The sequence below is a fragment of the Corallococcus sp. AB038B genome (genome assembly GCF_003668955.1).
Classification (GTDB): domain Bacteria; phylum Myxococcota; class Myxococcia; order Myxococcales; family Myxococcaceae; genus Corallococcus; species Corallococcus exiguus.
The window spans coordinates 293,545-408,887 of the sequence record NZ_RAWO01000001.1 but is presented as its reverse complement, the minus strand read 5'-3'; the positions used below and the strand labels follow the sequence as shown (position 1 = coordinate 408,887).

Sequence of the window (115,343 nt, the reverse complement as noted above, 5' to 3'; positions counted from 1 at the left end):
GCGCATCTGGACCGCGCTGGCGCCCGCGCTGTTCGCGGTCGCCTACTTCCTCGTGGGGCTGGTGCTCTTCTGTATCCGCTGTGCCATCAAGGGCATCCCGCGAGACGAGGAGACGCTGACGCGCGGCAAGTCGGTGCTGGTGGGCTTCTTCCTGCGCCACTACTTCTTCTGGGTCATCCAGCCGCTGTGGCGGGTGCTGCTGCGCTCGGGCCTTCCGGCCAACGCGCTGTCCATGCTGTCGGGCCTGCTGGGCGTGTCGTCCGGCGTGGCGGTGGCGGCGGGCCGGTTCGCGCTGGGCGGCTGGCTGTTCCTGCTGGCGGGCGTGCTGGACGTGATGGACGGCCGCGTGGCGCGCACCCGCAAGGAGGCCAACCCCGCGGGCGCGGCGCTGGACTCCGTGCTGGACCGGTACGTGGACTCCGCCATCCTGATGGGCCTGGCCTGGTACTACCGGGACACCTGGGTGCTGCTGCCCGCGCTGGGTGCGCTGATGGGCTCCTCGCTGGTGCCGTACGTGCGCGCCAAGGGTGAAGGCCTGGGCGTGAGTGTGCGCGACGGCGCGATGCAGCGGCTGGAGCGGGTGCTGTTCCTGGGCGTGGGCACGGCGCTGTCCCCCATCCTGGAGGCGCTGTTCTGGCCGACGGAGAAGCACCCCATGCACTGGCTGGCGGTGGCGGGCCTGGTGTTCGTGGCCGTCCTGAGCAACGTCACGGCGCTGGCGCGCTTCCGCACGCTGGTGCGGGCCCTGACGCCCAAGAAGCCGGTGAAGCAGCGCTCGGGCGTGGCGCTGTTCGGCTTCAACGCGGCGGCGGGCGCCATCGCCACGGCGGTGGACTTCGTGGCGGTGCTGGGCATGGTGGAGTGGGGAGGCATCTCCCCGGTGTGGGCCACGGTGGCCGGCTGCGTGCTGGGCGGCGTGGTGAACTACTCCATCAACCGGGTCATCACCTTCCGCAGCCAGGGTGCGGTGGCGCCGCAGCTGGCGCGCTACACGCTGGTGAGCGCGACCAGCGCCCTGCTCAACGCGGGCGGCGTGGCGCTGCTCACGCTGCACCCGCAGCTGGCGTACACGCTGGGTTGGTGGCTGGTGCGCGGCGTCGTGTACTTCGCGTGGAACCTGCCCCTGCAGCGCGACTACGTCTTCAACGACAACTCGGACGAGCTCCTGGAGCAGCGGCCCCATGCGGCGTGACACGCGCGCCCGCGGCTTGAGGGCCCTGCTGGTGGGGGCCCTGCTTTCGCTTCCGGGGGTGGCGGCGGCGGGCGGCGTGCTGGGGTTGTCCTACGACTCCAGCGACCGGTACGGAGAGAGCTTCACCTTCGTGGCGGATGCGGACGACGGCACCTATGTGACGGTGAACCTGTCGGTGACGAACATCGGTCCGGGGTCGCGCACGGGCATCTGCCGCGCCACCGTGCTGCGGCCGGGCAAGCCTGCCTGGTCGCCGCAGACGCGCATGGGGGCGAAGGAGTGGAGCTACACGCCCGACACGGACACGCTCAAGTTGGGCACGTGCACGGCCCAGGCGACGGACGCGGGCCTGACGGTGGACGCGGCGTTGGACAACGGGAGGGTGACGCTGGAGTACGCGAAGAAGCCCGAGCCGTGGTCGCCGGAGGGCTCCGTGGTGGAGAACGGCAAGGACCGCTACCGCCACGAGGTGCTGCTGGGCGCGAGCCCCGTGAAGCTGACGCTCCAGGTGCCCAAGTCCGCGGCGGTGACGCTGGCGGGCGGCGGGTACGTGGACCACTCGCGCAGCACGGTGGCGCCGGCGAAGCTGGCGAAGCGCTGGGTGCGCTTCCGCGCGATGAAGGGTCCGCAGCACATGGTGGTGCTGGCGCGCGAGGGGCAGGAGGGCGACTACGCGCCTGTCTACGTCTGGGAGGGCAAGGGGGCCGCGCGGCTCCTGGAGTCCTTCACGGTCACGCAGACGGGCACGAAGGAGAAGAGCACGTGGCGGGCGGAGCTCACCGACCGCGACGGCAAGCCGGCGCTGACGTTGCGTGGGACCTCCCTGCTTCAGCGCAGCGCGCCCGTGGAGTCGCTGGGCATGCTGGGGGGCCTGGTGCGGCCCGTGGTGGGCTCGCCGGTGACGTATCTGCTGCGGGGCGTGATGGAGCGCCCGGGCAAGGCGCCGGTGGAAGGGTTGATGGAAGTGTCGGTGGAAGGCGAGTAGCCGCAGGGGATTTCAGCGTGAGCGAGTCGTTGCTGCGGTCGGTGCATCACGTCCCCGGGGTCCGGGGGTTCGTGCGCAAGCAGGTGCTGCGAGTGGTGGCGCGCGGGGTGGAGTGGACCACCAAGCTGCCCGGCAAGCGCGCCCTCAACGTGTCCCAGGTGAACCCGTGGCTGCACGTGGGCGGCGGCGTGTCCCGCGCGCGCTACGGCGAGCTGAAGGCCCGGGGCATCACCTGCGTCATCGACCTGCGCGCGGAGCGCTGTGACGACCGCGAGGCGCTGGCCGCGCTGGGCATCGAGCTGCTCAGCCTGCCGGTGACGGACCGCTACCCGCCGTCCGTGGAGCAGTTGTCGCAAGGGGTGCGCTGGGCGCTGCCCCGGCTGGACGCGGGCGGCGTGCTGTACGCGCACTGCGAGCACGGCGTGGGACGCGGGCCGCTGATGGGCCTGGCGGTGATGGTGGCGCGCGGCTGGGACGCGCCGGAGGCGTACCGGGCGGTGCGCCACGCGCGCTGGCAGGCGACGCTCAACGACCGGCAGTTGCGCGGTCTTGCGGACTTCGTGGCGGCTTGGACGGGCGTTCCGGAGAAGGCGGCCTAGGCAGCGGGGCCTGCCGTCCGCCGCTCCCCATCAGCATGTCCATCCACCGGTTGCTGATGCCGAAGTTGCGCTCCGGCGTCGCGAAGTGGTGCGCCATGTGGTGCGCGCGCAGCGCCCTGCCCCAGGCCGTGCGCGGCGTGCGGTGGTGCGTGGCCCAGTGGAGGGTGTCGTAGGTCACGTAGCCCCAGATGATGCCCACGAAGTACGGGAGCATCTGCGCCGGGCGACCCACCAACCACAGCGACACTCCGATGAGGGAGGACAGCGGGATGGTGACGATGAGCGGCATCACCAGGCGCTGGGAGTCGTCCGGGTATTTGTGGTGGTAGCCGTGGGCAATCTCATGCACCCGTTGGGTGAGCCGGCCTTTGCCCTCCCAGTGGAAGAAGAACCGGTGGATGCAGTACTCCATGACGACCCACGTCAGCAGGCCCAACGGGATGAACAGCAGGACCCGCCCCACGGACGTCCGTCCCCCTGACAGGCCCCACCCGAGCAGGCCCAGCGTGAGCGGGATGTAGAGGAGGACCGGCACCGCGGGGTGCAGCTTCGAGGCCGCCTCCATGAAGGCGTTCTCGAACATCCGGCCGGATTGATACCTGAAGTATGAGCGCCCCATACAGGACGAAGGTGGGGCCGGGGACTTCCAGGTGCCCGTGCCCGTTCGTCCCTCCGCAGTGTCGCCTTGCGGAACGGCCCCGGCCCCTTCGGACGCAATGAAAAAGGCCCCGGCGGCAATGCCGGGGCCTTCTTGCCTGCATGGATTGACGTTGCGCGGATCAGCTCTCCGCGGGGCGCTCGGTTCCGTCGTCGCCGGAGGCCGGGGTCGACGTGGCACTGCTGTGCTTGTTGCGCCAGCGGTCCACCAGCAGCAGGAGCGCGGGGAAGCCCACCAGCACGATGACCATGTTCACCGCGAAGCCCAGGTTGGCCAGGTCACCAATGGAGTTGAGGCCCGGGTGCTTGGCGAACACCAGCGCCAGGAAGCCGATGGCGCTCGTCAGCAGGCCGCCCGTGATGGCCCGGCCCGTCTCCGCGTACACCGTGGTGAAGTCCGCGCCCGGCTCGCCCAGGCGCTCAATCAGGTGCACGCCCGCGTCCACCGTCGTTCCGATGAGCACCGGGATGACCACGATGTTCAGGTAGTTGAACTGCAGGCCCATGATGGCCATCAGGCCCACCAGCGCCGCGATGGACAGCAGCGTGGGCAGCATGCAGATGACCGCGTTGCGCAAGGAGCCCAGCGTCAGCCACATGGCCAGGAAGACGCTGACCACCGCGGCCACCAGGATGCGCGGCCCCTCGGAGGCCACCATGTCCAGGATGTCCGCCAGGATGAGCGCCTCGCCTGCCGCGGACACCTGGCTGCCGTCCGGCATCTGGAGGTTGCGCACCTCCTTGGTGAAGCGCCGCGTGCCCACGCCGTCCGACAGGCTCACGTTCGCGTAGACCAACACCACGCCGCCCTTCTGGCCGGCCGCGGGCTCGAACTGGCGGCGCAGGCCCACCGGCAGGTCTTCACGCACGAAGGGCTTCGCGGACGTCATCTTCACCGCGCGCAACAGGTCGTCGCGCTGGGCCTTCTCCACGCGCTCCGGGTCGATGCGCTGGAGCTTCTTGTGGATGGACTGGAGCAGCGCGTGCTTCTCCTCCTGGTGCTGCGGCACCAGGTCCTCCAGCGCGCCCACGAAGTCGATGGTGGAGTCCTTGCCGAACTTCTCCTTGCGAGCCTGGAGCTGCTTCACCACCTCGCGCTCCATGCCCTCCGTGTCCGTCAGCACCACCACCGGCGTCGCGGAGTAACCCAGGATGTGGTCGATGCGCTTGTCCAACCGCACGCTGGGCAGCGACACGTCATCCAGCTTCGTGGAGTCGTAGTTGAAGCTCACCCGGTACGCCTGGCTGATGAGCCCCACCAGCGCCACGCCGATGACGATCACCACCGCGCGGTAGCGGCGCGGCAGGAAGCGCGCCAGCATCGCCATGGGCCCGGACTGCGACTGGTGCTCGCGCGGCACCCAGCCCCAGCGCGACACCAACCCCAGCAGCGCCGGCAGGATGAGCAGGTATGACGCCACGCTCACCATCATGCCCACCGCCGCGATGACGCCGAACTCGTGGAACGCCCTGAACTCCGACCACGACAGGCTCAGGAACGTGAGCGCCGCCACCAGCGCGGAGATGAGCGCGGAGAAGCCCGTGTGCTTGAACGTCTCACGCACCGCCTCTTCCGACGTCATGCCCTCCGAGCGCAGCGTGCCCCACCGCCCCAACAGGTGGATGCCGTGCTCCACGCCCAGGCCGCCCAGCACCGCCGCGAGGAAGCCCGTCAGGAGATTGACCTGCCCGTACGCGATGCCCACGAAGCCGTAGGTCCACGCCAGGCCCGCGATGACCGGCACCATGGTGAGGCCCACGGACAGCCCGCTGCGGAAGTGGAAGATGAGGTAGGCCAGCAGCAGCACCAGCGCCAGCGTGGACGCGCGCGCCAGGTCGCCGGTGATGACCGCCTGCTGGTCGATCTTCTTCTTGAACGTGCCGGTGATTTCCGTGTGGAAGCCGGGGCCGTACTTCGACAGGTCCTGCTTCGCCAGGTAGTCCTCCACCTGGGTGATGACCGTCTTGGAGTAGCCCAGGTTCGCGGAGGAGCCCTTGGCCTTGAGGAGCATCACCACCATGCGCTCCTGCGGATCCAGGTAGTACAGGCCGCCCTGCCCCGCGAGCCGCATGTTCGCGCCGCCGGTGTACTTCTTCTGGATGTCGCTGAAGTCCAGCGACGGGGGCGCCTCTTCCTCCAGGCGCACGAAGAGCGGGTTGGCCTGCTCCTTCTCCCACGCGAAGCGCGCGTCGATGCGCTCCTCGATGGTCTTCAGGTCCGGCAGGTCCACGTAGTAGAGGCCGTGCTCGTCGAAGAACTGGCTGGGCCGCTGCGCGTTGACGAAGCGGATCTCCGACAGCGTCGCCAGCTTCGGCGCCATGTCGTCCACGAACTGCTTGAGCTGTTCAGGCTCCGCGCCAATGCCGGCCACCACCACGTTGCCCATGCCGCCGAAGCGCGTGCGCAACTTCTCCAGGTCCTGCACGGACTGGAACGACTTGGGCAGCAGGTTCGCCAGGTCCGCGTTGAGGCGCAGGTCGCGTGCGAAGAAGGTGCCCAGGCTCGTGAGGACCAGCGTCACGAACAACGCCACCCAGGGCCTCTGGTGGCTGCGGGCCGCCAGGGAGCCCATCGCCGCCTCGAACCGTCCGGACCACCGCGTGTCACTCATGGATGTGATTTCCTGCTGAAAGCCCGCGCCGTGACGGCCCGGGGACAACCTTGAGCCCGAACGAACCGGGCTGCTCTCGCGTATATGCCCCGAGCCACCGTGCGTCCAGGCATCGACCCGGGGCCTCCACTGGCCGCATGCCTGGCCCGGGGAACAAAGACAGCCGGGCCTGGGCCGCGCCATGTATGCCGCCCCGGCGCGCGTCATGCCAGGGGATCGGCTTCTCCTCTGAAAATTGAGGCATTTTGCCCCACCCGTTCCGGTGTCGGCGGACGGGCGGAGCAGCCCCTCGCGCCTTCGTGCTGACGGTCTGTGACATGGCCAGCTTTTGCTTCGATACGGGCCCTGCCAGGAGGCAGGCGCCGCATGGAGGCATGGTCGATGGCCTCGAACCCGTCTTCAGCAGCGGAAAGCACATGGATGCACCGCGTGGAGCGCACGATGGGTGCGCTGGCCGCGCACAACCACCGCCGCCCCTTCACGGCGCTTGTCTGCGCGCTCGTGCTGTCCGTCGTGGGCCTGCTGTCCGCGCGCCACCTGACGCTCAACGCGAACCTGGTGGACCTGCTGCCCCAGTCCTTCGAAAGCGTGGAAGCCATCCACACCCTGGAGCAGCGCTTCGGCGCCCAGGGGTGGGTGGTGGTGGTGGGCGAGGATGGAGACCCGGCGCAGCTCCAGAAGTTCGCGGAGGACGTGGCGCCGAAGCTGGAGGCGCTGCCGGGCATCCGCTACGTGGAGATCACCCGCCCCAGCAGCTTCTTCCGCAGCCACGCGCTCTACTTCCTGTCGCCCGAGGACTTGAAGGAGGTGGAGCACCGCATCGACACACGCCTCACCTGGGAGAAGGAGCAAGCCAATCCGCTCTACGTGCCGCTGGCTGACGACCCGCCCCCATCGCTGGACTTCTCCGACCTGGAGGGGAAGTACGCCGGCGGCGCGGTGACGCGTCTGTCCAGCCATCCCAGCGACTACTACCTGGACCCCGCCGCGCGCCGCGTGGTGGTGCTGGCCAAGCCGGAGGTGTCGTCCGCGGACCTCACCTTCTCCACGAAGATCGTCGAGGAGGTGCAGGGCGTCCTTCGGCAACAGGACCTGTCGAAGTACGGGCCCGGCTTCCACACGCAGATCACCGGCTCGTTCCAGAAGAAGATGGATCAGCAGGGACAGATTACCCGCGACGTGGCGGTGTCCTCGACGGTGGCCACGGTGCTGGTGCTGCTCTACCTGTTCCTGCACTTCCGCAGCGTGCTCGCGGTGGGGATGGTGCTGGCGCCGGTGGGCGCGGGCCTCGCGTGGACCTACGGCCTGGTGGGCATGGCGTATGGCCGAGTCAACCTGCTCACGGCCTTCCTGGGCGCCATCCTGGGCGGCCTGGGCGTGGAGCACGGCATCCACCTGTTGGGCCGCTACCTCGCGTTGCGCGGAGAGGGGCGGTCCTCCGAACAGGCCACGCGCGAGTCGTTCACGCACACGGGCGGCGCGGCGCTGGTGTCCGCGGTGGTGGCGGCGCTCACGTTCTTCGTGCTGGGCACCTCCAAGCTCACGGCGTTCCGCGAGTTCGGCGTCATCGCGGGCGTGGGCATGCTGGTGCTCATCCTCGCGTACGTGCTGGTGCTGCCGGCGGTGCTGGGGCTGGGCGCGCGCTGGAGTTGGAGGCCGCGCGCGAACTCCACGGAGATGACGGAGGCGCCGCTGGGCCGCGTCATCACGCACCGGCGCGGGCTGCTCACCGTCGTGTCCGCGCTCGTGGTGGCGGGCCTGCTCACGCAGATGCCGCGCCTGCGGTTCGACTACGACATCGGCTCCTTGCAGGACCAGCGCCTGGACTCGTTCGTGCTGGACCGCGCCGTCAACCAGCTCATCGGCTATTCGCAGGTCCCGCTGGTGGTGCTGACAAACTCGCGCGAGGAGGAGGCCGCGGTCGTCCGGGAGCTCCAGGCGCGCAAGCGGCAGCAGGGCGCGAACTCCACGGTGGACTTCGTCGCGGCGCTCGCGAGCCTGGTGCCGGAGCGGCAGACGGAGAAGCAGGCCATCCTGAAGGACATCGGGAAGCTGGTGGAGGACGTACCCGAAGGCCGGCTCACCCCGAAGCAACGCGGGCAGTTGGAGGAGCTGCGCAGGCAGGTGCGAGCACAGCCCTTCACCGAGGCGGACCTGCCCTCCAGCGTGCGCCAGCAGTTCGAGGGACGCGGCGGTCACGGCACCGGCTTCGTGCTGGTGTATCCGTCCGCGGATCAATCCAACGGACAGGCCATGCGCCGGATGGCGAAGGAGGTCCGCGGGATGGTGTTGCCGGATGGCCGGCCCGCGGTGGTCGCCGGTGAAGCGATGGTGCAGGCGGACATCGTGAACCTGGTGTCGCACGAGGCGCCGTTCATCCTGCTGGGCTCCACGCTCACGGTGCTGCTGGCCATGTGGCTGACGCTGGGCGGCCTGCGCACCGCGCTCCTGTGCCTGATGCCCACGGTGGTGTCGCTGTTCGCGGTGCTGGGGCTGATGCCGCTCTTGGACATGGAGTTCAACTACCTCAACATCCTGGTCATCCCGGTGCTCATCGGGACGACGGTGGACGCGGGCGTGCACCTCATCACGCGGCTCGCGTCACCGCGCAGCGACTTCGTGCGCGTGTATTCGGAGACGGGCAAGGCCATCTGCGGCGGCCTGCTCACGAGCGCGGTGGGCTTCGGCGCGCTGCTGCTCGCGGACCACCCGGGGCTCAACTCGATTGGCGCCCTGGCGAACGTGGGGTTCGGGATGAACCTGCTCATCATGCTGGTGACCTTCCCGGCGCTGTTGCTGGTGCTCTCCGAACGCAAGCGGCGCCACCGTGCGGTTCCCTCGCGCCCCCGGGGTGAGCACCTCATGAGGGATGGCCAGGGTCCTCGTCGGCCCACGCCCTCCCATTAGGCCGAGGCGTCGACCGTCCGGCCCCACAGCCACAAGGAGCGGAAGCGATGTCTCAGCAATGGATCTGGATGAGCGTGGCGGCGGGCACCCTGGCGCTGGGCTCCGCGAGCGCGCAGGTGGATCCGAACTCCGCGAGCGCCATCACCACGAGCCAGCCGAACCCGGGGGCCCCGCCGGGCACGCCCGCCCCCATGGGAGGCGCATTGGACAACCAGGTGACGCAGCCCCTTGGCGACGCCACCAGCGTGGGCGCGGGCGGCAGCGGCACGAGCACGGGCGCGGTGATTCCGCAGCCGTACGGCACCCAGCCGTCCGTCTCCGGCAACACAACGCAGTACGTGCCGCCTGGCCCCGGCAATGCCACCACCGTGACGGGCGGCGGTACGGTGGTCGCGCCCGGCTCGGCTACCACCGTGACGGGCACCGGCGCGGTGCTGGCTCCCGGCACCAGCACCACCGTGGCGGGTTCCACGGGCTCCACCGCCACCACGGGCGCGCTGATGCCAGCCGCGACGACGACTCCCGGCACCACGCTGCCGGGCGCCTCCATCAGCACCGTTACGCCGGGAACTCCTACGGGCACCATGTCCAGCACGGGCGCGGTGCTGCCTCCAGCCACGGGCATGACGCCACCGGGAATCACCAGCTCACAGCCCACCACGCCGTCGCCAGGAGGCAACCCGCTGACGCCGGACAGCAACACGTCCAGCAACTCCGTGACGCCACTCGGTGGCGGCAGCGTGCTCCAGCCCCCGAGCCCCTGAGTCCCGTGGGCCGGGCTCGCTGGCTCGCACTCCGGGCCATCAGGCGTGGGGCACGGCGGACAACCCCGTCCCGCGCAACCCTCCCCTTGCGGCCGCCCACGCTGTTCCCCGAGCAGGCAGGCGGATGAGCCACCCCTGCACACATCCCGGGGCCTGCTCACCTTCGGTCGTGCAGGCAGCCACGACCTTTCAAGCAGTCAGAACTCCTATCGGGGGAATCCACATGAAGAAGTTCCTGAAGACCCAGCTGACGGTGGCGGCGGTTCTCGCGGGTGCGCTCGCGCTCGGTACGGGATGTAAGTCGGATCAATCCGCGACGCGCGGCACCGAGCCGGCCTCCGACTCCACCATGGGCACGGACTCCACGGGCACGGGGACGGACACGTCCGGCTCCGGCACCACCACCACGCCGCCGCCCAGCAGCGGCGGCTCCGGCTACGACACGGGCAGCACGTCGCCGGACACGACGCTGCCTCCGTCGGACATGGACACCGGCGGCTCCGGCAACACGGATGACTCCACGCTGCCGCCCGCGACCAACGACGGCACCCTGGACCCGGGCACTGGCGGCGCGGGCACCGGTGAGGCCGAGCCCGGCGTGCACGACGGCGAGATGACCGAGCCGGGCACGGGCGGCTCCGGCCTGGATCCGGACGACAGCGCCATCCCGGACGACAGCAGCCTGCCCAATGACTCCAAGCTCGACCCGAACAACTCGGGCGCCAAGGGCAACATGACCACGCCGGTGCCGGACTCCACCGGCACGATGGCGCCCAACAACGGCACCACGCGCTAGTCCCCTCTTGGGTGGACATGGAAGCGCCCGTGACCTTCACCGGTCGCGGGCGCTTCGCCGTTTCCAGCGTCCGGCCTTGCACGCGCGAACAACAAGACCCCGCCGACGCGCGAAAGGCGTCAGCGGGGTCATGGAGACAGCGAGACCTGAGAGGCTCAGGTCACCTTGACGCCTGGCGAGTAGGGCTGGCCCACCGGTTCGATGATGCGCGGGCTCCCGTTGTCACCCGGCCCATTGCCGGGACCGCCACCCGGGTCGAAGGTGGACGGCGTGCGGCGCTCCTGCCGTTCATCCTCTTCCGTCCCGGCTTCGCGTGCCGGCGCGGGAGGCAGCCCCTCCAAGGGAATGTGCAACACGTCTTTCTTGCTCATGACGAACGCCTCCTTTCCCCTCTCAGGTTGGGGCGGACCGGGGGTTTCCGCCACCGGGCGCAGCCCCGCCCGCATGCCCCCCGACCTCCAGAATGCGTTTCTCTTGGATGACAGGGAGCAGCCGGGGGCTTATCCAAAGAGGTCCAGGCAGCGCGCACCCGCACCCGAACCGAAAGCGTCCAACGAATGAAGCTGTTGCTGGCAGGCCGACGAGGAGCAAGCGATCCGCTGTTCGCCCCCCCGGAGGCGCCCCTGTCCTGGCTGCAGCGCGTGGAAGCCTGGTTCCAGCAGGTGGCCGCGGACGTGCTGGAGGGCACCCGCATCGAGGAGGGCCCCCAGGGCGCGCCCGTGCTGCGCCTGCGCCTGCACCCGGCCGCGGCGGAGGTGTCACTGCTCGCGACGACCCAGGAGCGCATCGTCGTGTCCGCGGAGACCAGCGCCGCGGGGCCCGGCTACCACCGCTATCTGGTGGACCTGCTCAAGGCCCTGGGCGACCTGCACGGCATCTCCTGGGCTCCGCCCGACGAGGACGTGGGCGTGGGCGACGCCACGGGCTACTTCCACACCGGCGACGTGGACCTGGTGGAGAAGCACTTCCTGGGCTGGCTCCAGCACTCGGTGGGTCAGGTGCTGCGCATGCGCAGCCTGGGCAACTCCGGCTTCGCGCTGTCCATGCGCTTCGGCCACACCTTCCAGCACCCGGGCGCGCTGCTCACGCCCCTGGGGCCTCGCGACGAGCGCTGGCTGCGCACCGTGCACGAAGACCCGCGACAGGGCATGGACGTGTTCCCCTGGTGGAACCCCGGCGTGGACGCCCGCGAGCGCTTCACGCGCGCCCTGTGCCGGCTGTGGACGGACGTCGTCTGGCGCTCGCCGCTCCTGGAGGAAGAGCGCCAGCGCCTGCGCGACGTGGCCCGGCTGCTGGAACAGGCCTGGCGCGAGGACCCTTCGCTCCCCTACCCGTGGCGCGAGTGGCAGGAGGTGCTCGGCTACCTGGGCATGGGAGGGACGGTGGCGGAGGAGGTCCACCGCCGCGCCCTGGAGTCGCCCGGCGTGGGGCCGTCCATCGGCTACCGGCGGGGCTCCGTGCAGGTGGCGCTCCCGGAGGGCTGGGAGATTCGCATCCCCGGCTCCCTGGCGGAGTCGCGCCTGCAGGACGGCAGCTGGGTGGCCCGCGACCATCGCCGCACCGTGCGCGTGGTGCCCCTGGAGGACTCCGCGGAGGAGCAGCTGGCGCCCACCAGCCCGGAGCGCAAGGCCCTGGAGCTGGAGCACCACGGCGCCCGCGTCAGCGGCCGCGCGTCCCTGCACGTGGGCCCCGGCGAGTGCCGGCTGACGGCCCTGTGCCGCTCCGGCAACCGCCGCGCCCTCTGCGTCGTGAGCTTCGATGATCCGGACGAGCAGGACTGGGCCCTGGGCACCTGGCGTTCATTGGACCACGCTGTCGCCGCCTGACGGTCCGGTCGTTTGAGCACCGACCCCTTGCCAAAGCGCTGTCCGGTGGACAGTCAGCACACCCGGACGTCTTGCCGCATCGCGCAGTCGCACCCACATTCCGGCGGCAGTTTCCCCACGGAATCGAGTGAGACGTATGAGCGGCAAGCGGGAGATCTGGCCGGGCAAGCCCTGGCCTCGTGGCGCGACCTTCGACGGCGCGGGCACCAACTTCGCGGTCTATTCGCAGGTGGCCACCCGCGTGGAGGTGTGCCTCTTCGACCGGGCGGACCCGACGAAGGAGATTGAACGCTTCGACCTGCCGACGAGCACGGAGTTCGTCTGGCACGGCTACGTGCCGGACCTGGAGCCCGGGACGCTGTACGGCCTGCGAGTGCACGGCCCCTACGAGCCGGAGAAGGGGCACCGCTGCAACCCGCACAAGCTGCTCGTGGACCCCTACGCCAAGGCGCTGCACGGCGAGGTGGACTGGAAGCAGCCGGTGTTCGGCTACCCCCTGGAGCATCCGAAGAAGGACCTGATGCGCGACGAGCGCGACAGCGCGGCCGGCATGCCCAAGGGCGTGGTGGTGAGCGACTTCTTCGACTGGGGCAATGACCGGCGCCTGGACATCCCGTGGCGCAAGACGGTCATCTACGAAGCCCACGTGCGCGGCCTCACCATGCGCCACCCGGGCGTGCCGGAGCACCAGCGCGGCACGTACGCGGGCCTGGGCTCGCCGGCCATCATCGAGCACCTGCAGAAGCTGGGCGTCACGTCGGTGGAGCTGTTGCCGGTGCAGGAGTTCGCGGACGACTCGTTCCTCAACGACAAGGGCCTGTCGAACTACTGGGGCTACAGCACGCTGAACTACTTCGCGCCGGAGCAGCGCTACGCCAGCCGCAAGACGCCGGGCGGCGCGGTGGCCGAGTTCAAGTCGATGGTGAAGTCGCTGCACGCGGCGGGCATCGAGGTGATTCTCGACGTCGTGTACAACCACACGTGCGAGGGCAACCACCTGGGGCCCACGCTGTCGTTCAAGGGCATCGACAACGCGTCGTACTACTGGACCATGCCGGAGGCGCGGCACTACCTGGACTTCACCGGGTGCGGCAACAGCTTCAACGCCTCCAACCCGCAGACGGCGCGCTTCATCGTGGACTCGCTGCGCTACTGGGTGGAGGAGATGCACGTGGACGGGTTCCGCTTCGACCTGGCCACGGTGCTGGGCCGGGTGGGCAAGGGCGGCTACGACCCGAACGCGCCCATCTTCCAGATCATCAACCAGGACCCGGTGTTGAGCCGCGTGAAGCTCATCGCGGAGCCGTGGGACGTGGGGCTCGGCGGCTACCAGGTGGGCGGCTTCCCGTCGCCGTGGCACGAGTGGAACGGCAAGTACCGGGACGCGCTGCGCAAGTACTGGAAGGGCGACGAGAACCAGGCCTCGGAGGTGGGCTACCGGCTCACGGGCAGCGCGGACCTGTTCGCGGCGGCGCGCCGGCGTCCGCAGGCGTCCATCAACTTCGTCACCGCGCACGACGGCTTCACGCTGCACGACCTGGTCACGTACAGCAGCAAGCACAACGAGGCCAACGGCGAGCACAACCGCGACGGCGCGGATGACAACCAGGCGTGGAACTGCGGCGTGGAGGGAGAGACGGACAACACCGACATCATCTCCCTGCGCGAGCGGCAGAAGCGCAACCTGATGGCGTCGCTGTTCCTGTCCACGGGCGTGCCGATGATTGTCGCGGGCGACGAGATGGGCCGCACGCAGCAGGGCAACAACAACGCCTACTGCCAGGACAACGAGCTGTCATGGGTGGACTGGAACCTGGACAAGACGCGGTTGGACCTCCTGGAGTTCACGCGCAAGCTCATCCAGTTCCGCCACGGGCAGCCAGTGCTGCAGCGCCGCCGCTTCTTCCAGGGCGAGCACCTGTGGGAGTCCGAGCACAAGGACCTGGCGTGGTTCCGGCCAGACGGCACGGAGATGGGCGCGGAGGACTGGCAGAAGCCCTTCGTGCGTTCGCTGGCGTTCCTGCTGGGTGGCGACGCCATCCCCACGCCGGATGAGCGCGGCCAGCGTGTCAGTGGTGATTCGCTGCTGGTGCTGCTCAACGCGCACCACGACACGGTGACCTTCGTGGTGCCTCCGCCGGGTGAGGGCGGTTCGTGGCGGCTGGAGCTGTACACGGCGGACGACAAGCGCGGCGATGAAGAGATGAAGCCCGGGAAGTTCGCGATGGCCGGGCGGTCGCTCGCGGTGTTCCGCAAGCCTGGACCGGGGTCCAACGGCGTGCCGTGATACAGGGTGCGCATCCTGCTCATCCGAGGAGCGCACGACATGGCGGACGAGGTCGACGGCGGCAGAAGTGAAGAGGCCGCCGTCGCGCGGGTGTACGGGGAGATCGCGTCCGCGTACGAGGTGCTCTATCCCTCGCTGCACCGCTATGGCGACCGCGTGGAGCGCTTCCTCGCGGAGGTGATGAAGCCGGGCATGCGCGTGCTGGACGTGGGCTGCGGCCCGGGCCTGCACACGCGCGGGTTGGACGCGTCCGTGGACGTGGTGGGCCTGGACCTGGCGCCGGAGATGCTGGAACTGGCGAAGCGCTCAAGGCCGTCCGGCACGTGGCGCGTGCACAGCTACCTGGATCCGGTGCCGGAGGACCTGGGCACGTTTGATGTCGCGCTGGCGATTGGGTGCCTGGACTTCTGTGACGACCTGCCGCGCGTGCTGGGGCACATGGGCAGGGTGTTGAAGCCGGGCGCGCGGATGTTGTTCACGGTGCTGGAGCGCAGGTCCGGACTGGAGGCGCATGAGGCGTCCACGCGACGGGTGCGCACGGCGGACACGGACGTGACGCTGCACCTGTGGAGCGCGGAGGAGACGGCTCGCGCGGTGGAGGCTGCGGGCCTGCGGGTGCGCGAGTACGTGCACGGGCCGGGCTGGGAGCTGATGGCCGAGGAGCGCGTGATGTGGTTCGGCTGGTGGGACGTGACGCGCGGCTGCTAGGGGCAATTCGGAAACGCGCAGTGCATCTTGATGTACACGGACGTCGTTCGTCCCTCGTGCACGCCTGTGCCCGGGTCGTCCCCGCTGCACACGTTGTTGCCGTTGCTGTCGTAGGCATGCACCTGCACCCACCAGGCACTCGACTCGTAGACGTAGGGGAGGGTCACGCCCTCGATGACGCCATCCCTCACGTTGAGCGATAGGGGCCCCATTGTCGGGCGCCCATCACCCGACCTCAGGGTCACCGTCGCCGTCACCACGGGGCAGGGATCCTCTCCCATGGAGATCTGCAGCTTCATGGACCCCAAGCGCCAGCCGGAGTCTTCGTCCCCAGCGCTTTCCTCCCCACAGGCCCCGAGCAGCGCACAGCCCATTCCCAGCATCACGACCCAAACGGCTCGATTCATGTGTCCCCGAAATGGCGCATGGAGCACGCAGCGCTTGGACACCTGAGCCCCAGGGTCTGGGACATGGACCGTCAGGATTTCCGCACGGCCGCGTCCAGAGGCCCGTCGGCAAACTTCAGGGGGCGCACGGGGTTGTCCCGAGGCGTCCGGTTCCATGCGGGGGCGCTTTGCGCCGGTGCATGAGACTCGGACGTTCCTCACGGCCATCACATCCGGGTGTTCCTGCCGCTATCGAAGGCCGTACCGGTCGCACGCCACACCGTGAGGCGCGCATTGAGGCCCTTGATTGGGCAACAACGAACTAGCTCAACGGTAGAGCACGAGACTGCAACTCTCGATTTGAAGGTTCGACTCCTTCGTTCATCGGGACCCCGTCGTTTCCGCTGGTGTCAACGCGAGTCCACCGCGTCCTCCTCCCCACGCCGCACACTGGCCGGTCGCCAGGGTGTCCAGAGGCTTCCGTGCTGTTCGCGGAACGCTCCGGTCGCCGTCCGTGACCTGCATCCGGTGCGGAGGTTCGGGAGGCTGAACGTGGATCCGGACGGTCTGTTCGCGCGACGCGCCCGTGGGGCGGCGGGGTCTTTTTCTCCAGCAGCAGGGCTGCACTCTTTCTTGTCGTCGAGGTGACGTGTCATGGGTATCGGTCGGGTGGAAGTGGCGCAGAACGAGCGGCTGTTCGTGGTGGTGAACGGGAAGGCGGAGCAGTACCTGGGGCCGGGCCGGCACTGGGTGGTGCGTCCGTTCCAGAACGTCCGCTACGAGCGCGTGCCGCTGGAGCCGCCCGTCACCCGGCTGGATGAAGCGAAGCTCGCGTTGGTGCCGGAGAAGGACCTCCAGGTGCTGGAGCTGGGCGCGGACGAGCGCGCGGTGGTCTTCCATCACGGCCAGCCGGTGCGGTGGCTGGGTCGGGGTCAGCACCAGGTGTGGACGGCGCAGCGGCTGCCCGGTCGAACCGGTCGGCCCGAAACGCCGACCGTGCGAGTGGAGCGCGTGGACGTGTCCGGGGTGGCGACGGAGCCCCCGCGGGACGAAGTGCGCGCGCTGATCCCGGCCAGTGACTACGTGGAGACGACGGCCACGGAGGGCACGGTGGCGCTGCGCTACGTGAACGGTGTGCTGGACGCGGTGCTGCCGCCGGGCCGGCACGCGGCGTGGACGGTCGCGCACAAGGTGCAGTTCGCGGTCATCGACCTGCGCGAGAAGCTGCTCCACGTCACCGGCCAGGAAGTGATGACCAAGGACCGCGTGACGCTGCGGCTCAACCTGTCCGCGGCGTACCGGGTGGTGGACGCGCGGCGGCTGGCGGTGGTCGCACGGGCGCCGGATGAAATCCTCTACCTGGCGATGCAGCTCGCTGCGCGCGAGGCCGTGTCCACGCGCACGTTGGACGAGCTGCTGGCCGCGCGCGAGGCCGTGTCCACGGAGCTGTACGCGCAGGTGAAGTCGGGGGCGGAGGGCGTGGGTCTGGAGCTGCTGCGCTTCGGCATCAAGGACGTGGTGCTGCCGAAGGAGATGAAGGACCTGCTCAACCGGGTCATCCAGGCGCAGAAGGAAGCGGAGGCCAACGTCATCCTGCGGCGCGAGGAGACGGCTGCGACGCGCTCCATGGCCCAGACGGCGAAGGTGCTCGCGGAGAACCCGCTGCTCGTGCGGCTCAAGGAGCTGGAGGCGTACAAGGACCTGGCCGCGAAGGTGGGTCAGGTGCACCTGGTGCTGGGCGAGGGCGCGGTGCCCACGCTGCAGCTCAAGGGCGGCTGAGGTCCCTGTGAGAATCGAGGCCCTCGGACCGGAAGTACGGTCCGGGGGCCTTCGTGCGTTCACAGGTACCGCACGAAGGGCCGTGGAGGTTGACCCCTCCCCCTCTTTCGGGCGAGCTAGGGCGCATGTACGTGAAAGAGGTCCACCTCTCCAACATCCGGTCCATCGAGTCGCTGGTGTGGGCCCTGCCGGATCATCCGGGCCCCGGGTGGCACGTCATCATCGGTGACAACGGTGCCGGCAAGAGTTCGTTCCTGCGGTCCATCGCGCTCGCGCTGGTAGGACCAGATGAAGCAAAGGCTCTGCGCCAAGACTGGAACGAGTGGCTTCGAGGGAAGAAACAGAGTGGGTCCATCAGGCTCGTACTCGAACCGACTCCTGATTACGACTTCATTGCCGGGACTCCCGAGACACCAGACTCTCCGTACTTCGTGAATCTTGGGCTCTCCCGCAGCCTCGACCAAGTTCGGCTCTACCAACCTCAATCGGGGACCTCAGCACCAATCCACTCAATCTGGGGAACTGGAGAGGGTTGGTTCTGCGCTTCATACGGTCCCTTCAGACGGTTCACGGGTGGAGATCAGGAGCAGGAGAAGCTGTTCCAGTCGAACCCCAAGTTGGCCCGACATCTTTCCGTCTTCGGTGAGTCCGTCGCACTCTCTGAATGCCTTGAATGGCTCAAGCTCCTCCAGTTCAAGAAGCTGGAGAAAGATCCCGAGGGTGATCTTCTTGAGTCCTTGCAGCAGTTCATCAACCAGCCCGATTTCCTGCCCAACGAAGCCCGTCTTGAATCGATCTCCTCCAAGGGCATTCGCTTCGTCGATGGAAATGGCTGCGAAGTTCCAGTCGAGAATCTGAGTGACGGTTACCGCTCCATCCTGAGCATGACCTTCGAGCTGATCCGTCAGCTCGCGCGTGCCTATGGCGCCGACAAGCTCTTCGCCCCTGGAGACCCAACCACCATCGTCGTTCCGGGTGTCGTCCTGATTGACGAGATCGACGCGCACCTGCACCCGATGTGGCAGCGCCGTGTAGGCCGGTGGTTCCGCGAGCACTTCCCCAACATCCAGTTCATCGTCACAACCCACAGTCCCCTCATCTGCCAGGCTGCGACTGTAGGCAGCGTGTTCCGACTCCCCAGGCCGGGCAGTGACGAAGAAGCGGCAATGATTACCGGAGTCGCGCTCGATCGGTTGCTCTACGGCAACGTCCTGGACGCGTACAGCACCGGGGCGTTCGGCGACGTGGTTCTGCGCTCGGACGAAGGAATGGAAAAGCTCGAGCGGCTCGCCACACTCAATCAGAAAGAACTCGCGCAGGGCCTATCCTCCGAGGAGCAGGCCGAACAGCAGCTTCTGCGCGCGCAGCTTCCTACCGCCTCCAGTGCCCTGCCGCTCGATACGGCGGTGCCACAGCCTTGATCCGCCTCCCGAACATTCCGTTGCCGCAGGCCGCCAACACCCAACTCGCGGACTATCAACGCGAAATCGACTCGCTTCCCGACTACGAGACGCGCGTCGTACAAGCGAAGGTTCGATTCAACAGCCTGAACAAGAAGGGCAACGCAACTTTCGACATGGTCAGGGCGACCTTGTCGGCAATGTGCGTTGGCGCCCAACGCTGCGCCTACTGCGAAGACTCCCTGGCTGGCGAGGTAGATCACATCTGGCCCAAGACGCTGTATCCGAACCTGGTCTTCGCCTGGATGAACTACCTATACGCCTGCGGTGCCTGCAACAGGAGCAAGAGCAGTAACTTCGCGGTCTTCGCCCATGGAACAGGAACCCATACGGACGTAGGCCGCCGTCGCGGCGTTCCCGTGGTTCAACCTGTCGCAGGAACCATGGTGCTCTTGGATCCTCGAGTGGATGATCCCATGGACTTCATGAAGCTGGATCTCCTGGGAACCTTCCTATTCAAGGCCACTGCGGAACCAGGCACCGTGGCGTATCAGCGCGCGCAGTACACGATTGATGTGCTCCACCTCAATCGGCGCGAAGCCCTCCAGAGCGCACGCCGTAGCGCCTTTGGGGACTTCCACGCCCATCTCAAGGGTTATGTCCAAGAGCGCGTCCATGGACATGCACCTGAGCATCTCCAGCATCTCGCGCAGGCGATCCAGACCCGACAGCACGCCACGGTCTGGCGGGAGATGAAGCGCCAGCACCTGCTCATCCCAGAGCTGAAGCGCCTGTTCGAAGCGGCTCCCGAAGCCCTCGGCTGGTAGAGCTGGACCCTGTGGCCCTGTAGCCACGGGTCCACGGCCGGACTGTCTCCCACAGCCCCCACTCACAGCCTTCTCAGAGGGGAACAGGCGTTGGCCCGGGGGCTGCAATGTCCCCGGGCACACCCTGAAACCAAGGTTCCCGACCATGCGAGTCCTGCTCGCCACGCTCTTCGTCTGCCTTCTGGCCGCCCCGGCCTCCGCTCAGCAGCCCTGCCCTCCCGCCGCTTCGCCCACCGCGGGCGTCGCCCAGGGCACCCTCGTGGCGCGCTTCCGTGCGCAGCCGCAGCAGGCGGACGCCGACACGACGTGCCCAGACGACGAGCCGCGCACCTTCAGCCTCAAGCGCACGGAGGTGGACGCGGAGGTCAGTGGCTTCCTCGCTTCCGTCACCGTGACGCAGGTGTTCGAGAACCCCTACACCTCGCCTCTTGAAGCGCTCTACGTCTTCCCGCTGCCGGAGCTGGCCGCCGTGGATGGCATGGAGATGCACATCGGTGAGCGCGTCATCACGGGCGTCATCCAGACCCGCGAGCAGGCTCGCGACACCTACGAGCGCGCCAAGGCCGAGGGCAAGACGGCCGCGCTGCTCGACCAGGAGCGCCCCAACATCTTCACCCAGTCCGTCGCCAACATCCTGCCGGGTGAGACCATCCGCGTGCGCATCCACTACGTGGAGCGCCTCACCTACGACGCCGGCACCTACCGCTTCAGCTTCCCCATGGTCGTCGCCCCCCGCTTCATCGGCGGCACGCCGCTGCCCACGCGCCAGGGCGAAGGCGTGGAGCCCGACACCACCACCGTCCCCGACGCGAGCCGCATCACGCCTCCGGTGCTCGCCGACTCGCGCAGCGGCCATGACATCCAGCTCACCGTGCGCATGGACGCGGGCCTTCCGGTCCACTCGCTGCGCTCCACCACCCACCGCGTGGACGTGAAGCGCGATGGACAGTCCCGCGCCACCGTGAGCCTGGGCCGCGATGACCGCATCCCCAACAAGGACTTCATCCTCGAGTACGTCGTCGCCGACGCGCTCATCCGCCCCGCTGTCCTCATGCACCGCGAGCCCGGCGCGGACCACGGCTACTTCCTGGTGATGCTCAACCCGCAGCTGTCTCCCACCCAGAGGGAGATCGTTCCTCGCGAGCTCTACATGGTGCTCGACACGTCCTGCTCGCAGTCCGGCCTCGCCATCGAGAAGTCCAAGGCCATCACCCAGGAAGTGCTCAACCACCTGATGCCCGAGGACACCTTCCAGGTCCTCAACTTCGACACGCAGGTGACCAAGTTCGCGCCCACCGCCGTCCCCGCCACGCCGGAGAACATCCAGAACGCCCTGCCCTACGTCGCCAACTTCTGGGGCGGTGGCGGCACCGACGTGCGCATCGCCGCCCAGGAGGCCATGGTCCCCCCGAACGACCCCGCCCGCCTGCGCATGGTGCTCTTCATGACGGACGGCCTCATCGGCGGAGACGAGCAGGTCCTCGGCACGCTCCAGCAGCACCTGCGCGAGGAGACGCGCATCTTCTCCGCGGGCGTGGGCTCCAGCACCAACCGCTACCTCATCACCAAGATGGGTGAACTGGGCCGCGGCGCCTCCACCCTCGTCAACCTCAACCGCCCGGAGGAAGACGTCGCCCGCGAGTTCGAGCAGCGCATGCGCGGCCCCGTCCTCACCTCGGTCGTGGTGGACACCGACGGCCTGCCCGTCAGCGACGTGTACCCGAAGTCCGTGCCGGACCTCTTCGCCGGTCAGCCGCTGTTCCTCGTGGGCAAGTTCACCGGCACCGGTGACGGCGTCCTCCGCATCTCCGGCCGCGTGCGTGGCCAGGTCCACCGCTTCGATGTGCCCGTGCACTTCCCCGAAGTCGCCCCGGAGCACGATTCACTCAAGAGCCTCTGGGCCCGCCAGCGCATCGAAGAGCTCACCGTGGAGGGCTACCGCGGCGAGACGCCCGAAGTCGTCCAGGGCATCACCGACACCGCGCTCCAGTACCACCTGATGAGCCGCTACACGTCCTTCGTCGCGGTGGAGCAGGTGGCCCGCACGGCCCCCAATGGCGAGTCGGTTCGCGAGATGGTCCCCGTGCAGCTTCCCGACGGCATGGTCTCCGGCGCGCTCAGCCGCGAGGAGATTCCCCCCGGTGACCCCATCATCTCCGTGCGCGCCCCGCGCAACGCCCGCCGCGTCACCGCCTATTTCCCCTTCGGCCTGGTGAAGCCGCTCACGTTCGACTCGCTCACCCGTTCGTGGCGCGGCCGGTTCCTCGTGCCGCTGGGTGTCTCGGATGGCTACTACACCGTGTTCATCATCGCGGAGCTGGCGGACGGCCGCGTGGAGCGCAGCGAGGTGCGCTACCGCCTGGACTCCCAGGGCAATGACTTCGACGTCGTCCTCTCCCAGAAGGAGCTCGCCCCCGGTGACACGCTGACGTTCGACGTGGACGCGGTGGAGGCCACGCAGGAGGTCAGCGTGTACGGCGACCTCTTCGGCGAGGACCAGCAGCTGCTCGACTCGCAGGACGGCCTGCGCTTCACGAAGTCGCTGGTCATCCCGGAGGGCACGCCCGCCGGTTCCTATGAGCTGGTGTTCGTCGCTCGCGACGCCGCTGGCAACCGCTTCGAACGCCGCGAGACGCTGCGCGTCATCCACTCTCGGCGCGACTGACCCGCGAATCAATCTCGGATACCCTGGCGGTCCGTTTCTGGCCCCGCGCCTTCACTGGCGCGGGGTTGTTTCATTCGCACCCGGCCGCGAGGAGTCCTTCGATGTCGTCGTCCCTGCACTACACGCCCAACCTCCGCGATATTGAGTTCAACCTCTTCGAGTTCCTGGACATCGGCCACACGTCGCTGGGCAAGGCGCCCTTCGGGGACCTGGACGAGACGGCGGCCCGGCAGACGCTGCAGACGTTCGCGCAGCTGTGCACGCAGGAGCTGGCGAAGAGCTTCGACGAGTCCGAGCACAACCCGCCGAAGCTGGAGAACGGCGAGGTGAAGCTGCCCCCCGGCCTCAAGGCCGCGATGGGCGCCTACTACGACGCGGGCATGCACCTGTTGGAGACGCCCTCGCACCTGGGCGGCCTGGGCGCTCCGCCGTCGCTGGGCTGGGCCGCGTTCGAGCTGATCCTGGGCAGCAACCCCGCGCTGGCGTTCTTCACGCTGGGCAACCTGCTCGCGCGCGTCATCGACAAGCTGGGCACGGACTCGCAGAAGCAGCGCTTCCTTCCGCACATCCTGGACAAGCGCTGGAGCGGCTCCATGGTGCTGACGGAGCCGGACGCGGGCAGCGACGTGGGCGCCGCGCGCACCAAGGCCCGTCAGGTGGACGGCGACGTCTGGGAGATTGAAGGCGTCAAGCGCTTCATCACCAACGGTGAGTCGGACATCGCGGAGAACATCATCCACATGGTGCTCGCGCGTCCGGACGGCGCGGCGCCGGGCACCAAGGGCCTGTCGCTGTTCGTGGTGCCCAAGTACTGGGTGAACGAGGACGGCAGCCTGGGCGAGCACAACAACGTCGTGTGCACCAAGCTGGAGAAGAAGATGGGCCTGAAGGGGTCCGTCACGTGCGAGCTGACGTTCGGCGACGGTAAGCCCACGCGCGGCCTGCTGCTGGGTGACGTGCACGACGGCATCCGGCAGATGTTCCACATCATCGAGAACGCGCGCATGGCGGTGGGCCTCAAGTCCATGGCCGCGCTGTCCGCGGGCTACTACCGCGCGCTGTCGTTCGCGAAGGACCGCGTGCAGGGCAGCGACCTGGGGAAGGCGCGCGACAAGACGGCGCCGCGCGTGAACATCTTCCAGCACCCGGACGTGCGCCGCATGCTGATGGCGCAGAAGGCGCACGCGGAAGGTCTGCGCGCGCTGGCCCTCTTCACCGCGTCCGTGCAGGACCAGGTGGAGATCCAGGGCGGCCACCGCTCCACCGCGGCGGGCGAGGCGGACGTGCTCAACGACATGCTGCTGCCGCTGGTGAAGGGATACGGCTCGGAGAAGGCGTATGAGCTGCTGTCCCTGTCGCTCCAGGTGCACGGCGGTTCGGGCTTCCTCACGGACTACCCGGTGGAGCAGTACATCCGGGACCAGAAGATCGACTCGCTCTACGAGGGCACCACGCACATCCAGGCGCTGGACCTGCTGATGCGCAAGGTGGCGCGCGACGGCGGCGCGACGCTGATGGGGCTCTTGGAGCGCGTCCGCGCGACGGCGGACGGCGACGAGGGCGGCCCGGAGCTGAAGACCGAGCGCGCCGCGCTGGGCGAGGCGGTGGGCCACCTGCAGACGATGCTCGGCACGCTGATGGGCAAGCTGGGCGAGTCCGTCTACCACGTGGGCTTCCAGGGCAACCGCGTGCTGTTCGCCGTGGCGGAGGTCATCATCGGCTGGCTGCTGGTGCGCCACGCGGCCGTGGCGGTGGAGCGGACGAAGACCAACCCCGGCGACAAGGCGTTCTACGCCGGCAAGGTGGCCAGCGCCCGCTGGTACTGCCATGAGGTGCTGCCCGGCATCGCGCACGCCGCGCGCATGGTGGAGAACGGCAACCTGGACCTGATGGACGTGCCGGAAGAGTCGTTCTAGCCAGCGACAGGCGGTGGCGGCGCGCTTCTCGCAGCGCGTCGCCAACCGCTGGTGCGAACAAGCGCCTCGACAGCGGCGGGCGCGGCATCAACAATGCCGCGATGATCACCCTGTATGGCTTTGGCCGCGTCCATTCGAAGGTCGTCGGACTCACGCGCGATTTGCGCGTCCTGTGGGCCCTTGAAGAACTGGAGCTGCCCTACCGGGTGCACGGCGTGGACCATCCCGCGGGGGAAACCCGAGGCGAGGAGTACCGGCAGCTGAACCCCTTCTGCCAGGTGCCGGTGCTCGATGACGACGGCTTCGTGCTCACCGAGACGGGCGCGATCCTCCTGTACCTGGCGGAGAAGACGGGCCAGTTGATGCCCACGGACTTCCAGGGCCGCGCCCAGGTGATGCGCTGGTGCTTCGCCGCGCTCACCACCGTGGAGCTCCCGATGTCCCAGCTCATCATGGTCGACCTGCTCGGCGACGCCGACCCCACCGGCGCGCAGCGGCGTCCCGGGTTGGTGAAGTACGCCGAGCACCACCTGACCACGCTCGAGGCCTTGCTCCAGGAGCGTCCCTACGTCGCCGGCGAGGCGTTCACCGTGGCGGACATCCTGATGACCACGGTGCTGCGCGAGGTGCGCAACGCGGGCGTGCTCGAAGGCTTCCCCCGGGTCTCCGCCTATCGCGAGCGCTGTGAGGCACGGCCCGCCTGGCGGAGGACGCTGGAGGCCTATGAGCAGCGCCTCGGGGTCGCGGCGGGCAGTGCTCGCTAGTCCACGATGAAAAGCCGGGCCCCCGCCTCTGTCGATGAGCGGTGGGCCCCGTCGTCATCGGAGACCTGGTAGCTCATCATCGGTCCGAGTTCGAAACGCCGGCCGTCCTTCAGCTCCGTGAGCAGCGTTCCTTCGAGCACGAGCAGGATATGCCCGCGACTGCACCAGTGGTCCGCCACGTACCCGGCTGTGTACTCAACGAGGCGGATCCGGATGTCTCCCGCCTGGAGCGTCCGCCAGAGCGCCTTCCCAACAGCCCCCGGGTGCTCGGTGGGTTGGATCGTGCTCCAGTCCGTTGTGCAGAAGGGAATGTTCGAGATTTTCAGAAGTGACTCCTTCCAACAGCAGGGTTCGCGCGGAGTTGCGCGCGCTCAGGGTTCCAGGTCGACGGCGGAGAAGGTGTACTCACCGATGCCGTCGAAGAAGGGGCGCCCGGGGAGGACGAACAGCTCGACCGTATGACGACCTCCCTGCATCACCTGGAGGTCGAACGCGTCGCTCGTCCCATAGGGGTTGTACGGCTTCGTCTCGTACAACATCTCGCCCCCGGGGCCGCGCACTCGCATGCCGCAGTTGTTGCTGGGCCAGCGACTAACGCACTTCAACCGGTAGGCGCGGCCCGCGACGACGTCCAGCGCGACGACGTCGACATCTCCAGTGAGCTCGATGTCCCCCGAGACGGTGGTGCCGATGGGCACCGGGGTGGCTTCCGTGAGGGTGTTCGCGAAGTCATCCGGCCCCAGGTCCACCAGCGAGTATTTGTAGGCAGGTTTGAAAGAGGAGATGGAGTTGTGGTTGCGCTTCACGCGGGCGTACACCGTGCCCTCCTGCGTGGCGAGTACGGCCGACAGGTAGATCGAGGTCCCTATCGAGATCGCCGAGCCCGGCAACTTGAGCCCGTCCGCGCCGAGGAGCTCGACACTGCAGCTCGGGTCGTAGCCAGAAGAGAGAGGTCCATAGCAGCTGAATCGGTAGATGCGGCCGGCCGTGACGTGGAACGAGAACAGGTCCACGTCCTCAGGGTGGTCCAGGTTCGATTCCACCCATTGGGAGGAGGGGTCCATGAGTTCCACGGGGGTCGCGGCCTCGAAGTAGTCCCCATGGTCATCCCCCTCGCGCACGTCCCGCCTGCAGGACAGGTCCGCCGGGACGTAGCCCGAGGGGCATTCACACGCGGCCTGTTCCGAGGACGTCACGCACTGGCCTGGACCGCAGTCGACCGCCTCGCACGGGTCGGACTCGGACTCTGAACAAGCGCAGAGGATGGCGAGCGCGAGCGCCATCGCCAGGGAAGAAACAGAACGCAGCATGTCTTGGACTCCAACGGAGGCCCGGCCCCAATCCCCCCGCGCGACCATCGTTCGTGAAGGGCAACAGGGTCAACAGGGCCACGAGTGCGGCTCCGGGGACACACATCGGGCTGGCCCGGGGTTCGCAATAGGGGTGCAGCATGATGCTCTCCACCCTCACCGCGCTGACCCTGGCCGCCACCGTCACCAACACCGAGACCGTGCACGACCTCAAGCCGTTCAGCGGCCATGTCGTCGCGTGCACCGAAGGCGGCCTGGAGCTGTTCACGACCGCGGGCCGTCCGGTGCGCGTGCTCACGGTCGAGGACGGGCTTCCCAGCCACTATTGCCGCGCGCTGGAGTCCACGGGCGACCGGCTCTTCGTCGCCACGGATGAAGGGCTGGTGTCCCTGGACGCCCGCTTCCAGGTGACGCCCGTGCTGGACGTGCACTGGCAGGCCCTGCCTCCCGCCGAGGATGCGAGCACCCCGGACTACGTGAACCGGCTGGAGTCGCTCGCCTCGGTGCTGACTCCGGGTGCCACGTACACGGCGTTCTCGCCGCGCTTCGCGGGCACGGCGGAGGGGCGGCTGTTCGAGCTGGGCACCCAGCGCGCGTGGTCCCTGCCGGGGCCGGTGCGCTTCATCTCCGACATGCGCGACGGCGTGGATGTGGGCACCACCGAGGGCGCGTTCTCCATCAGTGCCAGTGGCCGGCTCTCCGCGCTGCGCGACGTGCCCACCGGGCCGCTGTCGTTCACCGTGACGGAGCAGGGCGTGCGCATCGTGGGCAGTCACGGCGAGGTGCACGCTTGGGAGACGGAGTCCGTGCCGCTCCAGGCCGTGAGCGTTCCCAAGGGTGCCACCGTGTTGCGCGATGGCTGGGCGGGCACGCGGACCTCTGGCGTGTTCCTCCAGGGGAAGAAGGGGTGGAGCCGCGTGACGCCCACCGGGCAGCTCTGCGGCAATCACATCACCGCGCTCGCCCGGCATCAGGGGCGGCTGGTGGTGGGCACGTTCGACCGGGGCGCCTGCTGGCAGCGCGAGGACGGCCGGTGGCAGACCGTCCGCACGCCCTCGCTTCCCAGCGACCAGGTGCTGGGCATCAGCAGCGACGGACCGAACCTCTACGTCGCCACCACGTATGGCCTGGGCTTCCATGACGGGAAGACGTGGACGCAGATTGCCTACGGGTCTCGCAACCCCGTGGCCCTGGGGAAGCTGTCCGTGCTCAACGTGTCCCAGATGGATGAAGGCGTCGCGCTGGTCGACGGCCGGGGCGTGTCCCTGGTCACTCCTGGCAGCGCGCCCCTGTCGCTCGTGAAGCGGCTGCCGCTGCCGACGGAGTGGAGCAAGCACCCTTCCGTCGGTGAAGCCTCGGGCCGCTTCCTGTGGATGGGCAGCGAGGACCGGGGACTGCTGCGCTGGGACGGCGCGAAGTGGCAGCGCTTCCACGACGGCCGCGACCTCACCGACAACTGGATCACCGCGCTGTCCACCGACGCGCAAGGACGCGCCGTCGCGGGCACCTGCCAGGATGGCTTCAGCTACTTCGACGGCGCGAAGTGGACTCGCGTGCGCGCTGCTCCCGGCCTGCCCTCCTCCGCCATCGTTTCCGCCGCGCTCGTGCCCGGCGGCGCACTGGTGGGCACGCTGCTCGGCGCGTCGTACTTCGACGCGGCCACGGGAGAGACGCGGGCCCTGCCGAAGCTGGCGGATCCGCGCGTGTACGCGGTGCTCCCCGACGGCGACTCCGCCCTCTTCGGCACCGAGGGCGGACTGTCGAGCGCGGCATGGAAGGCCGTCTCGGCTCCGGCCCTCACCCAGCGCTGAGGCTTCAGGCCGGCTTCGGCGCCGTGCCTCGCGCGGTCAGCTCGCGCTCCACGTACAGCCGCAGGATGTGCATGAAGTCCTGCGCGTTCGTCACCACGCCGAAGGCCTGGTGCGTGCCCCGGTCCTTCAGCTTGCTCACCACGAACTCGGACGAATCCACGCAGATGGTGGGCAGCTCCCGCAGGCTGCCGTCCTTCTCCGTCACGAACGCGGGCAGCATGTTCCCCGTCGCGATGGCGTGCAGCGCCGTGGCCACGAGCACCGCCATCGTCGCCTTCACCGCGTGCCTGCGCATCGCGTCCTGCGCCGCCAGGTTGTCCGTCACCACGTCCGGCAACGGCCCGTCATCCCGGATGGACCCCGTCAGCACGAACGGCACCCCGTGCTTCACGCACGCGTGCATGATGCCGTTGGTGATGACGCCCGCCTCCACCGCCTTCGCGATGGAGCCCGCCTGCCGCACCCGGTTGATGGCGCGCATGTGCAGCCCGTGCCCACCCGACGTCGCCTCGCCCGCGCCGCTCATCCCCAGCGTCGTGCCGTAGATGGACGCCTCGATGTCGTGCACCGCCACCGCGTTGCCCGCGAGCAGCGCCCCCACGAAGCCGTTCTCCACGAACCACGTCATGTCCGCGCGCGCCCGCGAGTGCACCAGCGCCGGCCCCGTCACCCAGATGGGATAGCCCCCGCGCTCGCGCTCCTCCACCAGCAGCCGCGCCATGTGCCCGTAGTCGATGGGCTTCTCGCGCGACACCTCGCTCGTCATGAACTTGAACTCGCCCTCCCCGCCCTCCGCCAGGTAGGCCATGTTCACGTAGACGCCCTCGCTGCCGTCCTCCGCCTTCCCCACCACCACCTGCTCGCCCGCGCGCACCCGGCGGCCCTCGCGCACCCAGAGCTCGCCGGCCGCGTCCCGCACCAGCGCGCCGTCCATGCGCGGCTCGCGCGGCATCCGCCACCGCCCGTCCACCCTCACGTACGTGGGCAGGTTCGTCGTGGTGAAGAAGCCCTCCGGCAGCACGCCGTCCGCCGGAGCCGGGGTGAAGCGCGCGTCCGGGTAGCTGGTGAACCGCGCCGCCGTGAAGTCGGGATGAGCAATGGTCGTCACCCCGCCACCATGCGCGGGCCCTCCCACCCGTTCAAGGGTGCAGCACGTCCCCATCCCCTTGGATTGTTTCCCCTTTCATAAGGGCCACCCACCTGGACGCACCCGGTCAAGAGCGCCGCCCGCAACCACCGCGCGAATCCAGGGTTCAACCCTCCAAGGACGAAGCGCTGGCACCGACGCCCGCGCCCATCGAGGAGGAATCACCATGAAGCGCAACGGACTGGGGATGCTCGCGGCGGTGCTGGGCCTGACGGTGGCGCTGCCCGCCGTGGCCGCGGAGGCCGACCGGCGACAGGTGAACCAGCAGCAGCGCATCAACGAAGGCGTGAAGAGCGGCGAGCTCACGGGCCGCGAGGCCGTGCGCCTGGAGCGCCAGCACCGCTCCCTCCAGCGTGAAATCCGCCGCGACCGCCGGGACGACGGCCACCTGGACGCCGCCGAGCGCGCCCGCATCGACGCGAAGCAGGACGCCCTCAGCCGCCGCATCGCTCGCCAGAAGCACGACGCCCAGAGCCGCTAAATCCCCGGAAATTGCGCACCGCGACACGGCCTCCCCGGGCGGCCCACCAGGGGGCCGTGTCGCGGATGCGCGCCCTTTCCAGGGTCGGATTCCGCTCCAGGTACGCCAATTCGCCCACATGTGCGCGCCTGGAGTGAAAAGCAGGTGGGGGACGCAACACCGGTTCTTGAATGGCGAGAATGGAAACAATCGCAGCCGGTGACCACCTCCGGGTCACTGCTCCCATAGGAGCCCCCCATGAGCTACCGCATCCAATCTGGCGACACGCTGTCTGGTCTGGCGAAGCGCTACGGCACGTCCGTGGACTCGCTGATGAAGGCCAACCCGGACATCCAGAACAAGGACCTCATCTACGCCGGCAAGACGCTGAACATCCCCGGCTCGCGCGACAGCTTCGAGCCCGGCACCCAGGGTCAGGGCGTGCGCGGTGGCGGTTCGGGTGGCTCCAGCGGCGCGGGCAACGTGACGGCGCCTCCGGGCGGCGCGGGCCCGGGTACGCGTGGCCCCGGTGGCAGCCCCTTCGACATCGCGATGTCTCACATGGGCAAGAACGCCGGCTCGCTGAAGCTCGAGCAGAGCGGCGTGGGCGCGGACATGGAGGACTGGGTCCCCAACAACGTCAACTGCGCCAACTTCGTCTCCGCGTGCCTGGAGCAGGCCGGGCAGATCAAGGACAGCCAGCACAGCGCGTCCGTGATGACGCTCCAGGGGAACCTGGACCGCGACCCGAACTTCAAGCGCGTGGACCTGAAGGACGCGAAGCCCGGCGACGTCGTCTCCATGAAGGTGGGCGACGGCCAGCACGTGGTGATGTTCGCGGGCTGGAAGGACGGCAAGCCCCAGTTCATCGGCTCCAACAACGTGAACTCGGACGGCTCGCAGCGCATCAGCCTCACGTCCATGAACTACCCCATCATGTCCGTGCACCAGTACCAGGGCTGAACAGACCTGTAGCCTGAGGTCCCCGGTGGGGCCTTCGCCTTCCGCGCTCCTGGCGCCTGGAAGGGGGAGGCCCCATCCGCTTTTCGCGGGGATGGCCTCGGCCGCCTGCCCTCCAAGGCACCCCGAGTGGCGCGGGCCTCACAGTGCCAATGGCCTATCGTCCAGGGCTGGACGTTCCCTGGACACGGGGTCTATCGGACGGGGCCGGACGGGGGGAGGCTCCCGGAAGCCATGCGAAGCCTCATCCTCCTCGTGGAAGACCATGTCGACAGCCGTGAGATGCTGGAGGAGTTCCTCACGCTGGAAGGGTTCGCCGTGGAGGTCGCCGGCAACGGCCTGCACGCCTGGGAGCGCCTGAGGCGCGGCCCCACCCCGGACGTGATGCTGCTGGATTTGATGATGCCGGTGATGAGCGGCTGGGAGCTGATGGAGCGCGTGCAGAAGGAGCCGCGCCTCGCGAACCTGCCCGTCATCGTCGTGTCGGGCGCGGGCGCCACCCGCCCCGTGCCCCAGGGCATCCGGGCGTCCATCCCCAAGCCGCTGGATTTGGACGACCTGATGCGCGCGCTGGAGCCGTTCCGCTCCTCCGCGCAGTCGCAGTTAGCCGCCGCCTACTGAGCCGGCGGCGTCGCGGGCTGCGCCGGCTCGCGAGGCAGGAGCACGCGGAAGACGGTGCCTTCCGACGCGCGCGAGCGCACCTCGATGCGGCCTCCGTGGCCCTTCACCACCTGTTCGACGATGTAGAGCCCCAGCCCCAGGCCGCCGTGCGTGTTGCTGCCCGCGCCGCGCCGGAAGGGGTCGAACAGACGCGGCAGCATGTCCGGCGGAATGGGGTCTCCGCCGTTCTGCACCTCCAGCACCACGTGCGCGTCCGCGTCCGACAGCGTGAAGCGCACGGATGAGTCCGGCGGGCTGTACTGGAGCGCGTTGCCGCCCAGGTTGCTCACCACCTGCAGCAGCCGGCCCGCGTCCCAGGCGCCGTCGTAGCGGCCCGGGCCCACGTTCAGCGTCAGCGAGCGCTCCGGCCACGCCGCCTCCAGTTCCTCCACCGCCTGGCGCACCGCCGCGCGCACGTCGCCGGGCACGCGCTCAATCGGGATGCCGCCGCCCAGCCGGCTGCGGGTGAAGTCGAGCAGCTCCGAAATCATCCGCGCCATGCGCTCACCGGAGCGCGCGATGCGGGACACCGCCTTGCGGTCCCGCTCCTGGAGCGCGTCGCCGTGCATCAGCTTGGTGACGGACAGCTGGATGGCGTTGAGGGGGTTTCGCAGGTCGTGGCTGACGATGGCGATGAGCCGCTCGCCGAACTGCGCCGCCTCCCGCGCCGCCTCTTCCGCGCGGCGGCGTTCGGTGACGTCCACCAGCGTGACGACGCCCGCGACGATGTGGTCGTCCCGGTCGCGCACGGGCGCGCTGGAGCCCAGCAGGTGCGCGGTGGTGCCGTCCGGCCGGCGCACCTGGAGCGGCTCCGCCTGGCGCGTCTCACCGGTGCGCAGCGCGCGGGCCATGGGCCACGCGTCGTCCGCCAGCGGCTGGTTGTCCGCGGTGAACATCTGATGCGACGACTCGTAGTCCGCCAGGCTGGCCGAGGGCCGGAACGGATGCCCCAGCAGCGACTCCAGCGCGCGGTTGCCCAACAGCAGCCGGCCGCTGGGCGCCTCCGCGATGAGCACGCCCGCGGGGAGCTGATCCAACACCGCCGCCAGCCGCGCGCGCTCCGCCTCGATGGTGGCCAGCAGGCGCTGCCGCTCCGTCTCCGCATGACGGCGCTGGGTGATGTCCAGCACCGTGGCGGCGCGGCCCACGCGGCGTCCCGTGGCGTCCCTCAAGGACGTCACGTGCACGAACGCGGGGAAGCGGCTGCCGTCGCGGCGCATGTGCAGTGCTTCGTATTCGTGGAACGGCTTGGAGCTGGCGGCGGCCATGTGCCGGGGCAGCGCGCCCCGCGACTCGGGCGCGACCAGGTCCTCCAGCCGCAAGCCCTTGAGCGCTTCCGCGGGCTGTCCATGCATGCGCGCGAGCGCGGGGTTCGCCGCGACGAACGTGCTGTCCTCCGCGGCCATCACCGCCACGCCCACGCCCAGGTGCGTGAAGATGTCCTCCCAGCGCTGGGGGCCGGACGCGTCCGGGGCGCCCTGCTCGCGCGCCGCTTCCGCCGCCTCGCGCGACGCGAGCATCCGCGCCTGGACATGGGCCTCCAGCGCCGCGGCCTCCACCGCGTCCACGGCGTCGTGGAAGCGCTCCACCTGTTCCTCGTCGCCCGAGCCCCCGCCGCCCCGCTCGCGCCACAGCCGCAGCACCGTGTCGCGCAGGCGCCGGAAGTTCGTCGTCGTGGGGTGCCCGTCGGAGCCCTGCACCAGCAGCGACAGCTCGCGCGCCAGTGCGTCGGAGACGCGCGCGTCCGGGTTCGACATCCGGGCCGCCACCGCGGACAGCCCGTGCGTGAAGGTGTCACCAGAGCCCGGGGCTTCGTGGAGCCACGCGTCCTGCAGGACGTCACGGGACTGGAAGAGGAAGTCGGCCAGGGTCAGGGACACGGTGCGAGGCTCGCGGGCGAAGGGGCCTGGGGTGCATCCGGGAAGAAGAGGAGGTCACCTCCGACTTAGGCCCCCGCTTCTCATGCGACAAGGACCGTCTGACGACGTGTCAGGAGGAAGGCGAACGGACCAGACCCAGCGGCAACAAGGCGGTCAGCCGCAGGAGCCCCGCGCCCGGCTCCACGCGGTAGCGGACCTGGAAACCGCAGGCGAGCACCGTCGCCCCCTCCCGCCCCGACGGCGGCACCGGCAGCCCCGGCATCCGGCTGGCGAGCGCCCCCAGCTCCGCCTGAAGCCGCTCACGCACCGCGGGCGTACACGCCGTGAGCGTGCGCACCACCGGGGATTCCAGCTGGCAGCGGTAGGCCATGAGCGCCGCGAAGGGTGCGCATCTACAGCTCAACTGCAAGATGACAGTGGCACGGTGATGCGAGCGGTCAGACGGTGGGCGTCTGGAGGGAACAGTCGTCGGGGCACACTGTCAGACAGGCGACGCTGGGGAGCCCACTAGACCCTGGGTTCACTTCAAGAAACCAAGGAAAAGCGAGTCAAATGGAGGGATGGCCCTCGGCGTCCACCATCTGTTGCTCGTCGAGGACGATCGGACATGGCGCGAGGGTGTGGGCCGCGCTGCGCGTGAAGCGGGCTTCGTGGTGTCGTCCGTGGCGGACGGCGCGGAGGCGCTGGACTGGCTGCGTCATCGCCCGCGCGCGCAGCACCCGGACCTCATCCTCCTGGACCTGGTGTTGCCCCGGTTGGATGGATGGGAGCTGTACGGCCACTTGCGCACGGACGCGCGGCTGCAGCACCTGACGGTGATGCTGATGTCCTCGGCGAGAGGTGCTCCGGACGTGCCGCTGCACGGGGTGGTGGGCTTCCTGCACAAGCCGCAGCAGCCGGAGGCGCTGGTGCAGGCCCTGGCGGAGCGTTTGCGCGAGCTGCCCGGGCGTCCGAAGGAACCCCCGCGCGTGCCGTACGCGCTGCGGCTGACGGACGAGTCGCTCTACGCGCTGCACGCCCTGCCGGCCCCGGTCCGTCACTCGGTGCGCGTGCACCTCTTGCGCGCCTCGGAGCTGGCGGCCTCGGAGCTGCCCCTGGCGTCGTCGTGGTTGATGGCGCTGCACAGCGAGCAGCCCTCGCTGCTGGTGACGGTGGAGGGCGTGCGCGTGGTGCTGGTGGTGGACGACGCGGCCTGCGCCCTGACGGCGACCATCGTCATCGTGCCCAGCCACATGCGCTGGACCTGACGTCGAGGTTCACACCACCGGCACGCGGTGGACCTCGCCGGAGTACAGGTCCAGCCACACCACGCGGCCGAGCAGGTCGTGCACGACGCACCAGTCCTCCGTGAGGCGCACGACCTGGGGCGGAGTGCCGGAGAACTCCACCGTCACGCGGGCGTGGTCGGCGACGGTGCGCAGGACGGCCGTGTGCAGCTCGCCCTTCTGGAAGCGCGTCACGCGCCACGAGAGCGAGAGCACCTCGCCCGCGCGCTCCTCGGCCCGCTGGGCCGGGCGGTGGAAGCGCCGCGCGACGATGGGGGCCACGTAGGTCCACGCTCCGGGCTCCTCGCCCGCGGGCACCGCGATGCGCCCGGCCATCGCCTCGCCGTCGGGCGTGAGCACCAAGACGTCCGGCGTCCCCCACGGAGCCGGCAGGTTCGAGCGCCCGCGCAAGGTGGGGCCGCCCGGCAATTCGTAGCACCAGCGATCCAGGTATTCGAAGTCCTGCTCCGGGGTGAGGTGCATGACGAGGAAGGACAGGTGCTTCGCGTCCACGGCCAGCTTCGGCACGACGCCGCCCTTCTCCGATACGCGCCACAGGGAGCGCGGCTCCGCGGCGAGCGTGTCCACCATGCTCACGGTGTCGCGCACGGCCGTGAACCACCGCTCCCCATCGTAGGTGGGGGCCCACGCATCCAGCTCCAGGTCGCACCAGCGTGTGGCCCGGCGCTCCACCAGGTCCAGCCGCGACACGCGCCACAGGTCACCCCGGCGAGCCAGCGCGAGGGCGCGGTTTCCCTGCGCGGACAGGACCAGGGAGAACGCCGGCACGTCGAAGCTCGCGAGCGTGCGTCCGTCCGGGCCCACCAGCCGCGCGCCCGCCTCCCCCAGCGCGAGCAGCACGCGCCGGCCCGGCAGCACCACGGCGTCATGCACGGCGTGGGCGCCCGCGTGGCTCCGGTCCATCCACACGCGTACGTGCGGCAGGTCGTGCGTTTCGGACCAGGGGCTCCGTTGCGAGGCACGCGGCGTTGGCAGGTCCGTGCGCAGGGCGGCCAGTGCCGGATCCTTCAGGGCGTGCAGTTGCTGGAGGAGACTGGCGTTGGAGGGGAGCTCATCCACTACCTCGTCGCGCATCAGCGAGCGCACGGTGGGGACGAGGAGCGCGCTCCGGGCATCGGAGGCGTCCGCGCGAAGCAGCTCCGTGGCGAAGGCCAGGCGTTCCGGAGCGCGTGTCGGGGTTTCATCCGAGAGCAGTATCTGGATGTCGTCGCGCGCGGCGCCGAAGCCATCCGGGAACTCGAGCGCCAGGCGCGCCAGGAGCTTCGCGCTGCCCGTGCCGCCGGCCTGGATGCCCCGCTCCACCCAGCCACGTGCGAGGTGGCGCGCGGACGACACAGGCCACACGGCGTCCACCGCGCGCGACCAGTCTCCGGCCTCCGCGAGCGACTCCGCCCACAACATGCGCAGGGCCTGCGCTTCGGCGGGATGCGTCTTCTCCAGGCGCAGCACGGCGTCCGCGAACACGCCCGAGCGCCGTGCGATGGCCACCGCGCGCTCCACGTCCTTCGCGAGGAACCACTGGCGCACCACGAGGCCCGGCGGAAGGTTGCGGCCCTCGGCGAGCTCCGCCGCGAGTTGGAAGCGACCGTGGCGCTCCAGGAAGGACACGGCCTCCTCGGCCGCTTCCAGCAGCTCGGCGAGGACGAAGGCTGCCTCGTCGATGCGGCCTTCGCGCTCCAGGCGGCGGAATGTCTCGCGGTAGCGCTCGCGCAGCGCCTCGAACACGGCGGGGCCTCCGCCGAACGACTGCGCGGCACCACTCCGGCCGCGGGGTTGGATGCGCAGCTCTTCGCGCGGGCCGGGAACTCCGAGCGCGAGCTTCGCGCGTGCGTCCGGGTCCTTGCCCAGGGGAATGGCGTGGCGCAGGGCTTCGTCGAGGTTGCCCTGTTCGAAGAGTTCGAAGAGGTGGCGCAGGTAGTCTCCCTTGCGCCGTCCCACGAGCTGCCCCAGGGGCGTGTTCCGGAGCATCCACTCCTTGAGCTGCTCGAGCGCGCCCGGGCCTTCGGGTTCGGCGGGACGGGTACCGGTGGGCAGTGAGCGCTGCGAAGCCGTGGCGCCGTTGCGTGCGCGCATTCCGGCGAGCAGGCGTGAGAACCAACCGGCCTCTGCGCCCGTGCCCGTGGCGGAGGTGTGAGCCGCGTTCGAGGAGAACGCGCTCCGCAACCGATCGAGCCATCCCGTGCGACGCATGCTCAACGTGCTGCCCGGCGCGCCTTGAGGCTCCGTGCGGAAGGCACGGCGCAACCGTGAGAAGAATCCTTCACGGTGCACGGCCACCGCGCCATCGCGCGAGCCTTCCGGCCGTGGACGGAATGCCTGACGCAGCCGCTCGAGCAAGCCTTCGCGACGGACGGTAAGCGTTGCCTCACCGGGCTTCTGGGAGAAGGCCCGCCGCAGCCGCGCGAAGAAGCCCTCTCGCACCACCGGGACCTCCCGCCCCGCCATGCGCGCCAGCATGCGCTCCGCTTCGGGCGCGAGTGCGGGCACTTTCGGTCCGAACGTCGCGCGCGTAGGCGGAGGCAGCGGATCCAGCGCGACCTTCAGGGGCGGAGGCGGCGCACCCAGACCCTTCACCTGGACACGCCGCCATTCCGAGACGTCCAGCCACGCCCCCGGATCCACCTGGCGCAGCGCCCCGGGCCCGTACATCCGTGCGATGCCCTCGTGAACCAGCACGACGGCTCCCGGCGGAGGCGCCAATCGCTCGCGCTCCTTCGGGCTCAGCGGCGCGCTGGTGAGCACTCCGGACTCCAGCACCAGCGGCAATCCGGGTGCGGCCCCCACCGCGCTCTTGCACGGTGTCGCCAGCTTGAGCAGATGGCCTCCCGCCAGCGCCCAGACCGTGGCGCCTGGACTCCAGGCGGCCAGCACGCGGCGGCGTGCCTCGGCCTCTCCCAGCAGTCCGGAGTGGAACCACCAGGCCGCCACCACCACGGTGCCCCGGTGCACCTGCGCGCGGGGACGCACGACTCCGGCCACGGTGCTCACGACGTGGCCTCCGGGACGGAGCGGTACAACACCGCCTGCTCCATCAGGTCCCACAACACGAACTCGCCTGCCTGCGTCAGCCATCCCAACACCGGCTGCCCGTGGCTCGCCGCGGCCTGCACCACGGGACCACTGGCCACCGCGAGCGTCCGGGACGCCTGGCTCGAAAAGAAAGTGAAGGCGCGTTGTTCCGGATGCAATGCGATCAGTCCGGGCGGGGACGGAACGGGAGGCTGCACCACGCCCACCACGCGGTGCCTCTCTGGCACGGTGATGACCGACACGCCGGTGTCCAGGAACAGCTTCCAGTCTGAATCATTGTCACGCGCCGCGAGTAGCCCTGCCTCGGGATGCGCCCCCGACGGCGAGTAGCCGAAGTACGCATCCCCGTGCCGCGCGTTGATGGGGACGAATCGTGCCGGTTCTTCGCCCAGCACCTTGAGCCGCGAGATGATCGCGCGCCCCGCTCCCAGGTTCTGGGGCCGCAGCACGCAAAGCGGGAGTGAGTGCACCTCCGCCATGGAAGAGACCGCCTCCTCCTCCAGGCTCAGCGCCGAGGTCCCCATCGGCGACGGAGGCGCCAGCGAGAACAGCCGGCCCTTGCCGTCCTTCAACCACAGGTATTCCTGCCCACGCGGATTCACCCAGCTCACGAGGCTCACCGGGAGCGCCCCCGGCGCGAGGGCTGGCTGTTTGCTGTCATCCGCTGCGTGGTAGCGCGCCTTCCGGAGTCCCTGCGGCGTGTGTACCTGCCCGTGCATCACGTAGCCGTCCAGGTGACTGGCGAGTACGAGCAACCCACCCGAGGAGCGCCACCCCGCCGCGATTACCTGCTGCCCTCGAGGGACCTGGACGCGCCGGGGCTTGGGCACGGTGGCGCGCGGAGAATGCGGCACCGCCATGGCCTCGACGGCGCCGTTCGCGGAGAACAGCAGCACGCGCCGGCCATCGCCGGAGAAAGAGAACTTCACGATCCGCCGGTCGGCCTTGCGCGGCATCCCCCCGGAAGCCTGCTGATTGGAAGCGAAGGGATTGCGCAGCAGGCGCAGGCAATCCGCCGGAGGCGGGAGCTCCAGCACCACCGAGCGGGGAACACGGCCCGCGGGCCGCACGTCCACGTCGAGCCGGTGCGCGCCGGGCTCCATCGGTTCGGAGACCTCCACGCTGGACATCCCCTCCGCGCCCTCCAGACGCCCCAGGCGCGAGGAGCCCACGAGCCACACGTCCTCGGGCGCGATTGAAAGCTCCAGCGCCTCGCGCCACGCGGCCAGGTGTCGCGACGATGCGGGCGTGGTGGAGCGGGCGGTCAGCCACGCAAGCAACGACGTGCCGCCCAGGCCCGTATGGGTGGCGTGAGCGGGCTCGGTCTGGAGCGCACCCCAGGTGAACGCCGCGCCCACGGCCTCCGCGCGGCGCGCGAGCACGACCAGCAGCGCGAGGTGCGCGATGCGCGGCAGGCCCAGCTGATCCGGTCCCACGTCCAGCAGCACCACGGTGCGCCGAGCCCCCTGCGGCTGATGGAACGCGGGCTTGAGGAATGACAACTCGCCGAACGCCGCGCGGCGCACCAGTTCTTCCGGTGCCTCCAATGCCCAGAGCCACTCACTGACGAGCAGCCGATCGAAAGGCCCTCGTCGGGAGAGACCGTCATAGCCTTGAGGCTCACCGCCCTCGGCCTCACCGCGAGGCCGCAGCGTTCCGACCGCCGCCGACAGCCGCGCCACATGCGCTCCCAAGTGCCGCGCCAGGTCCTTCGGGAAGAGGGACAGCTGCGTCGCCCAGGGGCGCAGCGCGGGAGGCAGCGCGGTCGTCACGAAGCGGCCTCCATGGCCGGGACGGACAGCCACACGGTCAGCGAAGCGCGTGCGACCGGCTTGGCCGCAGCGACTGAGACGAGCACTCCCGACGCGGGCAGCACCACCAGAGGCGCATCGCCCTGCCCCGCGAGCAGCGCACGCTCCAGCAGCGAAGGCGCCACATCCGGCTCCAGCGCACAGGGCAACAGCAGCGCGGGCGCCAGCGGGTCACGGCCCAGGTACACCGCACCATCCACCCAGGGCAGCGAAGCAGCAACCCCCAGCAGCACGAGCACGTCCGGTCCCGCGACACCGGTCCACGATGCAAGCGTCGCGTCCTCCGCCCGCGAAGCGCGGTGTCCCAGCGAGAGCGCCACGGGACCAACGCCCGCCACGGCCACGGGCTCCAGGGGCAGGGCCCGGGGGCGCCAGCGCACGGGAAGTCCCGCGACGACCGGCTCCAGAGGCGGCCTCATGACGCCCTGCTCCCGCGCATCCCACGCCCGTTGATCACCCTGGCACTCTAACGAACGGGCGTCAGCCCCAACAGAGGGACCGACACGCGACAGCCCCCCGGACTCGAGCTGTACAGCACCGAAGCCCCTGCCCATGCTCCCGAGCATGAGCACGACCCGGATCCACCACCACCTGAAAGCCCCCCGCTCGCGCGTCTACAGCGCCCTGATTGACGCCCGCGCGGTGGCGACATGGATGGTGCCCGACGGCATGACGAGTCAGGTGCACGTCTTCGAACCGCGCGAAGGAGGCGCGTTCCGAATCTCGCTCACCTACGACGCGCCCACGGAGACCGGCAAGACGACCGCGCACACGGACACGCATCACGGCCGCTTCGTGAAGCTCGTGCCGGACGAACAGGTCATCGAAACCACCGAGTTCGAGACCTCCGACCCCGCGATGCAAGGAGAGATGATCATCACGTTCACGCTCACCGACGCGCAAGACGGAGGCACCGACCTACTCTCCGTGCACGAAGGTCTGCCACCCGGCGTGCCACCCGCCGACAACGAGCTCGGCTGGCGGATGTCCCTGGAGAAGCTCGCGAATTACGTCGAGCAGACTCTCTCAGCGTAACGGCACCTTCAGTGCCGTCGGGGCAAGCAGCTCCACAGGAGAGGCCACCAGCGTCACGCCGCGCGAGTGCTCGCTTCTTCCGCCAGCACCGCCGCCACCGCGCCACGCAACGCACGCAGCGTCTCCGGCAGTGCCTCCGGAGCGAAGCCCGCGTCCATCTCGCGAGCCACACCCTCCAGCTTGAGCCGCCACGCGGCCACCGCGTCCACGTCCACGGGCCGCGACTCCAGCAACACATGCCCTGCCTGTGCGATGCGCTGGGCCCGGGCCAACGGCCCCGCGCTCGCCTCCAGCGCCGCGGCCGGCAGCGCCAGGTTCTCCGACGCGGACAGCACGTCGCGCAGCACATCGCGCGCCAGCGCCTGCGCCTCCTTCGTGGGCACCGCGTAGACGAGCGGCCACAGGTCCGCCACGCCCGGCGTCGTCCGCCCCGCCAGCGCCGCGGCGGCGGCCACCAACCGCTGCACCTTCACCGCGCGCCGGTCCGACAGCGCGATGCCCGCCGCCCGCAGCGTCCGCAGCGCCTGCGCCAGGTGCGGCCGCACCGGCCCCAGGTCCGCGCGCCTCGCCGCCTGCGCCACTACGTCCAGGGACGCAAGCGACGCCACTCGCGGCGCCGCGTCCGCCCACAGCGACGCTCCTCCTTCCAGCAACTCCTCCAGCCGCGGATCCGGCACCGGCTCCACGAAGATGCGCGCCAGGAACCGGTCCGCGAACGCGGCCAGCGCGTCGTCCTCCGGCAGCGCGTTGGACGCGCCCACGCACACCCGCAGCGGGCACTGCATGCGCGTGTGGCCGCGCCGGAAGGTGCGCTCGTTCAGCAGGCCCAGCAGCGTGTTGAGGATGGCGGTGGAGCCCAGGAACACCTCGTCCAGGAAGGCCACCTCCGCCTCCGGCAACATGCCCGCCGTCTCCGTCTCCACCAGCCCCTCGCGCAGCTTGCGCAGGTCCACCGGCCCGAAGATTTCAGACGGCTCCGTGAAGCGACCCAGCAGGTATTCGAAGTACGCACCGCCCAGGCCGCGCGCCGTCCTGCGCACCGCCTCGCTCTTCGCGGTGCCCGGCGGTCCCACCACGAGCAGGTGCTCGCCCGCCACCGCCGACAGCGCCACCAACTCCACCATCGCCTCGCGCTCGACCAGCCCCCGGCTCGCGTCGGTGAGCGCGTCGCGGACCTCGGCCGCCGCGACCTCGAAAGATACGGACATGCCCGCAAGCCTAGCCTCGCCCCCGGTCCGGCATACAGTGGCGGCATGGATACGAAGTGGAAGTGGCTGGCCCTGGCGGGCGTGCTGTGCTCGGGGCCAGCGGTCGCGGACGGGTGGCACGGCTATGCCTCCCTGGGCGCGGGCATCACCCTGGATCATTTCAGCGACTGGCGCGCCAAGGGCCCCGCCCTCCAGGCCTGGCTCGCCGTGGAGACGCCGCCCGGCCTGTCCCTGGGCGTCGTCTTCGAGACCACCCAGACCTGGGGCCAGCAGTTCGCCGAGGCCCAGAACCCCTCCGAGATGAGCCGCGTGCAACTGGACTACACGGCCGTGGGCCTGGAAGCCCGCCTGCGCTTCCTCGGCGACAAGCCAGTGACACCGTGGGTGGGCGCGCGCCTGGCCAAGAGCTGGTCGCAGCCCTTCACCCCGGACAGCCTGGGCCAGCTGCGCCGCGAGGACTTCGACGTCACCAGCATGGCCTTCCGCGTGGGCCTGGACGGCTGGATCTCCGACCGGTGGGGCATCTCCATCGCCACCGCCATCCAGTTCTGCGACGTGAAGTTCACCAAGGCCGCGGAAGACACCAGCGCCAGCGCGGGCGTCAGCGTGGACATGTGCTCCAAACCGCTCCAGAGCATCGTCGCCGGACCCGTGCTGCGCTTCTAGCGCGGGTACAGTGCGCGCCCATGAACGCGCCGCCCCCCACCCCTGCTCCCCGCTGGCTCTACCTGCATGGCTTCGCCTCCGGCCCCCTCTCCGCCAAGGGCGTCTGGCTGGACGCGCACTGGGCGAAGCAGGGCATCGCACTGGAGCGCCTCAACCTGCGCGTGCCGTCGCTGGAGCACCTGAGCCTGCACACCATGCTGGACACCGTGCGGGACGCGCTGGGCGCTCCCCATGACCGCGCTGTCCTCATCGGCTCCAGCATGGGCGGGCTCGTCGCAGCGCGCACCGCGGAGCAGGACGCGCGCGTGGGCGCACTGGTGCTGCTGGCCCCGGCCTTCCACTTCGTGGAGCAGCTCCAGCGCCGCCTGGGCCCCAACGCCTGGGCGGAGTGGAAGCGCACGGGCTACCTGGAGACGGCTGACCACGCGGAGAAGCGCCGCACGCGCGTGCACCACGGCGTCATGGAGGAGGCCCAGCTCATGGAAACGAAGCGCGGCCCCTGGCCCGACGTGCGCGTGCCCACCCTCATCATCCACGGCCGCCAGGACGACACCTGCGACGTTCGCTATTCGCGCGAGTGGGCCCAGGGCAAGCGCCACGTCCGGCTGGTGGAGGTGGATGACGGCCACGAGCTGACCGCCTCGTTGGAGCTCATCGCGAAGGAGGCGGATGCCTTCCTCACCCCTTGGAGAGGTGTGGAGCAACCCCGGCAGGTGTTCACTGGCGGCTGACCGGTGCGCGTCCGCCCGGCGGTCGTATTCGCGCCGCGAACGCGCCGGGTAAGGTGGCGGCCATGAACCGCGAATACCACCGCTGGCACAGCCCGCGGCTGAACCGGGACATGGAAGTGCTGCTGTACGGGCACTCGGGGGAACCCGTCATCCTGGTGCCCACGAGCAAGGGCCGCTTCTTCCAGGCCGAGGACTTCGGCCTCATCAGCGCCATCGCGGACGGCATCGCTGCGGGCCGCTACGTCGTGGTGTGCGTGGACTCGGTGGATGAGGAGTCCTGGTACAACAAGGACGTCGCCCCCGCCGTGCGCGTGGCCCGCCATGCCCAGTGGGAGGACTACCTGCTGCATGAGGTGGTGCCGCTCGCGAAGGGCCGCGCCGCCGGAGGCCGCCTCACGCTCGCCGGGTGCAGCCTGGGCGGCTTCCACACGTACAACGTGGGCCTGCGCCACCCGGACGTCTTCCAGCGCCTCATCTCCATGGGCGGCAAGTTCGAGACGGAGGACTTCTTGGACGGCCACCACGACGAACAGGTGTACTTCCACACCGCGCCGCAGTGGCTGCCCAACCTGCACGACCTGGGGCGCCTGTCCGCCCTGCGCCGAGTGGAGATGACCCTGGCCGTGGGCGAGCACGACTTCTGCCGCCCCTCCAACGAGAACCTCTCCAAGGTCCTCTGGCAGAAGGACGTCGGCAACGACCTGTCCATCTGGGACGGCGGCACCCACGACTGGCCCGTGTGGCGGCGGATGATCCGCCAGTACCTGCCGGCCTGAAGTCGCGGCGGTCGTCGGACTCGGGACACGACAAAGCCTCCGGTCGGAAGGACCCGGAGGCTTTCGTGATGCGCCATCGTGAGGAGCCGGAGGGCTACTCGATGGGCATGAACACCTTGAAGCCCGAGCGGCCGTTGTTCGTCGTGTTGCGCTCGATGAAGTCGCTGGCGGACGAGTGGCCGTCGCCCAGCGTCACCGCCGTGTGGCCGTAGATGCTGCCCAGGCGCGTGGAGGTGCTCTCCCACGTGAGCACGAGGCCCGGAATCTTCAGCGCGTCTTCCAGGGACATGTTCACCTGGCGGAACTTGTCGCGCGGCAGGTTGTTGTCGATCTGGTTGCCGTTGCCCGACACGCCGATGCCCATGGAGTTGCGGATGGCCCGGCTCACGCCCGTGGCGCAGAGGCCCTGGCTGTTGTAGCCGCCCATGCCCATGGCCGCCGCGCGCGCCGCCTCCGCCAACCGGCGACCCTTGTCGGTCCCGCCGGTGGGGGCCACGCCCATCGGGCCGCCCACGTCCTGCCCACCGCCCACGCCACGCCCACCCCGGACGCCCTGACGGCCACCGCCCGCGTCGAAGCTGTCACGGCCGGAGTGGCCGACGCGCAACGTCCGACCCGAGAAGATGAGGTCCGGGTTCGAGATGTTGTTGTCGCGCGCCAGCTTCTGCACGGAGGTGCCGAAACGAGCGGCCAGGCCAGAGAGGGTGTCGCCAGGACGGATGCGGTAGTTGGACATGTAGGCTCCTGGGACAATTGTCGGGGCTTCCAGATCCAGGTTGCGGCCGTTTCCTAGATTCTTGGAACTTTTCCCCACACTGGAATTTTACACCCCAACAACCTCCATCAGCCCTCCAGGGGCCGGAGGGTGCCCGCGCTGACGCGCCAGAAGCGCCACAGCACGGCGGCGGCCACGGTGATGAGCCCCGCGCACAGGCCCCACCAGATGCCCAGCACGCCCATGCCCAGGTGGAAGCCCAGGAGCAGGGTCAGGGGCAGACCCACGGCGTAGTGGCCCACGATGTTGGCCACGAAGGTGAAGCGCGTCTGTCCCGCGCCGCGCAGCACGCCCGCGCCCACGCCCTGCACGCCGTCGAAGACCTGGAAGATGGCGCCCACCATCAGGAGGGGCAGCAGCAGCGGCAGCACCTCCGGAGGCGCTCCGGCCAGCGTCGCCAGGCTCCGGGGGAAGAGCGCGAACACGAGCCCGCTCAGCGACATGGCCACCGCGCCCGTGGCGAAGGCCATCAGCCCGCTCCTGCGGGCCTGCGGCGTGTCATGCGCGCCCACGGCCCAGCCCACCCGCACGCTGCCCGCGTTGCCGATGCCCAGCGCCATGGTGAAGGTGAGGCTGGCGAAGGAGATGGCGATTTGATGCGCGCCCACGCTCTCCGGCCCCAGCTTCGCGGACAGCACGCCCGCCAGCGCGAAGACGCCCACCTCCGCCGCGATGTGCAGGCCAATGGGCAACCCCACCCAGAACGCCCGCAGCTGATCCGCCTTCGCCGGCCGGCGTGACGGCGTGCCCGGCACGGGGATGGCCTGCACCGCCCGCGCGACGATGAGCACCTCCAGCGCCGTGCACAGGAGCGTGGACAGCGCCGCGCCCGCCGCGCCCATGGCCGGCACGCGGGTGAGCGGTCCCGCCCACTCGGGCAATGACTCGCCGCCGAAGACGAACAGCGGCACCAGCATCACGTTGATGATGTTGGCCAGCACGGCGGACACCACCAGCGGCCGGGGCGTCCCGATGGCCTGCAGGTACGCGCGCACCGTGAGGAAGATGAGCATCAGGGGCAGGCTGGGCGCTCGGAAGTGCAGGAAGGCGCGCACCTGGACGATCTGCTCCTCCGCCACGCCCACCCATGGCAGGCCGGCTGGCACGGTGATGAGCACCGCCCAGAGCACCACGCCCACGAAGGCGGACAGCCACACGCCCTGCCAGAGCACGTCCCGAGCGCGGAGCGGGTGGCCGGCGCCAATCGCCTGGGACACCAGCGGGTCCACGCCCATCATCAGCCCCATGCCGAAGCTGCTGACGGCGAAGAAGAGGGCGTGGCTCAGGCCCACCGCCGCCAGGGCGGACGTACCGGCCCGGCCGACGATGAAGGTGTCCGTCACGCCCATCAAGGACTGGCCCGCCTGCGCGATGCACAGGGGAATCGCCAGCCGTAGCAGGGCGCGCAGCTCCCCCTTCGCGCCGCGGGCCGGGGGGGAGGACGACACGGAGGGCTCGACGGCTTCGGGCGGCATGACGGGGCCTATAGGGAAGGGATTGCGCTGGTGCAAGCGACGCAATCCCCTTCCCCGTCTGACCGCCCGCCCTCCCCGTCAGGGAGTGCTGACCGGGAACGGAACCGTGACGAGCGGCGTCTGGAGGCTGTCCACCTTCGACACGCGCACCCCCGCGTCGCTGATGGCGTAGACGTAGTCATCCGCCATCACGCTGCGGCGCACATCCGGCACGTAGTAGTAGCTCCACTGCGGCATGCCCGTGGTCTTGAACAGGTCCGACATGGGCACCGCGCCCACCGGGGAGATGCCCGCCGCCAGGTCCACCCGGAACACGCGCAGCTCCGTGCGGAAGCCCTGCCAGTAGTTCTCATAGGACGAGTAGGACCTGGAGTAGTCCGTGAACGGGATGGCCACCAGCCCCTTGGCCGCGAAGTAGTTGAAGGCCTTGTGCTCGTAGAGGGCCTCGCTCCAGCCGTAGGCCTCGCCCACCAGCTGCGTGGCGGCCTCCTTGGGGTTCGCCAGGTCGCTCACGTCGAAGAGGGACAGCTTCAGGGTGCTCGTGCCGCAGCAGCCGCCGTTGGGCTCCGTGTGGATGCCCATCGTCAGCAGGTGGTGGTCGCCCACCGGGTGCATGTACGTGGAGAAGCCGGGCACCTTCAGCTCGCCCACCTTGCGCGGGTGGGCCGGGTCGCTCAGGTCGAAGGTGAAGAGCGGATCCACCTGGAGGAAGGTGACGACGTAGCCGCGCGGGCCCGCGAAGCGCGCGCTGAAGATGCGCTCGCCCTCGGCCAGGTCCTCGCTGCGGCCCAGCTCCGCCAGGTGACCGTTCTTCGCGCCCAGCGTCGTCACGCGGCTGGCCGTCGTGGTGCGGCCCCACCACCAGTCCGGGTGCTCCGTCTCCGGGAGGCGCGTGGTCACCGTGGTGGCCATGCGCAGCACGCCCTCGTACTCGTCCAGGGCGAACTGGTTGACGGGCGTGCCCTCCACCGTGCCGGAGCCCGCGTACACCGCGCGGCCCGGCTGGCTCAGGTCGAACTTGTGCAGGTAGGTGAAGTCCTTCTGCCCCGGCTGCGGCCACCACCAGTAATGCGAGTGCGCCAGGTACAGGGACTCCTTGGACGCGTACACCGTGCCCGGCTCCGCCACCAGGCTGGTGCGCCCCGGCGCCGCCGTGCGCGCGTCCAGGTCCAGCGAGGCCACCGTCACGAAGCCCAGCGCGGACGGCGCGTTGCTCCGGTAGAAGTCACCGCAGGACGTGGGCAGCGCCGTCGTCACCCCGTCCGCGTCCACGTGCTTGCCCGAGGGCAGCCACTTGTCCAGCGTGTTCGCGCGGATGAGCTTCTCGTTCTGCTCGATGAGCGCGTCGAGGGTCTTGGTGAGCTTCCCCTCGTCCTTGTAGAGGTCCTCCGAGTACTCCACCCAGAACTTCACGTCCTCCGGCCAGCGGAACGCGTCCGAGAGCACCAGCCGCACGTTGCTGTCCACGCGGCGCGCCTGGTCGAAGACGCCGGGCAGGTAGACCTGATCCACCACCGTGGGGTGCGCCACGTCCGACACGTCCACCGTGGTCACCTTGGTGCTGTCCGCGTTGTAGTAGCCGCAGCCGAAGCCGTAGCAGGCCATGTCCGCGACGGGCACCATGCCTCCGCCCACGCCCCCTCCCACCTTCGTCGGGGTGCCCGGCAGCGACAGCGCCACCTGCGAGACGATGACCAGCCGGTTCTTCTCGTCGAGCAGCATCTCCCGGGGCCAGCCCTCCACTTCCAGCGTCGCCGCCAGCGTGAGCTGCTCCGCGGGCCACGAGCGGTGCGCGTACAGCCGGTTGCCCGACAGCACGAAGATGCGCGTGCCGTCGTTCTGCACGAAGTCCGACTCGTGCACGCCCTCCACCTGGTTGTTGGTGCCGGTGGAGTCATTCGGCGCCTGGCTGCCGCCGCCGGCATTCACCCCGCCCCCCGCCGAGTCCTCCGTGGGCATGGGGCCAAAGACGACGCCGCCGCGCGTCCCCCGGCCGAAGCGCTCCCAGTAACCGGGCTTCTGCTGCTCCAGGTTCGCGCGCATCTGCTTCGTCGCGGTGTCCTCGATGTACCGCTCCAGCGCCGAGCAGTCGTTGAAGGTCTCCAGCTTCAGCGACTGCTGCACGGGTTCGTTGTCCAGGCCCTCCGGGGCCTTGCCCCCGTCGCCGCACCCCACCGCCAGCAGCGTGAGCCCCACCGTTCCGAAAAGACGTAGACGCATGCGTGAATCCTCCCTCGAAAGTCGACTGCCTCGCGGGGCTCGGCGCTTTGCCACGCCCATGCCAGGGGAGAATCCCGCCGCTTCTGTCTGTGATTGCGGGGGGTTGGGAGGCGCGCGGGGTGACCCTCCGCTCTCAGAAACCTGAGGCGCGCACGGGACTGGCGGTGGGAAAACCGAGGGACTGGGGCACGAAGCGCACGAAGCGCTGCTGCAACTGCGCGTCCATGCCTTCCAGCCGCAGGCCCATGCCCGTCTGCGAGCGGAACGCGCTCCCCATCCCGGGCGGGTTGCACCACGCCACCACCGCCTGCGCCTCACAGGGCGTGCGCTGGCCGGCCATCACCAGGCGCAGGGACAGCCGCGAGCCCTCGCGCGCGGGCGTGAGCGTGCGCACGAAGAGCCCCTGGGGGCTGGCGTCATGGCTGAAGCCACTGAGGGTGGGGCCTCCCGGCGTGTTGAACTCCACCACGGTGAAGAAGGGCACCCGCTCCGCGGCCCTCAAGGGGAGCGTGCCCTGCGACAGGCGCGCCAGCACCTTCGCCAGCAGCTCGTCCGCGCCCAGCTGACGCTTGAGCAGCAGCGGCGCGCCGCTCAGCTCCTGCGCGCGCTCCAGCACGTCCGGCGCCTCCTCCACCCGCGACATCAGGACCAGCGGCTTGCGTGGGAACTGCTCGCGCAGGCGCGTGGCCAGCGACAGGGCCTCGCGAGGCAGCCGCGACACGTCCACCACGAAGCCGTCCAGCCGCTCGCCCTGGGCCACGGCCTGCGCCGCCGCGTCGTCCAGGTCCTTGGCGTAGAGCACGTGCATCCCCTCGTGCTCCAGCGCTCCGCCCAGGAAGGTGTGCAGGAACCGGCCGCCCTCCACCAGCAGCACGCCCCGGCCGCGCGGAGGGCCCGTCCAGGCGCGCTCGCGCGACAGCCGCACCGCGGCCACCTTCGCCGCCAGCGCCTCCTGGCTCACCGGCTTGGGCAGGAAGTCGTCCGCGCCCGCGCGCCCACAGTGCATCACCTCATGGGGTTCATCCGCCGCGGTGAACATCACCACCGGGACGTTGCGCCCCGCCGGGTGAGCCTTGACCAGGCGGCAGGCCTCGTCCCCCTGGAGCTTCTCCAGGTGCAGGTCCATCAGGATGAGCGCCGGCGTCCGCTGCGCCAGCTCCGCCAGGCACGCATCCGCCCCCTCCAGACCCACCGCGTCACAGCCCATGCGCGACAGGTGCAGCCGCATCACGTCCCGCGCGGTCCGCGAGTCGTCCACCACGAAGACCAGATCTCTCGGGCGAGGAGAAAAGCCGGGGGTCGTCATGACTCCCGGAGATACGCGGACTCCAGGGAAGGCACCACGGACCCGGCGCCACAACGTGTGCTGGTGGACGCCTTTTCCGTGCGCCGGGGGACGTCAGCCGCGGGGCTCCGCGCGGCCGGACAACAACTTCGTGAGCTGACGGGCAATGAGGGCGCACTGCGCGGCGTCACCGGCGGCCAGCGCGTCCTTGCCGCCCACCAGCAGCTGCTGCACGGTGCCCACGGCCGACTCGGCCTCCGGGCTGGGGTTCTCCCGGGCGCTCTGCTGGAGCAGGCGGGCCAGCTTCTCCCCGCGCTCCAGCAGCTTGCGGAAGGTCTCCTCCGCCTTGCGCGCGTCCACCACGCCCTGCGCCTGCGCGTAGTTGGACTGCTCCTGGCCCAGCTTCTCCGCCTCGCCCTGCGGCAGGCCGGCCCGGGCCTCCAGGCGCACCAGCTCCATGTGGCCCGAGGTCAGGTCGGTGGCTTGCACGGAGAGGATGCCTTCGCCGGACAACTCGAAGACGACCTCCAGCGGCGTCTCCCCGCGGTTGGCGACGTGCAGGTTCTTGAGGACCACCTCGCCCAGCTTGTGGTTCTCGTCCTGGAACTCGCTCTCCCCCTGGTACACGGGGATGCGCGCCTCGGACTGGCCGGAGGTTCCCGGGAAGAAGATGTCCCTCGCCACCACCGGTACGCCCGTGTTCTTGGGGATGAGCCGCTTCACCCGGCCGCCCATCACGCCCACGCCCAGGCTCTGGCTGGCCACGTCCAAGAGCAGCGCCTGCCCCGCCTGGCGCACCAACTCGTCCGCCTGCACCGCAGCGCCCAGCGCCACGGCCTCGTCCGGGTGCACGTCCGTGGAGGGCGCGCGGCCGAAGAAGTCCGCCACCAGCCGGCGCACCAGCGGCACGCGGGTCATCCCGCCCACCAGCAGCACCACGTCCACCGAGCGCGGATCCATCCGCGCCTCCGCCATCACGCTCTTGCAGACGTCCAGGCAGCGGCGCGACAGCGGCTCCGACAGCGTCTCGAAGAAGCTGCGCGTAAGCGCGGTGTTGATTTCGGTGAAGCGCTTCACGCCCGCCGTGTGGTCGCCCAGGCCGGACACGGAGATGAGGGCCTCCTCGGACTCGGTCAGCTCGCGCTTGGCCGCCTCCGCCGCCACCTTCAGGCGCCGCAGCGACTGCGCGTCCTTGGAGACCGCCTCCTGGAAGGCATCCTCCACCTGCGCCAGCAGCCATTGGACGATGCGCTGGTCGAAGTCCTCGCCGCCCAGCGCGTGGTCGCCGCCCGTCGCCTTCACCTCGAAGACGCCCGCCTTCACGTCCAGGATGGACACGTCGAAGGTGCCGCCGCCCAGGTCGAACACCAGCGCGCTGCCCTCGAAGCCGCGGGACAGGCCGTACGCCAGCGCCGCCGCGGTGGGCTCGTTGACCAGCCGCACCACCTCCAACCCCGCGATGGCCGCCGCTTCCCGCGTGGCCTGGCGCTGGTTGTCGTCGAAGTTCGCGGGGACGGTGATGACGCACTTGCGCACGTCGCGTCCGAAGTGCGCCTGCGCGTCCAGCCGCAGCTCACCCAGGATGAAGGCGGACACCTGCGTTGCCGGCAGCACGCGGCCGGACAGCTTCACGCGCACGTCGCCCGTGGGGCCGGCCACCAGGGGATACGGCACCACCGCCTTCGCCTGTTGCACCAGCTCCGGCGTGTAGCGGCGTCCCAGGAAGCGCTTGGTGGCCCACACCACCGCGTCCGGGTGCTCCTCCGCCAGGGCCTGGGCCGGCTGCCCCACCAGGCGGTCGCCCGCCCGGGTGAGGCCTACCACCGAGGGCGTGAGGCGGCCTCCCGCACGTGAGGGGATGAGGCGCGGGCGTCCTTCTTCCACGGTCGCGACGACGCTGTTGGTGGTGCCCAGGTCGATGCCGATGACAGGTTCTTGCATGGCGAGGGTGGGGCCCACGCTACGGGTAAGCGCCCACTTCCGCCAAGTCCTGTCGCACCCCGGCCGTCCGTTGCCGGGCGCCGGCCTGCCTTCAAGGGCCCGGGGGCGGTCACCAGCACACACCCGGGGGCGCTTCCCCGCCTACTCTCTCCATAGACCTCGAGAGGCCCCGAGCGGCCACGGAGATCCAACGCATGGCGCCGGCATCATTGCCGCCAGGGACGCCCCATGCTAAGGGCGCCAGCGTCATGGTGAACGTCTCCATCGCCCGCCGCTACGCCCGCGCCATCCTCGACGTCGCAGCGGAAGGCAACCGCACCGACGCTGTCGCGGAGCAGCTCAACGCCTTCGCCGCCGTCGTGGGCAAGAGCCCCGACCTGTCGGACGTGCTGCTCAACCCCGCCTACAGCCGCGCCCAGCGCAGCCACGTGGTGGAGGCCCTGCTCCAGGCCATGCCCTCCCCCGCGGAGCCCGCGCTCGCCAACGCGGTGCGACTGCTGGTGGACCGCAACCGCCTGGGCTACCTGCCTGACATCGCCCGGCTCTACCGCGACATGGCGGACGCTCGCGCGGGCCGCGTCCGGGGCCAGGTCACCAGCGCCGCCCCGCTCTCCGCGGAGGCCCTCACCCAGCTGCAGCAGTCGCTCCAGCAGCTGACCCAGCGCAACGTCGTGCTGGAGACCAAGGTGGATCCGTCCCTGCTCGGCGGCGTGGCCGCCCAGGTCGGTGGCACCCTCTACGACGGCACCCTGCGCACCCAGCTGGAGCAGATGCGCCGCGAGCTGAAGTAACCCCTTCCTCACTCCCGGTGCGGCAGACGTGCCGGGTTGTCAGGGTTGCCCCGCAGTCCTAGTCAAACCTGTATTTCCCGTCGGCTCTGGGAATGGGTATACTTCTGGGCAACGCGGACAAGCCCGCGTTTTCCGAGACGACCCGCCCATGCCGCAGCCTGTGTTCCAACGGCTTCCCGGAGCCCTTCCGTCCCTGGGGGTTCCCGAGGAAACCCTGCCCTTTCTGGGTGCGTTGCTCAACGCGCCGGGTTGGGGGGTGGCGCTGGTGGACGGGGACTCCCGCCTCGTCTGGATGAACGACCTGCTGGCTTCGCTGTGTGGCCGCCCGGCGCAGCTGTGCGTGGGTCGCTTCCTCTCGGAGGCGTGGCCCGGCCTGGCGCCTCCGCTGTCTCCGCTGCTGGCGCGGGCGCAGTCCGGTGAGCGCGTGGCGGAGGAGCTGGTGTCGGGCCGCTTCGGCGAGGTGGGCACGCTGCGCCACCTGACCGTGAGCGCCATGCCTGCGGCCCCTTCGTCCGGCGTGCTCCTGCTCCTGCGGGACAGCTCCGCGCGCCTGCGCGAAGAGGCGGCGCTGCGCGCGAGCGAGGAGCACATGCGCTCCATCGTGGAGATCTCCTGCGACGGGTACTTCTTCCACGACCGCGGGCAGTTCCTGGACATCAGCCCCGGCCTGGGCCGCCTGATGGGCTACTACGAGACGGCGGAGCTGATCGGCCGGAACATCCTGGACTGCGTGGCGCCGGAGTTCCGCGTCCCCGCGCGCGACGTGATGGACCGCGGCGTGGAGGCCCCGTACGAGCTGGCCGTGCTCCACCGCGACGGCCGCCGCATCCCCGTGGAGGTCATGGGCCGGCCGGCGACGTTCCAGGGCCGCTCGGTGCGCATGGGCGCGGTGTGGGACGTGAGCATCCGCAAGGCCGCCGAGGAGCGCCTGATGCGGATGGAGCACTTCCGCGACCAGTTCCTGGACGCGGCGGGGGACGGCTTCAAGGCCCCGCTCCAGTCGCTCCAGTGCGACGTGCTCGCCCTCCAGCACGCTCCGTCGATGCCCGAAGCCCTGACCGAACAGGTAGGACGGGTGGGCCAGGGCGTGCGCCGGGTGGACCGGCTGATCCGCCAGCTCTTGGATTTCACCCGCGCCCGGCTGTCCAACGGCCTGCCCGTGCACCCCTCCTCCGTCCACCTGGGACAGCTGGCGGAGCGCGTGCTGGCGGACCGGCAGCGGGCCCACCCGGACCGCGACCTGCGGCTCGTCGCCAGCGGCGACCTGAAGGGCACCTGGGACAGCGAGCGGCTCTTCCAGTTGATGGATTCCCTGGTGGGCAACGCCCTGCACCACGGCCCGGTGTCCTCGTCCGTGGTGCTCCAACTGACGGGGCGCTTCGACGGCGTGACGGTGCAGGTGCACGACCCGGACTGCCGGGTGCCGCCGGAGTACCAGGGCACCCTCTTCGAGCCGTTCAAGCACCGCGCCCTGTGCTCCGCGGATGACGGGCTGGGGCTGTCGCTCTTCATCGTGCGGCAGATCGCCCTGGCCCATGGCGGGCGCATCTCCGTGGAGTCGGGGGCGGCGGACGGCACCCGCTTCATCGTGTGGCTGCCCCGCGAGGACGGCCTCCCCGCGTCCGGCTCCTGAAGCCGGGCCTGGCGCCGGGCTCCCTGGGCTTGCGGGCGGGCGGCGCCCCTCTCGTCCGGGGTGCCTGCTTACGTGCGCGATAAAGGGGCGCGGGGGTGGGGGAAGGCCCTGGCGCGTGGCGCGTTGCGAGAGTCCCGGTGCCCGTGATAGGGGGCCACCCGGTACATCAAGATTCGCGGCGGCCATCCCCGTTTCCTCAGGCCGCCCCCTCCGCAAGGACGCTAGACGCCCATGGAAATCCGCGCCGACGAGATCAGCAGAATCATCCGGGAGCAGATCAAGGACTACGGCAAGAAGGTCACCGTCGCCGAGACCGGCACCGTGCTGTCCGTGGGCGACGGTATCGCCCGCGTGTACGGCCTGGAGGGTGCGCTCGCCGGTGAGCTGGTGGAATTCGCCAACGGCGTGCAGGGCCTGGTCCTCAACCTGGAAGAGGACAACGTCGGCGTCGCCATCATGGGTGAGTTCAAGGACATCCGCGAGGGTGACACCGTGAAGCGCACCCAGCAGATCGCCTCCGTGCCCGTGGGCAAGGGCCTGCTGGGCCGCGTGGTGAACGCGCTGGGCCAGCCGGTGGACGGCAAGGGCCCCATCGAGGCGACCGAGCACCGCCGCCTGGAAGTGAAGGCGCCCGGCATCGTGAAGCGCAAGTCCGTGCACGAGCCCCTGCAGACGGGCATCAAGGCGCTGGACGCGCTGGTGCCGGTGGGCCGCGGTCAGCGCGAGCTCATCATCGGTGACCGCCAGACGGGCAAGACGGCCGTCGCCATCGACGCCATCATCAACCAGAAGGGCCTGGGCGTTTACTGCGTCTACGTGGCCATCGGGCAGAAGCAGTCCACCGTCGCGCAGGTGGTGGAGAAGCTGAACAAGTACGGCGCCATGGAGTACACGGTGGTCGTCGCCGCGAACGCGTCCGACCCGGCGCCCATGCAGTACTTCGCGCCGTACGCGGGCGTCGCCATCGGCGAGTACTTCCGCGACAACAAGATGCACGGCCTCATCGTGTACGACGACCTCTCCAAGCAGGCCGTGGCGTACCGCCAGCTGTCCCTGCTCCTGCGCCGCCCGCCGGGCCGCGAGGCGTACCCGGGCGACGTGTTCTACATCCACAGCCGCCTGCTGGAGCGCGCCGCCAAGCTGTCCGACGAGGAGGGCGCGGGCTCCCTCACGGCGCTCCCCATCATCGAGACGCAGGCGGGTGACGTGTCCGCCTACATCCCGACGAACGTCATCTCCATCACCGACGGGCAGATCTTCCTGGAGACGGACCTGTTCTTCGCCGGCGTCCGTCCGGCCATCAACGTCGGTCTCTCCGTGTCGCGCGTGGGTTCCGCGGCGCAGATCAAGGCCATGAAGCAGGTCGCAGGCTCCATGAAGCTGGAGCTGGCGCAGTACCGCGAGCTGGCCGCCTTCGCCCAGTTCGGCTCCGACCTGGACAAGGCCACGCAGGAGACGCTGGCGCGCGGCGCCCGCATGGTGGAGCTGCTCAAGCAGGGCCAGTACGAGCCGCTCTCCGTCGAGCGTCAGGTCATCCAGATCTACGCGGCGACCAACAAGGACGACGCGGGCAAGCGCGGGTGGATCCGCCAGGTGCCGGTGGGTGACGTGGTCCGCTGGATGAAGGAGATGCTGGAGTTCGTGGACAGCAAGTACCCGAACATCGTCCAGGACCTGGTCGCCAAGCGCGAGCTGACCGCCGACATCAAGGCGAACATCAACAAGGCGTTCACCGAGTTCAACGACGTGTTCCAGGCGACCCCGGGCGCCAAGGTCTAGTCTTCGCGCCCCACGCGCGGTGACGTAACGGACAGCCCCGCCCTCCCTTCACCGGGAGGCGGGGCTTTTCGTTTGCCCGCGGTGGGCCACTACCACCGCGCCTCTTCAGCGCAGCCGGGGCAGGATGGCGCGCAGGCTCTTGTCCGCGCTGCCCCGCGTGCCCAGGCGCTGCACGGCGGCGCGCTCGTAGGGCATCACGTTGGCGCGCTCCACCAGCTGCACGTGCGCGCCCAGCGCGGCGGGCATGGCCAGGTCCAGCTCGAAGATGTCACCCGCGACGAGCGTGGACTCCGGGCCCGTGTGCGTGGCGTCCCAGATGCGCTTGAGCGCGGAGAAGTAGCGCCCGCGCTTGAGGTACACCGGCCGGCCCAGCACGCCGTCCAGGTGGAGCGCTTCCGGCAGCGCGTCGAAGCGCGCGTCCTTCGGCTCCGTGTCCTCCAGCTGGAACTTGCGCGCGTCGCCGAAGACCTTCAGCCGCTCGCGGCCCTTGGGGGCCAGCTTGTCCAGCTTCGCCTCCACCAGCTCCGTGTGCGCGTTCGTCACCACCGACACGGGCAGGCCCGTGGCGAGCAGCGCCTCCAGCACCTCCTTCGCCTCCGCCTTGAAGGCCGTGGCCGAGTGCCGGTAGGCCTCCCGGTACAGCGTCTGCACCGTGTCCGTGCGCAGCACTTCGTCGTCGCCCTTGCCGTAGCGCTTGAGCAGCCGGTGCGCGGTGCAGGTGGCCGTCAGGTAGGGGTCCGCGGTGGCCGGCGCCACGATGCGCCCCGCGACCTCCCAACCGTACTGGTCCACGCCCTCATGCAGCGCGGCGACCTCCTCCGCCCACGCCTGGGACGCGTCCTGCCCCAGCACGCCGTACAGCGCGTCCTGGAAGTGCTTGAGGAAGGGCTCGCCCTCCGCCAGCACGTCCGTGAAGGTCCCATCGAAGTCCAGCACCACGCACGCGATTCCCATCCACCGGTCCTTGCAGCCCGGCCGCTTGGAAGCGCGGCCGTGAACGAAAGCCCCGAATGACGCCCCGTCGGCCGCTCCGAATCAAGCCCCCTGCCCTGCCTCCGGGTGGAGGCCGGTGCCAACTCCCGGAAAGCCGGATGGAACCCGGGTCGGGTGGTCCCGGCCCCCCGCCACCCCCACCGTAGAGCCTCCCGCGGGGGAGGGGGGCTCCGCGCCCATGTCCGAGCCGACTGGCACCTTTCAGGCGGAGTCCACACCCGTGCCGCAGGAGTGGCTGCGCACGGTGTTGCACCTGCTGCCGGTGGGGGTGGTCATCGTGGACACGGCGGGCCGCCTGCTCGCGGCCAACGCCGCCGCGAGCGCGCTGTGGGGCCAGGCCGCGCTGGCGCGAATGAAGCTGGAGCACTTCGGCACCTTCGAGGCGTACTGGCCCGGCACGGGCAAGCGCCTGCGCGGCGAGGAGTGGGCCGTGGCGCGCACGCTGCGCACCCGGCAGACCGTCTCCAACGAGGAGGTGGACATCGTCGGGAAGGACGGCGCGCGCCGCACCATCCTCAACTCGTCGGCGCCGCTGTACTCGGCGGAGAGCGGCCTGGTGGGCGCGGTGAACATCAACGTGGACATCACCGAGCGCAAGGCCACCGAGCGCGCGGAGTTCTTCGTCAGCGAGGCGAGCCGGCTGCTCGCCGAGTCCCTGGACTGGGAGACGACGCTCAAGGCCGTGGCGCGGCTGGCCACGCTGGAGTGGGCGGACTACTGCATGGTGGACGTGCTGGGGTCGGACGGCGCGCTGCACCGGCTCGCGGTCAGCGCGAGGGACCCGAGGAAGCAGTCGCTGCTGGACCAGACCCTGTCCTTCCCACCACAGGCAGGTTCAGACTCGCCGCTCGCCCGGGTGTTCGCGCGGGGCAAGCCCGTGCTCATCGCGGACATCACGCCCCCGTGGCTGGACGCGGTGTCCCTCTCGCCCGAGCACCGCCAGCTGCTGGAGGCGCTGGCGCCGCGCTCGTCCATGCTCCTGCCCCTGGCGGTGGGACGGCGCCGCTTCGGCATCATCAACCTGGTCTCCGCGTCGCCCGCGCGCCGCTACACGAAGCGCGACCTGGGCTACGCCACGGAGTTCGCGCGCCGCGCCGCCCTGGCGGTGGAGAGCGCCCGGCTGTACCGCGAGGCCCGCGAGGCCCTGCGCGAGCGCGACGCGTCCGCGGCCATGCTGGAGGCCTTCTTCGCCGCGTCCCCGGTGGGCATGGGCTTCGTGAACCAGGACCTGCGCTACGTGCGGCTCAACAAGGTCGTCGCGGAGAACAACGGCATCCCCCTGGAGAAGCACCTGGGCCTCACGCCCCGCGAGCTGATGGGTCCGGCGGGTGCCCCCATCGAGGACCTGCTGCGCCAGGTGCTGGAGTCGGAGATGGCCGTGGTGGACGACCCGGTGGAGTACGTCGTGGGCCCGGAGCCGCGCACCTTCCTGGCCACGTACTTCCCCGTGCGCTCCGGCACGGAGCTGCTGGGCGTGGGCGGAGTGGTGCGCGAAATCACCGACCAGCGCCGCATGGAGACCCACCTGCGCTTCCTCACGGACGCCACCACGCGGCTGGCCACGTCCCTGGATTGGCGCACCACCGTGCGCAACGTGGCGGAGCTGGTGGTGGCGCAGCTGGCGGACTACTGCCTGGTGGACATGCTGGGCGAGGACGGCCAGCACCTGGAGCGCGTGGAGCGCCGCGCCCTCGACGAAAGGCTCCAGGCCCAGCTGGAGAAGTCCATGCCCTACGCGCCCCAACCCGGCGCCCAGACCGTCCTGCGCAGGGTGCTGGAGACGGGGCGCTCGGAGCTGGTGGCGGAGGTGGACGAAACCGCCATGCGCGCCTTCGCCGTCAACGACACGCACCGGGAGGTGTTGGACGGACTGAGCCCGCGCTCGGTGATGGTCGTCCCGCTGATGGCGCGCGGGCGCACGCTGGGCATCGTGAGCGCGGCGACGTGCTCGCCCACGCGGCGCTTCGGCCCGCGGGATTTGTCGCAGCTGGAGGACCTGGCCTGGCGCGCGGCGCTGGCCGTGGACAACGCGCGGCTGTACCGGCAGGCGGAGCAGGCCGTGGCCGCGCGCGACGAGTTCGTGGCGGTGGCGACGCACGAACTGCGCACGCCCCTGTCCGCGCTGCACCTGCAGCTGTCGTCGCTGCAGCGCACGGTGGACAAGCTCGCGTCGGACGAATCCGAGCGGCTGGGCCAGGGGCTGTCGGGAGCGCTCCGGCAGGCGGACCGGCTGACGCGGCTGGTGACACACCTGTTCGACGTGGCGCGGCTGGGCACGGGGCAGATGGCGCTGGAGCTGAGCGCGGTGGAGCTGTCCTCGCTGGTGCACGGGCTGGTGGCGCGGATGGAGGAGGCGCTGGCCACCGCGGGCTGCGTGGCGGTGGTGCACGCGGACGCGCCGGTGGTGGCGCTGGCGGACCGGCCGCGCGTGGAGCAGGTGCTGATGAACCTGCTCACCAACGCGATGAAGTACGCGCCGGGCCTGCCGGTGGAGCTGTACGTGGAGCGCGACGGGGAGCAGGCCATCATCGCCGTGCGCGACTGGGGCCCCGGCATCCCTCCGGACGCGCGCGAGCGCATCTTCGAGCGCTTCACGCGCAACAGCGGCGAGCACGCACGCGCGAGCCTGGGGCTGGGCCTCTACATCTCCCGGCAGCTCGCCCGCGCGCACGGCGGAGACCTGTTCGTGGAGACGCCGCCAGAGGGCGGACCCGGCTCGCGCTTCGTGCTGCACCTGCCCCGGTGGAAGAAACCGCCCGGGGCGGCCCCCAGCTGAAGCAGGCGGGCGCATGTCGCACGGCGCCACCTTGCCGCCCACACCCGGGGGGACATTACCCTTCAGGGCCATGGACGACGCGCGGAAGACAGCAGCGCTCGGACGCTGGCGGTGGCTGCCCTGGGGGCTGCTGGCCGTCGCGGTGGTGGTGGCCTCCACGGGCGCGTGGCTGGGCTCGCGCTCGCTCCACGCGCTGGAGGCCCGGAGCGCGCAGCTGGAGCACGAAGCCACCGAGTCCGAAACCCACGTCGCGCAGCTGCAGACGCTCCGTCAGGCCATGGAGCAGCGGCTGCGAGCGCTGGAGCGTCAGCAGCAGGCGCAGGAGTGGGGCGGCGCCGCGGCGGAGCTCCAGGCGAAGAGCGCGGAGGCGCAGCGCACGAAGCGAGAGGCGGCGCTCGAATCGCTGGGCAGGACGCTGAAGGACCCGCTCCAGGCGGGCGACGTGGCCGTGGCGCTGGAGGACGACGCGCTGCGCGTGGAGGTGTCCGAGCGGCTCCTCTTCGCTCCCGCCACGACGTCGCTCACGCCAGAGGGCGCCGCCGTGTTGAAGCAGACCGCGGCGGTGCTCCGGGGCCCGCTCGCCGACCACCGCGTCGCCGTGGAGGCCCACACCGATGAGGTGCTCCCCGCCGCGGCCGGTGCTCCCGCCACCACCGCGTGGGAGCTGTCCACCGCGCGGGCCGTGGTGGTGGTGCGGCAGTTGGGTGAGCGCGAGGGACTGGCTCCGGAGCGCCTGAGCGCCACGGGCCATGCGGCATACCGGCCGCTGGTGCCCAACGACAGCCCACCCCACCGCGCCAGCAACCGGCGCGTCACGCTGCGGGTGTTCCCCACGCCGGTGACGCCGGAGAGCGCGGCCGTGGCGCGCACGGAGCCACCGCCGCGGCCCATGAAGCGCCTGGCGAAGGCCAAGCCGAAGAAGACGGCGCAGCGCTGACGCACGGGACGCGGAGTGAATAGAACGTCTGGCTGCCCGTCCAGGGGTGCAGAGGGTTTCACCTCGCCCCTGCCTCGGAGCCTCCCGTGTCCGCCTTCCGCCCCGCCCTGTGCGCCACCTTCGCCGCCGGCCTCCTCCTGGCCGCGGCTCCCGCGGAGGCCCGCTTCGGCAAGAAGTCCTCGGACAGCTCCGAGAACAAGAAGGAGGACAAGAAGCGCGACGACAAGCGCGACGACAGGGGCTCCCGGGTCCACGCCGCCACGCCCATCCGCTCCAGCTCGCGGAACGAAAACCACTCCTACCGCTCGGCCCCGCGCGACCGGCCCTCGTACTCCGCTCACATCTACGGCAACGCCATCGTGGCGGCCGCGGAGGTGCTGAGCGTCGTCGCGGAGAGCTCCGAGCCGCGGCCCGTGGTCGTCCAGCAGCAGCGCAACGCCCAGCCGCTCAGCCTGCGCGCGGGACTCAACGGGGGCATCATGGGCGGCGGCGTCGCCGGGGACGCGTTCCTGGGCATCGAGGGCGAGGCGCTGGGCATCGCCGTGCAGGGCACGCAGCTGGTACTGCCCACCGACGACGGCACGCGCGGCACGGACGACATCCGCCTGGCGACCCTGCACATCACCTATGCGCCCGTGTCCACCGACCGCGTGCGCTGGCGCCTCGAGGGCGGCCTCTCCACCGCCCACGCGCCGGACGTCTTCTTCGTGGGCCCCAGCCTCGCCACCTCCCTGGAGGTCTGCGTGGCGGGCCCGCTGGACCTGGAGGCGCGCGTGCAGGGCACGGCTGGCACCTACCGGCAGCTGGACGCGAGCGCGGGCATCGCGCTGCACCTGGGCGCCCTCAACGTGCGCGGCGGCGTGCGCGGCCTCATCCTGGACGACGCGGGCCGGGTGGACGGCATCCAGCACATCGACAGCTTCGTGGGCCCCTACGCCGGCGCCGGTCTGGCCTTCTGAAGCACCCGCATGTCCGGGGGTGCACATGCCCCCTTCCGGACACCGCCCCCCATCCCCGGGGCCCTGGTTTCACCGGGGGTGATGAGGGTTGAATATTCCGGGCGAGCAGGCGTCCACATGCCGCGGCCCATCCCGTGGGCCCATGAAGAGGAGAGGTTGCCGTGGGCTTCTGGAAGACGCTGTGTGCCGCGCTCGCTGTCGCTGTCCTGCTGGGGTCCGCGCCCGCCGAGGCCCGCTTTGGCAAGCGCTCCAAGCCGAACACCTCCGACTCGAAGGACTCCGACGACAAGGACGACAAGAAGGAGCACCGCGCCACGCCCGTGCGCCGCGCCTCGGACGCGCCGGTGCGCTCCAGCGTGCGCTCCTCCGGCGTCGGCATCGGCTGGTTCGACGTCCTCTTCCTCTCCGGCCCGGCCAGCTACCACCGCCGCGCGCGCGCGGAGGTCCCCCGCGGCGCCCGCGCACCCCGGCCCGCGCCGCTCGTGCACCTGAACGTGCAGGGCAACAGCTTTGGCGACGTGGGCGGCGCGCTGGACCTCTTCATGGCCCTGGACGGCCAGCGCTGGGGCATGGACGCGCGTGTGAGCGGCATCGCGCTGGAGTCGGATGACGGCTCGGCGGACACGGACCGGCTGACGCTGCTGGACGCGCACCTGACCCTCTCTCCCTGGTCCACCGAGCGCGGCCGCTTCCGCATGGAGGCCGGCATCGCCAGCGCGCACGCTCCGGACGCCATCTTCGTGGGCCCCAGCCTCGCCGCGTCGCTGGAGGCGTGCATCGGCCCGTCGCCCTTCGACGTGGAGGCGCGCATCCAGGTGGTGCCCTTCCCGCACCGCCAGGTGGACATGCAGGCCGGACTGGCGCTGCACCTGGGCGCCCTCAACCTGCGCGGCGGCTGGCGCACCCTGTACCTCAGCGACGGCGGCCACCTGGACGGCGTGGTGCACGCGGACCACTTCACCGGCCCCTACCTGGGCCTGGGCCTGTCGTTCTGAAGGCCGGAAGTCTGAAGTAAAAACTCCCGGGGTTGCCGCGCACCGTGCGGACCCCGGGAGTCTTCGCGTCGGGGCTACTCCTCCGACGACGCCGCGTAGGACGCAGGGGTGGTGTCCGCCCCGGAGCCGTTGGACACGCCCGGGCGCTTCATGCGCCGCTTGGGCGGCGGGGCCAGCTTGACCTCCGTGCTGAAGACGCGCCCGTAGATTTCAGGCGTGTTGATGTTCACGATGACGCCGGGGTCCTTCACATTCAGGCGGCGCGGATTGAGCGTCTTGAGCGCCGCCTCCAGGTCCTCGCCCTCCGCTTCAATGAGCTTGCGCGCCGCGCTCTTCGACAGCACCACCGGCCAGCCCGTGGCGTTGTCGTACTCCGGCCGGAGCACCATGACGGCGTCGGTGCCGCCGCGCTCCATGTCCTTGAGCATGGACTTCACGGTGGTGACGCGCAGGGCCGGCATGTCCACCGGATGCACCAGCACCACGTCCGCGTCCTCGGCCACGGCCGCCTCCAACCCGGCCTTCACCGACGCCAGCAGGCTCTTCTCCCAGTCCCTGCTCGTCACCAGCTCCAGGCTCGGGTGCTGCTCGCGCACCGCTTCCTCGTCGCTGCCCACCACGCCCAGCACCCCGCACCCCGCCTTTCCGAAGGTGGACGCCAGCGACTGGAGGAAGCTCTTGCCCCCTTCATGCTCGATGAGCGCCTTGGGGTGGGACATCCGCCGGGCCTTGCCCGCCGCCAGGATGATCGCCACTGCCTTCATGACCCGCCTCCTCGCCCTCGACGGAAAGCCGGGGGCACCGCCAACAGGCTGTTGACCTCCTTCCGGGATTGCAGCCCGCCCGCCAGTACGAGTCGTCAGACAGCCGCCAGTCACACGAGGAGGTGTTGGCTGCCAGCCCTTTGGGCAAGGGCAGGTGTCCACCAGCGGTCAGGCGGGTTGGCCAGAGGGCTTCCCCTCCCCCGCGCCGGATGGGCGTCACCCGGCCCTTCAGTGCAGCCAGCCGCTGGAGGCCGCCAGCCGCAGCGGGGCGGCCGTCTCCACGGTCGTTTCTTCCGGCGCCGCCAGCGCCTTCACGGTCAGAATTTCAGCCAGCCGGGCCAGCGGACGGCGACGGGCCACGCGGTGCAGCTCGTCCTCCGTCACCTCGCCCAGCAGATCGCCCCCACGCCCCTCCACCACGGGCAGCAGGTGCACGCCGTGGCGGTACATCTGCTGGAGCGCTCCCAGGACGGTGTCCTCCGGGAACAGGGTGATGGCGTGGGAGACGAGGTTCTGGAACTCAGGGCTGCGGCACATCGACACGTGAGGCCTCCGGTGCTCGGCGTTCGGGCGCCGTGTGCCGGAAGGCCTTAGCAATCCGCTTGCCGACGTCCGCGCAGGGGGTTCCAAAGCTTCTCCAGAGCCCCTGGGTGGATCCGCCTGCCCGCCCTACTTCTTCGGCGCGGGCTTCACCGACTCCACCATCTTGCGGAAGCCCTTCTCCGCGCCGTTCACCGTCTTCTCCGGCCCGGTGAGCTTGTAGAAGATGGCGCCCTCCGGCCCCTCCACGATGGCGCCGCGCAGCTTGAAGTTCGGCTTGGGCGCGGAAGGCCCCATCATGGGACCGCCGCCCGCGTACGTGCCCTTCACCTCCACCGTGGTGACGGGCAGCCCGTTCACCTTCTCCTGCTTCGTCTTCGCGTCCTTGTCCTCCAGGGGCTTGCCGTCGGGCTTCTGGAACTGCGCCACCCAGCGCTTCACGTTCGCGTCCACCGCGCCGCCCTGCCCCTGCCCGAAGTAGAAGACAGCCAGTTCCGCGTCTTCCGCGTCTCCCTTCACGGCGGGCACCTTGTACGTCGCAGCGCGCATCGGCCGAGGAGGCTGGGCGGCCCACTCCGTCGGCGCGGTCCACGTCAGGCCTCCGGCCTCCTCCGCGCTCGCGCCCATCGCCACGGTCATCGCCAACACAGTCAGCAGTCGTTTCATGGACGGCAGCGTATCCGCGTTCCTCCGCGCGTCACGCCCTCGTGCCGCGCACGCCGCGTGAGACGTCCACCCGCGTGCACGCGTGGGAACCCCATAGCTGACTCGGCGCGTCAATCCCTCTCACTTTGTGACCGGGGGAGGGCGTGCTACTCACTGACTTGTTTCCAGCAGTTCACCTTGGGCTGGAGGGGATTCCCACCATGAAGAAACAGTTGTTCCTCGGGGCCATGGCCCTAGGAGCTGTCGCCTGCACGCCGGAGATTGCGCAGGAGGCTCCGAATCTGAACGTCGGCCTGGCGGAGTTCGACCCCTCGGCGTCTCCCGCCGTGGTTCCCTCCCCCAACGACCTGGCCATCAACCAGCAGACGAAGAAGGTTCAGGCGCCGATCAACCCGGCGGCGTCCGCGGCGGAGCAGGAGTTCACGCGCGACTACCTGAACTCGCTCAACGGCTTCCCCACGTCCGCCATCGCGAACACCAAGATCAAGGACCTGGATCCGCGCTCGGTGAGCCCGAAGACGGTCATCTTCATCGACATGTACGCGGGCACGCCGCTGGCGACGAAGCCGGTGACGCCGACGCTCGCGTACAACGAGGACACGGACCTCCTCAACATCATCCCCCCGGTGGACATCAACACGGGCCTGCCGGCGTGGCCGAAGGGCTCGCGCTACGCGGTGGCGCTGGTCGGCGGTGAGAACGGCCTGAAGACGAACTCGGGCAACCCCATCATCGGGTCGGCCACGTGGGCCTTCATCAACTCCGACAAGTCGCTGGTCACCTGCGAGGACCTGACCTCGCCGGACTGCGGCCCGGCCACGGAGCTCATCCCCTCCGCGGAGACGGACCCGGCCAAGCGCCTGGCGGACCAGACCGCCAAGTCGCTGCAGCTGGAGCAGCTGCGCCTGGGCTACAAGCAGGTCTTCGACAAGGCCCTGGCGCCGCAGGGGTTCAAGCGTGAGGACATCGTCCTCATCTGGACCTTCAGCATCGTCAACCAGCCGGATGCCACCATCAACCTGGCGGCCACCCCGCGCGTCCCCACCATCATCCCCTTCCCCAACGACCTGCTGCGAGTGCCGGCCACGGCCACCGCGCCGGCGCACCTGAACTTCCCCGTCCCGACGACGCCGGGCCTGCAGCAGGACCTGTTCACGGGCCTGAACACGCTGGACGGCTTCTCCACCACGGGCGCCATCGTCACGGAGAACGGCGACGCGCAGGGCGTGCTGGACGGCACCATGTTCCGCGAGGCCTCGGACGGCCCGGCTCCCCGCGTGGACGCGGCGTCGCTGGCCGCGGGCGTGCAGTTCTTCAAGCTGTCCAACCTGGACAAGGGCACCAAGCCGGACGTGGCGCCCTGCCTGGTGGAGAAGAGCGGTGACTGCGGCACCAGCGTGGGCGCGGCGGGCATCGTCGATGTCCCGCAGCAGCTGCAGATCGTCCCGAAGGCGCCGCTGGATGGCGCCACCCAGTACGGCGCGGTGCTGACCACGGACCTGAAGGACACCAAGGGCCGCAACGTGGCCCCGGGCACGGCGTTCGCGCTGATGCGCCTGGCGAACCCGGTGTTCGCCAACGGCAAGAGCACCATCTCCTCCGTGCCGGACGCGCTCGCGCAGGCGCTGGAGCCGGTGCGCGCGGCCCACAAGCCGTTCTTCGACGCGCTGGCGGCCGCTGGCCTGCCGCGCTCCAAGGTCGCGCTGGGCTGGTCGTTCACCACCCAGAGCACCACGTCCGTCCTGCAGCAGCTGTACACGCTGCCCGGCGGCGTCTACGGGACGCCCGCGGCGCCCAGCTCCGTGTTCAACATCACGTCGCAGGTGAAGGCTGCGATGGCCGGTGCCGGCTTCGCGTCCGCCAACGTCGGCGCGGTCCACGAGGTTCGGGCCAACACGCCGTGGCTGCTCACGGGCCCCTTCGGCACGCTGAACCCCGCCGAGCCGCGCCCCACGCGCTACCCGTTCATGCTGTTCACGCCGGCCACCGCGGCGCCCGCCACGGGCTGGCCGGTGCTGGTGTTCGGCCACGGCCTGACCAGCAACCGCACCGCGGTGCTCGGCGTGGCCAACAAGCTGACCGGCGCGGGCTACGCGGTGGTCGCGATGGACGCCGTCTACCACGGTGAGCGCACCAGCTGCGTGGGCTCCGCCACGGTGCTGGGCACCACGGGCTCGGTGGGCGACGACGGCGCGTGCGCCAACCCCGCCAACCAGCGCTGCGAGACCAGCCCGGCCAGCCCGTCCTACGGCCGCTGCGTGGCGCGCACGGAAGCCGCTCGCGCGGACTGCTCCGCCGCGGTGCTGCCCGCGGGCGTGCCGGCCGACGTGTTCTGCTCCAACGTCGTCTCCCCGTCGCAGGGCCAGTGCATGGCGGACAACAAGTGCGAGGGTGGTGACTTCACCCGCAACGCGCAGGGCATCCCGGCCATCTCCGGCTGGAACTTCCTGAACCTGGGCAACCTGTTCACCACGCGCGACAACTTCCGCCACCACGTGGTGGACTTCAGCCAGTTCCTGCGCGTGCTGGCCAGCGCGGAGCTGTCCACGGCCGTGGGCTCGAAGCTGGACGCGGCGCAGGTGGACTACGTGGGCCAGAGCCTCGGCGGCATCCTGGGCACCATGTCCACCGCGGTGTCTCCGCGCGTGCACCGCTCGGTGCTCAACGTGGCCGGTGGCAACCTGGCCGGCGTGCTGCTGACCGCGCCCGCCTTCGAGGCGCAGCGCAACGCGTTCCTGGGCTCGCTCGCCTCCGCGGGCGTGACCCCGGGCTCCCCGGCGTTCGACACGTTCATCGGACTGGCGAACACCATCCTGGACCCGGCGGATGCGCGCAACTACGCGTACCTGCTGGAGAACAACGCGGCGGCCCCCACGAGCGCCACCGAGCACCGCGCGTTCATCCAGTACATCGAGGGCGACCAGGTCATCCCGAACGCGAACACGCTGGCGCTGATCAACGCGGCCAACCGCACGGACGCGCCGCGCACGGTGGCTTCGTACATGTTCAAGATCGACGCCATCCCCGCGGCCGGCCGTCACGCCTTCCTCAACAATCCTCAAATCCCGCAGAACGTGCGCGACCTGGCGCAGGACCAGATCATCGGCTTCCTGTCGTCCGGCACCGTGGCGCAGTAACGCGAACCACTGAGAGAGGAATCAAACACTCATGAAAAAGACACTCTCCCTCGTGGCAATCCTGGCGGCTGGTACGAGCCAGGCCGCGGGATTCCAGGTCGACACCCACAGCGCTCGCGCCACCGGCGTGGGCGGCGCCGCCACGGCGTGGCTGGAGGACTCGTCCTCCATCTATTACAACGTGGCGAACATGGTCGGCGTGAAGACGCTGGACATCACGCTGGGCGACACGGGCATCCTCCCCAGCATCACGTTCCAGCGGCCGAACATGGAGGCGGAAGGGCAGCGCACCACGCTGTCGCCGCCCCCGCACCTGTTCGTCGTCTACAAGCCGTTCGAGAAGGCGGCGTTCGGCGTGGGCGTGTTCACGCCGTACGGCGCGCGCAGCCGCTGGGAGGAGGGCTTCAGCGGCCGCTTCCGCGGCTACGAGTCCTCGCTGGCGACGTACTACATCAACCCGTCGTTCGCGTATGAGCTGCACCCGCGCTTCCGCTTCGGCGCGGGTCTGGACATCGCCCGGGCCACCATCGAGCTGACGCGCGGCCTGGACTTCGTGAACAGCGAGGGCTCCGTCCACCTGGGTGGCGCGGACTGGGGCTCCGGCTTCAACATCGGCGTGCAGGCCAAGCTGCTGGACAACCTGGACATGGGCCTGCACTACCGCAGCGCCATCGACATCGCGTTCCAGGGCCAGGCGGACTTCCAGAACATCCCGGTGGAGTTCCAGAGCCGGCTGACGGACCAGAAGGCGCACGCGGACGTCGTCCTGCCGTCCACCGTGACGGCGGGCCTGGCGTACCGGCCGCTGAACAACCTGCTGCTGGCGTTCGACGCGAGCTGGGTGGACTGGTCCTCGTTCTCGGAGCTGGCCATCCGCTTCGAGAACCCGTCCATCGACAACCCCATCCCCAAGCGCTGGCGTGCGAAGTGGAAGTACTCGCTGGGCGGTGAGTACGGCGTGAGCGATGCGCTGCAGGTGCGCCTCGGTCTCACGTACGACCCGTCCCCCAGCCCCGACAGCACGCTGACGCCGGACCTCCCGGACGCCAACCGCTTCAAGGTGTCCGCGGGCGTGGGCTACCAGTTCAAGCCGTTCCGCGCGGACCTGGGCTACCAGTTCGTCGCTCTGGCGGACAAGGAGAGCACGGCGCCGGGCATGCCCGGAACGTACTCCGGCAACGCGCACGTGCTGGGCCTGACGCTGGGCTTCAACCTGCAGTAACCGGCTGAACCGTTTCTGAAGTAGCGGGCGCCCGGCTCCTTCCGTTCATGGAAGGGCCGGGCGCTTTCGCTTACGGTGCCGGGCCGTGAGCCCTTCCAAGCCCGGCCGCAACGACCCGTGCCCCTGTGGCAGCGGGAAGAAGTACAAGGCCTGTCACGCCGCCGAGGACCGCGCGAAAGCCGCGCCGCCTCCCACCACCGCCCCCGCCCACCCGCTGAAGCAGGACCTGGAGGGCGCCATGGCGCTCCTGGGCGACGCGGACGTGTCCCGCCTGTCCCAGGCGCTGGAGCACCTGGGCGTGCTGCTCCAGGCCGCGGGGCCCCAGCCGGGGCTTCGCTACGACGACAAGGCCTTCAGCGACCACGTGGGTCAGGCGCTCGCGAAGCTGGCCGCGCAGGAAGGCCTGGACGCGATGGAGGCGCGCAACAGCCTGCGCGTGGGCGTGGTGCGGGAGCTGGGCACGCGCGGCTTCCAGGAGAAGCTGGGCGCGGGGCTGCTCGCCCAGGTGGCGAAGAGTGGACGCACGCCGGAGGAGCGGCGCGCGCTGTGCGTGGGCGCGCTGCTGGCCACGGCGGCGAAGAAGACGGGCAAGGTGCGGCCGGAGGACAACCCCGTGCTGGACGTCGTCTTCGACGTGCAGTTCCGCGAGTGGAGCCAGAAGCACGCGGAGGTGGTGCGCAAGTACGAGTCCCTGATCGCGGGCATGGAGCAGGAGGACCTCACGCCCGAGGCCTCGGAGGCGCTGCGCAAGGCGGAGGCGGGCGAGCTGGACGCGCTGGTGAAGCACGTGCAGGCGGACCCCGCGCTGGTGGAGCGCATCTCGCGCGAGGCGAAGGAGCGCGCGCAGCGGGTGGAGACCAAGCTGCGCGACCCCGCCACGCCGTCCGTCTTCTCCCCGGAGGAGGAGCTGTGGCTCACCGTCGCGCTGTGGGAACCCCTGCGCGCGATGAAGTCCCAGCCCAAGGACCCGGAAGGCCGGCGGCAGGTCATCGCCGCGCTCTTGCGCGCGGTGAAGGTCGCGGTGGACGCGGACTTCCTGGAAGGGATGCTGGAGCGGATGCGCGACGGAGCGAAGGACCCGGCGGCGGACGAGCCCACGCGCGAGTGGCTCACCGACGCGGCCATCGCCTTCGAGGCGGAGCCCGCGCGGCTGGTGCTGGCGGCGCTGCTCACCGCGCGGCAGGAGGCGAAGGGACGGAGCGCGGAGGAGATGGTGGCGCTCGCGGACCTGAAGGCCCTGCCCGCGTGGACGCCGGAGCAGCTGGAGCCCTACCGGCAACTCATGGAGAAGGAAGGCCGCGCGGCCGGCGCCGGGCGGATCCGCCGCGCGCAGGACTGGCTTCGCGAGCACCCCGTGCAGCTGGACGCGGAAGCCTGACGCGCGTTCAGACGAAGAGCGCCTTCGCGGTCTGCTGGAGGCGCTCCGTGCCCATGCGCATGAGCTGGCCCTTGAGGCCGGGCTGGCTCACGACGTGCCGCTCGAAAGCGGCGCGCTCCAGGCGCAGCACCACGCACGGCGTCTTCGTGCGGACCGTCGCGGACACGGGCTTGTCCAAGAGCAGGGAGATTTCACCGAACACGTCGCCTTCGCGCAGCTCCGGCAGCAACACGATGCGGCCCGGCTGCTCCAGCGACAGCTGACACTGGCCGCGCAGCAGCAGGTAGAAGGCATCGCCCGGCTGCCCTTGAGTCAGGAGCACCTGGCCCGCGGGCACGGCACGCAGGTCGAACTCGCGCGACATCGCCTGCTTCAGCGCGGGCGACAGGTTGGTGAACAGGGGGCTCGTCCGCAGCAGGTTGTCCACCAGCCGGCGCTGGTAATAGGCCTGCACCGCCGCCTCCACCTCCGGGTGCGCCGCGCTGACGCGGGCCAGGGAGGAGCGCTTGAACTCCAGCAGCACGGAGCGCTCAGGCACCTCCACGCTGGCCAGCCTGGGCCCTTCGGACACCAGCGCCACCTCGCCGAAGAAGTCCCCCGGCCCCAGCGTGGCCACGACCTGTCGCGCGTTGCCCTCCACCCGGCGCGTCACCTCCGCGCGGCCCTCCACCAGCGCGAACATGGAATCGCCCGGCTGCCCCTCCTCCACCACGCGCTGGCCCGGCCAGAAGGCGCGCACCTCCAGCGCCTCCACCAGCGCCACGAAGGCGTCGCGCCCCACGCCGGACAGGACGGGCACGCCCGGGTCCTTGCCGTCGGGTACCCAGGCGAAGGTCGGGGCCAGCGCGCCGGGTGGCAGGGCGAAGCGATCCGCCAGGGCGCGCACCGTCTTGGGACGCGCGCCCCGCAGGCCTCGCGACAGCACCGTGGCGGCCACCGCGCGCAGGAGCCCTCCCGCGCGAGTCCACGCGAGCGCCGCGTCGTCGTAGGCGTGGGCGGCCTCCGGCGTGCGCTCCAGCCACTCGAGGAGCTCCGCGACGCGCTGGTGGACCTCCGCGTCCTCCGGCTCCGCGCGCAGGGCGTCCTGGTAGCCGGCAAGGGCCGCTTCCAGCTTCCCCTCGGCGGCGAGGGTCGCCGCCTGGGCCTTCAGGGACCGCGCGTGTGGGGAGTCCGCCATGCGGGCCTCTGTAACCCAGCCGCGCGGCGCACGCATCCGTTCGGCGGTCCCGACGGGGTGTCCCTTGTCACACCCCTGACCTTCAGCTGCTCAAATCCCGCACCCGCTCCGCCAGGCTCTGGGTGAAGAGGCGGTAGATGCGCAGGGCCGCGGCCTCGTGCGTCTCCAGGAAGTATTGGAAGTCCATCCGAGTGACGCGCAGGGCGCGCACCACCGTGTGCGCGCGCACGTGCGCGGACACCGGCCCGTCGAGGATGAGGGAGATTTCTCCCAGGAACGCGCCCGGCCCCAGCATGTTGAGCTGGCGCGCGTCCCGACCCGGGCCGGTGGACACGCTCACCATGCCCTCCAGCAGCACCACCAGCCCCATCCCCTTCGCGCCCTTCTCCAGCACCGTCGTCCCCGCTGGCACCAGCACGGGCCGGGCCAGGCGGTAGAGGTCGCGCATGTCTTCCAAAGACAGACCATCGAAGATGGGAATGGCTTTCAGATAGCCATAGCCATCCACCACCGGCTGAGCCTTCTCCGCCGCGACCGAGCCCTCCGGCGCCGACGCGAGCCCCAGCTGCTGGAGCAGCCGCGCCTGCTCCGCCTGGAGCAGCAGCAGCCCCGCCCCCGACGCGTGCTTGATGCCGTCCGCCAGGAGCACCAGCGCGCGCCACGTCGCGCCCTCCGCGTCCAGCAGCTCACACATGCGCAGCACCGCTTCCGGCCGTTGCCCGTCGTCCACGGGCACCGCGCGCAGCATCTCCAGCTCCGCGTGCGAGTTGCCCAACACCCGGAACACCTGCGCCGCCTCCATGGGCCGGTGCATGCGGCCCAGCAGGTGCGCCAGCGACTCGCGTGCGCCCAGCGCCTGGTACAGCGACAGCGCCTGCTCCAGCGAACCGGCCCGTTCGAAGGCCGCCGCCGCGCGGGCCTGCTCCCCCACCCTCAGCCACGCCTCCGCGGCCAGCAGCGGCGCTCCCGCCTGTTCGTACAGCGGCGCCGCGCCCCGGTCGTCTCCATCCGCTTCCAACAGCCGCGCCGCGCCCGCGAAGTCGCGCGCCTGCCGCAGCACCTCCACCAGCCGGGTGCGCGTGTCGGCGGGAACCACCAGCGCCTCTTCCAGGACCCGCTCGCGCTGCCCCGCCCCCATCGCCTCGTACGCGCGCACCGCGTCCTCCACCGCGCCCTTCATCACCCGCGCCCACACCCCTCGCGTGACGCTGGAGCCAGGGCCCACGGCCACGTCGTCCCCGTTCGTATCGTTTGGAGTCACGGCCTTGTCGTTCCTCCCGGACACCCTGGCGGACAAAGGGGGTCCACGCCTGGGTCCGGGACCCTGATTCCGTAGCATTCTGAAACAGGGAAAGCCAGCCAGCGCGGTGAAGAGGGGCAGGCTTTGGACACACTGTCCACCGCGTGAATCGGATGCGCAAAACCTGAGAGGTTGGGGTGGGCGCAAACCCTGCGCTTCGGGGTGGCTGTCGTGCGTGAGAGGGATTCCCCACCTTCAGGCGTCCCTGACCCAGGGACTCCTACCCAAGGTGTCTTCCCCCATGACGTCGCGCCCCGCTTCCTTCCGTTCTCTCAAGGTCCTGGAGTCGTCCCACCCGCGCCGCGCGCTGAACCTCCTCGCGCGAGGTGGCTGCCTGCTGATGCTCTCGTCCGGAGCCGCCCGCGCCAACGAGCCCGAGGCCCCGGCTCGGGCTGCGGCTCCGGTGCAGGCCGAAGCCCCGGTGCGGGCTGAGGCTCCGGTGCAGGCCGCGGCTCCGGTGCAGGCCGCGGCTCCGGTGCAGGCCGAAGCTCCCGTGCGGGCGGAGGCGCCTGTGCAAGGGGACGCGGACCCGGCGGATGACGCGGTGTGGGGCGAGGAGGCGCTGGCGCAGGCGGAGCTGCCGGCGTCGATGACGGAGGCGGCGCGGACGCTGGAGGATTCGCCGGTGGTGGTGTGCTCGGGGGCGCTCCAGCAGGCCTACCGTCCCGGACTGCTGCTCACCACGCCCCGGAGCTCCGTGCAGCGAGAGTCACTCCAGTTCAGCGGCTGCCCCGTCAACGACGGCGTGGTGATGACGGCCGTGGGGATGGAGACCCTGCATTTGAAGCGCGCGACGTGCATCGGCAACGCGGGAGGGGCCTCTATCGCTACGGTGACATGGTCCAACGGGGAGAAGTCCTCCGTGCGGTTGGACCGAGTGGAGGTTCGTGCGGATGGCGCCATGCAGGTCTTCACGTCCGAGGGGACCATCAGCACCGGGCGTCACGCGGGCCACGGCGTGCGCCTGGTCACCGCCGTGCCCACGCTCACCACGCTGGCGGCCTGCGTCCAGCCGTCGGGCCTCACGGCGAACCTGGGCGTCGCCACGCTCACCGTGCAGGACCTGCCCACCGTCCTGGACGTGCCCGCCGGGAAGCAGTGACCGCGCGGTCGCTCCCCTGCCGGGCGCTTCGGGGAGGAGCGGACTCCGCGCCGCATGCACCGCTATGCAGGCGCGGGCCGGGCGTTATCGTGGGGGGCCATGAGGCCTGCCCCGGAGCGCCGGATGCGAACGCGACGAATCACGGGGGGTTGGAGGGGGGCGGCGGTGGCCGGCCTCCTGGGCTCGGTGAGCTCGGGCGCCGCGTGGGCGCACGCGGGCCTGCCGGAGACGGCCAACGTCACGCTGCGGCGCGGCCACTCCGAGGACTTCTTCGTGGGGGCCACGTTCGGCGCGGTCATCTCGCGCGACAGTGGGCGGACGTGGCGCTGGGTGTGTCCGGATGCGATGGGGTACGGCGGCTGGCGCCCGGAGTCCTTCGTCTGGCGCGAGACGGGGCAAATCCTGGCGGCCACCGGCAACGCGCTGCTGTCCTCGAAGGACGGCGCGTGTTCGTGGTCGTCGCACCCGTCGTTCAAGGACACCTGGGTGACGGGGCTCGCGGCGCACCCCTCGGATGACGCGGTGCTGTACGTGGCCACGGGCCGCTCCACGTCGGCGACGAACGGGGTGTTCCGCTCGGAGGACGGCGGGGAGACATGGCGGCCGTTGGGGCTCCAGCGCGCGGGGGTCCTCTTCTCCGCCGTGCGCGTGTCCACCGCGGATCCGCGCACGCTCTACGTGTCCGCGTCGGACACGGCGCACATGTATCTGTTCCGCAGCGACGACGCGGGCGAGACGTGGGCGGAATTGCCGCAGGCCTTCCCGGACCTGGTGCGCCCGTTCGACTTCGTGGTGACGGCGACGGATCCGGTGGAGCCGCACCGCGTCTGGGCGCGCGTGTCCGCGCAGGGCTACACGCACATCCTGCACAGCACGGACGGCGGGCGCACCTTCACCGCGCGCACGGGCGCCGGCATCGACGACGTGTTCATCAACATGGACGTCTCCGCCGACGGCGGCACCGCGTGGGTGTCCACGTACAACTCCTTCTTCCGCAGCCAGGCGGGCGGGGCCTTCTCCAAGCTGGTGCTGCCCACCGGCAACGCGTGCGTGACGCGCGTGGGAGACATCATCTACGGTTGCGGCTCGCCGTGGCTCCATGACTGGTCGCTGGCGCGCAGCAGCGACGACGGCACCACCTGGGAGCCCCTCTTCAGCCTGGAGCAGATTCAAGGCAGCCATCAGTGCCCGGCGGGCACACCCGTGCGCGAGCTGTGTCCGTCGCGCTGGCCCCAGCTCGCGGAGACGATTGGCGCGCCGCTCTACCCGGATGGCGTTCCGGACGCGGGCGTGCTGGATGCGGGCGTGCAGCCGGTGGAGGACGCGGGCACGCCCGCCGACCCGAAGCCGAAGCCGTCCTCCGGTTGTGCCGCCGCGCCCGCGGGCATGTTGCTTCCGCTGTTCCTGCTTCCCTTGCTTCCCTTGCTTCCCTTGACGCGCCGCGGCCGTCGGCGCGAGGCCCCATGACCATGAAGCTGAAGACGTCCCTGCCCTGGAGTACCGCCGCTGTCGCGCTGCTCGCCCTGAGCGCGTGCAATGGCGACGACACCGAGCCCCAGGCCACCGAGTGCGAAGAACCGCTCTACGCGGGCGGCGCCACGGACGAGGCATGGCGCACGCTGGTGGATGCGAAGAACCAGCCCCAGGACAGCTCGCGCGCGGTGACGCTCACGTCGCCCGAGTCCCAGCAGGAGTACTGGACGGACCAGTCCGCGCCGCTGTGGCAGTGGACGTCTCCGCTGCGCGCGTCGCTGGAACGCCCGGGCCGCACGTCCCCCCTGCTGGAGGGCCGGCCTCGCGAGTCGAAGCGCTCGGTGCTCGCGTGGCTGGGGAACCTGGTGCTGCCCACCGCCGAGGCCCACCTGCCGCCGTACACAGGCGACCTCTACTGGGTGAAGGTCTACGCTGCCGGGCGCGAGTGCCCCATCGCCCAGGTGTTGACATCGGAGTTGCAGTGGCAACTGGATGACGGCTCCTGGAAGACGGTGAAGGACTCGGCGGGCAAGGCGCTGTCGGTGCAGGTGGTGAGCGCGTACCTGGTGCAGAACCGCATCACGGAGGGGCCGTACACGCTGGGGACTCCGGTGCCCTTCACCATGGGAATGGCCAGGTGAGGCGCGCCGCCTGGCTTTGCGTTCTGGCACTGGGCGCTTGCACGGAGGCCGAACCGCCGGAGCCGGGCAAGGACGTGCCCGAGCTGACGTACGCGGATCCAAACCCGTGGACGCGGGGCGGTTTGACGGTGCCGCCTCCGGGAGCTTCCGGGCGGTTGCTGGTGACGAACAGCCTGGATGACTCCGTGAGCCTGCTGGACATGGACGGACTGGGGACGCCGGGCTGGGGCGAGCTGGCGCGCGTGCCGGTGGGGCTCAACCCGGTGGAGTTGGAGGGACCGCACCACACGGCGGTGTCGCCTGCGGGCGACTACTACTACGTGGGCATCTCCAACTACGTGCCCGGAGGCGGCTCGGGTCCGCATGGCGCGCATGGGACGGGGACGGCGGACGGCTACTGCCTGAAGCTGAGCGCGAAGGACAACCGGTTGGTGGCGTCCACGCGCGTGGACCGCAACCCGGGGGACGTCATCGTCAGCGCGGACGGGCGCACGCTGTACCAGACGCACTTCGACCTGTTGCGCATCGCGGACGTGGCGCGGAAGGGCGGGCTGGAGGAGGACATGGTCTCGCGCCTGGTCATCCTCGACGCGGAGACGATGACGGTGAAGGAGCGGGTGAAGGTGTGCCCCGCGCCGCACGCGGTGCGCCTGTCCGCGAATGAGCGCACGGCGTACGTGGCGTGCTGGTCGGACGAGGTCGCGGTGGTGGACCTGGCGGCGGCGGGCATGCCGGTGACGCGCGTGAAGGTGGCGGCGGGCTCGGGCACCGCGGTGAATCCGCGCCATCAGCCGTACGCGCTCACGGTGTCGCCCACGACGGGGGACGTGTGGGTCAGCTCGCTCGCGAGCAAGCAGGTGCAGGTGCTGGAGCCCGGGACGCGCACGATGAACCCGGAGCGCACGGTGTACCTGCGCGGCTCTCCCATGTTCGGCGCGTTCACTCAGGACGGGCGCACGCTGTACATGCCCTATCAGCAAGAGGACGCGGTGGCGGTCATCGACGCGGCGACGTCCACGGTGCAGCGCACGGTGCAGTTGTCACAGGCGGGATGTCTCAACGTGCACCAGTTCATGCTGACGCCGGACGAGCGTCACGGATTGGCGGTCTGCGAAGGGGATCACATCGGCCCGGGCACGTTGCACGTCGTGGACCTGGCGGAGGGCACGGTGCTGTCCACGGTGAAGATGGGCATCTTCCCGGACTCGGTGAGCCTGTTGCGGGGGCAGCCGTGAGGGGCCTGCGCGCGGGTGTGGCTGCGATGCTCGTGGGAGTGCTGGCCGGGTGCGGTGGTGAGGAGGGGCCCCAGACCGCGGCGGACTACGGAGAGGCGTTGTTCCAGGACGCGCGGTTGTCGTCGAGCGAGTACAACAAGTTCTCGTGCGCGACGTGCCACGTGACGGCGGCGGAGGTGCCGGCGGGGCGCATCGATTCAGGGCACACGCTGTACAACGTGGCGGCGCGGCCGAGCTGGTGGGGCGGCAACGAGACGCAACTGCTGGACGCGGTGAACTTCTGCTACGTGAACTTCATGCGTGGGGTGACGAAGCTGGAGGCGGAGGAACCGCGCTCCCGCGCGCTGTATGAGTACCTGGCGCGGATCAGCCCGGACGCGCAGGCGCCCGCGCTGCCGTTCACGGTGGTGAAGGACATCCAGGACGTGCCCCGGGGCGACGCCACGCGAGGCGAAGCGGTGTACCGGGCAGCGTGCCAGAACTGTCACGGCGCGACGCACACGGGCGAGGGCCGGCTGACGGACCTGGCGTCGGTGCTGCCGGAGGTGACTCGCGATTACGACCGGCTCTTCCCGGGCATCCCGCACGCGCAGGTCGTCATCGAAAAGGTGCGGCACGGTCCGTTCTTCGGAGTGGGGGGCAACATGCCGCTCTACAGCACGGAGGCCCTGTCCGACGCGGACCTGGGCGCACTGCTCATGTATCTGGGGCTGTAGCCGTGAGCTGAAGCCGTCTGACCGGTGCTCAGGCCCAAAGAGGGAGTTCCGGTCAGGCGTCCTCGTCAGGGAGGAGCGTCCGGAGAAGCTCGTCGTCGGGACTGAGCGGACGCCAGCCAGCGGGGGGCGGATTGGCGAAGAGCGCATCACCGACTTGGTCGACGCGCTCCTTATGCGTTTCGGGGGTGTCTGCGTACCAGCAGCCGAGGGCCGTTGCGACCGCGAATCTGGAATCACGGTCCATCTCGACCGGCCAACCGTCAGGAATGCTTTCAGACAACTGACGCACGAGCACATCGCGAACAAAGCGAGTGACCTGCTTGCGCCGCTCTGCCTCGGCGAGCAGCCCGCTCATCACTTGAACCCCCGCGACGTCGTCCTTGCCAAGCTCCCTGGCTAACTGATCCAGCGGAACTGCAGGACGCGACGCAGCGAAGGCTGTCAGCGAATCGTAACCTCGCTCCCGGACCCGCGCATAAAGGCGAGCCTTCCAGTTTCCCTGCCAGGAAAGACCGTCAGTCATCGGCCGCCTCCTGCAGTGAAGTTCATCGGGATATCGTAGCGCTTCATACGCCCTGCAACGATCTTGAGGATCTCGTTTCGCGTCAACATCTCACCAGTCCTGCGTTCGGCTTGTTGTAGGGCTTCCATGATCATCCGGTTCCACTCACCGGGCCACATGCGTCCCAGCTTCCAGTTGCCGCCTCCGTGGATGGCCTCGTGGTGGGCCTGCTCCAACCGGACGCAGAACTGATCGATGTCCATGTCGCCCTTGAAGCCGCGCTGCTCGAACCACTCGCGGTGCTCTTGCGGAAGCACATGGTGCTTCGGGGCGTCAGACATGCCCGCCCCCGCCCTGCCCGTCACCTGCATGCCGCGCACTTCCGGGCTGTCACCCAGCGCGTCGCGCACGCCCTTGGGCAGGTCCTGGTGCGCCTGGGCCATCATGACCTGTCCGCCATGAATGCGAACGGCCGCGCTGACGGCGGGAACGGAGATGACGCCCGCCCGCACGAGCCTTCGCATCATCTCCACCCACTCCGCGGAGACAGCAATTCGCGAGCCCACCATGACTCCCCCCGAACTCATCACGAGACCCACGCCGAGCGTGGCGGGGGCCGAGGGCGGCACGCGTGGCATGGCCATCTTCATCGTGGAGATCATCGTGACCAACTCCAACGCCTGCATCGCCGCGATGACCTGCCCACCGAGCTTCATGGTCGCGCGGGTCTCTCGCTGGAGCGCGTCGAACTCACCGGTCAGCCTCCCCATCAACTCGGGCATCGCGGCCGTCGCAGCCTCCACACGCTCCGGATCCAGTGAAGCAAGGTCCGTCAGCGTGGGCTCCATCAACCCCTGCACGCGATGCAGGTCCGTGAAGAGCTTCTCGGCGCTGCACATCGGGCAGTTGCGAAGCACGGCATCCGCGAGGTGCAGGAAGTCCACCCAGGTGGCCAGCAGGAGGGTCCCGAATTGGGCGGCCTGGAGCTTCGGCCCCGTCGTGCGCAGGAGGCCCAACTCCATGTCCGTGTCGCCAACTTCCGAGGCCGCATCCGTCAACGTGGTGGCGCTCCCGAGCGCGCCATGAAGCCACGTCAACTGACTGGAGCCATGATCGAGGTAGCGGGTGAAGACACCGTTGAGACTCCATCCCATGAGGGGCTTGGGACCGTCCGCCAGCCTGGCAAGCGCGGCTTCAACGCCGCCCAGGGAGCCCTTCACCTCGGCCATGGCTTCGAGGACTGCTTGACGCGTCAAGGCCGCGCTCGGGGCCCTCTCCGGGCTGCCGCCCCCCGTTCCTGCCACGGCGTCACGTGGCCCCTGGCGGCGCAGCAACCGTTGATACCTCTCAGGCCCTGAGATGGCAGGCGGCGAGGAGAGCAACGCGCGTGAGGGCTCATCGCTCGGAGCCTCTTCCCAAGTGGGCGCAGGAGCCACACGCGGCGCGTAGCTCAAGCTCCGGCCATGCCCGGGAGCACTCGACACGGAGGCGCATCCCGTGGCCAGCAACACCACGGCCAGCAACAGGACATCAGCGCGCATTGTCCACCCCCAGCCCCACCGAGGCGAACGCCCCTGGTCGCAGCGTCCCTTCCGACGTGGGGAACAGCAGCGTGCCGCCCGTCCCCATCGCGTAGAGCTTTCCACCCAGGAATCGCCAGCGGGCCTCGGCGGCCCCCAGGTAGCGCGCCCCCGACTGCCCCATCCCCATTCCAAGTCCCTTCAACGCCACTTCCAGGCTGCGCGCGAAGAGTTGCACCGCCACACGCCCATCGACGTCGAAGCGGCCCCACGAGAAAGCTTCCGCTCCCAGCGACAGCTTCAGATGCTTGTAGAGGCCGCCGTAGCCCACTGCGTCCCAGCCCACCTCCGCCTCCCCAAATGCGGAGTAGCCGTCCGGGAAGAGTGCCTCCGCCAATGGCACACCGTCCGGCCCCACGGCCCTGAAGCGCGCCAGTTCGTAGTCCGGGCCGAAGAAGCCCTGCCGGAAGCCGCCATGCTGCCTGCGAACCTCCAACCTCAGCCGCATGTCCAGCGTGGGCGTCAACGCATCCGCGCCCGCTCCCACGACCACTCCCCACGCGCCGCCTTCACCTGGCCGTCCGCCCCAACCGGCAATCAGGTGCGCCTCGAAGTCCGGCCGCGCCACCACCACGGCGGTGCCGTCCAGATGCGCCAGTGTCACCGAAGGCGCGCGCCCTCCTGCCCGCCCCCAGTCGTGCACGGCGGAGAGCGCCAGCGTGTAGCGGCCCGGCTCATCGGGATGGCCGAAGAGGAGGTGCTGCACGTCCAGCGCGACCTCCGCCCCCATGAGGCGCGCGCCCAGCACATCCGAAACGAACGCCTGCGTGTAGAGGGGCCCCAGGGTGCCAGTGAGGAAGCCTCCCGCCGGGTGGTAGTCGGGATTGCTTCGGTTGGAGTAGCGCCGCACGAGGTGCGCGGACAGCAGGCTGTAGGATTCCAACGCGCCAAACCAGACGCCCACGGGTGCGTCGTCCGAGCCCAGCTTGAGGCCTCGCACCACCTGCCCGAAGTCCGAGAGGCTGTCCCAATCCTCTCTCCGCACGAGGCCCCTGCCCGCGCCTCCACGCCACAGCCGCAACCGCAACGGGGCGCCCAGGTTGAGTCCAAAGTCCTGGCCACGCTCGAAGGCGACGGTGGGCTCCACCTGGAGGAAGCCCTCATCCGGACCGAAGCCCGCGCGCGGCAGCAGGGCCAACGTCGTCGCGTCCAGCCGCATCAGCGAGCGCCACGCATTGTCCCGTGCGCGCCGTTCCTCTTCTACGGGCTGTGTCTCGGGAACATCCTCGGCCCACGCGACAACCGGCAACAGCAGCCACAGCCCTACCACCCCACCACGCGTCATTCGCATACAGGTCTCCCAGCAATGCGCCCAACGAGAGGAGCAAAGGACACACGTCTGACGTCCAGCCCGGTGAGCGGCTCCCTGCGTGGATGCTTAGGGCCGCATCGTCACCGTGCGCTGAACCCGTCTGACCGCTGCGCAGGCAAGGAGGGCAGCGCAGGGCATCCCGCCCCTGCCCATGCGAGCCCGGCCGCCGCACCTCAAGAACATTCATGTCTTCGTCGGGTCCACAGGAGCACGGCCCTTCATCCGAAGAGCCTCTGCCCACGAGGGGCCGGTCCCCTGCGTCCCTGGCCGAGCTGCTGAACACCGAACGCGAGGCGCTCCTGGAGGACTGGTGCGCCCGGGTGGCTCCCCTCTTCACCACCCTGCGCCTGTCACGAGAGCAGCTCGTCGACGCCCTGCCCGCCCTGCTCGAGGAGCTCCACACCGCGCTCGTGGACGCGGTGGAGGACGCGGACGGCCTCCCCCCGCTCCACCACAGCGAGGCCGCTGGAGCACACGGCCGGCAGCGCCTGCGCCTGGGCGCGGACGTGTCCCTCGTCACGCGCGAATACGCCCTCCTGCGCGACTGCATCCTGTCGCGTGCTGAGCGCGCCGACGTGGACGTGCCGCTGCATCAACTGCGCGTGCTTGGCGCCAGCATCGACAACGCGCTGGCCCAGGCCGTCATCCCGTTCGCGTTCGACAGCGCCGAGCGCCGCCACATCGAGGTCGAGGAGCGCGAGCGCTTCTTCCAGCTGTCCCCGGACATGTTCTGCGTCGCGGGCCTGGACGGATACTTCAAGCGCGTGAACACGTACTTCTGCAGCGTGCTCGGGTGGAGCGAAGCGGAGCTCTACCAGCGCCCCTTCATGGACCTCATCCACCCCGACGACCAGGCATCCACCCACGAAGAGATGCGCAAGCTGGCCCACGGCGTCCCCACCCTGCGCTTCCAGAATCGCTTCCGCACCCAGGACGGCCGCTACCGGTGGCTCTCGTGGGCCGCCCGCCCCGTGCCTGAACTAGGCCTCATCTACGCCGCCGCTCGCGACATCACCGAACAGAAGACCGTGGCCCAGGAACGCGAACAACTGCTGGAGGCCGTGCGCGACAGCGAGGCCCGCTTCCGCAACATGGCGGACCACGCCCCCGTCATGCTCTGGGTGACGGACGTGCAAGGCGCCACGACGTACATGAACCGGGGCTGGTACGCCTTCACCGGCCAGACCGAGGCCACGGGCCTGGGCTTCGGCTGGTTCGACGCCATCCATCCCGACGACCTGGAGCGCACGCAGCGGACCTTCACGGAGTCCAACGCCGCCCGCCAGCCCTTCCGCCTCGACTACCGCCTGCGCGGCACGGACGGACACTACCGCTGGGCCGTGGACACCGGCTCGCCCCGCTTCGACGCGGACGGACACTTCCTCGGCTACATCGGCAGCGTCATCGACATCTCCGACCGCAAGCAGGCGGAGGTGGAACGCGAGGCCCTGCTCGCACGCGAGAGCGCCGCGCGCCGCGAGGCCGAAGAGGCCAACCAGCTCAAGGACGAGTTCCTCGCCACCATCAGCCATGAGCTGCGCACGCCCCTCACGGCCATCCTCGGCTGGGTGCAGCTGCTGCGCACCGGCACCCTGCCCGCCCCCCGCCAGGAGCGCGCGCTGGAGACCATCGAGCGCAACGCGCGCGCGCAGGGACAGCTCATCGAGGACCTGCTCGACGTCAGCCGCATCGTGTCCGGCAAGCTCAAGCTGGACGTGGCGCCCGTGGACCTGTCCGCGGTGGTGCAGCAGGCGCTCGATTCAGTGCGGCCAGCGGCGGACGCGCGCCGCATCGAGGTAAGGGCCACGGTGGACACCACCAGCAGCGTCATGGGCGATCCGCACCGGCTCCAGCAGGTGGTGTGGAACCTGCTGTCCAACGCGGTGAAGTTCACACCCAAGGGCGGCTACGTGCGGCTGGTGGTGGCGCGGCGCGACTCCATCGTGGAGCTCACCGTGGAGGACACCGGCCAGGGCATCTCCGAGGCCTTCCTCCCCCACGTCTTCGAGCGCTTCCGCCAGGCCGACGGCGGCAGCACGCGCAAGACGGGTGGGCTGGGACTGGGGCTGGCCATCGTTCGGCACATCGTGGAGATGCACGGCGGCACCGTCTCCGCCGCCAGCGACGGCGAGGGACGGGGCGCCACCTTCACCGTGCGGCTGCCCCTGTCCGTCACGCAGTGGCGCGACCCCGCCATGCCGCCGTCGCCGAAACCTCCCGTGGCGGAGCGGATGCCCTCGCCCCCGCCGGAGCTGGGCGGCGTGCGCGTGCTCGTGGTGGATGACGAGGAGGACGCACGCGAGCTGTTGCGCACGCTCCTGGAGGACAGCGGCGCCCAGGTGGTGACCGCGGGCTCCGCGCTGGAGGGACTCCAGGTGCTCCAGGCGGAGCATCCGGACGTGCTCGTCTCCGACATCGGCATGCCGGTCACGGACGGCTACGGCTTCATCGAGCGCGTGCGCGCGCTGTCCACCGAGAAGGGAGGCCACACCCCGGCGGTGGCCATCACCGCCTATGCCCGCTCGGAGGACCGCACCCGCGTGCTGCGCGCCGGCTTCCAGAGCCACGTGCCCAAGCCGGTGGAGCCCGGGGAGCTGCTCGCCGTCATCGCCTCGCTCGCGGACCGGTACCCCGCGCTTCCGAAGGCGTGACGGCCCGCGTAGGACGCCGGACACGGCGCCACGCATCCTCCTGGCCATCGGGCCGGGGCAGGGCTTACCTTTCCCACAATGCGTCCGCCGCCCGGACAACTGGCGATGTTCGACGCCCCGGTGCCCGGGCGTGAGCCGGAGCGCGCGCGGCTGCCCTCGCGCGAGGACGCGCTGCCCCGAGCCGCGGACCTGGCCCGGCGCGTGTCCGCCCTGCTGGGCCAGCCCGTGCACCTGCGCCTCACGGACAACCGCGCCACCCTGGTGAGCTACCGCCGCCTCCCCGAAGGCGTGCGCCTGCGCCTGCACCATCTCTTCCTGGACGCACCCGACACCGTGGCGCGCGCCCTGGCCCTCTACGTGTCCGGCGACACCGCCGCTGGCGAGGTGCTGGAGGCCTTCAGCCACGCCCACCACGACCAGGTGCGCCGGGAACGCAGGCCCGGCGCCCCGCTGCGCACGCGCGGTCGCTGCTTTGACCTCAAGGCCGTCCATGCCCGGCTGGACGCGGCTTACTTCGACGGGCGCGTGCACGCCGTGGAGGTGGGCTGGGCCCGCCGCCCCGCCCGCCGCACCCGCCGCACCATCCACCTGGGCGGCTACGACGCTCGCCTGCGCGAGGTGCGCGTCCACCCCGCGCTGGACCGCCCCTCCGTGCCCGCCTTCGTCGTGGACTTCATCGTCTTCCACGCCCTGCTGCACGCGGACCTCGCCGCCACCGACGCCGGCCCCGACGCCCACGACGACGCCGGCCGCTGCGCCGCGGAACACACCCCCGCCTTCCTCGCGCGCGAGGCCGCCTTCCCCCTGCGCGAAGCCGCCTGGCGCTGGCTCCTGGAAAACCTGTCATCGCTCCGGCGCGGGTGACCGCCCGTCTCACCCGCTGCCATGTTTCAGACATGTCACGGCCGCCGTGACATGCCCCTCCACCCCCACCCCGAAGGGAGTGGCCTGCGGAGGGCTCACACTGCATGCTGTCCCCTCGATGCGCTTTTTCAGCGTGGAAGAGGCCAGCCGGCTGGTGCCGTTGCTGACGAAGACCTTCGGGCGCGTGCGCCCCTGGGTGGAGCGCGTGCAGAAGCTGGCGGAGGTGCTGGACGGCCCGGAGGCTCCGCCCGACACCCTCGAGGTGCGCTCCTTCCGAGAGGAGCGCGACGAGCTGCTGGAGCGCATCCGCGGTGAGCTGGGCCCGCTCCAGGAGATGGGCCTGGAGATAAAGGGCGCGGACGGCCTGGTGGACTTCCACGCGCGGCGCGGCGAGGAGCCCGTCTACCTCTGCTGGCGCTACGGCGAGAACGCCGTGGCGCACTGGCATGACTTGAAGGCCGGCTTCTCCGGACGCCGCCCCATCGACAGCCCGGACGACTTCGAGCCCACCTACCTCAGCTGAAACATCCTCACTTCGACAGGCTCTGGTGCAACAGGCCCAGCTTGTTGCGCGCGGAGAGCAGCTGCTGTCGCAGCGAATCCGCCTGCCGGCCGATGTCGGTGAACTTCGCCTCCTCCGCCGCGATGGTCAGCGTGGCCGCGTCGTCCGCCACCTCCGCCATGCGCGCCTGGAGCGCGGTGAAGACCTCCGTGAGCCGCGCGTCCTCCTCCGCCGTGCGCGTGGCCTGCTGGCGCAGCGACGCGAACTCCTGCATGCGCCCGTTGAGGTCCGCCGCGCTCTGCCCCAGCGCCCCGTAACGCGTGAGCAGCTCCTTGAACACCTCCGTGCGCAGCTGCAGCTCCTGCGCGCACACGTTGACCGCGTCCGCCTGCGCCTGCTGCCGGTTGCGCACGCCGGTGATGGCCTGCACCAGCGCGCCCACGCGCATTCGCAGCGCGTCGTCCAGGTCCGCCAGGTCCTTGAGCGTCTTCGACGCGCGCTCCAGGTGCTTCTCCGATGTCAGGGGCGCCTCCTTCAGCTGCTCCGACAGCGCCTCGAAGCGCAGCAGCTCTGCGTCGAGCGACTGTGCGGCGGAGACCAGCTCGGAGGACGGGGGCGTGTCACGCTTGCTCATGGGGCCGGGAGGATGCCATGCCGCCTGTCCCTCCCTTCGGGTCGCCTGCCTGCCTCGGGAGCCTGTGCTCGGGGGAGGACACTGCGGCTTCCAGGCCTCGCCAATGGAAGGGAGCGTCTCCAGCTTTCCGTGACACGTCGCGTCCGGAGGTCTGAAGCCATGCCCGTGGATTTCTCCATCACCGTGCTCGTCACTGGCGCCACCGGCCAGCAGGGCGGTGCCGTCCTCCGCAAGCTCGCCGACCGGGGGCACCACGTGGTGGCGCTGGTGCGGGATGCGGACGCCCCGGCCGCCCGCGCCCTGCGCAGGCCCGGCGTCACCCTGGCCCAGGGCGACTTCGACGACCCCGTCTCGCTGGAGAGCGCCATGCGCGGCGTGGACGCCGTCTACGCCATGGCCACGCCCTTCGGCTCGGGCGGCGTGGACGCAGAGGTCCAGCACGGCAAGAACCTGGCGGACGCGGCGAAGCGCGCCAGCGTGCGGCACTTCGTGTACTCGTCCGTGGCGGGCGCGTCGGAGCTCACCGGCATCCCGCACTTCGACAGCAAGCACGCCGTGGAGCTGTACCTGCGGCGGCGCGACATGCCCTTCACCATCCTGGGCCCCACCTTCTTCATGGAGAACCTCCTCCAGCGGCCCACGCGCGACATGCTGGCCGCGGGGAAGCTGGCCCTGGGGCTGCCCGCGACGCGCGGCCTCCAGATGGTCGCGGTGGAGGACCTGGCCGGCTTCGCGATGCACGTGCTGGGAGACCCGGAGCGCTTCATCGGCGAGCGCATCGAAGTTGCCTCCGACGAGGTGACGGGCCAACAGGCCGCCGCGCTGCTCTCCATGGTGAGCGGCCACCGCATCCACTTCGAACAGATTCCCCTGGATCAACTCCAGCAGCAGAGCGAGGACCTGGCGGCCATGTTCGAGTGGCTGGACCGGGTGGGCTACCACGCGGACATCCTCACGCTGCGCAACAGCCACCTGCGCGTGAGCTGGCAGACCTTCGAGACCTGGGCGCGCCATCAGGACTGGGAGTTCGTCAACGCGCCCTCCTGGCCCGCCACCGCCGCCGAGCCGGTGACGCCCCAGCCGTAGAGTCCCCGGCCGCCGGCCCCCCCTCCGGGTGGGAGCACGAGGCATGTCATCCCCTGAACGCCGCACGCCCTACCTTGAAGTACGAGGAGGCATGCGATGCGAGGAGCATTGGGAGTGGGGGCCCTGGGGTTGATGCTGATGGCGGGCTGCGCGGCGGAGACGAAGCTGCGGCCCGTGCCGGAAGCGGGAGTCCTCCAGGGCGGCAAGAGCAGCGCCATCAAGGAACAGGAGGGCGTGCGGCTCACAGCGGACGGTTCGGCCTGGAAGGGCTCACCGTCCGACCTGGAGCGCCGGGTCACCCCTGTCTACGTCCGGCTGGAGAACAATGGGGACCGCCCGATCCGCCTCCAGTACAAGGACTTCGCGCTGGTGGGCCAGGAGACGCGCTTCCGCTACAGCGCGCTGCCGCCCCTGTCGCTGCGGCAGGCCACGTCCTCGAATGAGACGGAGGCGCCCGCGCGCATCAGCCCGGTGATGTACCCCGGGGGCAGGGCGTGGGCGGGGGGCGGCTACGGCTACGGGCCCTGGCGCGGCGGCTGGGGACCGGGCTGGTACGGCGGGCCCTGGGGCTGGGGAGGCAACTTCTACGGGGGGCCGTACTACTACGATCCGCCACTGCCCACCGCGGACATGCTCAACAACGCACTGCCGGAGGGCACACTGGAGCCCGGCGGCACGCAGGAGGGCTTCCTCTACTTCCAGGGCGTGGCCCACCGGGAGGACGCGGTGACGCTCCAGTTGAACCTGGTGGACGCGGAATCAGGGGCGCCGTTCGGTTCGCTCGGCATCCCCTTCCAGGTGAGCACGAAGTAGCTAGTGCAGCAGCGTGCTGGGGGGCGCGTAGGGAGAGCGCCCCCCGTCGTGCGCCAGGTCGAGCAGCGGTGCGTCCTCCGGCTGCCCCAGCGCACGCCGCACGTCCGCACCCTTCACGGGCAGGCCCATCAGCGGCCCCACCAGGAACAAATCCAGCGCGCCGGTCAGCAGCGGCAGCAGGCCCGTCAGCGCCACCAGCGCGCCCCGGGGCGTGCCCGTGCCCAGCCCGCCCAGGACCATGCCCGTGCCCGCCAGAATCCGAATCCACCGTCCGTTGCGCGAATTGATGAAGACGACCATGAACACCTCCCCACGCCGAAGATGAACACGCGGCAGGGAGCGACCACGGCCGGTGTCCACCCGGCGACCCTCCCCGCCCGGGGCCCGCCCGCCCGCTCGCCGTCCGGGGAGCCAGCGGGGGGACGTCCGCGCGGGCATACTGCGGCCCCGTGAGCGAGACCGAAGCGAAGGCCCCCACCCACCCCGGTGACCTGCGAGCGGCCCTGGCCGCGTGGCGGGAGGCCGTGGGCGAAGCGCACGTCATCCTGGACACCGAAGCGCTGGAGGCCGCGGAAACGGCCACCTTCGCCACCACCCAGCGCATCCCCGCCATCGTGCGGCCGGCGGACACGACGCAGGTGCAGGCGTGCCTGCGCATCGCCAGCGAGCACCGCGTGCCGGTGTACCCGGTGAGCGCCGGCCGCAACTGGGGCTACGGCTCGCGCGTGCCTCCCGGCGACGGCAGCGTGCTGCTGGACCTGGGGCGCATGAACCGCATCCTCGCGCACGACGAACAGCTCGCGTACCTCACCGTGGAGCCCGGCGTGACGTTCCGCCAGGCCTACGAGTACCTGCGCGACAAGGGCTCCTCCACGTTCATCACCACCATCGGCGGCTCGCCGGACGCGAGCATGGTGGGCAACGCGCTGGAGCGCGGTGACGGGGCCGGTCCCAACGCGGACATCTTCCAACACGTGTGCGCGCTGGAGGCCGTGCTCCCCACGGGCGAGCGCGTGGAGACGGGCCACGCGCGCTTCCCCGGCGCCCGCTCCGCCCCCGTGTTCCGCTGGGGCCTGGGCCCGGTGCTGGACGGCCTCTTCAGCCAGTCCTCGCTGGGCGTGGTGACGCGGATGACGTTCTGGCTGGCGCGCAAGCAGCCCTGGCTGCGCGACTTCTTCTGCGCCGTGAACGACGACGCCCAGCTCTGGGACATGGTGGACCGGCTCCAGGCCCTGGCCCTGGACGGCACGCTCAAGGGCAGCTTCTTCTTCTGGAACGACATCAAGGCCTACAGCATCACCCAGCAGTTCCCCTACCCCTCCGTGGGCCGGGCACCGCTGCCGGACTGGGCACGCGAGAAGCTCCGCGAGGGCTTTGGCCGCTGGGCCATCAGCGGCACCCTCATCGCCCCGGACGCGGAGATGGGCGCCCTCTTGGAGAAGCGGCTCGCACGCGCCGTGGAAGGCGCCTTCCGCCCCCTGTCCTTCGGCCCGGTGGCCCCCTTCGGCGAGGGCACGCTCCAGGGCGTCCCCACCGAAACCAACCTCGCCATGGCCTACTGGCGAAAGCGCACGCCCAAGCCGGAGGATCCGCACCCGGACCGCGACCGCTGCGGCTTCATCTGGTGCTCCGTCGCCGTCCCCTTCACCGGCCCGGAGGCGAAGCGCGCCACGGACATCGCCGACCGCGTCCCCCGCCTCTTCGGGTTCGAACCCAACCTGGCGCTCCTCGCCCACTCCCCGCGCTGCGTCTACCTCGTCACCGCGCTCGCCTATGACCGGGACGTCCGCGGCGAGGACGCTCGCGCCCAGGCCTGCTACCGCGCCCTCTCCCGAGAACTGGCGGACGCGGGGTACCACCTGACCCGAGCCGGACTCCAGGCGCAGGACGCCGCACCGCCCGTGCGGGACGACTCCGCGGAGGTGCGAAAGCGACTGAAAGAGGCCTTCGATCCCGAGGGAATCCTGGCTCCCGGGAGATCCGAGCCCTAAGGGCGCGGCGGATCAGAAAGAAAAAAGAGGAGCGGAAACTTTCTCGGGTGCGCCCCCGATACTCTCTCAAGTCACAAGATTTCCCACCGCGCATCGCGCCCGCCGGAGCCCCCTTCCATGGCCATCGAGACCAACCGCTACCGCCCCGTGTTCCGGAACCCCACCACGCCCGCTCCGGCCAATGGGACGCAGGTGCGCCGCGAGGTGCAGGCCCAGACGCAGAACCGGGCCCAGGGCGAGGCGACGATCGACCTGAACCGCGGCGTGCAGGGCAACCGCGTCACCACCAGCAACCAGGCCAACCCCAGCACCACGACGGACATCCAGAAGCAGCTGGAGACCAGCCGCTTCGACCAGACCGTCGCCTCTGGCGAGTGGAACAAGAGCTGGACCGCGGCCTCCGGCTCCCACACCTCCGGTGACGTGAACGGCAACTTCCACAACACGGTGGAAGGCCAGGCGCTGACGGCGGACGTGTCGGCGCAGGGCAACGTCTCCATCGACCCGCTGCACGGCAAGATTGGCGCGGAAGGCTCCGTGGACGTGCGCGCCGACCTGGTGCGCGGCTCCGTGGAAGGCCACGCGGACACGGCGCTGGGCCGCTCCGAGTGGGGCGCCGAGGGCAACGTGGGCGCCGAGGCGACCGCCACGGGCCAGGTGGTGCTGGACCCGCTGCACGGCCAGGCCGCTGCCTCCGTGCACGGTGAGGCCTTCGCCGGCGCCCGCGCCAGCGCGGAAGTCACGCAGGAGATTGGCCCCGCGACCGTCACTGCCGGTGCGGAAGCCTTCGCCGGTATCGGCGTGGAGTTCGAGGCCAACGTCGGCCTGAAGGACGGCAAGCTGTCCGCCAACTTCGACGTGGGCGCGGCGCTGGGCATCGGCGCCAGCGTGGAGTTCGGCTTCTCCGTCGACGTGGGCAAGGTCGGCGACGCCGCCAAGGCCGCCGTCGAGGGCGTGGGCAACGCGGTGCAGAACGTCGGCGAGGGCATCAAGAACGTCGGCGAGGGCATCAAGAACGTCGGTGAAGGCATCAAGGACGCGCTGAGCAAGTGGTAGTGGCGGGCCACGTCCGGCCGCCTCCCGCCTGATGAACTTCCCAGGGCCTCGTCCATCCGGGCGAGGCCCTTTCCTTTTCCCCGTTGCTCGACAGCCCCCGCCCCCTGGGGGACACTTTCCATCATGAACTCTCTGGAAACCCTTCTCGCGCAGGGGCAGGTGGCCCAGGCCAAGGCCGAGGCCGAGAAGCTCCTCGCGAAGAACCCCAACCACCGTGACGCGCTGGTCGTGATGGCCAAGCTGGCGCTGGTGGAGAACAAGGTGCCCCAGGCGGAGGCTCTGCTCGCCAAGGCGGAGGCCCAGGGCGCCACGGCGGAGACCGGCCTGGTGCGCGCGAACATCGCCGCCCAGAAGGGCCAGCTCGACGCCGCCCTCAAGGCCTACCAGGGCGTGCTCGCGGTGGAGCCCAACCGCGCCGAGGCCTGGTTCGGCAAGGGCATGATGCTGATCAAGCAGGACAAGGCGCCCCAGGCGCTGGAGGCCCTGTCCCAGGCCGCGAAGGCGGCGCCCCAGAACCCCGTGTTCCGCTACCGGCTGGGTCAGGTGCAGCTGGAGGCGGGCCAGACGGACGCCGGCCTCGCCACGCTGCGCGAGGTCCTCACGCTGGCGCCGCGCTTCGTGCCCGCGTACCTGAGCCTGTCGCACGCGCTGTCCGCCCAGGAGAAGCTGGTGGACGCGCGCAAGGTGCTGGAGCAGGGCCTCAAGGCGGTGCCCAACCAGCCGCGCATGCTCGCGTCCGTGACGGTGCTGTCCATGGCGCTGCGAGATTTGCGCACGTCCTACCAGGCGGCCTCCGCGCTCGCGGCCCAGCGCCCGAAGGACGCGGACGCCCAGGCGAACCTGGCGCAGCTGATGCTGGCTCGCGGTCAAATCGAACAGGCCCGGCACCTGTGCCAGACCATGGCGTCGCTGGGCGTCGCCAGCGAGTCGCTGAAGATGGCGGAGGCCACCTGCTTCGAGTCGCAGGAGCCGCCCGCGTACGACAAGGCCATCGCCGCGTACGAGCAGGGCATGGGCCTGGCGCCGGATGGCTGGCGCGCGGCGAACAACCTGGGCCAGCTGCTGCTGCGCGTCCCCTCGGAGCCGGCGAACGCGCACCTGCCGCGCGCGGTGACGGTGCTGGAGGAGGCCGTGCGCCGCGCCCCGGACCGCCCGGAGCCGCTGCTCAACCTGGCGCTCGCGCAGGCGCGCCTGGGCCAGGAGCAGAAGGCGAAGGAGCTGGTGCAGAAGGTGCTCGCCATGCCGCTGGCGGAGGACACCGACCTGCACGAGGAGGCCGTGCGCCTCTCGCAGACGCTGTCCAAGGCCTGAAGCAGGCCGGACTGACGGACGGCCCGCGCTACTCGTTGAAGTCGAGCGTGGGCACGTCCTCGTCGCCGGTCGCCGACTGGTACACGTGCCAGGCGGTGGCCAGGTCCTGGAAGGGCAGGCCCACCCCAGCGAACACCGTCACCTGTTCCTGGGACGTGCGCCCGGGCTTGAGGCCCGCGAGGACCTCGCCCAGCTCCGCGTGGATGGCGGCCTCCGTGAGCCCCACCGCGCCCGCCGCGCCGGTGGAGACGCTCAAGCCGCGGTGGTCGCAGACGAACAGCGATTGCTCGAGCAGGTCCTGGGACAGCTCCGCCTTGCCCGGCTCGTCCGCGCCCAGCGCGGTGATGTGCGTGCCCGGCTGCACCATGCCCGCGTGCAGGAAGGGCTGGTGGCTCCACGTCGCCGTCACCACGATGTCCGCGTCCGCGACGGCATCCGCCACGGACGTCTCCACGCGCACGGGCAGGTTCAGCTCCTGGTACATGCGCTGCGCGTAGGCGTTCGCGTGCGCGATGTTCGTGTCGTAGACGCGCACCTGGCTGAGCGTGCGCACCAGCCGCAGCTGCTTGAGCTGGAGCACGCCCTGGCGGCCGGCGCCAATCACCGCCACGCGCGTGGCGTCCGGCCGGGCCAGCACGTCCGCGGCCAGCGCGCCCACCACGCCGGTGCGCACGGCGGTGAGGTGGCCGGAGTCCATCACCGCGAGCAGCCCTCCCGTCACCAGGTCGTGCAGGTGCACCACGCCCTGGATGGCGGGCTTCTGCGCGGGGAACTTCGCGTGCACCTTCACCGTGTACGCGGGGATGCCGGGCACGCAGCCGGGGAAGAGCACCAGCGCGGTGCCCAATGAGTGCAGCGGCGCGCGCACGCGCTGCGGGGCCACCGTGCGGGCCAGGACGTCGGTGCGGAAGGCCTCGCGCAGGTCGTCCAGGAGCAGGAGCGCCTGGATGTTGCGGGCCACGGCGGAGCGGTTGAGCAGGAGGGTGGGCATGCTTTGACGGCCACCCTACCCGAGCATGCGCATGCCCTGGGGCGCGAACGTCCCCAGGGCTGGCCGAGCGCCCGAAGGTGAACGGCGCGCCGGGCGGTGCGTCCGAGGCCCGGCCCGGAACCAGCGGCCGAGGGCTCGTGGCGCGCGACCATCCGACGCAGGGGTGAGGCGCGCCGGGAGTACCATGCGCAGACTTTTCGCGAGGGGCGGCGCGACCGGGCGAGGGGCCCGGGGAGATGGGCGATGCAGGAGCCGGATTCACACTCCGTGGACGAGCATGCGCGCAGCGGGCCTCGCCCCTCCGCGGCGGAGTTCCTGCGCGCGAACCACGACACGCTGCTGATGGAATGGCAGCAGGCGGTGATGCGGGACCTGGGCGGCAAGGACGCCGCCCGCCCTCCCTGGCTCATCGACCACATGCCGGAGCTGCTCAGCGCGCTGACGGAAGCGATGGAGGTGGGGCCGGAGGCGCTGGACGAACGCCTGGAGGCGGCGCACGCCGCGGCCCGCCTGGACGCGGGCTTCAACCTGGGCGAGGTGGCCCAGGAGTACGCGCTCCTGCGCCGCTGCATCCTCCACCGGCTGGAGGCGCTGGAGCAGCGGCTGAGGCCCGGAGACCTCACGCGGCTGGAGGAGACGCTCGACCGGGTGGTCACCCGGACGATGACGTTCTTCTGGGACATGAAGCAGCGCATCCTCCAGACGCTGGACCGCATGTCCGAGGCGACGCTGGACGACCCGGACATGGAGACGCTCCTGGAGCGCCTGCTCACCCGGCTGATGGAGTCCGCGCTCACCGTGGACACGGCGGCGGTGATGCTGCTGGAGGACGACGCGCTGGTGGTGCGCGCCGCGGTGGGATTGAGCACGGACGAGGTGAAGGGCCTGCGCGTGCCGGTGGGCCAGGGCGTGAGCGGGCTGGCGGCGCTGGAGCGGCGGCCCTTCTTCGTCCGCTCGGCCGCCACCGACCCGCGCGTCCTTGTCGGGCCGCTGCGCCGCGCGGGGCTGCGCGCGCTGTACGGCCTGCCGCTCATGGACGGCGAGCGGCTCCTGGGCATGGCGTACATGGGATCGCGCACGGCCTTCGCCTTCTCCGACTCGGACGTGCTGCTCTTCCACGCCGTCGCGGAGCGGGCGTCCGCGCACATCGCCCAGACGGAGCTGCACGCGCGCGAGCACGAGGCACGCAAGGAAGCCGAGCGGTCGCTGGCCCTGCTGGACTCGCTGCTGGACTCGGCGCCCGTGGGCATCGCGTTCATGGATCCGGACCTGCACTACCTGCGCATCAACGACACGATGGCGCACCTCAACGGCCACCCCGTGGAGGCGCACCGGGGTCGCACGGTGCGCGAGATGGTCCGTGAAGACGTCGTGGAGTCCGTCGAGCGTCCGATGCGGCAGGTGCTGGAGACCGGGCAGCCCGTGCAGGACGTGCTCATCCAGGGGCCGGATCCGGTGCGGGGCCGCGCGGCGTCCTGGCGCGTGGACTACTTCCCGGTGCGCACCCCGGACGGCGTGCTGCTGGGGGTGGGCAACACCGTGGTGGACGTCAGCGACTACAAGCGCGCGGAGGCCGCGCTCCAGCAGGCCATCGACTTTCGCGAGGAGCTCATCGCCGTCCTGGGCCACGACCTGCGCAACCCCCTGCACGCGGTGAACGCGTCGGCCTTCATGCTGGGGAAGATCCCGGCGCTGGACACGCCGGCGCGCCGCTCCGTGGACCGCATCCGCAAGGCCACTGCGCGGATGACGCGGATGATCAACGACATCCTCGACTTCGCGCGCAGTCGCCTGGGCGGTGGCATCCCGGTGACGCGCCAGCACGTGAACATGGAGGAGCTGTGCCAGGGCATGCTGGAGGAGCTCCAGGTGGTCTACCCGGAGCGGCCCCTCGTGCTGGAGGTGCACGGGGGTGACCTGTGGGGGGACTGGGACCCGGACCGGGTGACGCAGGTGCTGGGCAACCTGGTGGTGAACGCGTTGCAACACGCGAGGAACGACTCGCCCGTCGTCACCACGCTCACGGGCGAGTCCGTGGACGTGGTGATGCAGGTGCGCAATGAGGGCGACCCCATCCCGCCGGAGCTGCTGCCGCACCTGTTCGACCCGTTCAAGCAGTCGAGCGTCCCGAACGCGGGCAGCAAGCACCGCAGCCTGGGGCTGGGGCTCTACATCGTGAGTGAGATCGTCCAGGTGCACCGGGGCAGCGTTCGCGTGGAGACCGCCGCCGGAGATGGAACGACCTTCACCGTGCGCTGGCCCCGGCTCGCCCCGCCCCTGGGCTACCTGGAGCCGTGAGCCGCCGTCACGGCGCGGCCTTCACCTCGGACGCGGGCGCGATGGCGAGCGTGTGCACGGCCTCCGCGAGCATGCGCGTGCTCAGGTCCAGCGTCTCCAGCGCGATGGATTCATCCGGGGCGTGGCCGGTGTAGGGCTCGTTGGGGAACGCGGGCCCGAAGTCCACGGCGCGTGGGAAGAGCCGCGCGTAGGTACCGCCGCGGATGGAGCCGGGCACCGCGTCCGGCGCCTTGCGCTGGCGCTGGTAGATGTCCATCAGCGTCTTCACCAGCGGGCCGGACGTGTCCGCCACGTGCGGGTCGCCCAGGTAGCGGCCGGAGCCCTCCTTCACCTGGCCACCGGAGTCCTCGCCCACGCGCTTCGCGGCGGCGTCCAGCGACGCGTTGAAGGCCGCCGCGTCCTGGCCCTGAGGCCGGCGCATGTTGACTCCCAGGGACACGGTGCCGTCCTTCACGCGCAGCACGGTGGGCGCCACGAGCAGCGGGCCCATCAGCGCGTCCTGGTACTTCAGGCCCAGCTTCTCGCCGTGGTGGTCGCCGTCGAAGCGCTTCGACACCACGCGCAGCAGCGCCGCGATGCCGTTGTCCTCCAGTGACAGCCGCGAGGCCACGGCGGACAGGTCCCAGAGCGCGTTGTGGCCCTCGTCCGCGGTGGACGAATGCACCGCCACGCCGTGGGCGGTGAGCACCACGGTGTTGCCCTCGCGCTTCGCGTCGGCCTTCAGGTCCTTGCGGGCGGGGGACTCCTGGGCGATGGCGGCCTTCACGGCGGCGAGCACCGTCTCCGGCGTCTGGCCCTTCACGGGCGTGAGCTTCAGCGTGGCGGTGCCGGGCACCTGGGTGAGGAACTCGCCCGCGCTCACGTCCACGGCGCGCGCGACGGTGCCCTCCTTCGGCGTGGCGAGGGCAGCGCCCACGGGCGCCTCCAGCGTCCACGCGACGAAGCCGGACTGCGCGGCCATCACCGGGTAGCCGGAGTCCACGGAGATGACGTGCGTGGGCTTGGGCTGCGTGTCCGCGTAGTTCTTCATGCCGTTCCAGTCGCTCTCCTCGCCGTTGCCGATGATGATCAGCACCTTGCCCTGGGGCTTGAGGCCCAGGTCCTTCGCCATGGCCAGCGCGACGAGCCCGGAGGCGATGGGACCCTTGTCGTCCTCCACGCCGCGGCCGTACAGGCGGCCCTTCTCCACCACCGCCTTGAAGGGCGCGCGCTTCCACTCATGGGCGGGCGCGGGGACGACGTCGCCATGGAACACGAGCCCCAGCAGCGGCTCGCCTTCACCCCAGGACAGCTCGAAGACGTCGTTGTTGCCCACGGTGCGGAAGCCGAAGCCGTGCTGCTTCGCCCACGCCTCCAGGGCGCGGCCCATGGCGGCCACCTCCGGGTTCTTCGCGGCGGGGGCCTCGCTGCTCACCGTCTTGAAGCGGACGAGCGTCTGGGTGAGGGCCACCACGTCATCCAGTGCACAGGCCTGGACGTAGGCGGCGTAACGCTCCGCGGCGGAGGCGCCCTTCAGGGCGGCGTCGGAGAAGCGGGCGGCGCGGGCGGCGGGCTTGCCGGCGCAGCGCGGGTCCTTGGCTGCGAGGGCGGCGGTGGGGGCCAGGAGGCAGAGGGCGGCGAGGAGGCGGGTGCGCATGGGAGTCCTGGGGAACCGTCGGGGGGACGGGGCATTCCTGGTGGGACGGGGTGCGAGTGGGCGGGCGTGCGCCGGGCGTGAAAACGGGGAGGCCCGGGGCTAAAGCTAGAGCATGTTCTTCACGTCCCCGAAGAAGTTGAGGCTCCCCACTCCGCAGGAGGCGCTGCCGGGCCGTCCTCAGGAGATGCCGGTTCCGCAGAAGCACACCGTGCTGGGCACCCCGCTGAAGGGTCCAGTGCCGGAGGGCTTTGAAACGGCCGTCTTCGGCATGGGCTGCTTCTGGGGCGTCGAGCGCAAGTTCTGGCAGGTGCCGGGCGTGTACTCCACCTCGGTGGGATACGCGGGCGGGCTGACGCCGAACCCCACGTACGAAGAGGTCTGCTCGGGGCTCACCGGCCACAACGAAGTGGTGCGCGTGGTGTTCGACCCGGCGAAGGTCACGTACGCGCAGCTCTTGAAGGTGTTCTGGGAGAACCACGACCCGACACAGGGCATGCGCCAGGGCAACGACGCGGGCACGCAGTACCGCTCCGGCATCTACTTCGCGAACGACGCGCAGAAGCGCGCCGCGGAGGAGACGCGGCAGGCGTATCAGGCCGCGCTCAACGCGAAGGGCCTGGGCGACATCACCACGGAGGTCCTGCCCGCTCCGGCGTTCTATTACGCCGAGGATTACCACCAGCAGTACCTGCAGAAAAACCCGGGGGGTTATTGCGGCGTTGGCGGCACCGGCGTGAGCTGCCCGATTGGCATTGGCGTGAGCGCGTAACGCTCGCGCGCACGACGTGAAACACGCGCGCGGAGCGGATCCACCGTCACGGGTTCCGCTCCGCGGGCACCCTTCACGTCAGAGGGGAATCCTTTAAACTCGCGTTCGTCATGAACACGACGGATGCACCTTCCCGACGCGAGTTTTTGGAGCAGTGCCTGCGTGATTCCCAGGTCGCTGCGACGCTGATCAACCCCGGCGCGGACATGCCCACGGTGCCGCTGGCGGCGGCGGCGCTGGGCGTGATGCCCGCGCAGATCGTCAAGACCATCGTCTTCGAGGGGAAGAAGGATGCGTCTCGCGCGTGTCTGGCCATCGCGCCCGGCGACATCCGCATCGCCACCGCGAAGGTGGCCGCCGCGCTCCAGCTCACGCAGCTCAAGCTGGCCAGTGCGCAGACGGTTTTGCGGCTGACGGGCTACGCCGTCGGCGGCGTTCCTCCGGTGGGGCACGCGACGCCGCTGCCCGTGGTCATCGACTCGCGCGTGCTCCAGTACGACGTCGTCTTCGGCGGCGGCGGGGATGATCAGCACATGCTGCGCATCTCGCCGCGGGACATCCAGCGGCTCACCGGCGCGGTGGTGGCTGACATCGCCGCGGAGGATGCGGCGGCTTCCCCGGTGGACGCACGATGAGCGCGCAGACCCTGGGCCGCGTTTCGCTGCCACCCCACCCCGTCCTCTTCCGGCTGTTCTACGAACCGGGCTTCGCGGACGACCAGCGCACGGTGCTGCCGCACCTGTTGCGCATCGACGCGGCCCACCTGGTGATGCTCGCGCACCGGGGCATCCTCCCCGCGGAGACCGTGGCGCGCCTGTTGTCCGTCAACCGCGACCTGCGGCTGCGCTCGGACGCGGGTGAGACCGTGTTCGAAACGCCCGCGTCGCACCGCGGCCTCTACCTCACGTACGAGAACGAATACATCCACCGGCTGGGAGGCGAGGTCGGCGGATCCGCGCACGTGGCCCGCAGCCGCAACGACATCAACGCCACCGTGACGCGGATGCGGCTGCGCACGGAGCTCTTGGGCGTGCTCGCCGGCTGCGAGTCCCTGTCGCGCACGCTGAGCACGCAGGCGCACGCGCACGCGCGCACGGTGATGAGCTCCTTCACCCACCAGCAGCCCGCGCAGCCCTCCACCTTCGGCCACTACCTGACGGCGGTGCTGTCGGAGTTCGTCCGCGGCACCGCGTGGCTCGCTGCCAGCTATGGCACCGTCAACCGCAGCCCCATGGGCGCCGCGGCCGGAGGTGGCACGTCGTTCCCCATCGACCCGCACGAGGTCGCGCGGCTGCTGGGCTTCTCCGCGCCGGTGCTCAACTCCGCGGACGCCGTCGGTTCACGGGACTTCGTCATCCAGGTGCTCGGGCCCCTGGCGCTCATGGGCACCACGCTCACGCGGCTGGCCAACGACCTGCAGTCCTGGGCCAGCATGGCCTACGGCTTCCTCGACTGGCCGGATGACCTGGTGAGCACCAGCTCCATCATGCCGCAGAAGCGCAACGCCTTCGTCCTGGAGCACATCCGCGGGCAGGCGGTGCACCCCACCGGCGCGCTGATGAACGCCTTGATGGGCCTGAAGAACACGCCCTTCACCAACAGCGTGGAGGTCAGCGGTGAAGTCTCCGCGCACCTGTGGCCCGCGCTCCGGGGCATCAGCAAGGCGGTTCAGCTGATGGACCTGCTGCTCCAGCACGTGCGCGTCCGCCCGGACGCGATGCGCGCCTTCCTGGTCCACGCGGACACGACGATGACCGCCGTCGCGGATCACCTGGTCGCGCGGCACGGACTCGCGTTCCGCACGGCCCACGACGTGGTGGCCCGGCTCGTGGCGCGCAAGACGGGCGACACGCCCCTCACCGCCGCTGAGGCTCGGCATGGGCTGGAGGCGCTGCTCCTGGAAGTCACCTCGCGCGCCTTCACGCTCGACGAGGCGGAGCTGGCGCGCGCGCTGGAGCCCGCCACCTGCGTGGAGGCGTCAGCCCATGGCGGAGGCCCCGCGCCCGCCTCCGTCCTGGCCCAGCTCGCCGCGCTGGAGGACCCGGGCCTCACCGCCTCACTCCAGGCCTGGCGCGTCGAACAGGAAGACGCGCGCGGACAGCTGGAGCAGGCCGTCACCGCGCTTCTCACCGCCTCCGGATTCCCGACCCCCTAACCCCGCCCGTCCTCCGCCATGCTCAAGGTCTCGTCCGTCCTGGAGTTGATGAAGAACACCCCCCTCGTCTCGCTGCGGGGCCGCGCCGTGAACCGGCCGCGCGCGCAGCTGTGGGGCAAGCTGGAGCTGTCCATGCCCGGGCAGATGAAGGACCGGGTCGCGCTCAAGATGGTGACCGACGCGGAGGCCCGGGGCGACCTTCAGCCCGGCGGCACCATCGTCGAAAGCTCCTCCGGCACCATGGCGGAGGGACTGGCCCGCGTGGGCACCCTCAAGGGCTACCGGGTCATCATCATCACCGACCCGCGCATCGACGTGAGCACCGCCGCCAAGCTGCGGGCGCTGGGCGCCGAAGTCTTCGTGGTGGACGCCTATCACCCCACCGGAGGCTGGCAGCAGTCGCGGCTGGAGCGCCTGCGGGACGTGCTGCGCGACGTGCCCGGCGCCTACTGGCCGCGCCAGTACGACAGCCCCAGCAACCCGGGCGCGTACAACAGCGCCATGGCCCAGGAGTTGACCGAGGCGCTGGGCGGCAACATCGCCGCGCTGGTGGCCAGCGTGGGCAGCGGCGGGTCCCTCAGTGGAACGGCCGCCGCGCTCAAGCAGCGCCTGCCGCACGTGCGCGTGGTGGCCGTGGACGCGGTGGGCTCCGTGCAGTTCCACCAGCCCAACCGCCCCCGTCTCCAGAGCGGCCACGGCAACAGCATCATCGCGGGCAACATCAACTACCGCGTCATCGACGAGGCCCACTGGCTGTCCGACGGCGAGGTGTTCCAGGGCTGCCGTGAGCTGGCCCGGCGCGAGGGCATCTTCGCGGGCGGCTCGTCCGGCGCGGTCTACATCGTGGGCTCGTGGCTCGCGGAGCAGTTCGGCCCGGACGCCCACGTCGTGGGCATCTTCCCGGACAAGGGCGACCGGTACGGGGAGACCATCTACTCGGACGACTATCTGGCGAAGCACCACATCGCCGGCCCGGAGTGCGCCGCCGCCGCGGCCCCGCACGCCATCCGCTACGGCGTGGACGTGGCCGAGCGCTGGAGCCACGCGCCGCTGCCCCACGACGGCGGCGTCCCGTACCACGCGCCCGACATCACCCTCAGCGGCGACCTCACCCGGGAGCTGGGGCTGTGATGCGCGCCCACTTCGCCTTCATCGAGAGCAACACCACGGGCACCGGCAAGCTCGCCGTGGAGCGGCTGGTGGACCAGGGACAGCAGGTCACCTTCATCACCCGTCAGCCCGGCAAGTACCCCTTCCTGGCGAAGCTCGCGGGCAGCCCGGAGCTCCAGGTGCTGGAGGCGGACACGAACGACCGGGAGGCGATGGACGCCTGCGTGCGGGCCCTGACGGCGCGCACGCGCGTGGACGCGCTCCTGACCTTCTCCACGTTCTACGTGCCCCTGGTGGCCTGGCTGGCCGCCCGGTACGGCTTCCGCTACCTCCACCCGGACGCGGCCCGCATCTGCCATGAGAAGCACGAGGCCCGGAAGGTGCTGCGCGCCGCGGGCCAGCCCACCCCGGAGTTCTGGCTCGTCACCTCCGAGGCCCAGGCGCTCCAGGTGAGCCGCGAGGCCACCTACCCTTGCGTGGTGAAGCCCACCGCGGAGAGCGGCAGCACCGGCGTACGGCGCGTGGATTCGCCCGAGGCGCTGCTCGCGCACTACCGGTCGCTCGCGTCGCGCCGGGTGAACGAGCGCGGCCAGGCGCTGGCCGGAGAGGTGCTGGTGGAGGGCTTCCTCACCGGGCCCGAGTTCAGCGTGGAGACCGTGACGCTCGCCCGGGGCGACACGCGCGTCATCGGCGTCACGCGCAAGCACCTGTCCGCGCCGCCCCACTTCGTGGAGCTGGGCCACGACTTCCCGGCGCCCCTCGACGACGGTGAGCGCCAGGCGCTCGAGCGCGCCGTGGTGGCCGCGCTGGACGCGGTGGGCTTCGACCTGGGCCCCGCGCACACGGAGATCCGCCTCTGCGCCCAGGGCCCGGTGGTCATCGAAATCAACCCGCGGCTGGCGGGCGGGATGATTCCGGAGCTGGTGCGCCACGCGACCGGCATCGACCTGCTGACGGTGCTGCTGGAGCAGTTGCTGGGGCGGCCCGTGGACCTGACGCCCCGCCAGAAGGCCACGGCCTCCATCCGCTTCCTCACCGCGTCCGGCACCGGTCGGCTCGCGGCGGTGCACGGCGTGGAGGACGCACGCCAGGAGGACGGCGTGCGCGAGGTGTCCGTGGACAAGGCCCCGGGCGTCACCGTGCGTCCGCCGGAGAGCTCTGGCGACCGACTGGGCCACGTCATCGCGAGCGGCGAAGACCGCGCCCACGTGGAGCGCGCGGTGACGGAGGCGCTGGGGCGGATCCGCTTCGACGTGGTGGCCCCGGAAGCGGCGGCGTGAAGGTCCGCGCGTGAGCCCCCGCCTCGCCAGCCTCGCGGCCGTGGTGCTCACCGCGCTCACCGCCGCCCTCGCCCTGCACTTCGCCTCCGCGCCCACGGCGCTGCCCGCGACAGCGCCTCCGGAGGTGTTCTCCGCGGGGCGTGCGCGCGAACACCTGGCGCGCATCGCGGCCCGGCCACACCCCGTGGGCTCGCCGGCCCACCGCGAGGTGCGCGAGTACCTGGTGGACACCGTGCGCGGCCTGGGCGTCACGCCGGAGGTGCAGGCCATGGCCGCCATCCACCCGGACATGGAGGAGAACTCCATCCCGGGCGCCACCGTCCACAACGTGCTTGCCCACGTGAAGGGCCAGGACAGCCGCGGCGTCATCGCCATCGTCGCGCACTACGACTCCGTGCCCACGTCACCCGGGGCCTCGGATGACGGGGCCGGCGTGGCGGCGATGCTGGAGACGCTGCGGGCGCTGCGCACGGGCCCGCCGCTGCGCAACGACGTCCTCTTCCTTTTCACGGACGCGGAGGAGACGGGGCTCGTGGGGGCGCGGGCGTTCGCGTTCCATCACCCGCTGGCGGACCAGGTCTCCGTGGTCCTCAACTTCGAGGCCCGGGGCTCGCACGGACCCTCGCTGATGTTCCAGCCGGGCCCCGGCAACCGCTGGCTCATCCAGCACCTGGCGCGCTCGGGGGCACCCGCCCAGGCCAGCTCGCTGTTCGACGAGGTGTACCGGCGGCTGCAGAACGACACGGACTTCACCGTCTTCCTCCAGCAGGGGAAGACGGGCCTCAACTTCGGCTTCCTCGACGGGTTCATGCGCTACCACGCGCGCACGGATGACCTCGCCCACTTCGGCCTGGACAGCCTCCAGCACCACGGAGAGGTGATGCTCGCGCTCGCGCGGCACCTGGGCGACGACGCGCTGGAGCCGGCGCCTCCGGAGGACGCCGTCTATTTCAACGCCGGGCCCTTCCTCGTGCACCACCCTGCCACCTGGGCCGCGCCCATCGCGCTGCTGGCGCTGTTCGCGGTGGCGGCCGCGCTCGTCATGGGACTGCGCCGGGGCCGGCTGCGCGCGTCCGGACTGACGTGGGGCGCGGGCGCGGTGCTCGCTTCGGCGGTGGCGGGCGCGGCGGCGGTCCAGGCCGCGTGGTGGGGGGTGCTGCGCATTGACGGGGGACTGAGCGTGCTGCCGCAGGGCGACGCCTACCACGGCGACCTCTTCATCGCGGGGCTGCTGGCGCTCACGCTGTCGGCGGTGGTCGGCGTCCAAGCACTCTTCATGCGCAGGGCACGCGCGGAGGAGCGAGTAGCGGGGTCCGTCCAGTCGCTCTCCTCGCACGGGGCACCCGCGGAGGAGCGAGTAGCGGGGGCCGCCCAGTCGCTCTCCTCGCACGGGGCACTCGCGGAGGAGCTGGTGGCGGGGGCGCTCGCGGTGTGGGCCGTGCTGGGAGTGGCCAGCGCATTCGCGGCGCCGGGCCTCAGCTACCTGTTCGCGGTGCCTGCCTTCGTGGGCGCGTTGGCGCTCGGAGGACGGCTTCGCGGGTCGCCGGAGCACCCCTCCGCGCGAGGCCGCCTGCTGCTGGCCGTGAGCGCCATTCCGGCCCTGATGCTGTGGGTGCCGCAGGTGCTCAACCTCTACGTCGCGCTGACGCTCGCCCTGGCACCGGTGGCGACGCTGGCGGTGGCGCCCTGGCTCGCGATGCTGTGGCCGCAGATCTTCGCGCCCACGGTGCGGCCTGGCCGGAGGGTGGCGCTGCCCATGCTCGCGCTGGCGTGCGTACTCCTGGGCGTGGGCGTGGTGCGGGAGCGCTTCGACGCGAGCGACCCGCGCCCCAGCAGCGTCGCCTACGCCGTGGATGCAAACCGGGGCGAGGCGTACTGGCTCTCCAGCGACTTCGAGGTGGACGCGTGGGCCTCGCGCTTCGTGAGCGCGGATGCTCCGGCGCGCCGCCTGGACAGCTACCTGCCCCGCTTCTGGCGCGACGTGCGCGTGGCCCCCGCGCCCCACCGGCCCCTGCCGGCCCCCAGCGTGCGCGTGTCGCGAGACGAGACGCGGGACGGATTGCGGCGGCTGGTGCTCCACGTGGAGTCCGTGGAGCGCGCGCCCCTGCTCCAGGTCCGGTTCGGCGCGGGCACGCCGCTGCGAGCGCTGACCATCGCCGGCCAGCCGGTGGACGCGAGCGCCGTGGCCCGGCTGCGCGACGTGCCGGGCGGCGGTCTGCTGGAGTACTGGGACGTGCCCCCCGGAGGCCTGCCGCTGGAGCTCACCGTGCCCGAGGGCACGAAGGTCCAACTCCGCGCGACCACCGTGCGCTTCGACCTGGACCAGGCCCCCGGCACTCCCGCGGCCCAACGTCCGGAGGACACCATGCCGGTGCCCTTCGGCTTCGCGGTGACGGACGAGACACTGGTGAGCGTGACGGGCGAGTACTGACGCGATTCAGAGTCCCGGCACGGCCCCGCGCAGCTTCCGCCACAGCACCTGGATGACGGCGGGGTAGCCAGCGCGGATGAAGAGGTGCCCCCCAGGCAGCATGTGCTGGGAGAACGCGCCGCGCGTCCGCTCGCGCCACGCGGCCAGCTCCTCCCGGGAGACGGCCGCGTCATCCAGCCCTCCGAAGGCGGAGAGAGGAACGTCCACCGGCTCACCGGGCCCGGGGGCCGCGCTCTCCGCCAGTTGGAGGTCCGCGCGCAGCAGGGGGCCCCACGCCTCCAGGAGCCCCGCGTCCGGGAGCCCGTCGAAGGCCCCCGCGCCCAGCTGGCGCACCACCTGGAGGAACTCCGGCTCCGGCAGCGCGTGCAGCAGGGGGCCCGTGCGCGGCAGGCCGGGCGCGGGCGCGCCGGACACGAAGAGGTGCAGCGGCGCGGGCCCGCCCCTCTGGCGCAGGCGCCGCGTCCACTCGAAGGCCACCAGCGCCCCCAGGCTGTGCCCGAAGAAGGCGAACGGCCGGTCCTCCAGCCAGGGCGACAGCGCCGCGTCCATTTCGTCCAGCAGCGCGGGCAGCGACGTGAGGGGCGGCTCCGCCAGGCGCTCCTCACGGCCCGGCGGCTGCACCGCGGCCAGCTCCATGCCCTCCGGCAGCACGCCGGCCCAGGGCCGGAACACGGACGCGCCACCGCCCGCGAACGGGAAGCAGAACAGGCGCACGCGGGTGCCAGCGCGGACCCGGTGCAGGGGCAACCAGGAGGAAGTCACCCCTCTCTTCTACCCTTCCCCCCTGCACCCCTGGAATCATGGCCCCATGGCTCCCTCCAAAGAACTGCATGAAGCCAACCGGCGCTCGTGGAACGAGGCCACCCCGGCCCACAACAGCCACAAGGGCGACCAGGCCCGCGCCCTGCGCGAAGGCCACTTCACCCTCTTCCCCGAGGAACAGGAGCTGGTGGGAGACGTGCGGGGCCAGTCGCTGGTGCACCTGCTGTGCAACAGCGGGCAGGACACGCTGAGCTTCGCCGCGAAGGGCGCGCGCGTGACGGGCGTGGACATCAGCGACGAGGCCGTCGCGTTCGCGCGCTCGCTCTCCGAGGCGTCCGGCCTCCCGGGCACCTTCGTGCGGCAGGACGTCTACGACTGGCTCGCCGCCGCCTCCGCGGAGGGCACGCGCTACGACGTCGCCTTCTCCTCCTATGGCGCGATGTGCTGGCTGTCCGACCTGGGCGCCTGGGCCCGGGGACTCGCGGGTGTGCTCGCGCCAGGAGGCCGCTTCGTCGTCGTCGACTTCCATCCGCTGGCGCTCACGCTCGACGAACAGTGGAGGCTCCACTACCCCTATGGTGGAGGCGTGCACGTGGAGACCTCTGGCGTGACGGACTACGTCGCGCAGGCACAAGAGGCGCTCGTGCCCTGGGGCTTCAAGGAGGGCGTGAAGGACTTCCGCAATCCGCATCCGGACCACACGTTCCAGTGGGGGCTGGGGGAGATCATCACCGCCCTGCTGTCCGCGGGCCTGCGCCTGGAGGCCCTCCGCGAGTACCCCTACGCGAACGGCGCGCGCCTCTTCCCCCGCATGCGCGAGACAGAGGGCCGCCGCATGTGGCCACCGGAGGAGTTGCCCACCCTCCCGCTGATGTTCGGACTCGTGGTGAGCAAGCCGGCTTGAGCCTCGCGCCTACTCCCCACCTCCTTGTTCGCATCCTGGAATTTGTCTATTTCCAGACATGTGGGGATTTCCATCCGGGTGCGGGGACTGCACAAAGAGTTCGGTGATGTGGCTGCCGTTCGGGGCCTCGACCTGGAGGTCCGCACCGGCGAGTGCTTCGGACTCCTGGGCCCCAACGGCGCGGGCAAGACGACGACGCTGGAGATCCTCGAGGGACTCCAGACGGCCACCCGGGGCGAGGTGGAGGTGCTGGGCCGCACCTGGGAGAAGGCCGGGAACGCGCTGCGCGAGCGCATTGGCGTGGTGCTCCAGGAGAACCTCCTCTCCGACAAGCTGACGGTGCGCGAGACGCTGGAGCTCTTCCGGTCCTTCTATTCGCAGGGACCGGACACGGAGGAGCTGCTGGCGCTGCTCCAGCTCACGGACAAGTCCGACAGCTGGGTGGTGCGGCTGTCCGGCGGCCAGCGGCAGCGGCTGTCCATCGCGTGCAGCCTGGCGGGCGACCCGGAGCTCATCTTCATGGACGAGCCCACCACGGGCCTGGATCCACAGTCGCGCCGGGCGCTCTGGCAGCTCATCTCCGCCTTCCGCTCGCGCGGGCGCACCGTGGTCTTCACCACGCACTACATGGACGAGGCGGAGCAGCTCTGCGACCGCGTGGCGGTGGTGGACAAGGGCCAGGTCATCGCGGTGGGCACGCCCGCGGAGCTGGTCGCGTCCCTGGGCGGAGAGCACGTGGTGGAGCTCACCACGCAGCCCGCGCTGGGCCCGCCGGACTTCGAGTCCGTGTCCGGGGTGACGGCCGCGCGCACCACGCTCACGGGCCGCCTGGCGCTGTCGGTGTCGCGGCCCCACCTGGCGCTGCCCTCCATCCTGGCGCGCATCGCGGAGCGCGGCGCGGAGCTGTCCGGGCTGACCACGCGCAACGCCACGCTGGAGGACGTCTTCGTGTCCCTGACGGGGAGGAACCTGCGTGACTGAGCCCACCATGGACGCGGTCGCTGGCGCGCGGCCCGCGCGGGGACGGCGCATGCCGCCGCTGGCGCGCCTGACGCTCACCCGGTTGCGGGAGTTCATCCGCGAGCCGGGCACGATCTTCTGGACGTTCGTCTTCCCCATCCTCCTCACGGTGGCGCTGGGCAGCGCGTTCAACCACGGCGTGACGCCGCGCACGCGCGTGGCGGTGGTGGACGGGCCCGGCGCCGAGCGCGTCGCCGCGGCCCTGGCCGCCCACCCGGGCCTCACGCCCGAGCGCGTCCCGGCCTCCGAGGCGGGCGCGGGCCTGCGGACCGGCCGGTTCGCGCTGCAGGTGACGCCTCCGGAGCAGACCGGGGGCGCGCTGGCCTACCGCTTCGACCCCACCCGCCCGGAGTCTCCCGCCACGCGCACCTTCGTGGACGACGTGCTCCAGCGCGACGCGGGCCGCGCCGACGCGCGCCCCGTGAAGGACGACGCGGTGAGCGCGCCCGGCACGCGCTACGTGGACTGGCTGGTGCCCGGCCTCGTCGGCATGAACGTGATGGCCGGCAGCATGTGGGGCATCACGTTCGTCATCGTCCTGGCCCGGCAGCGCCGGCTGCTCAAGCGCTTCGCGGCCACGCCCATGCGCCGCCCGGAGTACCTGCTGTCCTTCGCGCTGGCGCGGGTGGTGTTCGTGCTGTGCGTGGACCTGCCGCTCGTGCTGGGCTTCGCGCGCGTGACGTTCGGCATGCCCATCCACGGCTCGCTCGCGGCGGTGGCGGCGGTGGCGCTGGCGGGGACGTTCGCCTTCAGCGGGCTGGCGTTCCTGTGCGCCTCGCGCGCCCGCACCAGCGAGACGGCCGTGGGCCTCATCAACATGGTGATGGTGCCCATGATGGGGCTGGCGGGCATCTTCTTCGCCTCCAGCCACTTCCCGGACGCGGTCCAGCCGCTCATCCGGGCGCTGCCCCTGAGCGCGATGAACGCCTGCATGCGCGCCGTCATCAACGAAGGCGCGCCGCTGTCCGCGCTGCTGCCGGACCTGGCCATCCTGGGCACGTGGGGCTCCGCGTGCTTCGCCCTGGCCGTGCGCCTGTTCCGCTGGACCTGAGCACTCCTCACCATGCCTCTCGTTTCCCGTCCGCGTTCCACGGCGCCCGTCGTCATGGGGCTCCTCACCCTGCTCTGGGCCGCCTCGCCGCGCGCGGAAGGGCCGCCCGCGTCCGGGGCCATCCAGGCCCGGCGCACGCTCAAGCCCATCCAACTGGACGGCCGGCTGGACGAGGCGGAGTGGGCGCAGGCGCCGCTGTTCGACCGCTTCGTGCAGACCTTCCCGAAGAACGGCGCGGCGCCCAGCGAGCGCACCGACCTGCGCGTCCTCTACGACGACGACAACCTCTACGTCGGCATCGTGGCGCGCGACTCGCAGCCCCTGCTCATCAACCGCCAGTTGGGGCGCCGGGACCGGCCCCCGGAGTCGGACTCCGTCACGGTGATGGTGGACAGCGCGCACGACCACCGCACCGCGTACGCGTTCACGGTGAACGCGGGCGGCATCCTCCGGGACGTCCTCTACTTCGAGGACATCAAGTACACGGAGGACTGGGACGCGGTGTGGGACGGCGCCGCCGCGGACCTGCCGGACGGGTGGTCCGCGGAGCTGGTCATCCCCCTGCACCTGCTGCGCTTCCCGGAGGCGCCCACGCACACCTTCGGGCTCGCGGTGCGCCGGCAGCTGGCCCGCACGCGGGAGGTCATCGACTCCACCCTCCTGCCGCGCAACGACAACGCCTTCGTGTCCCGCTTCGGGCACCTGGAGGGCCTGGAGCGCATCCCGTCCCGCAGCGGCGTGCAGCTGACGCCCTACGTCGCCGCGCGCTTCGGCATGAGCCCCCGCTACGCGGACCCGGCGCGGCCCACGCCCCGGCTGGGCTCCCCGTCCGCGGACGTGGGCGTGGACCTGCGCGCGGCGCTCACCAGCGACCTGACGCTCACCGCCACGGTGAACCCGGACTTCGGACAGGTGGAGGCGGATCAACTCATCCTCAACCTCAGCACCTTCGAGCAGTTCTTCCCGGAGAAGCGCCCCTTCTTCCTCCAGGGCATGGACGTCTTCCAGCCGGTGGGGGACTCCTCGCAGACGCTCTTCTACACGCGGCGCATCGGCCTGGAGACGCCCATCCTGGCGGCGGTGAAGCTGACCGGAAACCTCACCGACACGCTCCAGGTGGGCGTGCTGGACGCGGTGGTGATGGGCCCCTCCGCGCCCCGGACGGGCGAGGACGGCGAAGCGCCGCCGGACCGGCGCATCCGCTTCCACCCGTCCCGGCCGCTGCACCTGGGCCCCAACAACGCGCTGCCCGCGCAGGCCGGCGCCGCGCAGAACTTCCTCACCGTCGTGCTGCGGCAGCAGCCCGTCACCGGCGTGTCCGTGGGCGGCACGTTCGCTGCGGCGACGCCCCTGTCGGACCTGTGCGCGGGCGGCCTGCCCCAGGACCCCGCCGAGCGCGACGCGTGCCGGGTGGCCGGAGGGAACGCGGCGGCGCTGGACTGGGACGTGCGCAGCACGGACGGAGCCTGGGGCGTGCGCGGCCAGCTCACCGGCTCGCGCGTGGCGGGAGGCCCGGAGGCGGGGCGTGCCTTGCGCGACGGCACGCTCCTGCTCCCGGGGGACCTGGGCCTGGGCACCTACGTGAGCGGCGGCAAGCAGGGCGGTGAGCCCTTCCGCTTCGACGTGGGCTACGAGTACCTGTCGCCGCGCCTGGAGCTGAGCACCACGGGCTACCAGCCCACCCAGAACCTCCAGGAGGCGTCAGGCCGGGTGTCCTTCGTGCGGCCCACCGGCTTCGGGCCGCTGCTGGACTTCTCCTCCTCCGTGCAGGGCATCACCCGTTGGACTACGGACGGGCGCGGCATCCGCCTCAGCCACAAGCTCACGGTGGGCGCGCTGGCCACGCTGCCCGGCTTCCACGCCGTGGAGTGCGAGCTGGGCCAGCTGACCGGGCGCAGCGACATCCGCGAGATTCCCCTCACCGGCATCCCCTACGAGCGCCCGCCGTACCGGTACGCGGCGTGCGCGGGCTCCACGGACAAGAACCGCGCCCTCTCCTTCCAGTTGGACGGCTACGTGGGCCGCATCTCCGCCCCGGCGCCCCTGCCCTCCAAGACGGGCGGCGGCGGCGCGGTGACGATGACGTGGCGCCCCACGCCGCGCCTGGAGACGCAGCTGACCAGCGAGCTGCTGACCAACCTGGACGGGCCCCGCTACGTGGGGGACGAGGACGGCCGGCTCGTGTTCGGCCAGCTGCACCCGCGCGCCGTGTCCTTCACGCTGCGCCAGTTGCTGGTGCTCACCCCGCGGCTCACGCTCCAGGCGTACGCGCAGTTCTTCTCCGCGTACGGCCGCTATGGCCCCTTCTTCGAAGGAACCCCGGACGCGAACGGCCGGCTGCCGCTCGCGCGGCTGACGCCCACCACGACCGCGCTGGACCCGGACTTCCACGAGTCCGCGCTCAACCTCAACGCCGTGCTGCGTTGGGAGTACCGGCTGGGTTCCACGCTGTACTTCGTCTACTCACGCGCCCAGACGGAGCTGCCCACCACGCCGGGCACCACCCAGGTGACCCGCCTGGCGCCCAACCAATTGCTGGACGGCGCCACCACGGACACCTGGTTGTTGAAGTGGTCCCACCAGTGGGGGCTTTGAGACGTATCAGGTCCGGCGCCCACCCCATCCCCCGCGGATGCAAGGGATTGGGCGGGCGCCAGCCCTCAAAGCCAACTCAAGCCGTGGGGCGCTCGTCTGAATACAGGGAACCCGCCAGGACATCCATGCTCCGGATGGCCCCGCGAATCTCTTCCAGGAAGGGACGGCTCAGGTCTCCCTTCAGGCCGTCCGTGCAGAAGCTGGCGTAGATGTCATTGACCACCTGCTGGAGGTGGTTGGCCTTCTCCACGGGGTTGTCCATGGGCTTGAGGAACTCCGCCTCCAGCCGCGCGAAGGCCTGGCGGCCCTGCTCGCCCACGCCCCGCTCGTTCGCCAGCTTCCAGGCGATGTGCTGGAGGCGGTAGTCGGTGTGGAAGTTGTCCGCCAGGAAGCGCAGGTACCGGTTGCGGCGGAAGCGCATGGTCAGCGCCATGCTGGTGTCCATGTACTCGAAGTAGTGCCACATCAGGGCGGGCATGAAGAGCGTCTCGCCGGTGCGCACCACCGCCTGATAACCCCCGACGTAACGCACGAAGTTGTCGTTCTCCTCCTGGCTGAGTCCTTCCGGGCTGAGCGCGCTGTTGTTACGCATGGGCAGGATCTTCCGCGACGACGTGGGCGGCACCAGCACCACGCGTTTCTCCCCCCAGAGCTGGTACTGGAAGATGTTCTTGTAGTCCGCGTCGAAGTGCATGTGGGTGAAGTTGCCCGTGTTACCCAACCACAGCATCGACATGTACTCGTCGGGTTCCCCCGGGTCCGGCTGACAGTACTCGGGGATGGTGTATCCAGCCTCCACCTTCTGGATCATCGACCGGGGGACCTCCGCGCAGACCAGACGGCTGTCAGGGTCCTTTGCCACCATCTCCAGGTAGCCGTTCACCGTGCTCTGGTTCTTCCCGATGTCGGAGAAGGTGAAGTCCTTCGAGATGAGCATCGACAGCATGCGGGTGAAGTATTCCTCGTGGCCCTCCTGCACCACGACGGGCATGTCCCCCAGTTCCTTGCGGGCGATGTCCAGGCTGGACAGCCGGCTGATGGGCTGCCCCTCGAACAGGTTCGTGATGATGACGGGCTTCTGCTTCCGCACGTACTCGTCGAGGAAGACTTCGCGAGTAGGGGCCTTGATGCGCTCGATGTTCTCGTACATCCGCTCTCCAGAGAGGCCCGGTATTGGTTTTGAAACCTGCATGGTTGTCTTTGGGCTGAAAACAACCAGTTCTCAAGGAATTTACAGGCTTCGAATATATCAATGCAAGATTTGACAGACACACTTTAGCCGTGACACATGAATGTCGTTTCCCAAGCCATACATCGCGTGGAGCTCGACGACATGTCACCAGCCAGCCTGGTTGAACTCCTGCGCCTTCGTGCCAACGAAGCGCCAGGACATCAGGGCTACACCTTCCTGGTGGATGGCGAATCCGAAGAAGCGGCGCTCACCTATGGCGAGTTCGACCGGCAGGCGCGTGCCCTTGGCGCCTGGCTCCAGGCGAACGGGGCGCGGGGGGAGCGGGCGCTGTTGCTGTTCCCGCCGGGCAACGAGTACCTGACGGCCTTCTTCGGGTGCCTGTACGCGGGCGTGGTGGCGGTGCCGGCGTATCCGCCGGACGTGACGCGCCTCAACCGCAGCCTGCCGCGCCTGGAGGCGATGGTGCGCGACGCGCGGGCGCGCTTCGTGCTCACCACGGAGATGATCCACGGCATGGCCGGGATGCTCTTCGAGCAGGCGCCGGAATTGGCGGGGCTCACCTGGGTGGCCACGGATGCGCTGGCGCCGGGGTTGGAGGACGGCTGGAAGGACCCGGGCGTCACGGGGGACGCGCTGGCGTTCCTCCAGTACACGTCCGGCTCCACGGGCAGCCCCAAGGGCGTGATGCTGACGCATCGCAACCTGCTGGCGAACCTGGCGCTCATCCACCGCGCGTTCGGCCACTCGCGCGACAGCCGGGGCGTCATCTGGCTGCCGCCGTACCACGACATGGGGCTCATCGGCGGGCTGCTCCAGCCGCTCTACGGCGGCTTCCCCGTCGTGCTGATGTCGCCCATCGCGTTCCTGCAGCGCCCCTTCCGCTGGCTGCAGGCGGTGTCGCGCTACGGGGCCACGACGAGCGGCGGTCCCAACTTCGCCTACGACCTGTGCGTCCGGAAGGTGAGCGCCGAGGAGCGCGCGACGCTGGACCTGAGCCGCTGGAAGGTGGCCTTCAACGGCGCGGAGCCCATCCGGCCGGAGACGCTGGAGCGCTTCCACGAAGCCTTCGCGCCGCAGGGCTTCCGCAGGGAGGCCTTCTACCCCTGCTACGGGCTGGCCGAGTCGACGCTCATCGTCACCGGGCACGCGCTGGGCACCGCGCCGGTGACGGACGGCGTGAACCTGGTGGGCTCCGGCCGGGTGCTGGAGGGGAACACGGTCCGGCTGGTGGACGCGCGTACCGCCCGCGAGTGCGCGCCCGGTGAGGAGGGCGAAATCTGGGTGGCGGGCGCCAGCGTGGGCCAGGGCTATTGGGAGCGGCCGGAGGAGAGCGCGCGCGTCTTCCACGCGCGCGTGGAGGGCGGGGGCTCGGACGACGCTCGCTACCTGCGCACCGGCGACCTGGGTGTGCTGCGCGGCGGCGAGCTGTTCGTCACCGGGCGCATCAAGGACCTCATCATCCTGCGCGGGCGCAACCTGTACCCGCAGGACGTGGAGTCCACCACGGTGCGCGTGCACCCCGCGCTGCGGCCGGGCTGCACCGCGGCGTTCTCCGTGGAGCTGGAGGGCGAGGAGCGGCTGGTCATCGTGCAGGAGGTGGACGCGCGCCACGCCGGCACGGACCTGGAGGCGCTGGCCCGGAGCATCCGCGAGGCCGTGGCGCTGGCGCACGACGCCCAGGCCCATGACGTGGTGCTCATCCAGGGCGGCTCCCTGCCGAAGACGTCCAGCGGCAAGGTGCAGCGGTACGCGTGCCGGCAGGCGTGGCTCGCCGGGGAGCTGGAGGTGCTGGGCCAGAGCACGCTCCAGGCCTCCGTTCCGCCCGTGCCCACGCTGCGTCCGGAGCAACTGCTCGCGCTCCCGGAGCCGGAGCGCGCTGCGCTCTTGGAGGCGTCGCTGGTGGACGCGGTGGCGGCGAGGCTGCGCCTTCCGCGCACGCACGTCGACGCGGAGAGGACGCTCATCAGCCTGGGGCTGGACTCGCTGGCGACGGTGGAGCTCAAGAGCGACCTGGACGCGTGGCTGGGCACGGACACGTCCCTGGCGCGGCTGATGGACTCGGTGAGCCTGCGGGCCCTGGCGCGGGAGCTGGTGGGCTCGCTGGGACAGCGGCCACTCGCGCCCACGGCGTCGGGGGACGCGCTGGGACGCCACCCGGTGTCCGAGGGACAGAAGGCGCTCTGGCTGGCGCAGCGCCTGGCGCCGGACAGCACCGCGAACCACCTCGCCTTCGCGGTGCGCTTCCACACGCCCGCGGACGTGGCCACGCTGCGCGAGGCGCTGGCGCGGCTGGTGGCGCGGCACCCGGCCCTGCGCACCACCTTCCACCTGGAGCACTCGGGTGAGCTCGTGCAGCAGGTGCACCCGGCCTCGGGCACCACGCTCCATCTGGAGCGCGGTGAGCTGGTGCAGCGGGCGGACGCGTCCCCGAACACCACGCTCCACCTGGAGCACGGTGCGCTCGTGCAGCGGGAGGATGCGGCCCCGCGCACCACGCTCCACCTGGAGCACGGTGCGCTCGTGCAGCGGGAGGATGCGGCCCCGCGCACCACGCTCCACCTGGAGCACGGTGAGTTCGTGCAGCGGGCGGACGCGGCCAGGGGCGGAGGGCTCCTGGAGGACGCGACCTCGCTTCCGCTGGAGGACGCTCCGCTGCGGCGCGCGCTGGCGGCGGACGCGTCACGCCCGTTCTCGCTGGAGCAGGGGCCGCTCTTGCGCGCCTCGCTGTACGCCCACGCTGGCGGCGGCCAGGTGCTGCTGCTCGCGGCGCACCACCTCATCCTGGACCTGTGGTCGCTGGCGCTGCTGGCGGAGGAGCTGCACGGGCTCTATCCCGCGTTGAAGGAGGGACGGGACTCCGCGTCCCTAGCTCCGGTCCTGCGGCAGTCGGACTTCGCCCGCTGGCAGCGCCCGTTCATGGAGGGTCTCGAGGGCGAGCGGCTGTTCGCGTACTGGCGCCAGCGGCTGGATGGCGTGCCGGACGTCCTGGAGCTGCCCACCGACCGCGCCCGTCCCCCGGTGCGCGCGTTCCGGGGCGCCGCGTGCACCTTCCGGCTGGACGCGGACCTGACGCGGCGGCTTCGCGCGCTGGCGCGT

The 115,343-nt window shown here is 70.6% G+C and carries 92 protein-coding genes and 1 tRNA gene (2 of these 93 only partly in view); 60 read left to right on the top strand and 33 right to left on the bottom strand.

Annotated elements, in window-relative coordinates:
• The 3 genes in view from D7Y04_RS01735 to D7Y04_RS01725 are tightly spaced (at most 17 nt apart) and all read left to right on the top strand, a layout consistent with a single transcriptional unit that may run on beyond the window.
• On the top strand, positions 1-1,192 hold the 3' portion of the coding sequence (locus D7Y04_RS01735; protein ID WP_167547846.1) for a GtrA family protein. Its footprint begins 38 nt before the window's first position; the window shows 1,192 of its 1,230 coding nt (coding positions 39-1,230); its start codon lies off the left edge, out of view; the stop codon is at positions 1,190-1,192.
• Positions 1,182-2,177 (top strand): hypothetical protein, encoded by a 996-nt coding sequence (locus D7Y04_RS01730; protein WP_120596330.1) that lies wholly within the window; start codon positions 1,182-1,184, stop codon positions 2,175-2,177. Before D7Y04_RS01735 ends, D7Y04_RS01730 begins: the two co-directional genes overlap by 11 nt.
• 17 nt (positions 2,178-2,194) lie before the next feature.
• Entirely contained in the window at positions 2,195-2,776 is a 582-nt protein-coding gene (locus tag D7Y04_RS01725; protein WP_120575692.1) for a dual specificity protein phosphatase family protein, read from the top strand.
• Here D7Y04_RS01725 and D7Y04_RS01720 read toward each other — a convergent pair.
• Positions 2,703-3,359, bottom strand: a complete 657-nt coding sequence (locus tag D7Y04_RS01720) for a sterol desaturase family protein (RefSeq protein ID WP_233601229.1) — start codon at positions 3,357-3,359, stop codon at positions 2,703-2,705. The two genes, D7Y04_RS01725 and D7Y04_RS01720, sit on opposite strands and share 74 nt — an antisense overlap.
• A 196-nt stretch (positions 3,360-3,555) precedes the next feature.
• Complete coding sequence (locus tag D7Y04_RS01715; RefSeq protein WP_120596331.1) at positions 3,556-6,045, bottom strand: RND family transporter; 2,490 nt, start codon at positions 6,043-6,045, stop codon at positions 3,556-3,558.
• Positions 6,046-6,465: 420 nt separating this feature from the next.
• Here D7Y04_RS01715 and D7Y04_RS01710 point away from each other — a divergent pair, with 420 nt between their 5' ends.
• From D7Y04_RS01710 to D7Y04_RS01700, 3 genes are all read left to right on the top strand, one after another.
• Positions 6,466-8,952, top strand: a complete 2,487-nt coding sequence (locus tag D7Y04_RS01710; RefSeq protein ID WP_233601228.1) for an RND family transporter — start codon at positions 6,466-6,468, stop codon at positions 8,950-8,952.
• Between the two features lie 47 nt (positions 8,953-8,999).
• Complete coding sequence (locus D7Y04_RS01705) at positions 9,000-9,716, top strand: hypothetical protein (RefSeq protein ID WP_147454581.1); 717 nt, start codon at positions 9,000-9,002, stop codon at positions 9,714-9,716.
• Between the two features lie 223 nt (positions 9,717-9,939).
• Positions 9,940-10,512 (top strand): hypothetical protein, encoded by a 573-nt coding sequence (locus D7Y04_RS01700; RefSeq protein WP_120596333.1) that lies wholly within the window; start codon positions 9,940-9,942, stop codon positions 10,510-10,512.
• A gap of 155 nt (positions 10,513-10,667) precedes the next feature.
• Here D7Y04_RS01700 and D7Y04_RS01695 read toward each other — a convergent pair whose 3' ends face one another.
• Positions 10,668-10,883, bottom strand: coding sequence for a hypothetical protein (locus D7Y04_RS01695; protein ID WP_169825645.1), 216 nt, complete (start codon positions 10,881-10,883; stop codon positions 10,668-10,670).
• Between the two features lie 186 nt (positions 10,884-11,069).
• Between D7Y04_RS01695 and D7Y04_RS01690 the strand changes: the two genes are divergently transcribed.
• The 3 genes from D7Y04_RS01690 to D7Y04_RS01680 all read left to right on the top strand — a co-directional run bounded on the left by D7Y04_RS01690 (position 11,070) and on the right by D7Y04_RS01680 (position 15,333).
• A complete protein-coding gene (locus tag D7Y04_RS01690; RefSeq protein WP_120596335.1) occupies positions 11,070-12,338 on the top strand; it encodes a hypothetical protein in 1,269 nt (422 codons plus the stop codon).
• Positions 12,339-12,474: 136 nt separating this feature from the next.
• The gene (glgX, locus tag D7Y04_RS01685) at positions 12,475-14,625 is read left to right on the top strand and encodes a glycogen debranching protein GlgX (RefSeq protein WP_120596336.1); all 2,151 of its coding nucleotides are present in this window, start codon (positions 12,475-12,477) and stop codon (positions 14,623-14,625) included.
• 39 nt (positions 14,626-14,664) lie between these two features.
• Positions 14,665-15,333, top strand: a complete 669-nt coding sequence (locus D7Y04_RS01680) for a class I SAM-dependent methyltransferase (protein WP_121759237.1) — start codon at positions 14,665-14,667, stop codon at positions 15,331-15,333.
• Here D7Y04_RS01680 and D7Y04_RS01675 read toward each other — a convergent pair.
• Positions 15,330-15,632 (bottom strand): hypothetical protein, encoded by a 303-nt coding sequence (locus D7Y04_RS01675; protein WP_147454582.1) that lies wholly within the window; start codon positions 15,630-15,632, stop codon positions 15,330-15,332. The genes D7Y04_RS01680 and D7Y04_RS01675 overlap by 4 nt on opposite strands.
• A gap of 402 nt (positions 15,633-16,034) precedes the next feature.
• Between D7Y04_RS01675 and D7Y04_RS01670 the strand changes: the two genes are divergently transcribed.
• The 7 genes from D7Y04_RS01670 (at position 16,035) to D7Y04_RS01640 (ending at position 25,070) form a co-directional block, all read left to right on the top strand.
• A tRNA-Cys gene (locus D7Y04_RS01670) sits at positions 16,035-16,107 on the top strand.
• A gap of 266 nt (positions 16,108-16,373) precedes the next feature.
• A complete protein-coding gene (locus D7Y04_RS01665) occupies positions 16,374-17,498 on the top strand; it encodes a slipin family protein (RefSeq protein ID WP_120575701.1) in 1,125 nt (374 codons plus the stop codon).
• A 125-nt stretch (positions 17,499-17,623) separates the two neighbouring features.
• The gene (locus D7Y04_RS01660) at positions 17,624-18,919 is read left to right on the top strand and encodes an AAA family ATPase (RefSeq protein ID WP_121758114.1); all 1,296 of its coding nucleotides are present in this window, start codon (positions 17,624-17,626) and stop codon (positions 18,917-18,919) included.
• On the top strand, positions 18,916-19,725 hold the full coding sequence (locus D7Y04_RS01655) for a hypothetical protein (protein ID WP_121758113.1): 810 nt from the start codon (positions 18,916-18,918) through the stop codon (positions 19,723-19,725). Before D7Y04_RS01660 ends, D7Y04_RS01655 begins: the two co-directional genes overlap by 4 nt.
• Before the next feature lie 145 nt (positions 19,726-19,870).
• Complete coding sequence (locus D7Y04_RS01650; RefSeq protein ID WP_121758112.1) at positions 19,871-22,390, top strand: VIT domain-containing protein; 2,520 nt, start codon at positions 19,871-19,873, stop codon at positions 22,388-22,390.
• 101 nt (positions 22,391-22,491) lie between these two features.
• Positions 22,492-24,306, top strand: a complete 1,815-nt coding sequence (locus tag D7Y04_RS01645) for an acyl-CoA dehydrogenase (protein ID WP_121758111.1) — start codon at positions 22,492-22,494, stop codon at positions 24,304-24,306.
• A gap of 101 nt (positions 24,307-24,407) precedes the next feature.
• Positions 24,408-25,070, top strand: coding sequence for a glutathione S-transferase family protein (locus D7Y04_RS01640; RefSeq protein ID WP_121758110.1), 663 nt, complete (start codon positions 24,408-24,410; stop codon positions 25,068-25,070).
• Here the strand turns inward: D7Y04_RS01640 and D7Y04_RS01635 are convergent.
• Together D7Y04_RS01635 and D7Y04_RS01630 are read right to left on the bottom strand one after the other, a co-directional pair.
• Positions 25,067-25,381, bottom strand: a complete 315-nt coding sequence (locus D7Y04_RS01635; RefSeq protein ID WP_255428407.1) for a DHCW motif cupin fold protein — start codon at positions 25,379-25,381, stop codon at positions 25,067-25,069. The two genes, D7Y04_RS01640 and D7Y04_RS01635, sit on opposite strands and share 4 nt — an antisense overlap.
• A 60-nt stretch (positions 25,382-25,441) precedes the next feature.
• Entirely contained in the window at positions 25,442-26,380 is a 939-nt protein-coding gene (locus tag D7Y04_RS01630; RefSeq protein WP_121758108.1) for a hypothetical protein, read from the bottom strand.
• Between the two features lie 140 nt (positions 26,381-26,520).
• Here D7Y04_RS01630 and D7Y04_RS01625 point away from each other — a divergent pair, with 140 nt between their 5' ends.
• Positions 26,521-28,191 (top strand): hypothetical protein, encoded by a 1,671-nt coding sequence (locus D7Y04_RS01625; protein ID WP_121758107.1) that lies wholly within the window; start codon positions 26,521-26,523, stop codon positions 28,189-28,191.
• Between the two features lie 4 nt (positions 28,192-28,195).
• On the opposite strand, the gene D7Y04_RS01620 is transcribed toward D7Y04_RS01625, so the two are convergent.
• Complete coding sequence (locus tag D7Y04_RS01620) at positions 28,196-29,299, bottom strand: hypothetical protein (RefSeq protein ID WP_121758106.1); 1,104 nt, start codon at positions 29,297-29,299, stop codon at positions 28,196-28,198.
• Between the two features lie 205 nt (positions 29,300-29,504).
• Between D7Y04_RS01620 and D7Y04_RS01615 the strand changes: the two genes are divergently transcribed.
• The 3 genes from D7Y04_RS01615 to D7Y04_RS01605 all read left to right on the top strand — a co-directional run bounded on the left by D7Y04_RS01615 (position 29,505) and on the right by D7Y04_RS01605 (position 31,379).
• The gene (locus D7Y04_RS01615; protein ID WP_120575710.1) at positions 29,505-29,819 is read left to right on the top strand and encodes a hypothetical protein; all 315 of its coding nucleotides are present in this window, start codon (positions 29,505-29,507) and stop codon (positions 29,817-29,819) included.
• Positions 29,820-30,056: 237 nt separating this feature from the next.
• Positions 30,057-30,761 carry a LysM domain-containing protein gene (locus tag D7Y04_RS01610; protein WP_120598279.1) on the top strand — a complete coding sequence of 235 codons (705 nt, stop codon included), beginning with the start codon at positions 30,057-30,059 and terminating at the stop codon, positions 30,759-30,761.
• A gap of 231 nt (positions 30,762-30,992) precedes the next feature.
• Positions 30,993-31,379: a response regulator gene (locus D7Y04_RS01605; protein WP_120598280.1), complete on the top strand. Its 387-nt coding sequence runs from the start codon at positions 30,993-30,995 to the stop codon at positions 31,377-31,379.
• Here the strand turns inward: D7Y04_RS01605 and D7Y04_RS01600 are convergent.
• Both D7Y04_RS01600 and D7Y04_RS01595 read right to left on the bottom strand, forming a co-directional pair.
• The gene (locus D7Y04_RS01600; RefSeq protein WP_233601227.1) at positions 31,373-33,298 is read right to left on the bottom strand and encodes a PAS domain-containing sensor histidine kinase; all 1,926 of its coding nucleotides are present in this window, start codon (positions 33,296-33,298) and stop codon (positions 31,373-31,375) included. The two genes, D7Y04_RS01605 and D7Y04_RS01600, sit on opposite strands and share 7 nt — an antisense overlap.
• A 109-nt stretch (positions 33,299-33,407) precedes the next feature.
• On the bottom strand, positions 33,408-33,668 hold the full coding sequence (locus tag D7Y04_RS01595; protein ID WP_120598281.1) for a hypothetical protein: 261 nt from the start codon (positions 33,666-33,668) through the stop codon (positions 33,408-33,410).
• 190 nt (positions 33,669-33,858) lie between these two features.
• Here D7Y04_RS01595 and D7Y04_RS01590 point away from each other — a divergent pair, with 190 nt between their 5' ends.
• On the top strand, positions 33,859-34,545 hold the full coding sequence (locus D7Y04_RS01590) for a response regulator (protein ID WP_120598282.1): 687 nt from the start codon (positions 33,859-33,861) through the stop codon (positions 34,543-34,545).
• 9 nt (positions 34,546-34,554) lie between these two features.
• On the opposite strand, the gene D7Y04_RS01585 is transcribed toward D7Y04_RS01590, so the two are convergent.
• Genes D7Y04_RS01585 through D7Y04_RS01575 form a run of 3 tightly spaced genes read right to left on the bottom strand, consistent with a single transcriptional unit; the run spans position 34,555 to position 39,844 of the window.
• On the bottom strand, positions 34,555-37,572 hold the full coding sequence (locus tag D7Y04_RS01585; protein WP_147477017.1) for a bpX6 domain-containing protein: 3,018 nt from the start codon (positions 37,570-37,572) through the stop codon (positions 34,555-34,557).
• The gene (locus tag D7Y04_RS01580) at positions 37,569-39,386 is read right to left on the bottom strand and encodes an LpqB family beta-propeller domain-containing protein (RefSeq protein WP_121758104.1); all 1,818 of its coding nucleotides are present in this window, start codon (positions 39,384-39,386) and stop codon (positions 37,569-37,571) included. Before D7Y04_RS01580 ends, D7Y04_RS01585 begins: the two co-directional genes overlap by 4 nt.
• A complete protein-coding gene (locus tag D7Y04_RS01575) occupies positions 39,383-39,844 on the bottom strand; it encodes a hypothetical protein (protein WP_121758103.1) in 462 nt (153 codons plus the stop codon). Before D7Y04_RS01575 ends, D7Y04_RS01580 begins: the two co-directional genes overlap by 4 nt.
• A 145-nt stretch (positions 39,845-39,989) precedes the next feature.
• On the opposite strand from D7Y04_RS01575, the gene D7Y04_RS01570 reads away from it, so the two are divergent.
• Positions 39,990-40,460, top strand: coding sequence for an SRPBCC family protein (locus tag D7Y04_RS01570; protein WP_233601226.1), 471 nt, complete (start codon positions 39,990-39,992; stop codon positions 40,458-40,460).
• Positions 40,461-40,513: 53 nt separating this feature from the next.
• Here D7Y04_RS01570 and D7Y04_RS01565 read toward each other — a convergent pair whose 3' ends face one another.
• Positions 40,514-41,668, bottom strand: a complete 1,155-nt coding sequence (locus tag D7Y04_RS01565) for an AAA family ATPase (protein WP_120598287.1) — start codon at positions 41,666-41,668, stop codon at positions 40,514-40,516.
• A 45-nt stretch (positions 41,669-41,713) separates the two neighbouring features.
• On the opposite strand from D7Y04_RS01565, the gene D7Y04_RS01560 reads away from it, so the two are divergent.
• The 3 genes from D7Y04_RS01560 (at position 41,714) to D7Y04_RS01550 (ending at position 43,841) form a co-directional block, all read left to right on the top strand.
• Entirely contained in the window at positions 41,714-42,334 is a 621-nt protein-coding gene (locus tag D7Y04_RS01560; protein ID WP_120575720.1) for a hypothetical protein, read from the top strand.
• A gap of 20 nt (positions 42,335-42,354) precedes the next feature.
• Positions 42,355-43,065, top strand: a complete 711-nt coding sequence (locus D7Y04_RS01555) for a YqiA/YcfP family alpha/beta fold hydrolase (protein WP_120598288.1) — start codon at positions 42,355-42,357, stop codon at positions 43,063-43,065.
• Positions 43,066-43,127: 62 nt separating this feature from the next.
• The gene (locus tag D7Y04_RS01550; RefSeq protein ID WP_120598289.1) at positions 43,128-43,841 is read left to right on the top strand and encodes an esterase family protein; all 714 of its coding nucleotides are present in this window, start codon (positions 43,128-43,130) and stop codon (positions 43,839-43,841) included.
• Positions 43,842-43,935: 94 nt separating this feature from the next.
• Here D7Y04_RS01550 and D7Y04_RS01545 read toward each other — a convergent pair whose 3' ends face one another.
• The 5 genes from D7Y04_RS01545 to D7Y04_RS01525 all read right to left on the bottom strand — a co-directional run bounded on the left by D7Y04_RS01545 (position 43,936) and on the right by D7Y04_RS01525 (position 51,537).
• Positions 43,936-44,577 carry a LysM domain-containing protein gene (locus D7Y04_RS01545; protein ID WP_171809508.1) on the bottom strand — a complete coding sequence of 214 codons (642 nt, stop codon included), beginning with the start codon at positions 44,575-44,577 and terminating at the stop codon, positions 43,936-43,938.
• A 107-nt stretch (positions 44,578-44,684) separates the two neighbouring features.
• Positions 44,685-46,091, bottom strand: a complete 1,407-nt coding sequence (locus D7Y04_RS01540; RefSeq protein WP_120598290.1) for an MATE family efflux transporter — start codon at positions 46,089-46,091, stop codon at positions 44,685-44,687.
• Between the two features lie 78 nt (positions 46,092-46,169).
• Positions 46,170-48,311 carry a beta-propeller domain-containing protein gene (locus D7Y04_RS01535; protein ID WP_121758101.1) on the bottom strand — a complete coding sequence of 714 codons (2,142 nt, stop codon included), beginning with the start codon at positions 48,309-48,311 and terminating at the stop codon, positions 46,170-46,172.
• Positions 48,312-48,444: 133 nt separating this feature from the next.
• The gene (locus tag D7Y04_RS01530; protein ID WP_120599751.1) at positions 48,445-49,617 is read right to left on the bottom strand and encodes a TIGR02266 family protein; all 1,173 of its coding nucleotides are present in this window, start codon (positions 49,615-49,617) and stop codon (positions 48,445-48,447) included.
• A 93-nt stretch (positions 49,618-49,710) separates the two neighbouring features.
• Positions 49,711-51,537: an Hsp70 family protein gene (locus D7Y04_RS01525; protein WP_120599753.1), complete on the bottom strand. Its 1,827-nt coding sequence runs from the start codon at positions 51,535-51,537 to the stop codon at positions 49,711-49,713.
• 248 nt (positions 51,538-51,785) lie between these two features.
• Between D7Y04_RS01525 and D7Y04_RS01520 the strand changes: the two genes are divergently transcribed.
• From D7Y04_RS01520 to atpA, 3 genes are all read left to right on the top strand, one after another.
• Positions 51,786-52,328, top strand: a complete 543-nt coding sequence (locus tag D7Y04_RS01520; RefSeq protein WP_120599750.1) for a F0F1 ATP synthase subunit delta — start codon at positions 51,786-51,788, stop codon at positions 52,326-52,328.
• A 148-nt stretch (positions 52,329-52,476) separates the two neighbouring features.
• Positions 52,477-53,961, top strand: a complete 1,485-nt coding sequence (locus D7Y04_RS01515) for an ATP-binding protein (protein ID WP_120599749.1) — start codon at positions 52,477-52,479, stop codon at positions 53,959-53,961.
• Positions 53,962-54,192: 231 nt separating this feature from the next.
• The gene (atpA, locus tag D7Y04_RS01510) at positions 54,193-55,740 is read left to right on the top strand and encodes a F0F1 ATP synthase subunit alpha (protein ID WP_120600293.1); all 1,548 of its coding nucleotides are present in this window, start codon (positions 54,193-54,195) and stop codon (positions 55,738-55,740) included.
• A 105-nt stretch (positions 55,741-55,845) separates the two neighbouring features.
• Here atpA and D7Y04_RS01505 read toward each other — a convergent pair whose 3' ends face one another.
• Positions 55,846-56,694 carry an HAD family hydrolase gene (locus D7Y04_RS01505; protein WP_120600292.1) on the bottom strand — a complete coding sequence of 283 codons (849 nt, stop codon included), beginning with the start codon at positions 56,692-56,694 and terminating at the stop codon, positions 55,846-55,848.
• A gap of 217 nt (positions 56,695-56,911) precedes the next feature.
• Here D7Y04_RS01505 and D7Y04_RS01500 point away from each other — a divergent pair, with 217 nt between their 5' ends.
• The 4 genes from D7Y04_RS01500 (at position 56,912) to D7Y04_RS01485 (ending at position 62,400) form a co-directional block, all read left to right on the top strand.
• On the top strand, positions 56,912-59,509 hold the full coding sequence (locus tag D7Y04_RS01500) for a PAS domain-containing protein (protein WP_121758100.1): 2,598 nt from the start codon (positions 56,912-56,914) through the stop codon (positions 59,507-59,509).
• A gap of 70 nt (positions 59,510-59,579) precedes the next feature.
• A complete protein-coding gene (locus tag D7Y04_RS01495; protein WP_120599066.1) occupies positions 59,580-60,446 on the top strand; it encodes an OmpA family protein in 867 nt (288 codons plus the stop codon).
• An 86-nt stretch (positions 60,447-60,532) separates the two neighbouring features.
• Positions 60,533-61,405 (top strand): hypothetical protein, encoded by an 873-nt coding sequence (locus D7Y04_RS01490; protein ID WP_121758099.1) that lies wholly within the window; start codon positions 60,533-60,535, stop codon positions 61,403-61,405.
• 161 nt (positions 61,406-61,566) lie between these two features.
• Positions 61,567-62,400, top strand: a complete 834-nt coding sequence (locus D7Y04_RS01485) for a hypothetical protein (protein ID WP_120599064.1) — start codon at positions 61,567-61,569, stop codon at positions 62,398-62,400.
• 74 nt (positions 62,401-62,474) lie between these two features.
• Here D7Y04_RS01485 and D7Y04_RS01480 read toward each other — a convergent pair whose 3' ends face one another.
• From D7Y04_RS01480 to D7Y04_RS01470, 3 genes are all read right to left on the bottom strand, one after another.
• Positions 62,475-63,164, bottom strand: coding sequence for an NTP transferase domain-containing protein (locus tag D7Y04_RS01480; RefSeq protein WP_120599063.1), 690 nt, complete (start codon positions 63,162-63,164; stop codon positions 62,475-62,477).
• Positions 63,165-63,392: 228 nt separating this feature from the next.
• Positions 63,393-63,701: a CBS domain-containing protein gene (locus D7Y04_RS01475; RefSeq protein WP_120579902.1), complete on the bottom strand. Its 309-nt coding sequence runs from the start codon at positions 63,699-63,701 to the stop codon at positions 63,393-63,395.
• A 132-nt stretch (positions 63,702-63,833) separates the two neighbouring features.
• Positions 63,834-64,370 carry a hypothetical protein gene (locus D7Y04_RS01470; protein WP_199749594.1) on the bottom strand — a complete coding sequence of 179 codons (537 nt, stop codon included), beginning with the start codon at positions 64,368-64,370 and terminating at the stop codon, positions 63,834-63,836.
• Positions 64,371-64,570: 200 nt separating this feature from the next.
• On the opposite strand from D7Y04_RS01470, the gene D7Y04_RS01465 reads away from it, so the two are divergent.
• The 3 genes from D7Y04_RS01465 to D7Y04_RS01455 all read left to right on the top strand — a co-directional run bounded on the left by D7Y04_RS01465 (position 64,571) and on the right by D7Y04_RS01455 (position 70,107).
• Entirely contained in the window at positions 64,571-67,507 is a 2,937-nt protein-coding gene (locus D7Y04_RS01465; RefSeq protein ID WP_121758097.1) for a hypothetical protein, read from the top strand.
• A gap of 31 nt (positions 67,508-67,538) precedes the next feature.
• The gene (locus D7Y04_RS01460) at positions 67,539-68,729 is read left to right on the top strand and encodes an OmpP1/FadL family transporter (protein WP_120599060.1); all 1,191 of its coding nucleotides are present in this window, start codon (positions 67,539-67,541) and stop codon (positions 68,727-68,729) included.
• Positions 68,730-68,814: 85 nt separating this feature from the next.
• Positions 68,815-70,107, top strand: a complete 1,293-nt coding sequence (locus D7Y04_RS01455) for a YecA family protein (RefSeq protein WP_121758096.1) — start codon at positions 68,815-68,817, stop codon at positions 70,105-70,107.
• A gap of 7 nt (positions 70,108-70,114) precedes the next feature.
• On the opposite strand, the gene D7Y04_RS01450 is transcribed toward D7Y04_RS01455, so the two are convergent.
• The gene (locus tag D7Y04_RS01450; protein ID WP_121758095.1) at positions 70,115-71,284 is read right to left on the bottom strand and encodes a cyclic nucleotide-binding domain-containing protein; all 1,170 of its coding nucleotides are present in this window, start codon (positions 71,282-71,284) and stop codon (positions 70,115-70,117) included.
• Positions 71,285-71,366: 82 nt separating this feature from the next.
• Positions 71,367-72,581 (bottom strand): cyclic nucleotide-binding domain-containing protein, encoded by a 1,215-nt coding sequence (locus tag D7Y04_RS01445; RefSeq protein ID WP_120599014.1) that lies wholly within the window; start codon positions 72,579-72,581, stop codon positions 71,367-71,369.
• 244 nt (positions 72,582-72,825) lie between these two features.
• On the opposite strand from D7Y04_RS01445, the gene D7Y04_RS45040 reads away from it, so the two are divergent.
• The 5 genes from D7Y04_RS45040 to D7Y04_RS01420 all read left to right on the top strand — a co-directional run bounded on the left by D7Y04_RS45040 (position 72,826) and on the right by D7Y04_RS01420 (position 77,751).
• The gene (locus D7Y04_RS45040; protein ID WP_171807751.1) at positions 72,826-73,686 is read left to right on the top strand and encodes a hypothetical protein; all 861 of its coding nucleotides are present in this window, start codon (positions 72,826-72,828) and stop codon (positions 73,684-73,686) included.
• 165 nt (positions 73,687-73,851) lie between these two features.
• The gene (locus D7Y04_RS01435) at positions 73,852-75,153 is read left to right on the top strand and encodes a hypothetical protein (RefSeq protein WP_233601225.1); all 1,302 of its coding nucleotides are present in this window, start codon (positions 73,852-73,854) and stop codon (positions 75,151-75,153) included.
• Positions 75,150-75,800 (top strand): hypothetical protein, encoded by a 651-nt coding sequence (locus tag D7Y04_RS01430; protein ID WP_233601224.1) that lies wholly within the window; start codon positions 75,150-75,152, stop codon positions 75,798-75,800. The genes D7Y04_RS01435 and D7Y04_RS01430 overlap by 4 nt, the downstream gene beginning before the upstream one ends.
• A complete protein-coding gene (locus tag D7Y04_RS01425) occupies positions 75,797-77,035 on the top strand; it encodes a YncE family protein (RefSeq protein WP_121758092.1) in 1,239 nt (412 codons plus the stop codon). Before D7Y04_RS01430 ends, D7Y04_RS01425 begins: the two co-directional genes overlap by 4 nt.
• A gap of 26 nt (positions 77,036-77,061) precedes the next feature.
• On the top strand, positions 77,062-77,751 hold the full coding sequence (locus D7Y04_RS01420) for a c-type cytochrome (RefSeq protein ID WP_121758091.1): 690 nt from the start codon (positions 77,062-77,064) through the stop codon (positions 77,749-77,751).
• 52 nt (positions 77,752-77,803) lie between these two features.
• On the opposite strand, the gene D7Y04_RS01415 is transcribed toward D7Y04_RS01420, so the two are convergent.
• The 3 genes from D7Y04_RS01415 to D7Y04_RS01405 form a co-directional block, all read right to left on the bottom strand.
• Positions 77,804-78,274 (bottom strand): NUDIX hydrolase, encoded by a 471-nt coding sequence (locus D7Y04_RS01415; RefSeq protein ID WP_121758090.1) that lies wholly within the window; start codon positions 78,272-78,274, stop codon positions 77,804-77,806.
• A complete protein-coding gene (locus tag D7Y04_RS01410) occupies positions 78,271-79,509 on the bottom strand; it encodes a DUF2380 domain-containing protein (RefSeq protein ID WP_370457078.1) in 1,239 nt (412 codons plus the stop codon). The genes D7Y04_RS01415 and D7Y04_RS01410 overlap by 4 nt, the downstream gene beginning before the upstream one ends.
• 274 nt (positions 79,510-79,783) lie before the next feature.
• Positions 79,784-81,124 (bottom strand): hypothetical protein, encoded by a 1,341-nt coding sequence (locus D7Y04_RS01405; RefSeq protein WP_199749593.1) that lies wholly within the window; start codon positions 81,122-81,124, stop codon positions 79,784-79,786.
• Between the two features lie 206 nt (positions 81,125-81,330).
• Here D7Y04_RS01405 and D7Y04_RS01400 point away from each other — a divergent pair, with 206 nt between their 5' ends.
• From D7Y04_RS01400 to D7Y04_RS01390, 3 genes are all read left to right on the top strand, one after another.
• A complete protein-coding gene (locus D7Y04_RS01400; protein WP_121758087.1) occupies positions 81,331-83,796 on the top strand; it encodes a PAS domain S-box protein in 2,466 nt (821 codons plus the stop codon).
• Positions 83,797-83,901: 105 nt separating this feature from the next.
• Complete coding sequence (locus D7Y04_RS01395) at positions 83,902-84,660, top strand: hypothetical protein (RefSeq protein ID WP_121758086.1); 759 nt, start codon at positions 83,902-83,904, stop codon at positions 84,658-84,660.
• 118 nt (positions 84,661-84,778) lie between these two features.
• On the top strand, positions 84,779-85,183 hold the full coding sequence (locus tag D7Y04_RS01390; RefSeq protein WP_120581637.1) for a DUF2203 domain-containing protein: 405 nt from the start codon (positions 84,779-84,781) through the stop codon (positions 85,181-85,183).
• 7 nt (positions 85,184-85,190) lie between these two features.
• Here the strand turns inward: D7Y04_RS01390 and D7Y04_RS01385 are convergent, their stop codons facing one another.
• Positions 85,191-85,796 (bottom strand): hypothetical protein, encoded by a 606-nt coding sequence (locus tag D7Y04_RS01385; protein WP_120600264.1) that lies wholly within the window; start codon positions 85,794-85,796, stop codon positions 85,191-85,193.
• 159 nt (positions 85,797-85,955) lie between these two features.
• Between D7Y04_RS01385 and D7Y04_RS01380 the strand changes: the two genes are divergently transcribed.
• Entirely contained in the window at positions 85,956-86,882 is a 927-nt protein-coding gene (locus D7Y04_RS01380) for an NmrA/HSCARG family protein (RefSeq protein ID WP_171810190.1), read from the top strand.
• A gap of 96 nt (positions 86,883-86,978) precedes the next feature.
• Positions 86,979-87,695 carry a hypothetical protein gene (locus D7Y04_RS01375; RefSeq protein ID WP_233601223.1) on the top strand — a complete coding sequence of 239 codons (717 nt, stop codon included), beginning with the start codon at positions 86,979-86,981 and terminating at the stop codon, positions 87,693-87,695.
• Here the strand turns inward: D7Y04_RS01375 and D7Y04_RS01370 are convergent, their stop codons facing one another.
• Positions 87,696-87,995: a hypothetical protein gene (locus D7Y04_RS01370; protein WP_199749592.1), complete on the bottom strand. Its 300-nt coding sequence runs from the start codon at positions 87,993-87,995 to the stop codon at positions 87,696-87,698. It lies immediately after the preceding gene.
• A 149-nt stretch (positions 87,996-88,144) separates the two neighbouring features.
• Between D7Y04_RS01370 and D7Y04_RS01365 the strand changes: the two genes are divergently transcribed.
• From D7Y04_RS01365 to D7Y04_RS01355, 3 genes are all read left to right on the top strand, one after another.
• Positions 88,145-89,686 carry an FAD-binding oxidoreductase gene (locus D7Y04_RS01365; RefSeq protein WP_121758084.1) on the top strand — a complete coding sequence of 514 codons (1,542 nt, stop codon included), beginning with the start codon at positions 88,145-88,147 and terminating at the stop codon, positions 89,684-89,686.
• A gap of 117 nt (positions 89,687-89,803) precedes the next feature.
• Positions 89,804-90,742: a hypothetical protein gene (locus tag D7Y04_RS01360; RefSeq protein WP_120599558.1), complete on the top strand. Its 939-nt coding sequence runs from the start codon at positions 89,804-89,806 to the stop codon at positions 90,740-90,742.
• A 123-nt stretch (positions 90,743-90,865) separates the two neighbouring features.
• Entirely contained in the window at positions 90,866-92,053 is a 1,188-nt protein-coding gene (locus D7Y04_RS01355; RefSeq protein ID WP_121758083.1) for a tetratricopeptide repeat protein, read from the top strand.
• Between the two features lie 28 nt (positions 92,054-92,081).
• On the opposite strand, the gene D7Y04_RS01350 is transcribed toward D7Y04_RS01355, so the two are convergent.
• Positions 92,082-93,044, bottom strand: a complete 963-nt coding sequence (locus tag D7Y04_RS01350) for an ornithine cyclodeaminase family protein (RefSeq protein WP_120599556.1) — start codon at positions 93,042-93,044, stop codon at positions 92,082-92,084.
• 267 nt (positions 93,045-93,311) lie between these two features.
• Here D7Y04_RS01350 and D7Y04_RS01345 point away from each other — a divergent pair, with 267 nt between their 5' ends.
• On the top strand, positions 93,312-95,342 hold the full coding sequence (locus D7Y04_RS01345; RefSeq protein ID WP_233601222.1) for an ATP-binding protein: 2,031 nt from the start codon (positions 93,312-93,314) through the stop codon (positions 95,340-95,342).
• A 7-nt stretch (positions 95,343-95,349) separates the two neighbouring features.
• Here the strand turns inward: D7Y04_RS01345 and D7Y04_RS01340 are convergent, their stop codons facing one another.
• Positions 95,350-96,978 (bottom strand): Sapep family Mn(2+)-dependent dipeptidase, encoded by a 1,629-nt coding sequence (locus tag D7Y04_RS01340; RefSeq protein ID WP_121758081.1) that lies wholly within the window; start codon positions 96,976-96,978, stop codon positions 95,350-95,352.
• 112 nt (positions 96,979-97,090) lie between these two features.
• On the opposite strand from D7Y04_RS01340, the gene msrA reads away from it, so the two are divergent.
• From msrA to D7Y04_RS01310, 6 genes are all read left to right on the top strand, one after another.
• The gene (gene msrA / locus D7Y04_RS01335; protein WP_120599841.1) at positions 97,091-97,747 is read left to right on the top strand and encodes a peptide-methionine (S)-S-oxide reductase MsrA; all 657 of its coding nucleotides are present in this window, start codon (positions 97,091-97,093) and stop codon (positions 97,745-97,747) included.
• Positions 97,748-97,857: 110 nt separating this feature from the next.
• Positions 97,858-98,382 (top strand): aminoacyl-tRNA deacylase, encoded by a 525-nt coding sequence (locus tag D7Y04_RS01330; protein WP_233601221.1) that lies wholly within the window; start codon positions 97,858-97,860, stop codon positions 98,380-98,382.
• Positions 98,379-99,902, top strand: coding sequence for an argininosuccinate lyase (gene argH / locus D7Y04_RS01325; RefSeq protein ID WP_233601220.1), 1,524 nt, complete (start codon positions 98,379-98,381; stop codon positions 99,900-99,902). Before D7Y04_RS01330 ends, argH begins: the two co-directional genes overlap by 4 nt.
• Before the next feature lie 48 nt (positions 99,903-99,950).
• The gene (locus tag D7Y04_RS01320; RefSeq protein WP_301540758.1) at positions 99,951-101,033 is read left to right on the top strand and encodes a cysteine synthase family protein; all 1,083 of its coding nucleotides are present in this window, start codon (positions 99,951-99,953) and stop codon (positions 101,031-101,033) included.
• Positions 101,033-102,292 (top strand): ATP-grasp domain-containing protein, encoded by a 1,260-nt coding sequence (locus D7Y04_RS01315; RefSeq protein ID WP_121758080.1) that lies wholly within the window; start codon positions 101,033-101,035, stop codon positions 102,290-102,292. The genes D7Y04_RS01320 and D7Y04_RS01315 overlap by 1 nt, the downstream gene beginning before the upstream one ends.
• 10 nt (positions 102,293-102,302) lie before the next feature.
• Positions 102,303-104,723 carry a M20/M25/M40 family metallo-hydrolase gene (locus tag D7Y04_RS01310; RefSeq protein ID WP_121758079.1) on the top strand — a complete coding sequence of 807 codons (2,421 nt, stop codon included), beginning with the start codon at positions 102,303-102,305 and terminating at the stop codon, positions 104,721-104,723.
• 6 nt (positions 104,724-104,729) lie between these two features.
• Here the strand turns inward: D7Y04_RS01310 and D7Y04_RS01305 are convergent, their stop codons facing one another.
• Positions 104,730-105,485 carry a thioesterase II family protein gene (locus D7Y04_RS01305; protein WP_120597858.1) on the bottom strand — a complete coding sequence of 252 codons (756 nt, stop codon included), beginning with the start codon at positions 105,483-105,485 and terminating at the stop codon, positions 104,730-104,732.
• 46 nt (positions 105,486-105,531) lie between these two features.
• Here D7Y04_RS01305 and D7Y04_RS01300 point away from each other — a divergent pair, with 46 nt between their 5' ends.
• The 4 genes from D7Y04_RS01300 (at position 105,532) to D7Y04_RS01285 (ending at position 111,055) form a co-directional block, all read left to right on the top strand.
• Complete coding sequence (locus D7Y04_RS01300) at positions 105,532-106,389, top strand: class I SAM-dependent methyltransferase (protein ID WP_121758078.1); 858 nt, start codon at positions 105,532-105,534, stop codon at positions 106,387-106,389.
• A gap of 108 nt (positions 106,390-106,497) precedes the next feature.
• Positions 106,498-107,370 carry an ABC transporter ATP-binding protein gene (locus D7Y04_RS01295; protein ID WP_233601219.1) on the top strand — a complete coding sequence of 291 codons (873 nt, stop codon included), beginning with the start codon at positions 106,498-106,500 and terminating at the stop codon, positions 107,368-107,370.
• Positions 107,363-108,460 carry an ABC transporter permease gene (locus D7Y04_RS01290; RefSeq protein WP_233601218.1) on the top strand — a complete coding sequence of 366 codons (1,098 nt, stop codon included), beginning with the start codon at positions 107,363-107,365 and terminating at the stop codon, positions 108,458-108,460. Before D7Y04_RS01295 ends, D7Y04_RS01290 begins: the two co-directional genes overlap by 8 nt.
• A 12-nt stretch (positions 108,461-108,472) precedes the next feature.
• Entirely contained in the window at positions 108,473-111,055 is a 2,583-nt protein-coding gene (locus D7Y04_RS01285; RefSeq protein WP_121758077.1) for a DUF5916 domain-containing protein, read from the top strand.
• Between the two features lie 76 nt (positions 111,056-111,131).
• Here D7Y04_RS01285 and D7Y04_RS01280 read toward each other — a convergent pair whose 3' ends face one another.
• Positions 111,132-112,205, bottom strand: a complete 1,074-nt coding sequence (locus D7Y04_RS01280; protein WP_158620747.1) for a cupin-like domain-containing protein — start codon at positions 112,203-112,205, stop codon at positions 111,132-111,134.
• A gap of 183 nt (positions 112,206-112,388) precedes the next feature.
• On the opposite strand from D7Y04_RS01280, the gene D7Y04_RS01275 reads away from it, so the two are divergent.
• Positions 112,389-115,343, top strand: partial view of a non-ribosomal peptide synthetase gene (locus D7Y04_RS01275; RefSeq protein WP_158627441.1) — the 5' end (the start) only. 5,703 nt of this gene lie beyond the right edge of the window; only the first 2,955 of its 8,658 coding nucleotides appear in the window; its start codon is at positions 112,389-112,391; its stop codon lies off the right edge, out of view.

Excerpts from the sequence above, each read along its gene's own strand:
- D7Y04_RS01565 (WP_120598287.1), bottom strand. The coding sequence starts at position 41,668 with ATGTCCGTATCTTTCGAGGTCGCGGCGGCCGAGGTCCGCGACGCGCTC.
- argH (WP_233601220.1), top strand. The coding sequence starts at position 98,379 with ATGAGCGCGCAGACCCTGGGCCGCGTTTCGCTGCCACCCCACCCCGTC.
- D7Y04_RS01630 (WP_121758108.1), bottom strand. The coding sequence starts at position 26,380 with ATGCTGCGTTCTGTTTCTTCCCTGGCGATGGCGCTCGCGCTCGCCATC.
- D7Y04_RS01540 (WP_120598290.1), bottom strand. The coding sequence starts at position 46,091 with ATGCCGCCCGAAGCCGTCGAGCCCTCCGTGTCGTCCTCCCCCCCGGCC.
- D7Y04_RS01605 (WP_120598280.1), top strand. The coding sequence starts at position 30,993 with ATGCGAAGCCTCATCCTCCTCGTGGAAGACCATGTCGACAGCCGTGAG.
- D7Y04_RS01480 (WP_120599063.1), bottom strand. The coding sequence starts at position 63,164 with ATGAAGGCAGTGGCGATCATCCTGGCGGCGGGCAAGGCCCGGCGGATG.
- D7Y04_RS01530 (WP_120599751.1), bottom strand. The coding sequence starts at position 49,617 with ATGACGACCCCCGGCTTTTCTCCTCGCCCGAGAGATCTGGTCTTCGTG.
- D7Y04_RS01695 (WP_169825645.1), bottom strand. The coding sequence starts at position 10,883 with ATGAGCAAGAAAGACGTGTTGCACATTCCCTTGGAGGGGCTGCCTCCC.
- D7Y04_RS01715 (WP_120596331.1), bottom strand. The coding sequence starts at position 6,045 with ATGAGTGACACGCGGTGGTCCGGACGGTTCGAGGCGGCGATGGGCTCC.
- D7Y04_RS01415 (WP_121758090.1), bottom strand. The coding sequence starts at position 78,274 with ATGACTGACGGTCTTTCCTGGCAGGGAAACTGGAAGGCTCGCCTTTAT.
- D7Y04_RS45040 (WP_171807751.1), top strand. The coding sequence starts at position 72,826 with ATGACGTCGCGCCCCGCTTCCTTCCGTTCTCTCAAGGTCCTGGAGTCG.
- D7Y04_RS01555 (WP_120598288.1), top strand. The coding sequence starts at position 42,355 with ATGAACGCGCCGCCCCCCACCCCTGCTCCCCGCTGGCTCTACCTGCAT.
- D7Y04_RS01515 (WP_120599749.1), top strand. The coding sequence starts at position 52,477 with ATGCCGCAGCCTGTGTTCCAACGGCTTCCCGGAGCCCTTCCGTCCCTG.
- D7Y04_RS01405 (WP_199749593.1), bottom strand. The coding sequence starts at position 81,124 with ATGCGAATGACGCGTGGTGGGGTGGTAGGGCTGTGGCTGCTGTTGCCG.
- D7Y04_RS01610 (WP_120598279.1), top strand. The coding sequence starts at position 30,057 with ATGAGCTACCGCATCCAATCTGGCGACACGCTGTCTGGTCTGGCGAAG.
- D7Y04_RS01560 (WP_120575720.1), top strand. The coding sequence starts at position 41,714 with ATGGATACGAAGTGGAAGTGGCTGGCCCTGGCGGGCGTGCTGTGCTCG.
- D7Y04_RS01705 (WP_147454581.1), top strand. The coding sequence starts at position 9,000 with ATGTCTCAGCAATGGATCTGGATGAGCGTGGCGGCGGGCACCCTGGCG.
- glgX (WP_120596336.1), top strand. The coding sequence starts at position 12,475 with ATGAGCGGCAAGCGGGAGATCTGGCCGGGCAAGCCCTGGCCTCGTGGC.
- msrA (WP_120599841.1), top strand. The coding sequence starts at position 97,091 with ATGTTCTTCACGTCCCCGAAGAAGTTGAGGCTCCCCACTCCGCAGGAG.
- D7Y04_RS01330 (WP_233601221.1), top strand. The coding sequence starts at position 97,858 with ATGAACACGACGGATGCACCTTCCCGACGCGAGTTTTTGGAGCAGTGC.
- D7Y04_RS01575 (WP_121758103.1), bottom strand. The coding sequence starts at position 39,844 with ATGAGGCCGCCTCTGGAGCCGGTCGTCGCGGGACTTCCCGTGCGCTGG.
- D7Y04_RS01465 (WP_121758097.1), top strand. The coding sequence starts at position 64,571 with ATGAAGAAACAGTTGTTCCTCGGGGCCATGGCCCTAGGAGCTGTCGCC.
- D7Y04_RS01545 (WP_171809508.1), bottom strand. The coding sequence starts at position 44,577 with ATGTCCAACTACCGCATCCGTCCTGGCGACACCCTCTCTGGCCTGGCC.
- D7Y04_RS01370 (WP_199749592.1), bottom strand. The coding sequence starts at position 87,995 with ATGGTCGTCTTCATCAATTCGCGCAACGGACGGTGGATTCGGATTCTG.
- D7Y04_RS01525 (WP_120599753.1), bottom strand. The coding sequence starts at position 51,537 with ATGCAAGAACCTGTCATCGGCATCGACCTGGGCACCACCAACAGCGTC.
- D7Y04_RS01500 (WP_121758100.1), top strand. The coding sequence starts at position 56,912 with ATGTCCGAGCCGACTGGCACCTTTCAGGCGGAGTCCACACCCGTGCCG.
- D7Y04_RS01280 (WP_158620747.1), bottom strand. The coding sequence starts at position 112,205 with ATGTACGAGAACATCGAGCGCATCAAGGCCCCTACTCGCGAAGTCTTC.
- D7Y04_RS01730 (WP_120596330.1), top strand. The coding sequence starts at position 1,182 with ATGCGGCGTGACACGCGCGCCCGCGGCTTGAGGGCCCTGCTGGTGGGG.
- D7Y04_RS01590 (WP_120598282.1), top strand. The coding sequence starts at position 33,859 with ATGGCCCTCGGCGTCCACCATCTGTTGCTCGTCGAGGACGATCGGACA.
- D7Y04_RS01475 (WP_120579902.1), bottom strand. The coding sequence starts at position 63,701 with ATGTGCCGCAGCCCTGAGTTCCAGAACCTCGTCTCCCACGCCATCACC.
- D7Y04_RS01550 (WP_120598289.1), top strand. The coding sequence starts at position 43,128 with ATGAACCGCGAATACCACCGCTGGCACAGCCCGCGGCTGAACCGGGAC.
- D7Y04_RS01430 (WP_233601224.1), top strand. The coding sequence starts at position 75,150 with ATGACCATGAAGCTGAAGACGTCCCTGCCCTGGAGTACCGCCGCTGTC.
- D7Y04_RS01315 (WP_121758080.1), top strand. The coding sequence starts at position 101,033 with ATGCGCGCCCACTTCGCCTTCATCGAGAGCAACACCACGGGCACCGGC.
- D7Y04_RS01665 (WP_120575701.1), top strand. The coding sequence starts at position 16,374 with ATGGGTATCGGTCGGGTGGAAGTGGCGCAGAACGAGCGGCTGTTCGTG.
- D7Y04_RS01640 (WP_121758110.1), top strand. The coding sequence starts at position 24,408 with ATGATCACCCTGTATGGCTTTGGCCGCGTCCATTCGAAGGTCGTCGGA.
- D7Y04_RS01690 (WP_120596335.1), top strand. The coding sequence starts at position 11,070 with ATGAAGCTGTTGCTGGCAGGCCGACGAGGAGCAAGCGATCCGCTGTTC.
- D7Y04_RS01645 (WP_121758111.1), top strand. The coding sequence starts at position 22,492 with ATGTCGTCGTCCCTGCACTACACGCCCAACCTCCGCGATATTGAGTTC.
- D7Y04_RS01360 (WP_120599558.1), top strand. The coding sequence starts at position 89,804 with ATGGCCATCGAGACCAACCGCTACCGCCCCGTGTTCCGGAACCCCACC.
- D7Y04_RS01615 (WP_120575710.1), top strand. The coding sequence starts at position 29,505 with ATGAAGCGCAACGGACTGGGGATGCTCGCGGCGGTGCTGGGCCTGACG.
- D7Y04_RS01340 (WP_121758081.1), bottom strand. The coding sequence starts at position 96,978 with ATGCGCACCCGCCTCCTCGCCGCCCTCTGCCTCCTGGCCCCCACCGCC.
- atpA (WP_120600293.1), top strand. The coding sequence starts at position 54,193 with ATGGAAATCCGCGCCGACGAGATCAGCAGAATCATCCGGGAGCAGATC.
- D7Y04_RS01495 (WP_120599066.1), top strand. The coding sequence starts at position 59,580 with ATGGACGACGCGCGGAAGACAGCAGCGCTCGGACGCTGGCGGTGGCTG.
- D7Y04_RS01380 (WP_171810190.1), top strand. The coding sequence starts at position 85,956 with ATGCCCGTGGATTTCTCCATCACCGTGCTCGTCACTGGCGCCACCGGC.
- D7Y04_RS01350 (WP_120599556.1), bottom strand. The coding sequence starts at position 93,044 with ATGCCCACCCTCCTGCTCAACCGCTCCGCCGTGGCCCGCAACATCCAG.
- D7Y04_RS01355 (WP_121758083.1), top strand. The coding sequence starts at position 90,866 with ATGAACTCTCTGGAAACCCTTCTCGCGCAGGGGCAGGTGGCCCAGGCC.
- D7Y04_RS01710 (WP_233601228.1), top strand. The coding sequence starts at position 6,466 with ATGCACCGCGTGGAGCGCACGATGGGTGCGCTGGCCGCGCACAACCAC.
- D7Y04_RS01300 (WP_121758078.1), top strand. The coding sequence starts at position 105,532 with ATGGCTCCCTCCAAAGAACTGCATGAAGCCAACCGGCGCTCGTGGAAC.
- D7Y04_RS01395 (WP_121758086.1), top strand. The coding sequence starts at position 83,902 with ATGTTCGACGCCCCGGTGCCCGGGCGTGAGCCGGAGCGCGCGCGGCTG.
- D7Y04_RS01675 (WP_147454582.1), bottom strand. The coding sequence starts at position 15,632 with ATGAAGCTGCAGATCTCCATGGGAGAGGATCCCTGCCCCGTGGTGACG.
- D7Y04_RS01520 (WP_120599750.1), top strand. The coding sequence starts at position 51,786 with ATGGTGAACGTCTCCATCGCCCGCCGCTACGCCCGCGCCATCCTCGAC.
- D7Y04_RS01650 (WP_121758112.1), top strand. The coding sequence starts at position 19,871 with ATGCGAGTCCTGCTCGCCACGCTCTTCGTCTGCCTTCTGGCCGCCCCG.
- D7Y04_RS01375 (WP_233601223.1), top strand. The coding sequence starts at position 86,979 with ATGCGAGGAGCATTGGGAGTGGGGGCCCTGGGGTTGATGCTGATGGCG.
- D7Y04_RS01535 (WP_121758101.1), bottom strand. The coding sequence starts at position 48,311 with ATGCGTCTACGTCTTTTCGGAACGGTGGGGCTCACGCTGCTGGCGGTG.
- D7Y04_RS01420 (WP_121758091.1), top strand. The coding sequence starts at position 77,062 with ATGCTCGTGGGAGTGCTGGCCGGGTGCGGTGGTGAGGAGGGGCCCCAG.
- D7Y04_RS01505 (WP_120600292.1), bottom strand. The coding sequence starts at position 56,694 with ATGGGAATCGCGTGCGTGGTGCTGGACTTCGATGGGACCTTCACGGAC.
- D7Y04_RS01660 (WP_121758114.1), top strand. The coding sequence starts at position 17,624 with ATGTACGTGAAAGAGGTCCACCTCTCCAACATCCGGTCCATCGAGTCG.
- D7Y04_RS01320 (WP_301540758.1), top strand. The coding sequence starts at position 99,951 with ATGAAGAACACCCCCCTCGTCTCGCTGCGGGGCCGCGCCGTGAACCGG.
- D7Y04_RS01720 (WP_233601229.1), bottom strand. The coding sequence starts at position 3,359 with ATGTTCGAGAACGCCTTCATGGAGGCGGCCTCGAAGCTGCACCCCGCG.
- D7Y04_RS01570 (WP_233601226.1), top strand. The coding sequence starts at position 39,990 with ATGAGCACGACCCGGATCCACCACCACCTGAAAGCCCCCCGCTCGCGC.
- D7Y04_RS01450 (WP_121758095.1), bottom strand. The coding sequence starts at position 71,284 with ATGGCGGACTCCCCACACGCGCGGTCCCTGAAGGCCCAGGCGGCGACC.
- D7Y04_RS01285 (WP_121758077.1), top strand. The coding sequence starts at position 108,473 with ATGCCTCTCGTTTCCCGTCCGCGTTCCACGGCGCCCGTCGTCATGGGG.
- D7Y04_RS01625 (WP_121758107.1), top strand. The coding sequence starts at position 26,521 with ATGATGCTCTCCACCCTCACCGCGCTGACCCTGGCCGCCACCGTCACC.
- D7Y04_RS01460 (WP_120599060.1), top strand. The coding sequence starts at position 67,539 with ATGAAAAAGACACTCTCCCTCGTGGCAATCCTGGCGGCTGGTACGAGC.
- D7Y04_RS01595 (WP_120598281.1), bottom strand. The coding sequence starts at position 33,668 with ATGGCCTACCGCTGCCAGCTGGAATCCCCGGTGGTGCGCACGCTCACG.
- D7Y04_RS01470 (WP_199749594.1), bottom strand. The coding sequence starts at position 64,370 with ATGAAACGACTGCTGACTGTGTTGGCGATGACCGTGGCGATGGGCGCG.
- D7Y04_RS01700 (WP_120596333.1), top strand. The coding sequence starts at position 9,940 with ATGAAGAAGTTCCTGAAGACCCAGCTGACGGTGGCGGCGGTTCTCGCG.
- D7Y04_RS01390 (WP_120581637.1), top strand. The coding sequence starts at position 84,779 with ATGCGCTTTTTCAGCGTGGAAGAGGCCAGCCGGCTGGTGCCGTTGCTG.
- D7Y04_RS01680 (WP_121759237.1), top strand. The coding sequence starts at position 14,665 with ATGGCGGACGAGGTCGACGGCGGCAGAAGTGAAGAGGCCGCCGTCGCG.
- D7Y04_RS01385 (WP_120600264.1), bottom strand. The coding sequence starts at position 85,796 with ATGAGCAAGCGTGACACGCCCCCGTCCTCCGAGCTGGTCTCCGCCGCA.
- D7Y04_RS01400 (WP_121758087.1), top strand. The coding sequence starts at position 81,331 with ATGTCTTCGTCGGGTCCACAGGAGCACGGCCCTTCATCCGAAGAGCCT.